The sequence below is a fragment of the Rheinheimera tangshanensis genome, assembly GCF_014645135.1.
GTDB lineage: Bacteria > Pseudomonadota > Gammaproteobacteria > Enterobacterales > Alteromonadaceae > Pararheinheimera > Pararheinheimera tangshanensis.
On record NZ_BMLH01000004.1, the window covers coordinates 57,672 to 173,014 of the forward strand.

The 115,343-nt window shown below is 47.1% G+C and carries 96 protein-coding genes and 1 tRNA gene (2 of these 97 cut by a window edge); 62 read left to right on the plus strand and 35 right to left on the minus strand.

The window, feature by feature from the left end; translation table 11 throughout:
* Window positions 1–760 carry the 3' portion of an LPS export ABC transporter permease LptG gene (gene lptG, locus IEW88_RS09220; protein ID WP_147903961.1) on the plus strand. It extends 305 nt beyond the left edge of the window, so only the last 760 of its 1,065 coding nucleotides appear in the window; its start codon lies beyond the left edge, outside the window; its stop codon occupies window positions 758–760.
* Between the two features lie 183 nt (window positions 761–943).
* Here lptG and IEW88_RS09225 read toward each other — a convergent pair whose 3' ends face one another.
* Entirely contained in the window at window positions 944–1,441 is a 498-nt protein-coding gene (locus tag IEW88_RS09225) for an RDD family protein (protein ID WP_147903962.1), read from the minus strand.
* 173 nt (window positions 1,442–1,614) lie between these two features.
* On the opposite strand from IEW88_RS09225, the gene IEW88_RS09230 reads away from it, so the two are divergent.
* Together IEW88_RS09230 and IEW88_RS09235 are read left to right on the plus strand one after the other, a co-directional pair.
* A tRNA-Leu gene (locus IEW88_RS09230) sits at window positions 1,615–1,701 on the plus strand.
* Between the two features lie 306 nt (window positions 1,702–2,007).
* Entirely contained in the window at window positions 2,008–2,895 is an 888-nt protein-coding gene (locus IEW88_RS09235; protein ID WP_147903963.1) for a LysR family transcriptional regulator, read from the plus strand.
* A 6-nt stretch (window positions 2,896–2,901) separates the two neighbouring features.
* Here the strand turns inward: IEW88_RS09235 and IEW88_RS09240 are convergent, their stop codons facing one another.
* Window positions 2,902–3,675, minus strand: a complete 774-nt coding sequence (locus IEW88_RS09240) for a 2OG-Fe(II) oxygenase family protein (RefSeq protein WP_147903964.1) — start codon at window positions 3,673–3,675, stop codon at window positions 2,902–2,904.
* A gap of 6 nt (window positions 3,676–3,681) precedes the next feature.
* Window positions 3,682–5,019: an aldehyde dehydrogenase family protein gene (locus tag IEW88_RS09245; protein ID WP_147903965.1), complete on the minus strand. Its 1,338-nt coding sequence runs from the start codon at window positions 5,017–5,019 to the stop codon at window positions 3,682–3,684.
* Between the two features lie 398 nt (window positions 5,020–5,417).
* Here IEW88_RS09245 and IEW88_RS09250 point away from each other — a divergent pair, with 398 nt between their 5' ends.
* The 4 genes from IEW88_RS09250 to IEW88_RS09265 all read left to right on the plus strand — a co-directional run bounded on the left by IEW88_RS09250 (window position 5,418) and on the right by IEW88_RS09265 (window position 9,116).
* Window positions 5,418–6,311: an alpha/beta hydrolase gene (locus IEW88_RS09250; protein WP_221411400.1), complete on the plus strand. Its 894-nt coding sequence runs from the start codon at window positions 5,418–5,420 to the stop codon at window positions 6,309–6,311.
* Window positions 6,311–7,555 (plus strand): kynureninase, encoded by a 1,245-nt coding sequence (gene kynU / locus IEW88_RS09255; RefSeq protein WP_147903966.1) that lies wholly within the window; start codon window positions 6,311–6,313, stop codon window positions 7,553–7,555. The genes IEW88_RS09250 and kynU overlap by 1 nt, the downstream gene beginning before the upstream one ends.
* Window positions 7,556–7,764: 209 nt before the next feature.
* Entirely contained in the window at window positions 7,765–8,142 is a 378-nt protein-coding gene (locus tag IEW88_RS09260; protein WP_147903967.1) for a PA2779 family protein, read from the plus strand.
* A gap of 5 nt (window positions 8,143–8,147) precedes the next feature.
* Window positions 8,148–9,116 carry a PA2778 family cysteine peptidase gene (locus IEW88_RS09265; protein WP_147903968.1) on the plus strand — a complete coding sequence of 323 codons (969 nt, stop codon included), beginning with the start codon at window positions 8,148–8,150 and terminating at the stop codon, window positions 9,114–9,116.
* Here IEW88_RS09265 and IEW88_RS09270 read toward each other — a convergent pair.
* Window positions 9,093–9,782, minus strand: coding sequence for a class I SAM-dependent methyltransferase (locus IEW88_RS09270; RefSeq protein ID WP_147903969.1), 690 nt, complete (start codon window positions 9,780–9,782; stop codon window positions 9,093–9,095). The genes IEW88_RS09265 and IEW88_RS09270 overlap by 24 nt on opposite strands.
* A 150-nt stretch (window positions 9,783–9,932) precedes the next feature.
* Here IEW88_RS09270 and IEW88_RS09275 point away from each other — a divergent pair, with 150 nt between their 5' ends.
* A complete protein-coding gene (locus IEW88_RS09275) occupies window positions 9,933–10,346 on the plus strand; it encodes an Rrf2 family transcriptional regulator (protein ID WP_053424283.1) in 414 nt (137 codons plus the stop codon).
* Between the two features lie 4 nt (window positions 10,347–10,350).
* On the opposite strand, the gene IEW88_RS09280 is transcribed toward IEW88_RS09275, so the two are convergent.
* On the minus strand, window positions 10,351–10,743 hold the full coding sequence (locus IEW88_RS09280; RefSeq protein ID WP_147903970.1) for a RidA family protein: 393 nt from the start codon (window positions 10,741–10,743) through the stop codon (window positions 10,351–10,353).
* Window positions 10,744–10,877: 134 nt separating this feature from the next.
* Here IEW88_RS09280 and IEW88_RS09285 point away from each other — a divergent pair, with 134 nt between their 5' ends.
* Window positions 10,878–11,465 (plus strand): TetR/AcrR family transcriptional regulator, encoded by a 588-nt coding sequence (locus IEW88_RS09285; RefSeq protein ID WP_147903971.1) that lies wholly within the window; start codon window positions 10,878–10,880, stop codon window positions 11,463–11,465.
* A 43-nt stretch (window positions 11,466–11,508) separates the two neighbouring features.
* On the opposite strand, the gene IEW88_RS09290 is transcribed toward IEW88_RS09285, so the two are convergent.
* Window positions 11,509–12,180, minus strand: coding sequence for an RluA family pseudouridine synthase (locus IEW88_RS09290; RefSeq protein WP_147903972.1), 672 nt, complete (start codon window positions 12,178–12,180; stop codon window positions 11,509–11,511).
* 105 nt (window positions 12,181–12,285) lie between these two features.
* On the opposite strand from IEW88_RS09290, the gene IEW88_RS09295 reads away from it, so the two are divergent.
* Window positions 12,286–12,738, plus strand: a complete 453-nt coding sequence (locus tag IEW88_RS09295) for a DUF4826 family protein (protein ID WP_147903973.1) — start codon at window positions 12,286–12,288, stop codon at window positions 12,736–12,738.
* A gap of 42 nt (window positions 12,739–12,780) precedes the next feature.
* On the opposite strand, the gene IEW88_RS09300 is transcribed toward IEW88_RS09295, so the two are convergent.
* Window positions 12,781–13,758 (minus strand): GGDEF domain-containing protein, encoded by a 978-nt coding sequence (locus IEW88_RS09300; RefSeq protein WP_147903974.1) that lies wholly within the window; start codon window positions 13,756–13,758, stop codon window positions 12,781–12,783.
* Window positions 13,759–13,932: 174 nt separating this feature from the next.
* Between IEW88_RS09300 and IEW88_RS09305 the strand changes: the two genes are divergently transcribed.
* Complete coding sequence (locus tag IEW88_RS09305; RefSeq protein ID WP_147903975.1) at window positions 13,933–15,321, plus strand: ADP-ribosylglycohydrolase family protein; 1,389 nt, start codon at window positions 13,933–13,935, stop codon at window positions 15,319–15,321.
* Between the two features lie 54 nt (window positions 15,322–15,375).
* Here the strand turns inward: IEW88_RS09305 and IEW88_RS09310 are convergent, their stop codons facing one another.
* Window positions 15,376–16,230 carry an SDR family oxidoreductase gene (locus IEW88_RS09310; protein WP_147903976.1) on the minus strand — a complete coding sequence of 285 codons (855 nt, stop codon included), beginning with the start codon at window positions 16,228–16,230 and terminating at the stop codon, window positions 15,376–15,378.
* 86 nt (window positions 16,231–16,316) lie between these two features.
* On the opposite strand from IEW88_RS09310, the gene IEW88_RS09315 reads away from it, so the two are divergent.
* Entirely contained in the window at window positions 16,317–16,742 is a 426-nt protein-coding gene (locus IEW88_RS09315; protein WP_053424293.1) for a winged helix-turn-helix transcriptional regulator, read from the plus strand.
* 10 nt (window positions 16,743–16,752) lie between these two features.
* Here IEW88_RS09315 and IEW88_RS09320 read toward each other — a convergent pair whose 3' ends face one another.
* On the minus strand, window positions 16,753–17,268 hold the full coding sequence (locus tag IEW88_RS09320) for a DUF1569 domain-containing protein (protein WP_147903977.1): 516 nt from the start codon (window positions 17,266–17,268) through the stop codon (window positions 16,753–16,755).
* A gap of 90 nt (window positions 17,269–17,358) precedes the next feature.
* On the opposite strand from IEW88_RS09320, the gene IEW88_RS09325 reads away from it, so the two are divergent.
* The 4 genes from IEW88_RS09325 (at window position 17,359) to IEW88_RS09340 (ending at window position 21,260) form a co-directional block, all read left to right on the plus strand.
* Window positions 17,359–18,048: a Crp/Fnr family transcriptional regulator gene (locus IEW88_RS09325; protein WP_147903978.1), complete on the plus strand. Its 690-nt coding sequence runs from the start codon at window positions 17,359–17,361 to the stop codon at window positions 18,046–18,048.
* 79 nt (window positions 18,049–18,127) lie between these two features.
* Complete coding sequence (locus IEW88_RS09330; RefSeq protein ID WP_147903979.1) at window positions 18,128–18,619, plus strand: Mpo1 family 2-hydroxy fatty acid dioxygenase; 492 nt, start codon at window positions 18,128–18,130, stop codon at window positions 18,617–18,619.
* A 113-nt stretch (window positions 18,620–18,732) separates the two neighbouring features.
* Window positions 18,733–20,085: a ribonuclease J gene (locus IEW88_RS09335; RefSeq protein ID WP_185148579.1), complete on the plus strand. Its 1,353-nt coding sequence runs from the start codon at window positions 18,733–18,735 to the stop codon at window positions 20,083–20,085.
* Window positions 20,085–21,260: a GNAT family N-acetyltransferase gene (locus IEW88_RS09340; protein ID WP_229670423.1), complete on the plus strand. Its 1,176-nt coding sequence runs from the start codon at window positions 20,085–20,087 to the stop codon at window positions 21,258–21,260. The genes IEW88_RS09335 and IEW88_RS09340 overlap by 1 nt, the downstream gene beginning before the upstream one ends.
* A 5-nt stretch (window positions 21,261–21,265) precedes the next feature.
* Here IEW88_RS09340 and yghU read toward each other — a convergent pair whose 3' ends face one another.
* Window positions 21,266–22,111: a glutathione-dependent disulfide-bond oxidoreductase gene (yghU, locus tag IEW88_RS09345; protein WP_147903980.1), complete on the minus strand. Its 846-nt coding sequence runs from the start codon at window positions 22,109–22,111 to the stop codon at window positions 21,266–21,268.
* 141 nt (window positions 22,112–22,252) lie between these two features.
* On the opposite strand from yghU, the gene IEW88_RS09350 reads away from it, so the two are divergent.
* From IEW88_RS09350 to IEW88_RS09365, 4 genes are all read left to right on the plus strand, one after another.
* On the plus strand, window positions 22,253–23,536 hold the full coding sequence (locus tag IEW88_RS09350) for a protein kinase (RefSeq protein WP_147903981.1): 1,284 nt from the start codon (window positions 22,253–22,255) through the stop codon (window positions 23,534–23,536).
* 151 nt (window positions 23,537–23,687) lie between these two features.
* Complete coding sequence (locus tag IEW88_RS09355; RefSeq protein ID WP_229670425.1) at window positions 23,688–24,059, plus strand: response regulator; 372 nt, start codon at window positions 23,688–23,690, stop codon at window positions 24,057–24,059.
* A gap of 322 nt (window positions 24,060–24,381) precedes the next feature.
* Window positions 24,382–24,591: a cold-shock protein gene (locus IEW88_RS09360; protein ID WP_008897616.1), complete on the plus strand. Its 210-nt coding sequence runs from the start codon at window positions 24,382–24,384 to the stop codon at window positions 24,589–24,591.
* A gap of 204 nt (window positions 24,592–24,795) precedes the next feature.
* On the plus strand, window positions 24,796–26,106 hold the full coding sequence (locus IEW88_RS09365) for an ABC1 kinase family protein (RefSeq protein ID WP_147903983.1): 1,311 nt from the start codon (window positions 24,796–24,798) through the stop codon (window positions 26,104–26,106).
* Here IEW88_RS09365 and IEW88_RS09370 read toward each other — a convergent pair.
* Window positions 26,075–28,645, minus strand: coding sequence for an EAL domain-containing protein (locus IEW88_RS09370; protein WP_147903984.1), 2,571 nt, complete (start codon window positions 28,643–28,645; stop codon window positions 26,075–26,077). The two genes, IEW88_RS09365 and IEW88_RS09370, sit on opposite strands and share 32 nt — an antisense overlap.
* Window positions 28,646–28,970: 325 nt before the next feature.
* Here IEW88_RS09370 and IEW88_RS09375 point away from each other — a divergent pair, with 325 nt between their 5' ends.
* From IEW88_RS09375 to IEW88_RS09430, 12 genes are all read left to right on the plus strand, one after another.
* Window positions 28,971–31,619: a TonB-dependent receptor gene (locus IEW88_RS09375; RefSeq protein WP_147903985.1), complete on the plus strand. Its 2,649-nt coding sequence runs from the start codon at window positions 28,971–28,973 to the stop codon at window positions 31,617–31,619.
* Window positions 31,620–31,699: 80 nt separating this feature from the next.
* A complete protein-coding gene (locus IEW88_RS09380; RefSeq protein WP_147903986.1) occupies window positions 31,700–32,407 on the plus strand; it encodes an SDR family NAD(P)-dependent oxidoreductase in 708 nt (235 codons plus the stop codon).
* Between the two features lie 41 nt (window positions 32,408–32,448).
* Complete coding sequence (locus IEW88_RS09385) at window positions 32,449–34,815, plus strand: glycoside hydrolase family 2 protein (RefSeq protein ID WP_147903987.1); 2,367 nt, start codon at window positions 32,449–32,451, stop codon at window positions 34,813–34,815.
* Between the two features lie 4 nt (window positions 34,816–34,819).
* Window positions 34,820–35,839, plus strand: coding sequence for a UDP-glucose 4-epimerase GalE (galE, locus tag IEW88_RS09390; RefSeq protein ID WP_147903988.1), 1,020 nt, complete (start codon window positions 34,820–34,822; stop codon window positions 35,837–35,839).
* Window positions 35,840–35,985: 146 nt separating this feature from the next.
* The gene (locus tag IEW88_RS09395; protein WP_147903989.1) at window positions 35,986–37,056 is read left to right on the plus strand and encodes a UDP-glucose--hexose-1-phosphate uridylyltransferase; all 1,071 of its coding nucleotides are present in this window, start codon (window positions 35,986–35,988) and stop codon (window positions 37,054–37,056) included.
* A gap of 36 nt (window positions 37,057–37,092) precedes the next feature.
* Window positions 37,093–38,169, plus strand: coding sequence for a galactokinase (galK, locus tag IEW88_RS09400; RefSeq protein ID WP_188713506.1), 1,077 nt, complete (start codon window positions 37,093–37,095; stop codon window positions 38,167–38,169).
* Window positions 38,166–39,125, plus strand: coding sequence for an aldose epimerase family protein (locus IEW88_RS09405; protein WP_147903991.1), 960 nt, complete (start codon window positions 38,166–38,168; stop codon window positions 39,123–39,125). Before galK ends, IEW88_RS09405 begins: the two co-directional genes overlap by 4 nt.
* A gap of 97 nt (window positions 39,126–39,222) precedes the next feature.
* Window positions 39,223–40,785, plus strand: a complete 1,563-nt coding sequence (locus IEW88_RS09410; protein WP_147903992.1) for a sodium/sugar symporter — start codon at window positions 39,223–39,225, stop codon at window positions 40,783–40,785.
* A gap of 17 nt (window positions 40,786–40,802) precedes the next feature.
* Entirely contained in the window at window positions 40,803–43,367 is a 2,565-nt protein-coding gene (locus tag IEW88_RS09415; RefSeq protein ID WP_185148580.1) for a cellulase family glycosylhydrolase, read from the plus strand.
* Window positions 43,368–43,444: 77 nt separating this feature from the next.
* A complete protein-coding gene (locus IEW88_RS09420; protein WP_147903994.1) occupies window positions 43,445–44,884 on the plus strand; it encodes an MFS transporter in 1,440 nt (479 codons plus the stop codon).
* Between the two features lie 35 nt (window positions 44,885–44,919).
* Window positions 44,920–45,930: a LacI family DNA-binding transcriptional regulator gene (locus IEW88_RS09425; RefSeq protein ID WP_147903995.1), complete on the plus strand. Its 1,011-nt coding sequence runs from the start codon at window positions 44,920–44,922 to the stop codon at window positions 45,928–45,930.
* A gap of 88 nt (window positions 45,931–46,018) precedes the next feature.
* Complete coding sequence (locus tag IEW88_RS09430) at window positions 46,019–46,456, plus strand: anti-virulence regulator CigR family protein (RefSeq protein WP_147903996.1); 438 nt, start codon at window positions 46,019–46,021, stop codon at window positions 46,454–46,456.
* Window positions 46,457–46,489: 33 nt separating this feature from the next.
* On the opposite strand, the gene IEW88_RS09435 is transcribed toward IEW88_RS09430, so the two are convergent.
* From IEW88_RS09435 to IEW88_RS09455, 5 genes are read right to left on the minus strand one after another with little or no spacing between them, the layout of a single operon-like run.
* Entirely contained in the window at window positions 46,490–47,974 is a 1,485-nt protein-coding gene (locus tag IEW88_RS09435) for an NAD-dependent succinate-semialdehyde dehydrogenase (RefSeq protein WP_147903997.1), read from the minus strand.
* A gap of 52 nt (window positions 47,975–48,026) precedes the next feature.
* The gene (locus tag IEW88_RS09440; protein WP_229670426.1) at window positions 48,027–49,277 is read right to left on the minus strand and encodes an RNA polymerase sigma factor; all 1,251 of its coding nucleotides are present in this window, start codon (window positions 49,275–49,277) and stop codon (window positions 48,027–48,029) included.
* A 1-nt stretch (window position 49,278) separates the two neighbouring features.
* Window positions 49,279–49,686, minus strand: a complete 408-nt coding sequence (locus tag IEW88_RS09445; RefSeq protein ID WP_147903998.1) for a YciI family protein — start codon at window positions 49,684–49,686, stop codon at window positions 49,279–49,281.
* A gap of 1 nt (window position 49,687) precedes the next feature.
* Window positions 49,688–50,032, minus strand: coding sequence for a YciI family protein (locus IEW88_RS09450; RefSeq protein WP_147903999.1), 345 nt, complete (start codon window positions 50,030–50,032; stop codon window positions 49,688–49,690).
* Window positions 50,033–50,041: 9 nt separating this feature from the next.
* A complete protein-coding gene (locus IEW88_RS09455; protein WP_147904000.1) occupies window positions 50,042–50,470 on the minus strand; it encodes a YybH family protein in 429 nt (142 codons plus the stop codon).
* 180 nt (window positions 50,471–50,650) lie between these two features.
* Between IEW88_RS09455 and IEW88_RS09460 the strand changes: the two genes are divergently transcribed.
* Window positions 50,651–51,661 (plus strand): GGDEF domain-containing protein, encoded by a 1,011-nt coding sequence (locus IEW88_RS09460; protein ID WP_147904001.1) that lies wholly within the window; start codon window positions 50,651–50,653, stop codon window positions 51,659–51,661.
* Here the strand turns inward: IEW88_RS09460 and IEW88_RS09465 are convergent.
* The 6 genes from IEW88_RS09465 to IEW88_RS09490 all read right to left on the minus strand — a co-directional run bounded on the left by IEW88_RS09465 (window position 51,658) and on the right by IEW88_RS09490 (window position 60,478).
* On the minus strand, window positions 51,658–52,671 hold the full coding sequence (locus IEW88_RS09465; protein WP_185148581.1) for an alpha/beta hydrolase family protein: 1,014 nt from the start codon (window positions 52,669–52,671) through the stop codon (window positions 51,658–51,660). The two genes, IEW88_RS09460 and IEW88_RS09465, sit on opposite strands and share 4 nt — an antisense overlap.
* 135 nt (window positions 52,672–52,806) lie before the next feature.
* Entirely contained in the window at window positions 52,807–53,265 is a 459-nt protein-coding gene (locus IEW88_RS09470) for a PA2404 family protein (protein ID WP_147904003.1), read from the minus strand.
* Window positions 53,265–54,416, minus strand: coding sequence for a PepSY-associated TM helix domain-containing protein (locus tag IEW88_RS09475; protein ID WP_147904004.1), 1,152 nt, complete (start codon window positions 54,414–54,416; stop codon window positions 53,265–53,267). The genes IEW88_RS09470 and IEW88_RS09475 overlap by 1 nt, the downstream gene beginning before the upstream one ends.
* Before the next feature lie 196 nt (window positions 54,417–54,612).
* The gene (locus tag IEW88_RS09480) at window positions 54,613–56,052 is read right to left on the minus strand and encodes an efflux transporter outer membrane subunit (RefSeq protein ID WP_147904005.1); all 1,440 of its coding nucleotides are present in this window, start codon (window positions 56,050–56,052) and stop codon (window positions 54,613–54,615) included.
* Window positions 56,045–59,224, minus strand: coding sequence for an efflux RND transporter permease subunit (locus tag IEW88_RS09485; protein ID WP_147904006.1), 3,180 nt, complete (start codon window positions 59,222–59,224; stop codon window positions 56,045–56,047). The genes IEW88_RS09480 and IEW88_RS09485 overlap by 8 nt, the downstream gene beginning before the upstream one ends.
* Window positions 59,225–59,233: 9 nt before the next feature.
* On the minus strand, window positions 59,234–60,478 hold the full coding sequence (locus IEW88_RS09490; protein WP_147904007.1) for an efflux RND transporter periplasmic adaptor subunit: 1,245 nt from the start codon (window positions 60,476–60,478) through the stop codon (window positions 59,234–59,236).
* A 466-nt stretch (window positions 60,479–60,944) separates the two neighbouring features.
* Here IEW88_RS09490 and IEW88_RS09495 point away from each other — a divergent pair, with 466 nt between their 5' ends.
* Together IEW88_RS09495 and IEW88_RS09500 are read left to right on the plus strand one after the other, a co-directional pair.
* Window positions 60,945–61,568, plus strand: coding sequence for a TetR/AcrR family transcriptional regulator (locus IEW88_RS09495; RefSeq protein ID WP_147904008.1), 624 nt, complete (start codon window positions 60,945–60,947; stop codon window positions 61,566–61,568).
* A gap of 136 nt (window positions 61,569–61,704) precedes the next feature.
* Entirely contained in the window at window positions 61,705–62,637 is a 933-nt protein-coding gene (locus IEW88_RS09500; RefSeq protein ID WP_147904009.1) for a GGDEF domain-containing protein, read from the plus strand.
* Between the two features lie 34 nt (window positions 62,638–62,671).
* On the opposite strand, the gene IEW88_RS09505 is transcribed toward IEW88_RS09500, so the two are convergent.
* The gene (locus IEW88_RS09505; RefSeq protein ID WP_053424326.1) at window positions 62,672–65,269 is read right to left on the minus strand and encodes a TonB-dependent receptor; all 2,598 of its coding nucleotides are present in this window, start codon (window positions 65,267–65,269) and stop codon (window positions 62,672–62,674) included.
* A 335-nt stretch (window positions 65,270–65,604) separates the two neighbouring features.
* On the opposite strand from IEW88_RS09505, the gene IEW88_RS09510 reads away from it, so the two are divergent.
* The 3 genes from IEW88_RS09510 to IEW88_RS09520 all read left to right on the plus strand — a co-directional run bounded on the left by IEW88_RS09510 (window position 65,605) and on the right by IEW88_RS09520 (window position 69,362).
* Window positions 65,605–67,335, plus strand: a complete 1,731-nt coding sequence (locus IEW88_RS09510) for a phosphoethanolamine transferase family protein (RefSeq protein ID WP_147904010.1) — start codon at window positions 65,605–65,607, stop codon at window positions 67,333–67,335.
* Window positions 67,336–67,550: 215 nt separating this feature from the next.
* A complete protein-coding gene (locus IEW88_RS09515) occupies window positions 67,551–68,456 on the plus strand; it encodes a porin (RefSeq protein ID WP_082335731.1) in 906 nt (301 codons plus the stop codon).
* A 168-nt stretch (window positions 68,457–68,624) separates the two neighbouring features.
* The gene (locus IEW88_RS09520) at window positions 68,625–69,362 is read left to right on the plus strand and encodes a substrate-binding periplasmic protein (protein ID WP_053424329.1); all 738 of its coding nucleotides are present in this window, start codon (window positions 68,625–68,627) and stop codon (window positions 69,360–69,362) included.
* On the opposite strand, the gene IEW88_RS09525 is transcribed toward IEW88_RS09520, so the two are convergent.
* Window positions 69,359–69,769 carry a DUF4440 domain-containing protein gene (locus IEW88_RS09525; protein ID WP_147904011.1) on the minus strand — a complete coding sequence of 137 codons (411 nt, stop codon included), beginning with the start codon at window positions 69,767–69,769 and terminating at the stop codon, window positions 69,359–69,361. The genes IEW88_RS09520 and IEW88_RS09525 overlap by 4 nt on opposite strands.
* Window positions 69,770–69,839: 70 nt before the next feature.
* On the opposite strand from IEW88_RS09525, the gene soxR reads away from it, so the two are divergent.
* Entirely contained in the window at window positions 69,840–70,322 is a 483-nt protein-coding gene (gene soxR / locus IEW88_RS09530; RefSeq protein ID WP_147904012.1) for a redox-sensitive transcriptional activator SoxR, read from the plus strand.
* Here the strand turns inward: soxR and IEW88_RS09535 are convergent.
* A complete protein-coding gene (locus tag IEW88_RS09535; protein ID WP_147904013.1) occupies window positions 70,283–70,990 on the minus strand; it encodes a glutathione S-transferase family protein in 708 nt (235 codons plus the stop codon). The two genes, soxR and IEW88_RS09535, sit on opposite strands and share 40 nt — an antisense overlap.
* A gap of 277 nt (window positions 70,991–71,267) precedes the next feature.
* On the opposite strand from IEW88_RS09535, the gene IEW88_RS09540 reads away from it, so the two are divergent.
* Window positions 71,268–72,743, plus strand: coding sequence for a SulP family inorganic anion transporter (locus IEW88_RS09540; protein ID WP_147904014.1), 1,476 nt, complete (start codon window positions 71,268–71,270; stop codon window positions 72,741–72,743).
* Window positions 72,744–72,796: 53 nt separating this feature from the next.
* On the opposite strand, the gene IEW88_RS09545 is transcribed toward IEW88_RS09540, so the two are convergent.
* Window positions 72,797–75,448 (minus strand): TonB-dependent receptor domain-containing protein, encoded by a 2,652-nt coding sequence (locus IEW88_RS09545; RefSeq protein ID WP_147904015.1) that lies wholly within the window; start codon window positions 75,446–75,448, stop codon window positions 72,797–72,799.
* Window positions 75,449–75,559: 111 nt separating this feature from the next.
* Window positions 75,560–78,241, minus strand: a complete 2,682-nt coding sequence (locus tag IEW88_RS09550) for a beta-helix domain-containing protein (protein ID WP_147904016.1) — start codon at window positions 78,239–78,241, stop codon at window positions 75,560–75,562.
* Between the two features lie 390 nt (window positions 78,242–78,631).
* Here IEW88_RS09550 and phoB point away from each other — a divergent pair, with 390 nt between their 5' ends.
* Both phoB and phoR read left to right on the plus strand, forming a co-directional pair.
* Window positions 78,632–79,318: a phosphate regulon transcriptional regulator PhoB gene (gene phoB, locus IEW88_RS09555; protein ID WP_046518572.1), complete on the plus strand. Its 687-nt coding sequence runs from the start codon at window positions 78,632–78,634 to the stop codon at window positions 79,316–79,318.
* Window positions 79,319–79,336: 18 nt separating this feature from the next.
* Window positions 79,337–80,656, plus strand: a complete 1,320-nt coding sequence (phoR, locus tag IEW88_RS09560) for a phosphate regulon sensor histidine kinase PhoR (protein ID WP_147904017.1) — start codon at window positions 79,337–79,339, stop codon at window positions 80,654–80,656.
* Between the two features lie 4 nt (window positions 80,657–80,660).
* Here the strand turns inward: phoR and IEW88_RS09565 are convergent, their stop codons facing one another.
* Window positions 80,661–81,515 (minus strand): LysR family transcriptional regulator, encoded by an 855-nt coding sequence (locus IEW88_RS09565; RefSeq protein ID WP_185148582.1) that lies wholly within the window; start codon window positions 81,513–81,515, stop codon window positions 80,661–80,663.
* Window positions 81,516–81,610: 95 nt separating this feature from the next.
* Here IEW88_RS09565 and IEW88_RS09570 point away from each other — a divergent pair, with 95 nt between their 5' ends.
* Window positions 81,611–82,570 (plus strand): YeiH family protein, encoded by a 960-nt coding sequence (locus IEW88_RS09570; RefSeq protein WP_147904019.1) that lies wholly within the window; start codon window positions 81,611–81,613, stop codon window positions 82,568–82,570.
* Here the strand turns inward: IEW88_RS09570 and IEW88_RS09575 are convergent.
* The 5 genes from IEW88_RS09575 to IEW88_RS09595 form a co-directional block, all read right to left on the minus strand.
* Complete coding sequence (locus tag IEW88_RS09575; RefSeq protein WP_147904020.1) at window positions 82,539–83,849, minus strand: amidohydrolase; 1,311 nt, start codon at window positions 83,847–83,849, stop codon at window positions 82,539–82,541. The two genes, IEW88_RS09570 and IEW88_RS09575, sit on opposite strands and share 32 nt — an antisense overlap.
* A gap of 116 nt (window positions 83,850–83,965) precedes the next feature.
* Window positions 83,966–85,036 (minus strand): AI-2E family transporter, encoded by a 1,071-nt coding sequence (locus IEW88_RS09580; protein ID WP_147904021.1) that lies wholly within the window; start codon window positions 85,034–85,036, stop codon window positions 83,966–83,968.
* 35 nt (window positions 85,037–85,071) lie between these two features.
* Window positions 85,072–86,655, minus strand: coding sequence for a Ppx/GppA phosphatase family protein (locus IEW88_RS09585; RefSeq protein ID WP_147904022.1), 1,584 nt, complete (start codon window positions 86,653–86,655; stop codon window positions 85,072–85,074).
* An 8-nt stretch (window positions 86,656–86,663) separates the two neighbouring features.
* The gene (gene ppk1, locus IEW88_RS09590; protein WP_147904023.1) at window positions 86,664–88,772 is read right to left on the minus strand and encodes a polyphosphate kinase 1; all 2,109 of its coding nucleotides are present in this window, start codon (window positions 88,770–88,772) and stop codon (window positions 86,664–86,666) included.
* Window positions 88,773–88,882: 110 nt separating this feature from the next.
* Window positions 88,883–89,383, minus strand: a complete 501-nt coding sequence (locus IEW88_RS09595; RefSeq protein ID WP_053424339.1) for a glycine cleavage system transcriptional repressor — start codon at window positions 89,381–89,383, stop codon at window positions 88,883–88,885.
* Window positions 89,384–89,662: 279 nt separating this feature from the next.
* On the opposite strand from IEW88_RS09595, the gene IEW88_RS09600 reads away from it, so the two are divergent.
* The 8 genes from IEW88_RS09600 to IEW88_RS09635 all read left to right on the plus strand — a co-directional run bounded on the left by IEW88_RS09600 (window position 89,663) and on the right by IEW88_RS09635 (window position 99,719).
* Window positions 89,663–90,643 carry a PstS family phosphate ABC transporter substrate-binding protein gene (locus tag IEW88_RS09600; protein ID WP_053424340.1) on the plus strand — a complete coding sequence of 327 codons (981 nt, stop codon included), beginning with the start codon at window positions 89,663–89,665 and terminating at the stop codon, window positions 90,641–90,643.
* A gap of 186 nt (window positions 90,644–90,829) precedes the next feature.
* Window positions 90,830–93,118 carry an ABC transporter permease subunit gene (locus IEW88_RS09605; RefSeq protein ID WP_229670428.1) on the plus strand — a complete coding sequence of 763 codons (2,289 nt, stop codon included), beginning with the start codon at window positions 90,830–90,832 and terminating at the stop codon, window positions 93,116–93,118.
* 15 nt (window positions 93,119–93,133) lie between these two features.
* A complete protein-coding gene (gene pstA, locus IEW88_RS09610) occupies window positions 93,134–94,813 on the plus strand; it encodes a phosphate ABC transporter permease PstA (RefSeq protein WP_053424341.1) in 1,680 nt (559 codons plus the stop codon).
* 76 nt (window positions 94,814–94,889) lie between these two features.
* Entirely contained in the window at window positions 94,890–95,702 is an 813-nt protein-coding gene (gene pstB, locus IEW88_RS09615; protein ID WP_221411401.1) for a phosphate ABC transporter ATP-binding protein PstB, read from the plus strand.
* Window positions 95,703–95,792: 90 nt separating this feature from the next.
* A complete protein-coding gene (gene phoU, locus IEW88_RS09620) occupies window positions 95,793–96,503 on the plus strand; it encodes a phosphate signaling complex protein PhoU (protein ID WP_053424343.1) in 711 nt (236 codons plus the stop codon).
* A 151-nt stretch (window positions 96,504–96,654) separates the two neighbouring features.
* A complete protein-coding gene (locus IEW88_RS09625; protein WP_147904024.1) occupies window positions 96,655–97,329 on the plus strand; it encodes a TIGR00153 family protein in 675 nt (224 codons plus the stop codon).
* Between the two features lie 19 nt (window positions 97,330–97,348).
* Complete coding sequence (locus IEW88_RS09630) at window positions 97,349–98,617, plus strand: inorganic phosphate transporter (protein WP_147904025.1); 1,269 nt, start codon at window positions 97,349–97,351, stop codon at window positions 98,615–98,617.
* A 190-nt stretch (window positions 98,618–98,807) separates the two neighbouring features.
* Entirely contained in the window at window positions 98,808–99,719 is a 912-nt protein-coding gene (locus IEW88_RS09635; RefSeq protein WP_147904026.1) for a hydrogen peroxide-inducible genes activator, read from the plus strand.
* A 3-nt stretch (window positions 99,720–99,722) separates the two neighbouring features.
* On the opposite strand, the gene IEW88_RS09640 is transcribed toward IEW88_RS09635, so the two are convergent.
* Window positions 99,723–100,475 (minus strand): substrate-binding periplasmic protein, encoded by a 753-nt coding sequence (locus IEW88_RS09640; protein WP_147904027.1) that lies wholly within the window; start codon window positions 100,473–100,475, stop codon window positions 99,723–99,725.
* Window positions 100,476–100,657: 182 nt separating this feature from the next.
* On the opposite strand from IEW88_RS09640, the gene queA reads away from it, so the two are divergent.
* From queA to IEW88_RS09670, 6 genes are all read left to right on the plus strand, one after another.
* Entirely contained in the window at window positions 100,658–101,692 is a 1,035-nt protein-coding gene (queA, locus tag IEW88_RS09645; protein ID WP_053424347.1) for a tRNA preQ1(34) S-adenosylmethionine ribosyltransferase-isomerase QueA, read from the plus strand.
* A 110-nt stretch (window positions 101,693–101,802) separates the two neighbouring features.
* Window positions 101,803–102,936 (plus strand): tRNA guanosine(34) transglycosylase Tgt, encoded by a 1,134-nt coding sequence (tgt, locus tag IEW88_RS09650; protein ID WP_053424348.1) that lies wholly within the window; start codon window positions 101,803–101,805, stop codon window positions 102,934–102,936.
* A gap of 45 nt (window positions 102,937–102,981) precedes the next feature.
* The gene (yajC, locus tag IEW88_RS09655) at window positions 102,982–103,320 is read left to right on the plus strand and encodes a preprotein translocase subunit YajC (protein WP_053424349.1); all 339 of its coding nucleotides are present in this window, start codon (window positions 102,982–102,984) and stop codon (window positions 103,318–103,320) included.
* A gap of 12 nt (window positions 103,321–103,332) precedes the next feature.
* Window positions 103,333–105,183 (plus strand): protein translocase subunit SecD, encoded by a 1,851-nt coding sequence (secD, locus tag IEW88_RS09660; RefSeq protein WP_147904028.1) that lies wholly within the window; start codon window positions 103,333–103,335, stop codon window positions 105,181–105,183.
* 9 nt (window positions 105,184–105,192) lie between these two features.
* A complete protein-coding gene (secF, locus tag IEW88_RS09665) occupies window positions 105,193–106,134 on the plus strand; it encodes a protein translocase subunit SecF (RefSeq protein WP_053424351.1) in 942 nt (313 codons plus the stop codon).
* 681 nt (window positions 106,135–106,815) lie between these two features.
* A complete protein-coding gene (locus tag IEW88_RS09670) occupies window positions 106,816–108,066 on the plus strand; it encodes a malic enzyme-like NAD(P)-binding protein (protein WP_147904029.1) in 1,251 nt (416 codons plus the stop codon).
* Window positions 108,067–108,162: 96 nt separating this feature from the next.
* Here IEW88_RS09670 and metJ read toward each other — a convergent pair whose 3' ends face one another.
* Window positions 108,163–108,498 carry a met regulon transcriptional regulator MetJ gene (gene metJ / locus IEW88_RS09675; RefSeq protein ID WP_008900448.1) on the minus strand — a complete coding sequence of 112 codons (336 nt, stop codon included), beginning with the start codon at window positions 108,496–108,498 and terminating at the stop codon, window positions 108,163–108,165.
* A gap of 211 nt (window positions 108,499–108,709) precedes the next feature.
* Here metJ and metB point away from each other — a divergent pair, with 211 nt between their 5' ends.
* From metB to dauA, 5 genes are all read left to right on the plus strand, one after another.
* On the plus strand, window positions 108,710–109,984 hold the full coding sequence (gene metB / locus IEW88_RS09680) for a cystathionine gamma-synthase (RefSeq protein WP_147904030.1): 1,275 nt from the start codon (window positions 108,710–108,712) through the stop codon (window positions 109,982–109,984).
* A 10-nt stretch (window positions 109,985–109,994) separates the two neighbouring features.
* The gene (gene metL, locus IEW88_RS09685; protein WP_147904031.1) at window positions 109,995–112,382 is read left to right on the plus strand and encodes a bifunctional aspartate kinase/homoserine dehydrogenase II; all 2,388 of its coding nucleotides are present in this window, start codon (window positions 109,995–109,997) and stop codon (window positions 112,380–112,382) included.
* Window positions 112,383–112,390: 8 nt separating this feature from the next.
* Window positions 112,391–113,293, plus strand: a complete 903-nt coding sequence (metF, locus tag IEW88_RS09690) for a methylenetetrahydrofolate reductase (RefSeq protein WP_147904032.1) — start codon at window positions 112,391–112,393, stop codon at window positions 113,291–113,293.
* Window positions 113,294–113,306: 13 nt separating this feature from the next.
* On the plus strand, window positions 113,307–113,840 hold the full coding sequence (thpR, locus tag IEW88_RS09695; RefSeq protein ID WP_188713507.1) for an RNA 2',3'-cyclic phosphodiesterase: 534 nt from the start codon (window positions 113,307–113,309) through the stop codon (window positions 113,838–113,840).
* Between the two features lie 77 nt (window positions 113,841–113,917).
* Window positions 113,918–115,343: the 5' portion of a C4-dicarboxylic acid transporter DauA gene (gene dauA / locus IEW88_RS09700; RefSeq protein ID WP_147904034.1), read on the plus strand. The gene runs 329 nt beyond the window's last position; only the first 1,426 of its 1,755 coding nucleotides appear in the window; the start codon lies at window positions 113,918–113,920; its stop codon lies off the right edge, out of view.

Sequence of the window (115,343 nt, forward strand, 5' to 3'; positions counted from 1 at the left end):
CTCAGTAATGAAAACTTCGTTACTGATGATGCTGATTGTGATGTTGGTCGCCGAATTTGGCGCGCCAGTGGCCGAAAAAACTGCCCGAGAACTACGTACTAAAGCGATTTCCGGCGGTGATTTAATTTCAGCCAGACAAGGGGTGTGGGCCAAAGATGGTGATAACTTCATTAACATCAAGCAAGTGGACGATTTTGGCAATTTAACCGATTTAACCATTTACGAGTTTGATACCGACTTAAAGCTGCAGGCCATAGTCAGCGCTAAAACCGCTGTCTTTGTCAGCAATTCATGGCGCTTAAGCGATGTCAGCCGTTTGCATTTCCGCGATGACAGAGTTGAGAAACACCAGTGGCAGGAACAGCGCTGGCGCTCTACCTTAACGCCGGACAAATTGGGTGTGGTGTCTATTAAACCTGAGCTGTTATCGCTCAAAGGCTTAACCGACTATATCGATTACCTGGAAAGTAACCAGCAGGACAGCAGCAAATTTGAACTGGCGTTCTGGCGTAAGGCTACTCAGCCTCTGACTATTATTGCTATGTTGCTGGTGGCTTTGTCTTTTATCTTCGGACCACTGCGCAGCGTCACTATGGCTGCCCGTATTCTGATGGGTATTCTGACAGGTTTCGCCTTTTACATGAGTGATCAGGTGTTTGGCCCTGTGGCTTTGGTTTACCAGCTACCGCCAATCTTTGGTGCAGTGTTACCTTCGGTCTTGTTTATTGGCTTGGCGATGTATTTATTGCAGAAGAAATAGAATTGGGGTCAGATCACATTTGCCGTTAACAATGTGCTCTGACCCGATTTTTATGCCACTAACCTGTTAGCTTAGTGTACATACTTCACAGTTATTAAGGCCTGTAGCCAAATTTAACTGTTACCCAAGTTGACGATATGCAGTGTAACTTTGGTTGACGACAAGCAAAACCAAAACCCCGAATTAACCCGCCTTACGATGTAAATTCAGCTCTTTGCTTTCATCTTTGGTCAGTTTCACCACTATGGTATCTGTGACTTGGTCCTGCAGGGCTAACCCTTTACCCCAGCGGATCCACAGCCAGAAGTTGCCAAGGCCTAACAAAGACACCACCAAACGCAGCAGCGCTTGTTTTAATGTCACTGGCGAGCCATCTGGCTGGATCAACAAAATACGCCAGGCACGCATGCCCAGGGTTTGCCCTGCTTTGACCCAGAAGTACAGGTAAAACCATAAAAAAACCAGCAGTGAATACAGCTGAAACCAAATCGAATGCTTTTGAATAAAATCAGCCTGATCCTGATAAGCGGCCAGTGAAACCAAACCCAGCTTATCCAAAATAGTCACCAGCAACAGTGCCAAACCCATAGCCAGCATCCAGAGCGCAGCTAAAATCAACACGTCATAAACAATGGCCGCTAAACGGCGGAACAAACCCGCTTTTGGAGATCCGTGATACATCAGTGTGTCCTGACTTTTATTGATTATGTAATTGGCGCTAAGTGTATCACGCAGCTTTGTTTTTTCGAAACTGCTGCAAAAATGCGCAACCACACAAGCAACTGAAACTTTTGCTTGCGCCGCGCCATTCGCTTTGTATAATGCAAGCGTTTACTTCTATACGACCCCTCAATGCCTGGGTGGCGAAATCGGTAGACGCAGCGGATTCAAAATCCGCCGGGGGAAACTCCGTGTCGGTTCGAGTCCGACCCCAGGCACCAAAATATCTTCATAAAATTCAAATACTTGCTTAATCACTAACATTTAGCATCATTTGCACTCTAATTTTTACAGTTTGTTGTCCCTAAAAGCTTCTATAAGCTTGGTTGTGCTATCACTAACGCTTTAGTGGCCATTGAAAACTCTCTTAGCTAAACCAAATCGAAAATTAAAGTGCATGAATAGCCAGCGGATTCAGCGTTCACCTGCGGTGATAGAGCCAACTGGCGGGCCTGGTCGCGCCAGCCTTGTGCTGAGTGGAGTGTATGGCTACTATACCTCTCTTTTAAGGCGGGGTATTAGGGCAAGTGACGGCGCTGAATCGTTTGGACATCAAGCAACTCATTACGCTCAAGGCGCTTTTACGTGAAAAGAACCTGTCAAAGGTGGCTGCTCAACTGGGCCTGACGCAACAGGCTGTGAGTGACCAACTGCGCAAACTGCGCAGCACCTTTAATGACCGGCTGTTTATCCGACATGGCAATGGCGTGCAATCAACCCCTTTTGCTGAGCAGCTGGCTGGAAAATTAGATCTGGCGATTCATGCGCTTGAGCAACTGCTTGCTCCTGTCGTGTTTGATCCGGCAACAACAGCAGCCACTTTTACCATCAGCTGTACTGATTTTGAACAGCTGTCTATTATTCCTCAATTCCTGCAACGAGTTCGACAGCAAGCTCCTTTGCTTAGAATATCAATCCGCAATTTGGTGCCCGATACACTGCATCAGGATTTACTGTCTGGCAGCATTGATTTAGCCATGACCACTCCTAGTCTGGCGCCAACAACACTGCCCTCTCAGGTGTTGTATACAGAAACTTATCAGTGCGTTGCCTCTAAACATAATAGAGCTATCAAGCCGCAGATGCGGGTTGCCGAGATAGCCAAGATACCACAAGTCGTGGTATCGCCAGCGCGCGGCGATTTCACCGGCGCGATAAACGCTTGGTTTGAGGATCAAGGTCATCGACGCTCGGTGATTTACTCCTTTCCCACTTTTTCCGCTGCCTTGGCAGCCCTTTCGACCAACGATACCTGCGGCTTTATTCCGTCACGATTGTTACCGGATCAACGTTTGCAATCGATCGAATTAGAAGCCGCAGCGCCGCAGTTTGATGTGATTGCGGTATGGCATTCACGATCGTCACAAGATCCTTTGCATCAATGGATACGTCAGCAGCTATCCGCTGTTATTTAGCCCCTGTTACAGTTCAAATAACAGATCGGTGCGGATGATGTATTTTACTCCTTGGGTGATCGGCACAGAGGCGTGAACACAATGCAGTGGGTGAGGGCCATGAGGGAAGAGCAGCACACCACCTATGGGCGTTCTTATATCCACGTCTAACGCGGGTTCGCCTCGCCTGGCTGGTGAGTGTGGATTATTGGCATTCACCCGAAAACGGGTTGCTCCGCCTGTAAAGTCATCATTCAATAAGATAAGAAAGGTCATCTTGCTGTAACGATCATCATAGGCATTGGTGATTAATGTCTCGCCATCCACCCGCGAGCCTGGCCAGTCGCCATCAATATGGAAATGGAAATAGTCACCGACATTGTAGCGATAAAATCTAAACCTGGTATTTAAGCCCAGTGGCTTTTTATGGTCGAATATCTCGAGATGCTGATTCACCAGATGCTCAACCCGCTGCCACAATAAGCGCTCAGTGGCGTCATCCACGACCACAGTGATGTTATCGTTGTGTCGGATCTCTCTGGGTAACGAGACGGCTGCATCTTTCAGGTAACCCAGCGACTCCGTCAGACGAATCATCTGCTCACACTCGCTCTGAGACAGTACATTCAATAATTGATAGGCACCGGGCACTTCTTGGATATCAAGACGTTGTACCTGTTCAGGTCCGATAGCCCTGTCCAGATGAAAAGCATTATCGGTTTTACCCGCCCAGGTAGGGATAGCGGGGTTTTGCGCGCCCGGCTCGCGGGCGATAATAAAGAAATTGTCTGTACCCATCATCTTCTGTTACCTGCTCATTACTCTAATTTGGGTAAATTGACGGTGCCCCTCAAGCCCACCGTGATAGCCTAGCCCACTTTGTTTAGCGCCGACCCAAGGTGCATTGCCACTGCCTACACTGCCATTGATTGAGACCATCCCAGCTTCCATCGCATCAGCGACTTGCCGCGCTCCATGCTGGCCAAATACGACTGCGCCTAAGCCATAGATTGATTGATTAGCACGACGTATTGCTTCGTCTACCGAATCTACTTTGGCAATGGCGACGACAGGTCCGAAAGTTTCCTCGCGTTCAAGCAGCATATCCTCGGTCAGTCCCGTCACCACTGTAGGCTGGATATAGGGACGCGGATATTCTGGCTGACCGAGAACAAAACGTGCACCTTTCCCCGCTGCATCGGCGAGGTGTTTCACTACATGTTGATGTTGTTCTGCACTTGCCATTGGCCCGATATGGATACCGGCTTGATTCCATGCACCGGGTCGATACGCCGCTGCAATCTCGACGACTTTCGCGACAAATTGGTCATAGATGGAGGCGTCTACGTAAATTCGCTCGGTTGATGTGCACATTTGACCGGTATTCTCAAGACTGCTGGCGACCGCAAAGCGGGCTGCGGTGTTTATATCCGCATCCGGCAAAACAATCATAGGATCGTTGCCGCCAAGCTCCATCACCAGTCGATGCAACCGAGATGACGCATTACGCATAATATTTTTGCCTGCCTGAACTGAGCCGGTAAAGGCCACCATGTTAATATCGCTTGATACCAAGGCTTTACCAGCCTCTTCATTGCCGTGGACTATGTTGATGACATCTGCAGGCAAAAACTCAGCTAAGAGTTTCACAAAGGTATCGGCAACTAAGGGTGTCAGTTCCGACGGCTTTAATACCACTGTATTGCCAGCGACCAGCGCCGGTATGATCAAGTTATTGGCCATGGCCAATGGATAATTCCACGGAGAAATCACTCCAACGACACCCAGCGGACGATATTGAAGTTCAACGCCATGTCCTTTCGATACAGGCGCGACTGCCTGTGCGACTTCCTCTGCCAGGTAGGGCGCGCTTTGGATAACGCCTGACACCTCATAACTGGCACGTCTAAAATCTTTGCCCATTTCAAGGCAAATAAGTCTGACCAAGTCATCGTGCACAGTGTCCAGTTGGGTGTAGGCTCGCTCCACCAGATTTTTACGTTCAGCGACACTCAATGCCGCCCAGGCAGGCTGTGCTTGTCGTGCATTCGCAACAACTCTGGCAATCTCATCAGCAGAAGCAATAGTGACGCGTCCCACTTCTTCTTGATTAAGCGGGTTAGTGGAAATTAAAACAGGCTCCATAACAACTCCGTTACAACACTGCAGTGACACATTAAGCTGACTATGCCCTGAGCAGGGCAGCTGTTACCTGTTCAGCTTACTCTTTGCCGCGCAGAGTAGTCATAGACACGTTGGTCGGGAAACAAGTTATGCCTGTAAGAGATACAAATCTTAACGTCAGGGCCAGCATGGCATGACGGAGTCGCCTGACAAATAATTTGTTTTCCCCTGATCCAAGAGGCTGGATCTGTGTATTTATCGCAAGAAAATTGTTTTTGCCGCTTAAATACCAGCACAGAGCATAAAGCGGTTTCAAATTGTTAATCCTTTGATATTCTTAGGTCTTTAATCAAGAGCATCGCACCCTTATGTCAGCTGAGTTTTCTTCAGTTCCCAAGAGTTTTTCAAAGAGAAATACTGTGTTGTGGTTATTACGTACTGTCGGTTTTGGGTTACTGAGTGCATGTAGCGCTTTGCCAACTGCAGAGCTGGCGACTAATACCAAGCCTTCAGCCGTACTGACTGCTGCGCCGCTTTACAATGTGAGTTTTAACAGCGTGTTGGCGCTGCCGGTAAAAAACCAGGACATGAAATTAGCCTATGGCAAAGCGGCTTTGCAGTTTGGTTTGTTGTCGTTACCTGTAACTAAGGTAAGCACCAAACCGCCTTTGGTTATTTTTGTGCATGGAGGCTGCTGGTTAAATGCCTATGATATAGGTCACAGCAAGGCGTTAAGTCAGGCGCTGACTGAGGCAGGTTATGCGGTATGGTCGCTGGAGTACCGCAGGGTCGGCGACGAGGGGGGTGGCTGGCCTGGTAGTTTTGACGATATAGTGCAAGGCGTCCACTATGCTCAGGCGCAGTTTGAACAGTACGGCGTGGATGTGAACCGTATCGCCTTAATGGGGCATTCTGCGGGTGGCCAGTTGGCGCTTTTAGCAGGTGAAAAGCTAGCAGGCGACAAAAAAGCTGCACAGATACAAGCTGTGATTGGTTTAGCCGCTATTACCGATATGGCCAGTTATGCCAAAGGCAGCAATAGTTGCCAAAGTGCCACAGCTCAGTTTATCGGCGCATCGCCAGAGAAGGCACCGGAGTTATACCAGCAAGCCAGTCCGAGTCCAGACAAAATCCACCCCAAAACCCTATTATTGCAGGGCAGTGCCGATCAAATTGTACCGACAACTCAGGCGACTGACAGTGGCATGCCGTATCGTATGGTGGAAAAGGCTGGGCATTTTGACTGGATCCATCCACAAAGCGCTGCATATTCGCAGTTAATTCTCACCCTACAGGAGTTCGTCCCACTGTGATGACACCTTTAACCCTCGAACAGTTACAGCAGTATGATCAGCAGGATCTATTGGCTCACAAAAGAGCAGAATTTACCTTGCCAGAGCAGAGTATTTATTTTGACGGCAATTCGTTAGGCGCTATGCCGAGCTGCGCATTGCAGCGCGCCAAGGATGTGCTGGAGCGGCAGTGGAGTCAGGATTTAATTCAAAGCTGGAACAGCAATCAGTGGATTGATTTACCCTTCAAAGTGGGCGAGCAGATTGGCCGTTTGATTGGTGCTGGTAGTGGTCAGGTGATTTGCTGTGATTCGACCTCAGTGAATTTATTTAAGGTGCTAAGTTGTGCTCTGCTGATGCAGCCAAAGCGCACTGTGGTGCTCACGCAGCAGGGCAATTTCCCAACCGATTTATATATGGTGCAGGGGCTGACTCGACTGTTAGGCGAAAGCCGTTGTCAGTTAGTGGAGGTGCCAGAGCAAGGACTGGAACAGGCGCTGACCAGTGATGTGGCTGTGTTAATGCTGACTCAGGTTGATTTTCGCAGCGGCCGCTTATTGGATATACAGCGTTTAACCCAAATAGCGCACGAGCAAGGTGTATTAGTGATTGTAGATCTGGCCCATAGTGCCGGAGCCTTACCTGTAGAGCTGGATACCTGGCAGGTCGATTTTGCCGTAGGTTGTGGTTATAAATACTTAAATGGTGGCCCCGGTGCTCCGGCTTTTTTATATGCGGCTAAACGGCATCATGCGCAAATTCATCAGCCACTGAGCGGCTGGATGGGGCATAAAGCGCCCTTTAGTTTTAGCCCTCAGTACGTTAAATCTGACGGCATAGAACAGTTTTTGACCGGCACCCCTGCTGTAATTTCGATGAGTGTGCTGGACGCTGCCTTGCAGGTGTTTAGTGATGTCAGTATGCAACAGATTCGCGAAAAATCCCTGGGTTTAACCCGCTGTTTTCATCAGTTGGTGCAGCAACAAGCGGCGTTAGCCGAATTAAGCTTAATTACGCCATTAAAACCGGAAGAGCGCGGCAGCCAGTTGGCTTATCAGCACCCTGCGGCCTATGCCTTATGTCAGGCTCTGATTAAACGCGGTGTGATTGCTGATTTCAGGGCCCCTGATATTTTGCGGCTCGGATTTACTCCATTGTATTTACGTTATGTCGATTTGTGGCAAGCGGTTGAAATACTGAGCGACATTGTTGTGAGCAAAGAGTATTTAAAACCTGAGTATGCTATCCGGCAAAAAGTAACCTGAAGGACTAAACCGCGTTCTTAAAGTGCAAGCTCTCTGCTGTTGCTCTCTCTATCCTCTCCAACCAGACGAGATACTTCAGCGTACTTTATTGCGGATGTCCCACAGATGCTTTACTCTTCCAGTCAAATGAAGGTTCGCCAGCCAGTGTTTTTAATTTTATCTAAAAACAGTTTTTGCCAGAAAAACAACAAACTTAAGGATAAATAAAAATGAATAAATTTTTAAAAGCCAGCATCCTCTGCCCAGTGTTAGTGTTTGGAATGAGCCAGGCCAATGCTGCAGTATTTAGTTCAGAGCAGGTGATGGCTAAGCAGCAGTTTAACTTCAACAAACAGCAAGTCCTGTCTTTTGTCGACAGTGCAGAAGTGCAGAATAAACTGATTGAGCTGGGTGTCAGCCCTGCCGATGCCAAACAACGTATCGCCAATATGACGGCCGAAGAGCTGAACGCGCTGAATACGCAGATGAACGACATGCCTGCAGGTGGTGTGGTAGGAGCTATCGTTACTGTATTAGCCATTATTGCGTTGCTGGATTTATTAGGCGTTACAGACGTTTACCCTTTTATTAATCCAATTAGCCGTTGAGTTTAATGGGGTTACTACGACAAGCCTGCTTTTTGGCGGGCTTGTTGATTGTACTGACAGGCTGCCAAACGCCGCCACAAACTAAGCTGCTGTTGGCAGAACCTCCTGCTATAGCACCTCAGCATCTGATCCCGCAGGTGCCATTTTATCCGCAGCAAGAGTATTTTTGCGGCCCAACGACCTTGTCTGAAGTGGCTGGCTTTTATGGCCTGAAAAAAGACCCTGCTACCATAGCGCCCGCTACTTTTATTCCGGGTTTACAGGGGACTTTGCAAATTGAAATGGCGTCAGCAACACGACAATTGGGTTTAGTCGCTTATGAGCAGCGTGGCAGTATGAGCCAGTTGTTAAGTCTGGTGGCTGAGAATATTCCCATCATAGTGCTGCAAAATAACGCATTGGCCTGGTTGCCGCAGTGGCATTATGCCGTAGTGATTGGTTACGATTTGCACAGCAGTGAAGTGATTTTGCATACCGGGGTAACTGAAGCCTATCGCTTAAACTTTGCCACTTTTGAACGCACCTGGGCGCGGGGGAATTACTGGCTGTTCGCCATGTTACCGCCTGAGAAAAGCAGTGTGCAGTTGGATCCTTTTATTTACACCAAAGCCAGTCAGGATTTACTTCAGACTCAACAGGTTGATAGTGGTATCGCTGCACTTAAAACTGCGACTGGCCAATGGCCTGATTATTGGTTGCCTTACTTTTTGCTGGGTAATTTTTATTTCCAAAGCCAGCCTGTGGTGGCTGCAGAGTGGTTTGAAAAAGGTCTGCCTTATGCCCGGCAGGAAATAGCTTATCTGAACAATTATGCGGTGCTGCTGAGTGAGCAAGGCTGTCAGGCTCAAGCCACAACACTGATTGAAGCGGCATTGAAGATTGCTCCAAATGACAGCAATCTGCTGGATAGTCAAAAACAAATCCGCGCCGGTGCTGCGACGAATTCTCCGTTATGTGTTGCAGCTGGCGACTGATCCGTCTGCATAGGCAACCCAGCCTTTAAAACTAAATGCTGCATAAAACAGACTGATCTGACAAAAGCCAGCTTGTTTTAACAAGACTTCCTCCTCTTCTGGCGCCAAAATACTGAGTTTGGTTTTCATCGCTGCTTGTGCTGCTTCGGCCTGCGCAGGTGGCGAATGACTAAATGCTAGATGCCTCGAGATCCAAAGGGTCCGCTCAGGTTCTGTTTGAGGAAAACTATGATGGGCAATAATCAAAGGTGCTTTGGGCTTTAGCCGCCGCTGGATCTGTTGCAGTGTTTCAAGTCGCATTTCACGTGGAATAAAGTGGAAGGTCAGCAAACAGATAGCGCCGTCAAAAGGGCCTTGTGGTGCGTCTTCTATATAACCCTGATGAAGGCGGACACGGTCTTGATAATTGGCCACTGTATCAGCTGCGAGCTCTAACATTCCGGCAGAAGGGTCAATACCAATAAAGCTCCAGCCTGATTGTGCTTGAGCCAGAGCTTTGATTTCAAGTCCTCCTCCAGCACCCAATACCAACAAAGAACCTTCGGCAGGTAGGTGTTCTGCCAGCAGTATGGCGGTCATTCGATGTAAACTATGGTAACCAGGAACTTGCCGTGGTGGGCCTTCGAGGTAGGAGTTTTCAGGAGGTTGCACAAAGTGGTTGTTCATAGCTTTTTCCAGAATTTAAGGTAATGAAACTAAATAGTCCGGCAGACTTTAGTTTATTACTTATGATGAATTTCAAGTATCATCAAATGATACGTAAGTTGTGGTTTTTGTCAAACATGCTGATAGATGACGGAATGAAGGACCTAAATAATGAATAAAGACACACGTTTGTCTGACGTGCTGCATGTTTTATTGCATCTTGAGCATGCAACAGAGCCTGTAACTTCAGAGGTGTTAGCGCAGAACATGGGGACTAATCCAGCCGTGTTTCGTCGCACTATGGCAGGCTTGAGAGAGGCAGGTTATGTGATGTCTGGTAAAGGTCACGGCGGAGGCTGGAGCTTAGCCCGCCCTCTGGAACAGATCAGTCTTGCTGATATCTACAATGCACTGGGTCGGCCAGGCTTATTTGCTATCGGCAGCCGATCTCAGCATCCGGACTGTAAAATTGAGCAGAAAGTGAATAAGGCGCTGGCCGATAGCATGCAGCAGGCTGAAGCTTTATTGATCCAGCGTTTTGGCGAGGTGACACTGGATCAGTTGCGGCCAGAACAAAGCCCTTAGGCCTTTACTCAGGAATACGGGCTATCACTTTAATCTCAAAATCAAAGCCAGCCAACCAGTTCACTCCGACAGCAGTCCAGTTTGGATAAGGTGGAGTCCCAAAGATCTGTTGTTTCACTTTCATAATGGTGCCGAATTGCTGTTCTGGATCGGTATGAAAAGTCGTAACGTCGACTATATTGTCAAAGTCACAACCAGCAGCTGCGAGAGTGGCTTTAAGATTGTCAAAGGCTAACTCTACCTGACGTTCAAAATCTGCTTCCGGGCTGCCGTCTTCGCGACTTCCGACCTGACCAGATACAAACAACAAATCGCCTGAGCGGATAGCTGCTGAATAACCATGCTCTTCGTAAAGTGTATGTCTGTTGGCTGGAAAAATAGCTTCTCTTTTGGTCATGGTAGTGCTCTCTTGTCAAAGGTTTGAATGGTCCCGTATGTTGAATTGGTTTAACATACGAGGCGTATGTAGAATATCTCGCATACGCTTCGTATGTCAAGTGGCATACATGGCGTATGTGAAAGGAGTATCGAATGAGTATCCGATTAACAAAAATGGCTGAAAACCGGGAGAAGCTGATCGCCGCGGCCCGCAAGGCATTTGCGCAGCAAGGTTATGCCGCCGCTTCTATGGATAACTTAACAGCGGAAGCAGGTTTAACCCGGGGCGCGCTGTACCATAATTTTGGCGACAAAAGAGGGTTGCTTGCGGCTGTTGTCGATCAGATTGATTCTGAAATGGCGGACTATGCCAAGTCTGTTGGCGCTAAAGCTGGGAATGCATGGCAAGCCCTGTTGGCTGAGGGGGCTGCTTATATTGAAAAGGCGCTGGACCCTGAAGTGCAGCGAATTGTGTTACTGGACGGCCCTGCTGTGCTTGGCGATCCATCTCAATGGCCGAGTCAGAATCGCTGCCTGCAGTCGACCAAAGCGACTTTGGAGCAGCTTATGGCAAATGGCATAGTAAAAGCTGTGGATCCAGAGGCTGCCGCTATGTTGCTAAACGGCGCCGCTTTAAACGCTGCGCTTTGGCTGGCGTCCAGCGCTAATCCCCAGGCAATGCTGCCAAAAACACTGGAGGCATTTAATTTGCTCGCTTCGGGGTTTTTGGTGAAAGGCTGACGAAGTAAGGTCGCTTGCTGTAGCTCGGGCAGTCTGAATGGAATTAAAAGGGGCAAGGGCAGCTGATCGTCATACGCTGCCCTGTTATCGGATGAGCAAACTCCAGTTCTGACGCATGCAACAACAGTCGTGGCGCCATAGCCTGTGTATCAAGGCTGCCATATAAATCACAGCCCAGTATAGGGTGTCCGAGGTATTGACAGTGGATCCGTAGCTGATGAGTGCGGCCCGTTTCTGGCGTCAATAACAGCCGGGTTCGCTCTGGATTGCTGAGGCGTTCCAGCACCTGAAAATGGCTGCTTGCTTTTTGCCCTTGTGTAAAACAGACTTTTAAGCGCGGAAACAAGGCTTTGTCTTTGCTGATAGGCGCTTCGATGATGCCGCTATCTTGTTCTACATGACCTGCCACTATGCTTTGGTAGCGTTTAATCACAGTACGGGCTTGAAACTGCTTAGTTAACAAAGCATTAGTAGCTTTATCCAAAGCCAGTAGCATAATGCCTGAAGTCCCCAGATCGAGTCGGTGTATTAAGGTAATTTGTGGATACATCTGAGCTAACCGATAGTGCACAGAATCCAGATTCAGCGGGTTTTTGCCGGACAAACTTAATAAACCACTAGGTTTATTAATCAGCAAAAGATGGTCGTCCTGATACAGCGTTTCAATCGACTGATGACAGGCAGGGGCAACAAAGGTATCTATCACTGTCATCATGGCTATCCCAGCTAAATCTGGCGCAGAGTGTACTTGAAATCAAAGCTTGCTGCCTTGCTTTAACTTGGCGAAAATAGCATTTTTTTAGCCAGCAAGGGCTGTTATATGGATTTGGATGAAGCAGAAGACTGGGCCTGGTGTGATGCACAGTTTGCCGCTATTGAAGCTTATGTAAAAACACAAAATATTCCGCATGGTGTGATTTGTGATTGGCCTGAATGGTATGCCGCACCTTATGTAGGTTTGTGGGCAGTAGAAGATCCGACTGATCCGGGTTTTGTCGGGCATTGGGTGTTGGCTGGTGATACCACAGGAGTGCAGCCGCAGCCTGTAGCTTTTGATTTTTTAAGCGCCGAAGATTGTGCTGAACCCCGTGAAGCTTTAGCTGCTTTTGCTAAAAAATGGGCTGCCTTGGCGGCAGCTGCAGCGAAAGGCACAGCCTGGACTGGCAGCCCGCTAGTCAGTGGGGATTTGGCCCAGAAAGCTGCACAGTTAGTGCGGCAGGCAGAGTTACTAAAACTTTGGGCCGGTGATGATGAGATGTGGGAGCAGGACTAACAAAGCCGCTTCCTGTCTTGCCTTGCTTCGGGGCTTAGTTATTCAGATGGTGGACAAAATACAACATCTGTTTCGCCCCAAAGCTTTGGCTTGGTATAACATCTTGTCTGCTGCTTCGAGTAGTTTGTGTTTGTCGTTAAACAAGTCTGCGCTGGCTACACCTATGCTGACTGTTAACTGACGTAATGACCAGTGATGATTGGCCACTATCAGCCTGAGCTTTTCCAGTGTTTTGTAAGCCGACGCACTGTCAGTACCTGGCAGGATTAGCACAAATTCTTCACCACCATAACGGGCGAAAAAGTCATAGTTCCTGCAATGCTGCTGAAATAAACGGGCTACCTGGCTCAGTGCCTGATCCCCTTCGGCATGACCAAAACTGTCGTTAAAACTTTTAAAGTGATCAATGTCAATCAAGGCCAGCACAAAGCACTGGCCCGTTCTTTGCCAACGGGCAAATTCAGCTTCAAACTTCTGGTCAAAAGCCCTTCTGTTGTTTATGCCCGTCAGCGCATCCGTCATACTGATGGTGTGCAGTTGCTCGCTCATCTGTTTCAGCTCGAGCATAGCTATGACTTGTCTGGATAAGGCCTGTAAAGAACTTATTTGCTTTTGGTTCAGTTGTTTAGGTACATAATCAAAAACACAAATAGTGCCTATCACTTCGCCTGTAAGACTGATCAGAGGGGAACCGGCATAAAATCTATAGCCAGATTCGGCGAGTACCATCGGATTGGCGCTAAATCTATGATCCAATCTTGCGTCTGGCACCACCATCACCGTAGCCGGGTCTTCCATGGCATACACACAAAACGAGTCTTTACGGGCAACAGAGGAGGCCGAAACACCTACTTTGGCAATAAAGTTTAATTCGGTGTCATCTACTCTGGTCACCATAGCCACGGGAGAATCACAGATATAGCAGGCCAGTTGGATGATGTCCTGCAGGTTCTGATCTCCCTGCGCAGCCATCACCAGACTGGACTTGTTCTCTTGGTTGCTCTGTGTTGCTTTGGGCATCGGACGCACGACCTGTCTGACAAAATAAAATAAGCTATTGATTTAACTATAGAGCCTGTTGAGATTTCGGGATGAAATTTTGTTCGCTCCACTCCCTCAGCACTGCTTAGACTTGACATCGGGGAACAGGCATCGGATAACTGTGCTTTGTAAGTGCTTTCATTAGGGGGAAGAATGAGTGCAAAGGGTTTTGTGGTTGGCCTGTTGTTTGCTGCTGTTGGCATAGTATCCACCGCAGTTGCACAGCAACAATCCGCCTCATCTTGTCAGGTAGCAGCTGCAGGAACGCATCGACTGGATAAAAAACTCTATGCCAACAAAGTACAGGGGTTTTGGCTTGGTCTGAGCATCGCCAACTGGACAGGGCTGGTGACTGAGATGGACAAAATTGGCGGCGATGGGCCTGCAGGGCAGTTTTATACCCGCAAAGACTGGCAAACAAAAGATCAGCCCAGTATCTGGGGCCAGGGTATTCCAAGTAATTTATCAGCCACTATCGATTGGGTGCTGGCGGATAAAGATGAAGTCTGGGGCTCGGATGATGACAGCGATATTGAATATATCTATCTGCAGCTGATGCATGACAGCAAAAAGCCACTGCTAAGCGCAGAACAAATCCGCGATGGCTGGCTGGCGCATATTTATAAAGATTCAGAAACGCCCTTTAAAACGGCTGAAGGCAAACCAGAAAACTTTTTGTGGGTATCGAATCAGCAAGCGTTTGATTTAATGCAGCAAGATATTTTGCCGCCTTTTACCGGTATGCCAGCTTATAACCCGCATTACGATATGATTGATGCCCAGCTGACCACTGAGCTCTTTGGTATTCTGGCGCCATTCCGGGCTGATATAGCTTCCAAACTGGCCTATTTACCTATCCGCACTACTGCTTATGGCGAAGCGGCCGATATCGCCAATTTTTACGTGGTGATGCATGCGCTGGCCGCTGGCGTGGACCCAGCCAAAGCTATACAGCCGCAGTTGCTGCTGATCGCAAAGCAAGCTCGCGCTGAACTGCCATCCAATCAATATCCGGCCAAGATGTTCGATTATGTCTGGTCTTTGTATCAGTCCGGCATTCCTTGGGAAGAGGCGAGGGATAAGCTGTATCAGCGCTATCAGGTAGAGCAGAAAGACGGTTATGAAATCACCGGCAAAAAGTTGTATTGCAATGGCTGTTTTGCCGCTGGTATAAACTTTGCCGCCAGTTTGGTCAGCTTATTTTATGGTGAAGGCGATATGCAGGAGACGATAAAAATAGCTGTGTTGGCCGGTTGGGATTCGGATAACCCGGCGGCTACCTGGGGTGGTCTCTATGGTTTTGTTTTGGGTAAAACTGGCGTGGAACAAGCCTTTGGCCGCAGCTTCTCCGATACATTTAATATTCATCGCACCCGCAAAGGTTTTACCAATAAGGGCATAGATAGCTTCGGGAATATGGCCATGAAGGCAACAGCCATAGTGGATCAGGTGGTGCAGCAGCAAATGGCTGTAAAAGCTCCGTTTACGGCAGAGTGTTGGCATATTCCGGCTTTTGTTGCGCCAACTGTCAGTCCTTTGTAACGGCAATAAAACAGACAGTCTGAGCGACAGACTGTCTTTTTAGAGAGAGTCGTTTCAGCTTTTTAGCGCTTGTGCTACTGCTGCTTTTAACGAAAGGGTCGCTTTGCCTGTCAGTTGGCTTAATTGACGGCTTTGATCAAACAAATCGCCTTTTGACGCCGCTGTATCTGAGTCTGCCAGAATATGGGCCAAACCATCAGGCAAACCAGCCTGTTGTAACATGGTGTAATAGTCAGCTTCTGCCATATCCTGATAGACCACTGTTGTTCCGGATTGCAGACTAATTTCGGCTGCCAGCTCAGTCAGACTATAAGCTTCGTCGCCTGCCAGTTCATACACTAACCCGGCCTGATCTTCTTTGGTTAACACTGCGGCAGCTGCAGCTGCATAGTCAGCTCTGCTTGCTGAGGCAATACGACCTTCTTTCGCGCAACCTGCTAATGCGCCATATTTTAGCGCGGTCGGAATGGAAGCCAGGTAGTTTTCGGTATACCAACCGTTACGTAGCAGAGTGTAAGGCAAGCCGGAATCCGCCAATAACTGTTCAGTCGCCAGATGTTCACCAGCCAAAGCCAGAGTCGAGCGGTCGGCATGCAACAGGCTGGTGTAGGCCAGTAGTTTTACACCTGCTTGTTTGGCTGCTTCTATGACGGCTTTATGTTGAGGTACACGCCAGCCGACTTCGCTGGATGAGATCAGCAACACTTTCTCAACGCCCTGAAAAGCGCTCAACAGACTACTGGGTTGGTCATAGTCAGCCTGGCGTAGCTTTACACCTAAAGTAGCTAAATCCTGTGCATTTTCTGGGTGACGCACTGCTGCAATGATTTGAGAGGCGGGCACTGTGTTCAGCAGTTGCTGAATCACAAGACGACCAAGTTGACCATTCGCTCCTGTAATTGCAATCATGATATTTACCTTGTGAGTTAAGTTCGTTGCGCATACTATCAACCATAATTTCTTTTAGTAAGTACGCACAAAAAGGTAAGTGTCAGATGTCCGCAATAGAAAATGAGCAAGCTCTCTCAGCGCCAGGGCTGGCGTCTTTATTAGAACGGCCTGGCATGGTGTTTTCACCAGATTGTCCTTCCCGTCAGGTGTTGCAAACAGTGACCAGTCGCTGGGCTGTACTGGTGCTGGTTGCTTTGCTGGCCGGGACGCACAGATTCAGTGAACTGAGACGAAAAATAGGAGGCGTGAGTGAAAAAATGCTGGCGCAGACGCTGCAAGCTCTTGAGCAAGATGGTTTTGTAGCCCGAAAATCATTTCCTGTGGTTCCCCCTCATGTGGAATACAGTCTGACACCAATGGGCAACGAAATAGCGAAACAGGTCGAGGCAATGACGGATTGGATCAACCAGAATTTGTATCGCATCATGCAGCACAAAAGGGCGCTACAGGATAAAGCGCCGCAGCTCTGAATTTTTTTCGTTAAGCGGATTGAATTTGCTGCAAATGCTGACGAATATGCATCACATGAGCGGCCTGATAATCCTGATGATCAAGCACTCCGTAGGCAAAATGTGGCCTGAGGTTGCTGCTCTGGCTAAATTGTTCTAAGGCCTGTAACAGGTGTTGCAATGCCTGCTGTGCTGGCAGGGTTGCATCCAGCTGCGGCATACCTGGAATGACTTCATCCAGCGGATGATGCATAGCGCCTGCTGCTTTAAAAGCTTTTAAGGCAACAGGTCCCACACTGTGGGTAAACCAGGCCGCTTTGTGTTCAGGATAGCCGACAAAAGAGCCCTGAACACTTTGCGTCAAATGTTGAAAAATCTGGCTTGGGTTCCAGTTGCCACTGCTGGTCAGTTCCTGATGCTGCAGTGATTTGAGTTGCGCTATCAAGCTATCCCAGTGGGCTGCAAAACCTCTGCTACCAAGCTCCAGTCCAGCCGCTGCAGCTAAAGTAATACCTGCACCTGCTATGAAAAATTGTCTTCTGTTCATCTGTGTTCCTGTTCAGGCCTGCATGCTGCACTTGCTGATTTTATCCGGATCTCCTAACTTGTGCACAGTTTGATTGACTCAGGTTTATCTATGTCCGACTCTTTTGCTCTGCTGCTGCGACAACAAAGTCTTTGGTTTGCAGCGCTGCCAGAATCTCTGCAGCTGCAACTTTTAGCTCAGGCTAAAACAATACAACTGGATACGGGGCAACGTTTATTCAGCCGCGGTGATGAGTTTGATGGCATCTATGTACTGTTATCCGGCGCTTTGCTGATTGCAGGTGTGCATAGTTCAGGCCGCGAGGCTTTGCTGACTATAGTGGAGGCGGGGGACTGGATAGGTGAAATTGCCTTGTTTGACCGCAAAGCCCGTACTCATGACGCTACCGCCAGCGTAGCTTGTCGGTTGCTGCATTTGAATAATTCAGCTTTGCAGCAATTAGTACAACAAGACCCGCTGTGGTGGCAACGCTTTGGCCAGTTACTGACAGAAAAAATGCGTTTAGTATTCCAGGCGCTGGAAGATATGAGTTTATTGCCCGTTTCAGTGCGTTTGGCCCGGCGTTTACTGATGTTATGCCGTTTGCATCAGCAAGATGAACGTTATCTGATCCCGGTGCAGCAGGAACAGCTGGGTCAGTTACTGTCGCTATCACGCCAGACTATTAACCAGTTGCTGCAGCAGCTGGCCGCAAGCGGGGTGATCCGCACCAGTTATGCTCAAATTGAGGTGCTGGATTTGAACTTGTTAAAACAAGCAGCCGAAATAGCTTTAAATTAAAGCGGGCTGATTGTCAGTTAGCCGACAGAGCTGCTATAGAGTTCTCCTTTAAAGTGGTTTTTTCAATCAGGAGAACCCTATGAAAACCTTAGCAGAACATTTAATTCAGTACGCCCATTACCACAGGGACCAGCGCAATATTTACACCCACTTTGCCGGTATTCCACTGATTGTGATTGCGTTATTTAGCTTATTGTCCTTTGAAATCACCGCTGGAATCACAGCCACTCATCTGCTGCTGGCGGGCTCTTTGCTATTTTATTTTCGTCTAAGTTTGAGTATGGGTCTGGTGATGCTGGTGTTTAGCGTAAGTTGTTATGCACTGGCGCTGCAATTGGTGGGGTTGGAAAGTAGCTCTGCCTGGTTAGGTTCCTCAATTGCAGTTTTTGTGTTCGGTTGGGTGCTGCAATTTATCGGGCATTATTTTGAAGGCAAAAAACCAGCTTTTGTTGACGATCTGGTGGGCTTGTTGATAGGGCCTTTGTTTGTGATGGCCGAAGTGCTGTTTTTGCTGGGTTTTGCTAAATCACTGCAACAGCAAATTGATCAAAGCGCCGGACCTGTGCATTAAGTTTCTAAGCTAGCTTTATTGCTAGGCTGCTTTATTACTAGGCTGGCTGGGCCAATCGGCTTACACTAGCCGTATTGTGAACAGTGGTTTGAAAAGCACAGGAAGTTGTGATTGTGGATTTAATACCGGGCCGCGCTGATTTGTGGTTTTTACCTTTGGGTGGCACAGGCGAAATTGGCATGAATCTGAATTTATATGGTCATGCAGGTCGGTGGTTAATGGTGGATTGTGGTGTGACTTTTAATAGTCCACTGCAGCCTGACAGCTTGCAAAAAGCCGATGTAGTGGCTGCCGATCCGGCTTTTATTGCCCGCCAGCCAGAGAATCTCTCTGGCATTGTCATCACCCATGCCCATGAAGATCATGTAGGTGCTCTGCCTGCGCTTTGGCCTCGTTTTAAATGCCCTGTTTATGCCACTGCTTTTACGGCTGAAATTCTGCGCCGTAAGCTCGCTGAAGTCGGACTTTTAGATAAAGTTCCTATCATTGAAGTGAAAACCGGCGACACCAAACATATTGGCCCTTTTGCAGTACAGTTTCTCGCTATTACCCACTCTATTCCAGAGCCGCATTGCCTGATGATTCGCACTGACGCAGGTTCGGTGTTTCACACCGCCGACTGGAAAATAGATGCAACACCTATGACAGGCAAGGCTTTTAAACCCCGGGTGTTTCAGCGTTTGGCACTGGAAAATGTCACAGCCATGGTCTGTGACTCGACCAATGCACTGCGTGAAGGCTTTTCTGTGTCGGAAAACGACTGTTATCAGGCCTTATTGCAGGTGATCGCAGAGGCGCAGGGCAGGGTGGTGGTGACTGGTTTTAGTAGCAACGTCGGGCGTTTAATTGCACTTGGCCGGGTGGCAAATAAAACCGGCCGTTATATGGCGTTGCTTGGCCGCTCTTTACAAAATATGGTCGGCGCTGCCCGTGCAACAGGGCACTGGCCAGAGGATATTCATCTGATCGACGCCAATGATTTAGGTTATTTACCCAAAGCTGAAGTGTTAGTGGTCGCGACCGGCAGTCAGGGCGAGCCTAAAGCCACGTTGAGCCGCTTAGCCGCTGATATGCAGCGTGAGCTGTCATTAGACAGCGGCGATTTAGTCATCTTCAGCTCCATTATCATTCCGGGCAATGAAGCTTTTATCGAAAAGCTGGTGCAGCAATTTCAGCAACGTGACATTCAAACCTTACAAAGCCACAACACAGAATTACCCATTCACGTGTCAGGGCATCCCTGTCGCGGCGAGCTGGAATTATTGTACAGTTGGGTCAAACCTCAGATTGCGGTGCCTGTGCATGGCGAAGCTGCGCATATAGCGGCTAACGCCGATGTGGCACGACAAAGCCAGGTGCCTGTTCAACTGACTGGCTTAAATGGTGATTTGTACGTGCTGTCGCCACAGCCTCGGATCTACAAACAAGTGGTCAACACTGGCCGTATTGCGCTGGTCAGGTCCTGATGATGCAGCTGCAGTGGCTTGATTCTATTAGTAAAGTCAAAGCAGCGGACTGGAATGCCTTATTCCCTGCTGACTACCCTTTTACCCGTCATGAGTTTTTACAGGCGCTCGAGTCAGGCGGTAGTGTAGGCAGCAGTTCTGGCCGGCAAACCGGCTGGCTGGTGCGGCATTTTGTCCTCTGGCAAGAGGATCAACTGATTGCCGCTGTGCCTGCTTATCTCAAATTGCATTCTTATGGCGAATACCTGTTTGACTGGTCTTTTGCCGAAGCTTATCAAAACTATGGTTTGGAGTATTACCCCAAGTTATTGCTGGCCATCCCTTTTACGCCCGCTGAAGGACCACGTCTGGGGTTGGCCGCAGGTATGGATAAAGCGCAATTGCTACAGTGGCTACAGCAAGGTGTCGGCCAGCTCAATCAGCTGTTGCCTTTGAGCCATCTGCAGTGCCTCTATGCTGAACCTGATGATCAGCAGGCGTTTCGTGACGCTGGTTTTGTTGAACGTTTTGATGTGCAGTTTTTATGGTCCAATCAGGGCTTCCAGAGTTTTAATGACTTTCTTGCGGTACTGACTGCACGTAAACGTAAACAAATCCGCAAGGAAAGGGCGACGGTTGCAGAGCAGGGCGTTGTGCTTAAAACTTTAAGTGGTGCTGATTTGGATTTCGCCTTCTGGCAGCAGTTTTACGGATTTTATTGTGATACCTATCAAAAACGTTCCCGTCATAATGGTTATTTAACAGCTGAAACTTTCAGGCTGTGGGGCCAGACTATGGCAAAGCGAATAGTCGTTTTTGCCGCTTTTGCCGATGAAAAAATGCTGGCGGCTTCTTTGTGTTTCCAGTCAGAAACTAGCTTGTATGGTCGTTATTGGGGTTGTGCTGAAGACTTTAACTTTCTGCATTTTGAATGTTGTTATTACAGTGGTATAGAGTATTGCATCAAACAGGGACTGCAGTTTTTTGATGCTGGTGCTCAGGGCGAGCATAAGTTACAACGCGGTTTTGCGCCTGTGCTAAGGCACGGTTTTTATCAGTTTACTGAAAAAGCACAGCATAAAGCCTTGAATGAAGCGATAGCCCGTTATTGCCTGCAAGAGCAAAAGGCGCTGGAGCAGTATCGGCAAGAGGCAGAACTCAGTCTGCCTTTTGCCAACCGGGTTGATGAACGCTGAGGCTGCTAAGCCTTAGGGATTTTGTCAAAATCTGCAGCGCTATGGCGTTCCGGTAGCTGCTCATGCGCTTCACCCCAGTTGCGGTTCACCTTCACTGCGCGTTGTGCCGCGGGGCGGGCATCAATTTGTTTCGCCCAGCGCTGCAGGTGTGTATAACTTTGCACATCCAGAAACTCAGCGGCATTGTATAAACGGCCTAAAACTAAAGCGCCATACCAGGGCCAAATCGCCATATCGGCAATACTGTAGTCATCGCCAGCAATAAAGCTATGCTGAGCCAGTTGCTTGTCCAGCACGTCTAACTGACGTTTGGTCTCCATTGCATAACGGTTAATAGGGTATTCGTACTTTTCCGGTGCATAGGCATAAAAGTGACCAAAACCGCCACCGACAAAAGGTGCGCTGCCCATTTGCCAGAATAACCAGTTCAGCACTTCAGTGCGTTTCGCCAGCTCTTTTGGCAGGAAGTCACCAAACTTTTCAGCCAGATACAATAAAATAGAACCTGACTCAAATAACCGGATACCTGTGCTGCGATCAAACAAAGCCGGAATTTTACTGTTCGGGTTGACTCCGACAAAACCACTGCCAAATTGATCGCCATCACGAATGCTGATTAACCAGGCATCGTAATCTGCCTTTTTATGTCCGGCTTGCAGCAGCTCTTCCAGCAGCAACGTGACTTTGACTCCGTTTGGTGTCGCCATCGAATACAGCTGCAAATCATGTTGGCCTACTGGCAAATCTTTATCCTGGGTGGCGCCTGAGATGGGTCTGTTGATACTGGAAAATGCGCCGCCGTTTTGGCTGTCCCAGCTCCAGACTTTAGGCGGGGTATAGGTAGTGCTCATAGCTTCTCCGGTTGTGTTGGATGCATAAAGGCTTTGATTGATATTGGTTTTGTATGGGCAGATCTCAAGGTGTAGCCAGAGCCTTTTGCCGAATTGCATTCAGCACTGTACAATCCGGCTTTTTCAGCAGACAGGGATCTTATGTTCAGCCTCGCAACTTTAGCGCAACACACAGCACCACTGAGTCGTATAAATCTCTCTGATGGCCTGACTGAATTCCCTGCTGAGCTATATAGGTTTACCGATAGTCTGGAAATTCTGGACCTGTCCGGCAATCAGTTGTCGGATTTACCCGCAGATTTACACCGCTTTAAAAAACTAAAACGGCTTTTTTTAACCTCAAATAACTTCCGCCATATCCCCGCGGTATTAAGCCATTGCCCGGCTTTGGTTATGGTAAGTTTTAAAGGCAATCAGCTCAGTCAGTTTGCTGAAGCTTCTTTGCCGCAGCAGCTGGAGTGGCTGATATTAACCGACAATCAGCTGACTGAATTACCAAAAGATTTTGGCCGTTACACCAAACTGCGTAAAGTGGCGCTGGCGGGTAATCGGCTGTCAGCGTTACCTGATTCGATGCAGCAATGCCGTGATTTGGGCTTATTGCGCTTATCGTTGAATAGCTTTGAATCTTTCCCGGATTGGTTATTTGCATTGCCCAAATTAGCCTGGCTGGCGTTGGGTGCTAATCCCGCTTGTCCTGTGCCAGAAGCTCAAGCTATTACCGCTCATCGCTTGTCGGATTATCAGTTGTTGCAAAAACTTGGCGAGGGCGCATCCGGTGTGATTTATCAGGCGCGTTTTGAGCAGGATGCAGAACCGGTGGCGTTAAAACAATTTAAAGGCTGGGTCACCAGTGATGGTTGCCCACAAGATGAGATGAATAACTACCTTAATGCGGGTGAACATCCAAATCTGATCGCCGTCAAAGCCAGGTTAAAAGACTGCGATTTGCCCGGTTTAGTGATGGAGTTGGTGCCAGCGTCTTTTTCCGTACTTGGCCAACCTCCTTCGTTTGATACTTGTACCCGCGATACCTTTACGCAAGGCCAGAGCTTAACTTTGGTGCAGCTCAAACAGCTGGCGGAACAGGTTGTCCGGGTCATGGCCCATTTGCATCAAAAGCGGATCTGCCATGGCGACTTGTATGCCCACAATATGCTGGTCAATGCCGGGCAGCAACTGTATCTGGGCGACTTTGGAGCAGCTACAGCGTTAAACGATTTACCACAGCAACAACAGCAGTTGTTTTGTAAGCTTGAAGTCAGAGCTTTTGCTTATTGGCTGCTGGACATGCAGAGTTTGTTATCGGCCCATGAAGCTGCAGTCTTTGAAAAACACTATGCAGCCATACTGCAGTGTTGTATGCAGTCAGAGCCAGGTAACAGACCGGATTTTGACGAGTTACAATCCTTGATGAGCCTCTGATCTGATAGGAAAGATTGATACGTAGAGGGCACTGGTAAGATAAATCTTACAGCCGCAGCGCTGGAGTTTTAGAGCAGTTATTACTACAGTAAAAGGCAGTAGGTTTTTTCTGTTTTCGTCACAAGGAAGAGGTTGAGACAGGCTTATGTCTTTGAAGTTATTGATAGTAGACGACAGTCAGGTGTGTTTGGTATTAACCAGAGGTTATGTTCAGACGTTCAGAGCTGATTGGGTTTGTACCCTTGCAGAAAGTGCTGAACAGGCCATGGCGTTGATTGAAAAGCAAGCTTTTGATGTTTATGCGCTGGATTATAATTTGCCTGGCCGCAATGGTCTGGAGCTGGCTCGTTGGATCCGAGAGCGGGATCAGCAATGTTTTATTGGCTTGTTAACCTCTAACATTATGAATTATGTCGAAGACCAGGCGATTAGTGACAATATTCATTATTACCGAAAACCTGCAAAACCTGATGTGATACAACAATTTGTCAGCGATATTGAAGGTTCGTCCCTCTGTATTTGAGGCTCTGCTTTGTTGACAGCGCTGCTCGCTCAGTCACGTGGGGTTACTATGTCGCAGGGGTTTTGCTCGCTTGTCGTCCTGCTGTAATTCCAATTACTTGGATATATAAAAGAGCTTATTTTAATAACTTAGTGAAATAAGCTTTGACACTGCTCTGAAAACCTATACACTGGCCTTGCTTTGTTAGTCTGTTCATTATTTATGCACCACAATGATTGTTACTGTTGTTTTAGTACGTCCTGTATTCATAAGTTAAAACTCTCTTTCAGCACCACCGCCTGATACCAGGCAAATTAAAATTTATTAAATACAGGTACATACCATGTCTAATACAACTACCGGCACAGTAAAATGGTTCAACGAGACTAAAGGTTTCGGTTTCATCGAACAGGCTTCAGGTCCAGACGTTTTCGCTCACTTCAGCGAAATTTCAAGCACGGGTTTCAAAACTCTGCAAGAAGGCCAACGTGTACAGTTCACTGTAACACAAGGTCAAAAAGGCCCACAGGCTGAGAAAATCGTTGTTCTGTAATTTTTAATTACAGTCACCTGGGTTAGCAGATTTAATCTGATTTCACGGGTCACAACAGAAAAAAGGCAACTGCATCGCAGCTGCCTTTTTTTATGGCCGTGATTCGGCGGCAGGGCGACAAAGAGTTCGGGGCGCTCAGCACAGCTGGGCCAATTCCAGTCTGACTACGTATAGCAACTACATTGCCTGTTCTGTCGGATTTTTATGAACAACAAATCTACTAAATTACCCCGCCAGCCTTTGGCTCGTTTAGGCGGATTGGCCTCTTTGGCTGGTCGTATCGCCGGTTCTGTGCTGGTCAATGGTGCGAAACAGCTAGCGCAGGGACAAAGTCCAAAAGCCAAAGACTTGCTATTAACACCAGCTAATTTGCTGCGGGTGAGTGACAAGCTGGCACAGCTGCGTGGAGCTGCGATGAAAGTGGGGCAGTTACTGTCGATGGATGCCGGAGATCTGCTCCCTGCAGAACTGGCTGAGATACTGGCAAGGCTGCGCTCGAACGCCAATCCTATGTTACCGAAAGAACTCGCGCTGGTGCTGCGTACCGAACTGGGTGAGCAGTGGCAACAACATTTTTCGCAATTTACTTTTTCTCCTATGGCGGCGGCTTCTATTGGCCAGGTGCATCTGGCACACCACGACAACAGTCAGAAGCTGGCAGTCAAAGTGCAGTATCCCGGCGTTCGACAGAGTATCGACAGCGATGTGGAGAATGTAGCTCTGCTGCTGAAAATCAGTGGTCTGGTGCCTGATGGTGTTGATTATCGCTCTTTGCTTGAGGAAGCCAAGCTGCAGTTGCATCAGGAAGCCGATTATGTGCAAGAGGCCGCCTATTTGCAGCGTTACCGTGCTCTGCTTGCCGGTGATGACCAATTCGTTTTGCCTGTGCTTTACCCTGAACTTTGTACCTCACAATTGATGACCATGAGTTTTGTTGATGCTGTACCTATAGAATCACTGGAGAAGTATCCACAAGCAGTGCGTGATCAGGCGATGACACAGCTTTTTGCTTTGTTATTCAGAGAGATTTTTGAATTTAAGCTGGTACAAACTGATCCTAACTTTGCCAACTACCTGTATCAGCCCGAATCTGCCAAACTGGTGCTGCTGGATTTTGGTGCTTGTCGTGATTATCCGGAGCAGATCAGCCAGGGCTATCGTTTGTTACTTAGTGCTGCAGTGCAGAATGATCGGGTGGGGATGGAACTGGCGATGCGGCAGATTGGTTTTTTTAGTCAGGATATATTGCCCGGACAAAAACAAGCCATTCTGGCCTTGGTGCAGCTGATTTCCGAGCCTGTGCAGCAGAACAGGGCTTATGCCTTTGGTCAGACGGATCTGGCACAGCGTGTGCGTAAGGCTGGTACCGCTTTGAGTATACAGCAGAATTACTGGCATACACCACCGGTAGCCGCCATATTTTTACATCGGAAGATGGCGGGTTTCTATTTACTGGCTGCCCGGCTGAATGCCAGAGTGAATGTCAGGCAGTTATTAGAACCTTACCTTGCCTGATAGGATATTGTTTGGCTTGGCGCAGCAAGTGCAGGATGTTGCTCTGATCCACGGCTTTACCGAACCAATACCCCTGGCCAAACTGGCAACCGGCAGAGAGTAAAAACTCCTGCTGGGCCTGACTTTCCACACCTTCGGCAATCACGTCCAGACCCATGGCATTGGCCATAGCAATAATGGCGCTGGTGATCTGACGATCATTGGTGTTGTCAGGTAAGGTTTTGATAAAACTACGATCTATTTTCAGGCAGTTGATGGGTAAATGCCGTAAATAAGACAAGGAAGAGTAACCTGTGCCGAAATCGTCAATCGCCAGACGAATACCAAGTTGACGTAGTTTTTGCAGCACACGCTGAGTTTCAGCTGCCCGCTCAGGCAGCAGGCAACTTTCCGTAATTTCCAGCTCCAGCAGTTGAGGGTCCACTTCAGACTCAGCGAGGATTTGTTTAAGTTGCGACAGAAACTGCGGGTCCGCCAGTTCTTTGGCTGAGATATTTACTGCCACAGGCACTGCAAGCGGTCCCCACTGTTGTAACTGATGGCAGACCTGCCTTAGCACCTGCTGTCCTAACTGATGGATCAGGCCTAAGGTTTCAGCGATGGGAATAAAATCTGCGGGAGCGACCTGGCCTAATTCCTGATCCTTCCAGCGCACCAGAGCCTCCAGACTATGTAATTGTCCTGTTTTCAGCTCAACTTTGGGTTGGTAATGCACTTGCAACTGCTGTTGCGATAAGGCTTTACGCAGCGCTTGCTCCAGTTGCAAGGCCTGATCATGGCGCTGCCCAAGGCTGGAGTTATAAATGCTGTAATTGTTACGCCCCGACTCTTTTGCCTGATACATCGCAGCGTCAGCACACTTCAGCAGTTCGCTGGCGGTATGGCCATGCTGCGGATAAATACTGATACCAACACTAGTGGTTAATGCCAGTTCGTTCTGCTGGATTTGAAAAGGCAGTTCAAACTGCGCCACTATGCGCTGTGCCAGTTTCACGATTTCCTCTTTAGCCTCACATTCAGGCACCAGCATAGTAAACTCATCGCCGCCGAGGCGTGCAACAGATTCGCCTGCTCTGCTGGCTTTTTGCAATCGTTTTGCCACCTGGCGCAGTGCCTCATCGCCCGCCTGATGACCCAGGGTATCGTTGATCCGCTTAAATAAGTCTAAGTCGAGAAACAGCACTGCTAATTGGTGATGGTGACGTTTAGCGTTCGCCAGCGCCTGCTCCAGTCGGTCCTGAAATAAACGTCTGTTGGCAAGGCCGGTTAGTTCGTCAAAATAGGCCAGTTCGTGGATTTTCTGCTCGCGTTTTTTACGCTCTGTGATGTCGGAGAAAATGGCGGCGTACTGATTAATTGCACCTTGATCATTACGCACCGCGCTGATAGACAGCCACTCGGGGTAGATTTCACCATTTTTACGTTTATTCCAAATTTCGCCTTGCCAATAGCCCTGCTGCTGCAGTCCTTGCCACATCTGCTGGTAAAAGAGTTGATCGTGTTGACCTGAACTCAACAGGCTGGGGGTTTGACCTAAAGCTTCGTCAGCGCTGTAGCCAGTGAGTTTACAAAAGCTGGGATTGACCGACTGGATGATCCCTCTGGCGTCGGTGATCATCACCGCATCATGGGAGGCTTCTATCACTTTGTAAGCTAAACGCAGGCTACTTTCAGAGGTACGTAACGCCTTGTCTCTGGCCTGCAACGCAGCCTTTAACTCACTGATATACAAATGTTCCATATTCAGCAGTATATGGTTGTGGGATAACAAACCTACAGGTTGACCATAGCTATCAGTCACACCTAAATGGCGAAACCCTTGTTCGCGCAGCAGCCGTACCGCTTGTAACAAACTACTGCGCAATGGCAGTGTCAGTAAGGGCCGGGTTGCTACTTCAGCTAAAGTACAAAGGGTACGCTCTGTGGCGACAAAATGCACCAGATCACGTTCTGTCACTATGCCATATTCCGCATCAGCGCCAGAGTGTTCAAACCGGACTATGGCTGCGTCTCGCTGAGTTTGCTGCATCAAAATGGCGGCTTGTGCCACAGTCAGCTCTGACTGCAGTGATAACGGCAACTCCACCAGAATAGAGCTGATATCACGCAGCATTAAATAATGCTCCAGCGGTTGCTGATGGATCAGATCGGTTTGTGTGACTATGCCAATAGCCTGATGCATTGTGTCTGTAACCAGTAAGCGTCTGATATTTTTTTGTTTCATTAACGCGGCAGCTTCACTGATACTGCAGCGATCCGGTACCGAAAGTACGGGACAGCTCATCACCTGTGACACCGGCTGATGTAATACTGAGGGAGCAGAAAGATCCAGTTTTTTACAGTCTGACTCGGTCCAGATCCCCAGAATGAGTTCATTTTTTTTCACCAAAATACAACTGATATTGTGCTGTCGCATCAAGCTTGCCGCCTGTTGCACTGAAGTCTGTGGTTCGCAGCAGATCAGGTTTTTTTGCAGCACGTGCGCCACAGTCTGGCCAGAAGACAAAGAGGGTAAGCTGATGCTCGATGGCGGATTCATGGCAAGAACAGTTCCTGTGTCTGAAAATATACCGACATGCTAAAGCCTTGGATGAGGTTGCCTCTTGATCTGAAACAACAGTGATGAATTTAAGCCAGTCGTTGTGCTCTTTTTAGGGAGTCAGGTTGCGCTAGATAGAGAAATCGATTACCTGAATATATTTATATTAAATTCAATGGTTTAATTATTTTTATTCTATTGCTTTAGAAAAAGTTTTGGTAAACGTTTACCTTGGGTGTTATAAAGACGCTGTGCACTGCTGATCCCGTACAAAAATCAGCCCAGCGCATACAAAAATAACAATTGATACCGACAGGGGTAGGAAATGACAGGCAAATTCAAATTGACCGTTGTAGCTTTAGCTATGACGCAAATTTTTGCTATGCAGCATGCACAAGCGCAAAGCGAAGAAAATAGCACTCAACAAAACGCTGAAAAAGCACAGCAGCAAATTGAAACCATAGAAGTTAAAGGTTTTGGTGCCACGCTGAGCAAGTCGTTAATGCAGAAAAAGTTTTCAGAATCAACGGTAGAAATTATCTCTACCGATGATTTAGGTCAGTTACCTGACGTGACTATCGCTGACTCTCTGGGCCGTTTGCCTGGTGTAGCGGCAGAGCGTGACCGTGGTAATGCCAGTAGTATTTCTATCCGTGGTTTAGGTGCACGTTTAAACGCTGCCACCATGAATGGCCGTGAAATTGTCAGTGCTGAGCCTAGCCGTGACGTACGTTACGAGCAATTCCCTGCCGAACTGATTAACTCAGTGGAAGTATATAAAAGCCCGATGGCGAATAACCTCGAGGGGGGGATCGCCGGTCTGGTTAATATGAATTTTGTCAGTCCTTTGGCAAAAGATAAACGCATGATCAATATCAGCGGTCATCTGATGGATTACCAGATGGGAGATGATTTACCTGGTGCGGACAGTTCAGGTGAAAAAGCCAGTTTCTCTTATGTGGATCAATGGGCTGATAATTTTGGTGTGGTTTTTGGTATAACTTATCAGGATCAACCCTCAGTACAACGTGAAACCGCCTCGTACTCCTACAATAAAGTTGAAGCCGATCAAGGTGATGTAAACGGCGACGGTATTAAAGAAGCTGCGCCATGGGGCGGTAAAGCCGGTACTAAAGTCGGCAACACCGAACGCGTTGGTAGTCTGATGATCCTCGAGTGGGAGCCTGCAGAGACAGTGAACCTGAAATACGATCTGTTTTATTCCAAATTTGATATTGAAGAGCGTGAAGATCAGTTCTGGTTTGATGGCTGGGGCAACTGGCAAGACAGCAATAACTGGGGTTACAACAATTCAGCCACGACTCCGACTATTGTGACCCGTCCTGATGGCTCACAACAACTGACTGGTGGCGGTATTTTATGGGGCGCGCATTCAGCCAATAACGCCACCTGGTTTCAGGAAAACCACCTGTTAAGTACGGGTTTAAAAACCACTGTAACCGGTGATGTCTGGACTTCAACTTATGATGTTGGCTATTCAGAAGCGGGTATCGAGTCGCGTTGGGTCAATATTACTTCGGCTTATAATGGCCCAACTCCGCTGGATATCAGCTGGAGCAATGCCGGTGGTCGTTTAGCTATTCAAACTAATGAAGACATTGGTAACCCTGATTATTACAGCATCACAGGGATGAATGTTGATACAGATCGCGATTTAACCGACGAAATGGTCAGTGTCAGAGCTGATTTTGAACGTAACATCGAATGGGGTGTGTTCGAAACACTGGTGATAGGTGGCCGTTACAGCGACCGCGATAAAGATAACGATGTGCAAAGCTGGTGGCAGGCTCCTGTCAATACTGGCCTGACTGATTATGGTTACAGCTATCAGTTGGGTGGCGATTTTGTCTCGCCAAATCTGTATGGCTTTAAAGACTGGAATTCGACTATGACTCAGGCCTTCGGTGGCATAGATGATCGTAGCCAGCATGCCAAAACGGATCAGGACAGAGTCAATAGCTGGTATGTAGGTGAAACCAACACTGCCGCTTATTTTATGTTGAAGATGGCTGGCGAATTAGGTGACTTACCCTACACAGGTAACTTTGGTGTGCGTTATGTCAGAACAGATTCAACGTCCTCAGGTTATCAGTTTAAAGACGGTACTTATTCGCCTATTTCTGTTGATCACGACTACGACGAAATTTTACCTGCCCTGAATATGGTTTTCTCTGTCAGCGAAGAAGCTCAGGTGCGTTTTGGAATGTCGCGTGCGCTGTCACGTCCGCCTTTGGTAGAGATGCGTACAGGCTTCCAACTGGACTCACAAAGCCCGGTTAAAACCGGTTCAGGTGGCAATCCAACCCTGGATCCATTTGTCGCGGATCAAATTGACTTAGGCTACGAGTATTACTGGTCCAGCGACCAGGCTATGACAGTGTCTACTTTCTTTAAAGACTTAAAAACTCATGTCGGTAGTTCGACCGATGTAATGATAGTAGACGGTGTTGCCTATGACTTTACCGGTCCTATTAACGGTGACGGTGGTCAAATCAAAGGCTTGGAGCTGATGTATCAGCAGGCTCTGACTATGTTACCTGCGCCATTTGATGGTTTAGGTTTCTACGCCAACTACTCACTGACTGACAGTAATGTGACCGAATTTGTGCCGGAAGATAATCCATTGCCTTTAGGTGGCTTATCCCGCCATGTGGGTAACCTGACCTTGTGGTATTACAAAGCAGGTTTTGATGCCAAGGTCTCTTACAACTACCGTAGTGCCAACACCCGTGTTGGTAGCTGGACGCCAACGGAAATCACCAGAGCTAAAGCAGAACGTACTGTAGATGCCAGCTTGTCATACGAAGTGACAGAAGCCTTTAAGGTGATGTTGCAGGCACAAAACCTGACGAATGAAGAAGCTGTCACCTATTTTGATAACGATCCAAGCCGTCCGGCCAGTTATCAGGAATGGGGCCGTCGTTTCCTGTTAGGTTTCTCTTACTCCATGTAAGTAGCCTGTTATTCAGCAGATAAAACCCGGCCTTAGGGCCGGGTTTTCTGAAGAAAATCATTTTCACGGAAGCCAGACTGATGTCCTTATCTCCCTCTCATATTCTGCTGACTGGTGCCTCATCGGGCATAGGCCGTGCTTTGGCTGTGGCTTTAGCGGCGCAAGGCCATAGCTTAAGTTTATGTGGGCGTGATCCTGTCAAGTTAGCTCAGACCCTCGCTTTGCTGCCAAACGATTCTCCAGTGTTCAGCCAGTGTTTTTCGGTGACAGAACCAGCCGCTATCCAACAGTTTTGCCAACAGGCCACACAGCAGTTTGGTCAGGTCGATGTGCTGATTAATTGTGCTGGCGGTAATAGCAGTCGAAAAGCTGCCATAGATCCGGATTGGTTAGCTCTGCAGCAGATGATGCAGCTGAACTTTTATGCGCCGCTGCATTTTATCCAGCAGTTGGTGCCGGGGATGCAGCAGCAAGGAAAAGGCATAGTGCTGAATGTGCTATCCACTGTATGTTTATTTTCTAACCCCGGTATTTCCGCTTATAGCGCCAGCAAGGCAGCGCTTGATAGCTACAGCAAAGTGCTGCGTAAAGAGCTAAACGGCACAGGAGTAAAGGTGTTGTCTCTTTATCCTGGCGGGGTAGATACCGAATTTCGTGTTGCCAGCAGACCTGATTATTTGTCTGCTGAAGAGGTAGCTGACGCCATTCTGCTGATGCTGGCAAGCTCAGCCAAAGCTCATATCCACGAGCTGGTGGTCAGGCCTTCGATTGAAACTAATTTTTGCTAAGTCCTGTGCAGTAAAGCAGGCGTATTAAAAGGAATTCTCCAGTGTTGAAGTACTTCATACAATCTTTGGCTGTGTTGGCCTTATTGCTGCAGTATGCATGCAGCCCGGTTGCCGAATCTTCTAAGGGCGAGCAGTCACCGAAAGTTGCAGTAGCCACAGAGCAGAATTTAAATGCGGACTGGCAGTTTTATAAAAGTCAGTCTGCTGATTTAACGGCAAAACCAGAAGACTGGCAGCAGGTCAACTTACCTCATACGCCACAGATTGAGCCTTTGCTGGTGAATAACCAATGGCAGGGTTTTGCCTGGTACCAAAAGTCTCTTACCATAGCGCCAGAGTGGCAAGGTAAGCAGCTACTGATCCGTTTTGAAGCGGCGATGAATCATGCTCAGGTCTGGTTAGGCGATAAACTGATAGGCGAGCATTTGGGCGGCTATTTGCCTTTTACTCTTGATTTAACGCCTTATGTCGCCGCAGGGCAGACTTATCAACTGACCGTCAAACTGGATAACAGAGACAACGAAGTGACAGGGCCGAAACCTTTGGCTCAACTGGATTTTAATACCTACGGTGGTTTATATCGCGACGTACGTTTACTGATTAAAAACCCTGTGCATATCACAGATGAAATGCTGGCCAATGAAGTGGCTGGGGGCGGTATTTTTGTTACTTATCCAAAAGTGGATAAAACAGAATCCGTTGTTGCGGTAAAAACCCAGTTAGTGAATAAATCTACTGCAGGCGCAGAACTGGAATTAGTGCAGCAGTTGTTTGCCGGTGAGCAGTTAGTGACAGAAGTCAGCTCAGGTCCCATTCAACTGGCGGCCGGGGCTAAGGTAGATCAGCAGCAACAGCTGAGGGTGAAAAATCCGAGCCTGTGGAGCCCGGCTAGTCCGTTTTTATACAGCCTGAACACAGTACTGAAACAAAATGGCGATGTGATTGAGCGTCAGCAGCAACAGATAGGTATCCGCAGTTTTGCCTTTAACGATAAACACCAGCTGCTGATTAACGGCGAGCTTACTTTTTTACGCGGCGTAAACCGCCATCAGGAATACCCTCATGTCGGTTATGCCACTTCGCCTCAGGCCGACTACCGAGACGCGGTGAAAATTAAATCTGCTGGTTTTGATTATGTACGTTTATCGCATTACCCACATTCCAAAGCTTTTATGCAGGCAGCAGATGAACTGGGTTTAGTGCTGATGAATGCGATTTTAGGCTGGCAGTATTATCAGCCAACCGAAGCTTTCCGTGCTCAGACGATACAGAGTTGCCGCGATTTAATCCGCCGTGATCGTAACCACGCCAGCGTCTTGGCCTGGGAATGTTCACTGAATGAATCTGCTATGCCGGATGAATTTGTTGCAACCTTACACAACACAGTCAAACAAGAGTTTCCTGGTGCTTATTCTGCCGGCTGGCAGCATGGCTACGATATGTACCTGCAAGCGCGTCAGCACCGTCAGATGCATTATGAAACACCCACAGTGCCTTACAATGTGTCTGAGTACGGCGACTGGGAATATTATGCGCAAAATGCTGGTTTTAATCAGGACAGCTGGGGGGATTTGAAAGAAGAAGCCCGTACCAGCCGTCAGTTATTAAGCCATGGTGAAGCCCGTTTATTACAGCAAGCCCGTAATGTACAGGAAGCTCATAACGACAACCTGACGACACCTGCTTATGCCGATGGTTATTGGGTAATGTTCGATTACAACAGGGGTTATGCCCAGGATCTGGAAGCATCCGGTATTATGAGCATTTACCGTTTGCCTAAATACAGCTACTACTTTTACCAAAGCCAGCGCCCGGCGTCGGAACAATCCGATAAGTATCAGTCTGGTCCCATGGTCTTTATCGCCAGTGAATGGCAACAAGGTTCCAGTGCACAAGTGCGCGTTTTCAGTAATGCTGAAGAGGTTGAGCTGTTTTTAAATGGCGTGCTGGTTAGCCGTAATGAGCCATCGACAGATAAATTTTCGACCCATTTGCCACATCCGCCTTTTGAGTTTGATGTAAAAGAGTTCAAGGCAGGGCAGCTAGTGGCCAAAGCTTATATCGCAGGCAAAGAGGTGGCGACTCATCAGGTGACGACTCCTGATCGTGCTGCCAGCTTAAAGCTGACCGTCGACACCAGTGGTGTAGCGCCTGTGGCTGGTGATTTAGTCTTTGTGTATGCACAAGTGCTGGACAAAAACGGCCAGTTGGTACCTTTAAATAACCAAATTATTGAATTTAAAGCCAGTGGTGATATTGAAGTGATCAACCCTGAACCTGCTTTTACTGAACAAGGCAAAGCCGCTGTGTTAGTGAAACTAGGTGCTGAATTTAGCCAGGCTAAGCTTGAAGCCAACTCCAAAGTATTGGCGATCAAAAGCGAAGCTATCTCTATAACAAAGGAATAACAGTATGCGTATTTTAGTCACGGGTGGCGCTGGTTATATAGGCTCTCATACTTGTCTGGAGTTACTCAATTCTGGCCATCAGGTCGTGGTAGTCGACAACCTGAGTAACAGTAGTGTTGAGGCGTTAAAACGGGTCGAGCAACTGACAGGCCAGAGCATTAAGTTTTATCAGGCCGATATTCGTGATGAAAAAGCGCTTTCTGCTATCTTTGCTGCGGAAAAAGTGGATGCAGTTATTCACTTTGCCGGTTCTAAAGCTGTTGGTGAATCTGTTGCTAAACCTTTGTTTTATTATGAAAACAATGTCAGCGCTTCAGGCTTACTGATGCAGGTGATGTTGCAGCATCAGGTCAAAACACTGGTATTTAGCTCCTCAGCTACTGTCTACGGCGAGCCGGTATCGTCGCCAATACGGGAAGATTTTGCCGTCCACCCTGAAAGTCCTTATGGTCGTTCCAAGCTGATGGTGGAGCAGATCATGTCTGATCTGGTGGTGGCTCAACCAGATTTCAGCGCCATAAGTCTGCGTTACTTTAACCCTGTAGGTGCACATGAGTCAGGCTTGATTGGTGAGGACCCAAATGGTATTCCAAATAACCTGATGCCTTTTATTAATCAGGTGGCTATAGGCCGCAGGCCCTATTTATCTGTGTTTGGTGATGATTACGACACGCCGGATGGGACTGGCGTGCGGGATTATATCCATGTCTGTGATTTAGCCTCAGGCCATGTCAAAGCTTTAGAAACTCTGCATCAGAATGCCGGTTTTCATGTGTTTAACTTAGGCACTGGCCAGGGCGTTTCTGTGCTGGAAATGGTCGATGCTTACCGTCGTATTTCAGGCCAGCTGATCGCCTATCAGGTGGCGCCACGTCGTCCCGGTGATATCGCTTGTTATTACGGTGACCCTTCTTTAGCGGCGGAAAAACTCGGCTGGAAAGCAGAGCGGGGTTTGGATCAGATGGTAGCGGATAGTTGGAAGTGGCAGAAATTAAACCCCCACGGTTATACCCGTCGTTCTTGACGCTGCAGCTTTGTTGACTGCGTATTCAAGCCCCAGTCACATAGGTAACTATGCTCCTGGGGTCTTGAACACTTGTCGCCTCGCTGCAACGGCAATTACTTAGGGTATGTAAAACGTAGGAATTAAGTGAAAGGTTGGAGTTATAAATGTCTGAATTTAATGCAAAAGATCATCCGCACCGCAGATACAACCCTTTGACCGGGGATTGGGTGCTGGTATCGCCACACAGAGCGAAAAGACCATGGCAGGGGCAGATTGAAACTGCAGCTACCGAGCAGAATCCTTCTTATGACCATAGCTGTTTTTTATGTCCAACCAACACTCGTATTTCAGGTGACGTAAATCCTGACTATAAAAAGCCTTATGTCTTTACCAATGACTTTGCTGCTTTAACCGCAGATACACCTTTTTATCAGCGCTCAGACGATGATTTATTTGTATTAAAAGCAGAGCGTGGCACCAGCAGGGTAATTTGTTATTCACCGGATCACAGCCTGACGATGCCTGAGCTGAGTGTGGCTGATATTCAGAACATAGTGGAAGAATGGATCCGCCAGTACAAAGACTTATCCAAAACCTACAACTGGGTGCAGGTGTTTGAAAACAAAGGCGCTATTAACGGCTGCTCTAATCCGCATCCTCATGGTCAGATTTGGGCCAACAGCACTGTGCCTACTTTGCCTGCCAAAGCCGATCAAGCGCAGCGTGAATATTTAGCTAAACACGGCAAAAACCTGTTACTCAATTATGCTGCTTTGGAGCAACAAAGTGGCGAACGTACTGTAGTGGAAAACGAGCATTGGCTGGTCGTAGTACCATTCTGGGCCAGCTGGCCTTTTGAAACTCTGGTATTGCCAAAAGCTCATGTACGCCGGATGGAAGAATTAACTTCAGAGCAGCAGGCGGCGCTGGCGGACATTCTGCAGCAAATTACTATTCGCTACGATAACCTATTCCAGTGCTCTTTCCCTTATTCGATGGGCTGGCATAGTGCGCCTTATCAGAATGATGCTGGCGCTGAGACGTCAGAAAGCATCGATCACTGGCAGCTGCATGGCCATTTTTACCCGCCGTTATTGCGTTCTGCCACCATTAAAAAGTTTATGGTGGGCTACGAAATGCTGGCTGAAACCCAACGTGATATGACTCCTGAACAGGCTGCTGAACGCTTAAAACAGCAAAGTCCTGTGCATTACAAACAGCAGAGCAAGGTTTAATACAGATGCAATTACTAAAGCAAGTACAGCAGGCATTTGCCGAACATTATCAGCAGCAGGGCGAATTTGCCTTCAGAGCACCGTGTCTTACCATGCGCTATTAACTACGACACTGTGGTGGTTGCTACACCTCGCAATGACAAAAAGGTGCGGGTGCTGGCGCTGGATTATCAGCAGCAAGTGGATGAGTTTGAACTGACGTTTCCGCTGGATAAACATCCGAAGTACCAATGGGCCAACTATGTCCGTGGTGTGGCCAACAGCCTGATGCAAAAAGGTTTTAACCTGGTAGGTTGTGACTTAGCTATCAGCGGCAATGTGCCACAAGGGGTAGGTTTAAGCTCTTCAGCGTCCTTAGAAGTCGCTTTGGGCCTGACCTACAGCACTTTGGCGGGCGTTGAACTCTCCAGCCGTGACAATGCGCTCAATGGTCAGCATGCAGAAAACCACTTTGTTGGCTGCAACTGCGGCATTATGGATCAGCTGATTTCTGCGCAGGGCAAAGCCGCTCATGCGTTATTGATTGATTGTCGCAGCCTCGACAGCACAGCAGTTTCAGTGCCCACAGATATGGCTGTGATGATTATCAACTCCAATGTAAAACGTGGCCTAGTGGATAGCGAATACAACACCCGCCGTCGTCAGTGTGAAGAAGCTGCCGCTATTTTTGGTGTCAAAGCCTTACGGGATGTCAGCTGGACTACTTTTGCTGCGAAGCAAGGTGAACTGGATCCAGTAGTGGCCAAACGTGCCCGCCATGTGATTACTGAAAACGATCGCACTGAATTAGCCGCTAAAGCTTTAGCTGAGCACGATATTAAGCTTTTGAGCCGCTTAATGGCTGAATCTCACTTGTCGATGAAAAACGACTTTGAAATCACTGTGCCAGCTATCGATGCGCTGGTGGAGATGATTGGCAACACTTTAGGTGATACAGGCGGTGTGCGGATGACAGGCGGTGGTTTTGGTGGTTGTGTGGTGGCTTTAGTGCCACAGGGCCGTGTAGATGATATTCGTGCTTTGGTGGAACGTGAGTACCCGGCACAAACCGGTTTAACAGCCGGTATTTTTGTCTGCACCGCCAGTCAGGGCGCAGAGCAGATTCTGGCATGAACCAGAGCCCAATAGCCTTAGATAAAGGCACAGGTTTAGAAGTAGAGTTGTTGCCTTTTGGCGCAACAATCCGCTCTATCCGCCTGTTTGGTCAGGAGCTGACGCTGAATTATCCGCAAGTGGCAGATTATCAAACAGATGAGTTTTATCTGGGCGCTACTGCAGGTCGGGTTGCTAATCGTATTGCCAATGGCCGTTTTGAACTTAATGGCACAAGCTATCAGCTTGATTGTAATAATGGCCCCAATCACTTACATGGTGGTGTGACTGGTTTTAACCGCCGTCAGTGGCAAGTGCTGAAGCAGCAAGCTGACTCGGTGCAATTGTATTTACGCTCTGCCGATGGTGACCAGGGCTATCCGGGCGCAGTGCAGGTCTGGCAGCAGTTCCGTATTGTTGATCAGCAGTTGGAGTTGTCCTTTTTAGCCATGTCCAACAAAGATACTGTACTGAATTTAACCAATCATTGTTATTTCAATCTGAATAACGACGGTACTTCTATTGAAAACCATCAGTTACAGATCACAGCACCCCATTATTTGCCAACAGATGAAAGTGCCATCCCAACCTCAGAGCGCCGTGCAGTAGCAGGCACAGCTTTTGACTTTAGCCAGGCTAAATTAGTCGGATCTGCACTTTTGCAGCAGGACCCGCAGCTGGCCTTGGCCAATGGTTTTGACCACTGTTTTATCTGGCAAGGTGCTGATGCTGCAGAGTTAAAACGGATGGCGGTATTAAGCTCAGCTCAAAGTGGCCGTCAGCTTGAAGTATTCAGCACTCAGCCTGGTTTACAGCTTTATACAGGGAATTTTCTGGCTGTACCTTTTACACCACGACAGGGGCTTTGTCTGGAAGCCCAGGGCTGGCCTGATGCGATTAATCAACTTGGCTTTCCCAGCACTCTGCTCAAAGCAGGTGAGTTGTATCAGCAACTAATAGTGTATAAATTCAGTTAGCTAAAAAACTGGTAACCATAACAACAAGACATACCCGGCTGTTCTGATGTTGCAGCGCAGCAACATCAGCGACGGGTAAAACAGGGTAAGGATAAAGATGACTTTAAGTAATTTAGATTTGGCGATCCTCGCCATATACGTGCTTGGCCTGGTCGGGCTGGCTTATTATATTTCCCGGGAAGAAAAGGGACATAACAAAGACACCAATGACTATTTTCTGGCCGGCAATACCTTACCCTGGTGGGCTATTGGTGCGTCCTTGATCGCCGCTAATATTTCGGCTGAACAAATTATTGGTATGTCGGGTTCTGGTTATGCCATAGGTATGGCGATAGCAGCTTACGAATGGATGGCAGCTATCACCTTGTTGCTGGTCGGTAAATTCTGTTTACCGATTTTCCTGAAACGTAAAATTTATACTATGCCGCAATTCCTGCAGCAGCGGTTTGACAACAGAGTGCGCACCACCATGGCGCTGTTCTGGATGGCTGTGTATGTGTTTGTGAACTTAACTGCAGTGTTGTGGTTAGGCGCTTTGGCTATTAATACAGTGACTGGTGTCGACATGACCACCAGCATGTTTATTTTGGCAACTTTGTCTGTGGCTTATTCCTTGTACGGTGGCTTAAAAGCTGTGGCTTACACCGACATTATTCAGGTGGTGTTGTTGGTCGGCGGTGGTTTATTCCTGTCCTTTATGTCGCTGGATATGTTGGGCGCTGGCAATGGCTTATGGGCTGGTTTTGACCGCTTACTGACTGAAGTGCCGGAAAAATTCGATATGATTTTAACGCCGGACAGCCCACATTATGTCAGCTTACCAGGCTTGTCTGTGCTGTTAGGTGGTATGTGGATTATGAACCTGAGTTACTGGGGTTTTAACCAATATATTATCCAGCGCACTTTAGCGGCAAAAGACTTAGCTGAAGCACAAAAAGGTATTGTGTTTGCCGCCTTCCTGAAAGTGTTAATGCCGGTGATAGTGGTGCTGCCAGGTATAGCAGCAGTGTTGTTGTTGCCAGATTTAAGCAAGCCGGATCAGGCTTATCCGCAACTGCTGAGCATGATGCCGTCCGGTATTAAAGGCTTAATTTTTGCTGCTTTAGTGGCTGCTATTTTGTCGAGCCTTGCTTCGATGACCAACAGCGTCGCGACCATTTTTACTATGGATATTTACTCGCAGTTTAACAAAGACCAGAGCCAGCAGCATTACGTCAAAGTAGGTCGTATAGTCAGCCTGGTGGCTTTGGTGATTGCAGTCTTTACTGCTAAGCCATTGCTGGGCGAATTCGATCAGGCCTTCCAGTATATTCAGGAATTTACCGGCTTCTTTACACCAGGCATAGTGGTGCTGTTTTTATTAGGTATGTTCTGGTCTCGTACTACAGCAACTGCCGCTTTAGTGGCTGCTATCAGCTCAGCTGTGCTGAGCTGGATTTTCAAAGTGGCTTTGCCAGAAATGCCATTTATGGACCGCGTAGGTTTAGTGTTCCTAAGCTGTTTAGCTTTAGCTATAGTGGTCACTTTATTCCAGCGTCAGGGCAAACATCCTCATGCGGTGGAACTGAGCGACATCAGTTTTGAAACCCGTCCAAGCTTTAATTTGTATGCCGTATTGATCACTCTGATTGTGGCAGCCTTTTATATCGCCTGGTGGTAACAATGCAGCAGAGATTTATGTCTACAGCCTTTCTTTGCACAACAGCAGCAGCGCTTTTTAGCGCCTCTGCTGCGGCTAATCCGGTTTCTGTAAAAGACGGTGTATTGCAGTGGCAGAATGGTTCTGAAGTGGCACTGTTTGGTGTCAATTACAGTGCGCCTTTTGCTTACGGTTATCGCTCTATTGAACGTGTTGGCGTGGATCATCGTGCTGCCATTGATATGGATGTGGACCATATTGCCCGTTTAGGGCTGGACGCTTACCGCGTGCATTTATGGGACAGATTACTGGCCGATAAAGAGGGTAACCTGCAGGACAATATTCACCTGCAACTCTTTGATTACCTGTTGCTGCGCTTAAAAGAAAAAGGCATCAAAGTGATTATTACCCCCATTGGCTGGTGGGGCAGTGGTTATCCTGAGCCGGATCCGGTGGAATATGGTTTTTCAACTTTTTACAGCAAAAGCCAGATGAATCAGTCGGCAGATGCTATCAAAGCGCAGAAAAATTATCTGACCCAGCTGTTTAAACACGTCAACCCGCTGACTGGCAAAAGCTATCAGCAAGACGATAACATTATTGCTTTTGAGATCTTTAACGAACCTAAACATGAGATCAAACCACAACAAAGCGCGGCTTATATTGAGGACTTAATCAGTACCATTCGGGCAGCTGGCGTGACTAAACCTTTGTTTTACAACACCAGCGAGCAGGGGGATGATCAGCCTTTTGCTAAAGCGTTATGCAATACCAGCATAGATGGCGTGTCTTATCAGTGGTATCCAACGGGTTTGGTCAAAGGCAGTGTGATCAATGGCAATATGCTACCTGCGGTCGCGCACTACACCAATCCTTTTGCTGGCATCAGCGAATGTGCGACTAAAGCCAAAATGGTGTACGAGTTTGATGCGGCCGATGTGGCAAGCTCAGTGATGTATCCGGCTATGGCACGTAGTTTCCGTGAAGCAGGTTTTCAGTGGGCCACTCAGTTTGCGTATGACGCTGCGGCTGTGGCTCATACTAACTCTGAATACAACACCCATCATCTGAACCTGCTGTATACCCCGTCTAAAGCCATCAGCTTAAAAATTGCCGCTGAAGTGTTCCGCAGTCAAAAGCGTGCTGAAAAAGTAGCGGATTATCCGGCCAGCAACAGCTTTGGCGCTGTGACTCTGGATTATCAGCAGAATTTATCTGTGCTCAATACCCCAACGCAGTTCTTCTACAGCAACAGCACCCAAACAGAGCCAAAAGCTGTAGCTAAGCTAACGAGCATTGCAGGTGTTGGCTCGTCTGCTGTGGCGAAATACAGCGGCTCAGGTGCTTATTTTCTGGATAAAGTAGCTGATGGCGTCTGGCGCTTAGAAGTCTATCCAGACGTGTTGACGCTGCAGGACCCGTATCAAAACTCCAGTTTAAGTCGTGAAGCAGGGCGTTTGTACCCTGCTGCTCAGCAGTTGAAACTGACGCTTACAGACTTGGGCAAGAACTATCAACTGAAAGGCTTAAATACGGGCAATACAGCCACTGCATCTGCCGCTGATGGCGAAGTAGCAGTGCGCCCCGGTGTGTACTTACTGACCGCCAAAGCAGCATTGGCACAACAGTATGCCAATAAAGTCGAGACAGATTTTTATCTGCCAAAACCTCAATCAACAGAACTGGCTTTAGTGCATCAGAATCAGCGTCAAATCCAGTTGGGCGACCCCTTTAGCTTTGAAGTGGATATTGGTGCTCTGAACAAGCCTGAAAAAGTGCAGCTGATGCTGCGATATTTAGGGGATAACAAGTTTACAGCCTTTGAGATGCAAGCAAAGCCTGAGGTCAGTGGTCGTTATCAACTGGCCATGCCAAAAGACTGGACTCAGACCGGCCTGCTGGAATATGCCTTTGTGGTTACAGCGGATGGCAAAAACCTGACCTTTCCCGGTGCAGCAACAGGTTCTCCACAGGACTGGGATTTTGTCAGCAAAGCACCGTACTGGACAGTGGCTTTGAAACCACAAGGTCAGCCTGTGGCGTTATTCGACGCAACACTGGACAGACAAAACAGCCTGTATCCAAAAGATGCGACTGTGACGCAACGTTTTGTTGCTGATAGTTCAGGCGCTGGTTTAGCGATGCAATTGGGTGTGGATTCGTTAGAAAATCCTAAAGCCGCAGCTATCCTGAAAACCACTTTGTCTGCCGACAACAGCCTGCTACAACGTAATTTGAAAGGTTATGACACAGTGGCGCTGAAAATCCGTGCGGTGAAACAACCGGAGCAGCTGAAGTTTGCTGTGCTGGATAAAGACGGCATCGCCTATGGCACAGAGCTGAAAGTAGGCACTGACTGGCAGTATCTGTTAGTGCCGCTGAATAAACTCAAGCGCACCGATACGCTGATGACTCAGGCCTACCCTATGTTTATGCCGCTCTTTGCGCCCAAAGTGGAGCAGGGCTCAGAGTTGGATCTGAATGAACTGCAGCAGTTACAAGGCATACAGCTGATGTTTAATCAGAGCGCTTACAGTCCGGCAGCAGCGAAAGGCTGGCATGGAGTGGAACTGGCGGAAGTGAGTTTGATCCAAAAGCCATAGTTTAAAAGGCCTGTGTTGCGTCAGTTTTCTGCACAGGCCTATAATCGGCTTTGTTTTTAGTACAAAACAGGAGTGCTATGGCAAAGCCACTGCACCAAAACATAACTGTATCCACATCGACTTCAGAGTTGATACGGGTTTCTGGCACTCAAAAGCTGGCGCTTGGCGCTGGCTTTTTTGCGATGTTTTTTGCCCAGCAAAGTGTCAGCGTACTGGCTATTCCGTTTTACCAGATGACCTTAGGGGTAGACCCATTTTTACTGGGGCTGGCTCTTACTTTACCTTTGTTACTCGGTACTTTATTAGGCCCCTGGGTTGGGCATTTATCTGATCATCATCACAGCCGTTTTGGCCGCAGACGGCCTTTTATTCTAATCGCCAGTTGGGCTTGTTGTTTGTTTTTTGGCTTGATTTGGATGGTGCCGACAGGTTGGAGTGAACTGGCCCACCTGCTGTACTTTGTCGTTTTCTCGCTACTGTTTTATATCGCCGCCACTTTTATGTCTGTGCCTATGACCTGTTTATCCTATGAAATGAGCCCGGATTATCATCAGCGCACTGAAATTATGGGCTTTACCACTTATTTTTTGAAACTGGGTTCTTTGTTGTATCAGTGGCTATTTCCGCTGGCACAACTGGCCATTTTCAGTTCGGTTTTTGTCGGTATTCGTTATGTCGGCTGGGGCGTGGCTTTGTTTATTTTTGGCCTGCTGGGTACTTTAGCGGCTTGTTACAGCAAAGAAGTGGTGCACCGCTCTGCTGTTACTTTTCCGCCTGTCACTTTAAGACAAAGTTTGAAAACCTTAAAAACAAACAAAGGCTTACGTGTATTATTGCTGCTGACTGTGTTGCAGATGGCCGGAGGCGCTTTTACCGCCAGTATGGATTATTACCTCTTGGTGTATTTTATTGCACAAGGGGATATAGCTCAGGGCGCCATTTTTAAAGGCTGGTTGTCGATGGCTTATGCTGCTTTTGGTTTTCTGACCGTGCCATTGATCGCAGCTTTATCGTCCCGTGTTGGAAAAATCAAAGCGTTGCAGCTGATTTATATCCTGACCTTGTTTGGTGGTGCCTGTAAGTGGTTTATTTTTACGCCACAAGGCTACGGCTGGATTTGGCTGGATGCTTTATTCTGCACCGCAGCCTGGACTGCTATGACCATGTTAATTCCCTCTATGATGGCGGATTTATGTGATGAAGACGAATTAAAACATGGTCAGCGCCGCGAAGGTGTTTTTGTGGCTATTCATAGCTGGGTCACCAGTTTAAGTGCAGCCCTGGCCTTATTGCTGGCCGGTTTATCGCTGAATTTGATTGGTTTTAATGCACAGCTTTCTGCAGCGCAAAACCCGGACAGTATTCTGGCGATGCGGGTTATTTTAGCACTGGGCACTATGGTCTTTGCCTTCTGTTCCTTGCTGCTGGTAAGAAGGTATCATCTGGATGCCCAAGCCAGTCAACAAATCAGTTTGGCCTTAGCTAAAACAAAAAATCAGGGTTCAGAAGCGATTTAGTTCGCTGTAGATAATCAATAAAAAAAGAAAAAATTATGGTCACAATTAAAGATGTCGCAAAAGTAGCTGGTGTATCGATAGCTACAGTGTCCCGGGTGATCCACGACGGTCATCAGGTGGGGGAAGCCTGCCGTGCCCGGGTAAAAAAGGTGATAGCCGAATTAGGTTATAGACCCAACAGCAATGCCCGTGCTCTGGTCAGCAAAACCACCAATACGCTGGGGGTAGTGACCCCTAAACTGTCGATGCCATTTTTTGGCAGCCTCGCCAGTGGTGTTGAAAAAGGTGCGCGCGAAAACAACTACAAACTGCTGATGAGTAACTCGTTATACGAGACCAAGTCGGAGCAGGAAGCTATTGATTCTTTGCGGGATCACAACTGTCAGGCTATTATTCTGCACAGCGAATATTCAGATGAAAAAACCTTATTGAAACTAGCGAAAGAAATCCCTGGGCTAGTGCTGATTAACAGGTATATGCCCGCTATCGCCAACCGCTGTGTCTGGCTGGATAACGTCGCAGGTGCACGCACAGCGACGGATTATTTAATCAATAGGGGCCATAAAAACTTTGCGGTGATCACCAGTATTTATCAAAACGGCGACCCGGGTTTTCGACTGCAAGGTATTCGCGAATCGCTCAAACTGGCGGGTTTGCAGCTCTCTGAGGCAGCTATTGAAGAATCCACCGCTAATATGGAAGGGGGCGAGCAAGCGGTTCAGGCCTTACTGAATAAAGGCATTCAATTCACCGCGCTCTTGGCTTACAACGATTTAATGGCGATAGGTGCTATTCACGCCTTATTTGCCGCTGGCCTGCGGGTACCGGAAGATGTCTCTGTGATAGGGTTTGACGATTTAATAGTCAGCCGAGCTTGCCGCCCACGTTTAACCACTATGCATTATCCGGTCGAAGAAATGGCCAGCTACGCCACTAAGCTGGCGATACAACTCAGTGATACCAGCATAGAGCCTGAAAGCAGAACGCACTTGTTTATACCGCAGTTAGTAGAGCGGGATTCGGTGGCGGATGCGCCTCGCAGTTAAATACAAAATACACTTTCAATGTCATTCAGCCGGGATCCAGTTTTGTTGACTATGCTAAAGAACAACTAAAACAACGAGGCTGAATACCATGAATGCACGAACTACCTTGTGGGTCGCGTTAATCGCGCCTTTATTAACACAACAAGTGAATGCCGCCGATGCGGACAAAGATCATCAGCACAAAGCCAAAGCGGCGGAAAAGCAGCTGAAACAACAGAGCAAACAAAAAATAGTTGAACTGAAGCCTGTGACTGTCAGCGCGGGCATCAGCCTGACGGATGCCCGCTCTGTGGCAGAGCGTTATCAAATGACGGGGCAGACAGCTTTGCCCTCAGGGATCCGCAAGAACTTAGCCAAAGGTAAGCCTCTGCCTCCTGGTATTGCGAAAAAATCCGCCCCGGCAGCTATGCTTGCGGAGCTGCCGCAACATCAGGGCTATGAATGGCAAGTGGTGGGCACGGATTTAATTTTGGTATCAATAGCGACAGCTGTAATAGCAGATGTGCTGGTAGATGTGTTGCACTGATGGTGAGCTGTTGGTCAGTGAAGGGCTGGAGCCTCAGCTCAATCCACCTAAACACAGATACTTCAATTCAGTAAAGTCATCCAGGCCATAGCTGGAGCCTTCGCGGCCTAAACCTGACTCTTTCACACCGCCAAAAGGCGCTGCTGCATTGGAAATTAAACCTTCATTGATGCCTATCATGCCGTATTCCAGCGCTTTGGCGACACGGAAAATACGGCCTATATCTCGGCTGTAAAAATAGCTGGCAAGGCCTGTTGGGGTATTGTTAGAGAGTTCTATCGCCTCTTGCTCTGTATCAAATACGCTGATGCAAAGCACAGGGCCAAAAATTTCAGTCTGACTGATTTGCATATCAGCCGTGACGTCTGTGACTATAGTGGGCTGGAAAAACAACGGCCCTAAGTCAGCATCAATAGCGCCACCAAGCAAGAGTTCGGCACCTTGATCCAGCGCCTGATCTAACAAACGGGAGATCTTATCCACCGCAGCCTGGTTAATTAGTGGGCCTATCTGGCAACCTGCTTCTAAACCAGAGGCCAGTTTGAGTGGCGCTGTGGCTTTAATTAACAAGGCTAAAAAAGCATCGTACACAGGACGTTGCACAAAAATACGATTGACACAAACACAGGTTTGACCGGCATTACGGAATTTCGCCGCCAGTAAACCCTGCACCGCAGATGGCAAATCGGCATCATCAAAGACAATAAAAGGCGCGTTGCCCCCCAGTTCCATCGAAACTTTTTTTACGGTAGAAGCGCACTGCGCCAGCAAAGTTTTGCCAACTGGGGTGGAACCGGTAAAACTAAATTTTGCCACACGGCTGTCTTTGGTCAGCACCTGACCTATAGCTTTGGCATCTGTCCCTGTGACTACATTAAACACACCTGCCGGAATACCGGCACGGGTCGCGAGTTCAGCCAAGGCTAAAGCCGATAAAGGCGTCAACTCTGAAGGTTTGACGATAAAAGTACAACCTGCAGCCAAAGCTGCGGCGGCTTTACGTAAAATCATTGCATTGGGGAAATTCCACGGCGTAATAGCGGCCACTACACCTATGGCTTGTTTCAGTACCAGAATTTGCTGGTTAGTTTTAGGCGCCGGAATAATATCGCCATTCATACGCTTGGCTTCTTCAGCAAACCAACTGACAAAAGAGGCGCCATAGCTGATTTCACCTGCAGCTTCGTCTAAGGGTTTGCCTTGCTCCAAAGTTAAAATGCGGGCTAAGTCCTGCTGATGCTGCAGCATTAATTGATACCAGCGCATAAGCACAGCACAACGTTCAGCTGCAGTACGGCCAGACCAGGCAGGAAAAGCCGCAGCTGCTGCTGTGACCGCTTGTTCTGCTTCTGTGGCTCCTGCTTCTGCCACTAAGGCCAGCAAACTGCCATCAGCAGGGTTATGCACCGCAAAATGACCACTGCGGCTACTTTGAAATTGTCCGGCTATATAACTGCTGTGATGCACCAAAGCGCTGTCGTTCAGTGATGTAAAAACGCTATTTGTTTGGTTTGTCATGGGCTTAGCTCCGGAGCTGATCTGGCTCTGCCAGTGTAGCCTGAAAAAGGAGTTAACCCAATGTCTGCAACTTCTTTTGCAAAAAGCGCTGTTCAGCCTGTTGGCTGGTTTTACTTAACGCGTTTTTATAATAAAACTTTGCCAGTCGGTTGTGGCCAAGTTTTTGGTGTATATCGGCTAAAGCGGCGTCAAGCAGGTGGTACTGCGCCAGTTCGCCATTTTGTTCCAGCGCCTGTAAGAGTGGTAATGCCGCAGCCGGGCCTTGCGCCATACTGATGGCTACGGCTCGGTTTAACAGCACCACAGGCGAGGCTTCAAATCGATACAGCACATCGTACAAAGCAACAATTTGTGGCCAGTCGGTACTTGCAGCATCCGGGCTTTGTGCATGCAGTGCAGCTATGGCGGCCTGCAAGCCATAAGGACCAACACGGCGGCCTGTTAAAGAGCGCTCAACCAGTTGAACCCCTTGTTGGATCAAGGCCTGATCCCATAAGCTTCTGTCCTGAGCAGCCAGTAATATCAGGTCACCCTGTGGATCAATACGGGCATGGCGCCGTGATTCCTGCAATAACAACAAAGCCAATAAGCCCATAGTTTCAGTGTCGGGTTGTAACTGCAGTAATAAAAAACCAAGTCGTATGGCCTGAGCTGACAGCTCTGCACACAGCAACTGGTCGCCCGAACTTTGGTTATAACCTTCATTGAACAGCAGATAAATCACTTTAAGCACAACATCCAGCCGCTCTGGCAATTGTTCTGCAGTGGGAATTTCATAAGGAATAGCAGCGTCACGTATTTTGTTTTTTGCCCTGACTATCCGCTGGGCTATGGTGACTGGGCTGGTTAAAAAAGCTTTGGCAATTTGCTCAGTCGTCAGGCCACAAATTTCGCGTAAGGTGAGCGCAATTTGGGCTTCGGTGGATAAAGCCGGATGACAGCAGGTGAAAATCAGTCGAAGCTCATCGTCCTGCCAGTTTTGAGCGCTGCTTTCATCGGGTTGGAAAGCTTCGATGTCTTCATCTTGTTCAAACAGCCATTGTTGTTGATATTTACGCTGGCTTTGCTGCTGGCGAATTTTATCTATGGCTTTAAAGCGTCCTGTGGAGACCAGCCAGGCTCTGGGCTCTGTGGGTAATCCCTCGACAGGCCATTGTTGTAAAGCACAGGCAAAGGCCTCCTGCAGAGCTTCTTCGGCCAGTTCAAAATCACCCAAAAGCCGGATCAGAGTGGCCAGCACCCTGCGACTTTCTTGTTGGTACAGTGCCGAAATAGTTTCGGCTGTGACCCGGCTATGCAACAACTTATGAACTTTGCATGTTGGCGAAGTCGGCGGCAATCTGCTGTATATCTTCAGGAAAATCGTCCATATCCTGAATTTGTCGCACTTCGATCACTTCGTTATCACCAGCCGGACATAAACTGGCCCAGTGAATAGCTTCGGCTTTGGAATTGACTTTTATCATCCAATAACCACCCAGCACTTCTTTGGTCTCAGTAAAAGGCCCGTCAGTAACCAGCGCCTTGCCTGCACTGAAGCTGACACGAGCGCCCATAGAAGGTGGATGTAAACCTTCACAGCTCATCAAAATACCGGCTTGCTGTAGTTTTCTGTTGTAGTCCATCATGGCTTCTACAGCCGAAGCTTCCGGCATAGCGCCTGGGGCTGCGCTTTCATAGCCTTTAGGGATCATCAGCAGCATAAAACGCATCTTATACCTCCAGTTGCCGAACAGGACGAACCTCAACAGAGCCCACACGAGCTGCCGGAATACCAGCAGCAAGCTGTATCGCTTCGTTTAAATCTTTGGCTTCGACCAGATAAAACCCAGCCAGTTGCTCTTTGGTTTCGGCAAAAGGCCCATCGGTTAACAAGGTTTTACCAGCGCGCACCCGCACTGTGGTGGCTGTATCTACAGGCTGCAGCGCTTCGGCGGCCAGCATACGACCACTGTTTTGCACTGATGTTGCGTATGCAAAACATTCCTCGTCTTTGGGGCTGTCGGGCAAGGAGTGCAGCAATTTCTCATCACTGTAGACCAAACATAAGTATTTCATCGCTGCTCCTCAGGCCTCTGGTGTTAGTTCAAATAATACCGCTCCAGATACCATATCAAAAGGCACGGAAAAATGGTCATGAAGAATACGCCATTGGCCTTGCTGCATTTGCCAGCCTTGGGTCAGGCGCATCCAGCAGCCCTGAGTTTCGCCTTTTTCATTGCTGCCTTCGCAGTAAACCAACGCATGGCTAAAGGCGATCTGATCATTTTGCTGAATAGTTAAATCACGTAGTTCAAACTTTGAATGGCCGCCAGCGCAGAACTCCATACAGCGTTGCCAGTGGGCTTTATAGGCAACTTTCCCCTTGAACTGTAGTTGAGCAACTGCGTCATAAGCAATGAGTTCATCAGCGTAAAATGCCATAACCTGGCTGATGTTCTGACTGAGCACTGCCTGCGCCCACTGAGCAGATAACTGTTGAATAGAATGAGTCATGTTGTGTCCTCTTTGGGTTGAATGACTCTGTAGTCGAAGCGGCCAGGCTGAATTCGACAGTTTGCACAAAATAATTTGAATTTATTTGCTCTTGCTGAGTAAAAGTGACGTATAAATTAAACAGTCAAAAGAAAGCAGTGCTAAAAAACATGTTAAGTCCAGCAACTGACCAGAGTATTTATGCCAGAACGTCAACGTTATAGTAGTCTGGCTCTTGAGCACGCTGCCCGGCCCTTACTGCTGTTGGTGCAGCATTTAACCGGGCTGGATACTACCTTTTTAACCCGTATCGACTGGAATGCACTGACTCAGCAAGTGATTTTAGTGGAAGGTCCTTTGCATCTGCCTATTGAGGAAGGTTCAGTTGTGAACTGGTCCGACTCGATGTGCCGCGTGCTATTTGATGCCAATCTCAGCTACTCAGATTCTGTTCCCTCCACATTTCCGGGGTCCGCAGGCGCAGCTTTAGGTATGCAAACTTTTTTTGCCATCCCTGTATTGTCGAAAGGACAAACCATAGGAACTTTGTGTGGCGCCAGTACTGAACCCATTCATATTCAACAGCATACCTTAACCAGCCTGAAACTGATTGCCGATGCAATGGCTTATCAACTGGCGCTGGACCAGCAGATGCAGTTGCAACAAAAACGGGTGAAGGTCGCTGAAAAAACTATAGATAAGCTGTACCGGCAAGCCCAGCAAATGGAAACTCTGGCTCATACCGATGTATTAACGGGCCTGGATAACCGTCGCGCTTTTCAGACAAAATTCGAACAGTATCTGCTTGATGCTGAGACTCATGGCACCGGGCTGGCGTTGATGATGATCGATATCGATGAGTTCAAGCAGTTAAACGATCAACATGGTCACGAAACCGGTGATCTGGCTTTGCAGCATTTAGCTCAGGTGCTGACTGCTGTCGCCAGGCAAAGTGATATCGCCTGTCGTTTAGGTGGCGATGAATTTGTACTAGCGGCGACTGATACCGATGCCGAAGGCTTGATGCATTTGGCGTTGAGGGTACAACAGGAGTTTAAACAGCGGATGTTGCAGTCTGGCTTAGCCAGTAGTTTAAGTATTGGTATTGCAAGCACCGCAGAAAGCGCTTTGGATCAACTGTTACAACGAGCTGATCAGGCCTTGTATAAAGCAAAAGCTTTGGGGCGGGACAGGGCGGAGCGAGCGGGTTAGGGCGCAGCCACTGGTTTTTGGCTACTGTGTTGATGTTGGCGAAACCAGTTCAGCATTTCCTGACGCTCCTGCTCTTTGTAATCAGTTAATAAATGGTCAGCCTCTTTAAATTCAATCAGCTTTACCGGTCGTTGTAGCTCTGTCAGTCTGGCAGCCAGACGTTTTGAATTATCCGGATGCACTCTTTTATCTTGTCCGCCATGCATCAGCAATACAGGCAAAGTGGCTGGTAATTCCTCCGCCCAGAACAGTACTGAACGTTGCCGTAGCTCTTGTTGTTTGTTCTGATCGTAGTTTGGGATCAGACTACGAAACACAAGCTCCATCTCTGGTAAACGTGATAGTTCAGTCACTAAATCTGTCGGGGCTCCAGTGACAGCGATAGCACGGATGTCATCACGCTGACGGGCGGTGAGATAACTCATGATCCCCCCTCTGCTGATGCCGTATAAAAAGATATTCTCTGCATCCGCACCCGGCAGCTTTTTCGCCAGCTCAATCAATTGATGGATATCCTGTACGTCAGCGCCACCAAACTGATCTTTGCCATAGATCTGTTGGTTTTGTGGTACTGAACCTCTGTATTGGCTGGCTAATACGATAAAACCTTGTTGGGCCAGAGGGCTCAGTTGGCGTAACACTGAAACAAAATCCAGCCGGCCTAAGGCCGAATTACCGCCTCTGTTGTAGATAATCACAGGCCATTTTTGTGGCGGTGTTGCTTTGGGTTGCAGACCCCAGGCTTGTACTAAAAACTGATCAGAGTGGTACTCCAACTGGGCGCAATCCAGCAGTTGTTGAGTGCGTTCAAATTGCTTTTCCGGTAATAACCAGGAGGCTAACCAATAATCCAGACTATACCAGGACGTCTGTTGCCGGGCCTGTTGTACCATTTGCTGATAATCAGGATAAAGCTCGAGGCAGGATTGTTGTGTGGCAAAGCCTGGCCAGCTCTGCGCCATGCTTTGGCTTTGATAAGAAAGCAGCAATGCGAACCAAAACAGTTTCATAACCAACCTCATAAAAGACGCCGTCTGAGTGTAACGCTTTGGCTGATTAATTTGTGCTTAGGATTGTAACAAAAGTTAATTCAGCTTAGAGTCAAATCAAGCCGTAGAGTTTAATCTGACTCCGAGCCGTTCATCCTAGGACTGTGGCCAGTCCCATGAACCTACATGTAGTTTACCCTGCCAGTCTTCAATCAATAACCAGACTTTATCGCCGTCTTTAGGTTGCGCTGTCGCTTTGGCATGCACATGCTGGGCAAAAGAGCTACCGTGCAGGATACTCAAGTCGGCTTCAGCAAAATCTTCTATCGCAGGTTGCTCTGCTGCTATCGCCATATAAGCCTGACGGATATTAGCGACACAACCTTCACAAAACTGCAGGCTGAAATCTTTCACCCAATCGCCGTGATGCTGGTAAGGTGCATCGTTGGTGAGTGGAGTGGGTGTTACTTCAAAAGTACCAATGGTCTGTGTCGGCCAGGACGCCGGAAACACAGGGTTCATCGCTTCGTACAAAAACCAGAAAGGTAGAATTAATACCAGACCATTGAGTTTAAATTTATTACGTTGCCACCAGTTGTCTGAACGTTGTGCCATCAGGAATTTACCTCTGAAGTTGTGTAACTGGTTACAGGTTCTTTACGAGCCGCTTTCATAGTGCGGCTGCCCCAAATCATAAAGCCTGTAATCGACATACCAGATAACAATAAACCAAACAGGAACCAGATAATTTTCGTCCAGATACCGCCTATGGTGCCGTAATGCAGCGGATCTGCTATGTGGCTAATGACTTCAAGACCGGACATTTGCGCTGGGGTGTGTACATCAGTGACTGCGCCTGTCCATGGATTCACTAATACGGTGTAAGAATACTGATCAAAGAAGACAGAATCACCAGAACCTGAAATACGATACAAATCTCTGTTATGCTCCGGCATCATGATGTAAGCCGGTTCCAGCTCTGGCAAAGTTTGTTTGGCAATCACCAGTGCATCTTCCAGTGAATAAGGTGCTGTATGTTTTTGTCCTGCAGCCGGTACTTCAGCTGCCGTCAGAATTTTCGGTTCATGGTAAAACTCAATATCGTTATGCCATAAAATTGCCTGCAACAGATACCACAAGCCGGTTAAGCTCATCACCACTAAAAACCAAATCGACCAGACCCCAGCCAGACGGTGTAAATCAGTTAATAGGGTTTTACGTCCTTGATTGAACCGTATTTTAGGTTGGGTGAAAGACTTCCAGAAGTTTTTATAAATCACTAAACCAGTGATTAACGACATCAGCATCAGGATAGCCATACCACTGACAAGGTAATAGCCAACACTGTAACTGCTCTGCCAGGGGAATAATAACCAACCGTGTAACGAACGCATAAAGCTAATAAAATTCAGGCCGTAGTTTAGCTCCTGTACTTTGCCTGTGTACTGGTTGACGTAAGCGATGCCAAAAGGTGCTTTTGCTGTGGAAAATATCACAGCGTTCACCAGATAAGGTTCCATCACCATCACACTGCCTACTTCAGCATCAGGTACTTCAGCTTTGACGGCGGCAATCAGTTCAGTAGCAGGTTTGACTGGCAGATTTTGTGGATTTTCTGCTCTGGAGTTGGGGTTGGTTAGCCAGGTCAGTTCATGACTAAACACCGCAATAGTGCCTGTTAAGCACACAGCACAAAAAATTAACCAGACAGGTAAACCTACCCAGCCATGTAATAAAAACCAGAAACGTTGTTTGAGCTTAAACACCGGAAAATCAGCCTTATTCAGCAAGGGATGAAAATGTTCTTAATAATAATGCGGATAAGAATGGTTATCAATAGCTGGGCGATGACTGGCGGTCATGCGAAGATAAAAAAGGGCGTCCGTTGGGAAATGGGACTAACCGGACGCCCAAAAGTTACTCGTTAATAAAAGCTGACGCGGCAGCCAGCTTGCAGGCTACTTATTCTTTCACTAAGGCTATTTGTGGTGTGTTTGGCTCCAGCTCTAAACCCCCTGCAAAAGCACGGTAGACAGAGACCAAACGCTGGAAGCTTTGCGCCGACAGCACCGCCTGTTGATCGCGGGCTGCTAACCACTCACGCTCGGCGTCCAGCAAGTCAAGAAACTCAGTAGTGCCGGCTTCGTATTGAGCCCGGGTCAGCTGCACTGCCTGTTCAGTGGCGGCTACTTGTTGCTGTGCGCTTAATTGCTGCTCACGGCTTGTTTTATAGCCGTGCAGTGAAGTCTGCATTTGCGCCAGCGCATCAAACACCGTCTGCTGGAATCGGGCAAAGGCCATTTGCTGTTCTGCTTCTGCACCGCGAATACGGGCCTGAATGGAACTTAGCTCTGTGGCTTGCCAGCGTAAGCTAGGCGCTATACTCCAGGCCTCGTTTTGCGAACCCAGACTCAGGCCTGGGCTTGAAATAAAACCTAAAAACCCGCTGACAGACACTTCCGGGTATAACTCGGCGGTGGCTACCCCTATATCTGCAGTACTGGCGGCCAGTTCCCGCTCGGCTACTGCCACGTCAGTTCTGAACTTTAAGTAGTTGTGCTGATTGGCAAAAGACAAAGGTTTATTCAGCTCAGGCAAAGCTTCGCTTCTGCTTTTCACTAAAGAGCCATCAACCACAAACTGCTCTGCAGGTTGGGCGACTAAAGCGGCCAGAGTGGCGTTAGCCTGAGCTTTGGCAAAAGCAAATTGCGGCATTGTACTTTGCAACTGATAAATCTGTGCGTCGATACGGCTGATTTCCAGATCCGAAGCTACACCTGCGTCACGGCGCGCCAGAATAATCTGTTTGGTACGACGTAAATTGCCCAGATTTTGTTCGGCCACACTCAGGCGCAGTTCAGCACCGCGATAGTCACCATAACTGGCGGCTACCTGAGCTAACAATTGCACTTTTGCTTCCTGCCATGCCAGTTCAGCCCCTTGGGCTCTGGCATCTGCGGCTTCAGCGGCACGGCGCAGCTTGCCAAACAAATCCAAATCCCAGCTTAAAGCACCGCCTAAATTGGCTTGGCGCTGAATTTGCCCGGCGTTTTGCGCCGCACTGTCCGGCACCTGATTGTTTTGCTGACTGGCGGTGATATCCATACGAGGCAGATGATCATTGTCACTGTCTTCAAAGACGGCATAAGCACGTTTTACGTTGGCTTCTGCCGCAGCTAAGGTCTGGTTATTCAGCAAAGCCTTTTCTATCAGTTGATTTAATACTGGATCATTAAATTGTTGCCACCAGTGTTGGGCTTTATCCGCTGCTCTGTATTCAGCGGGCAGTTGCACCTGATTGGCAGCTACAGGAGCTGCATAGCTTGGTCCTACCGATGCACAACCAAACAACAGTGATGCTAAAGCCATACTGATAGCGGTTAAACGAATGGTTTTACGCATGATGATGTTCCTCTGTAGCTGTTACTTCTGAACTGCCTGGGGCCAGTTGACGATCACGGCGTTTGGCCAGAGTGTAATAAAACAGTGGTGTTAAAATCAGACCGAAGATAGTGACGCCAATCATACCGGCGAATACAGCTACACCCATGGCCTGACGCATTTCTGCACCAGCACCTGTTGAAAACACCATAGGCACCACACCCATAATAAAGGCGATGGAGGTCATTAAAATGGGGCGCAAACGTAAGCGGGCAGCTTCGAGAATGGCGTCCATAGTTTTCATGCCATGGTCTTGCAACTCTTTGGCAAATTCGACTATTAAGATGGCGTTTTTGGTCGCAAGCCCCACCAGCACTATCAAGCCTATCTGAGTGAAGATGTTGTTATCACCACCGTAGATCCAGACACCTGTCATGGCCGATAACAAAGTCATAGGCACAATCAGGATAATAGCCAGTGGTAAAGTTAAGCTCTCGTACTGAGCTGCCAACACCATAAACACCAGCAGTATCACCAGCGGGAATATGAATAACTCCGCATTGCCGGCCAGGATTTGCTGATAAGTCAGTTCTGTCCATTCGTAGGTCATGCCTTGAGGTAAAGTTTCAGCCAGAATTTTCTCAATAGCAGCCTGAGCTTCACCTGTACTGTAACCAGGGGCAGGGCCACCGTTAATTTCTGCTGTGGTGTAACCGTTGTAGTGCATGACGCGGTCAGGACCAGCAGAGTGTTTCACGTTGATGAAGGAACCCAGTGGGATCATTTCACCTGCGTTGTTGCGCACTTTCAACTGACGGATTTGTTCAGGGTCCTGACGGAATTGTTCATCCGCCTGTACATTCACCTGATAAGTCCGGCCAAACTGGTTAAAGTCGTTGACATAAGCCGAGCCCATATAGACCTGCAGCGTCTGGAATATCTCATCCAGATTGACACCTTGTTGTTTGGCTTTGGTACGGTCTACGTCTAAATCCAGCTGCGGTACATTGACCTGATAACTGGAGAACACACCGGCCAGTTCAGGCGTAGCCCAGGCTTTTTGCATCACTTGCATGGTGACCGCAGCCAGTTCTTCATAACCTAAGTTGGCTCTGTCCTGAATCTGCAGACGGAAACCACCTATGGTGCCTAAACCTTGCACAGGTGGTGGCGGAAATATGGCGATAAAGGCGTCCTGAATACCAGCAAATTTCTGGTTTAAAGCGGCTGCAATAGCATTGCCTGATAACTCTGGTGAACCACGTTTGTCAAAGTCATCCAGACCGACAAAGACTATGCCTGCGCTTGGGCTATTGGTAAAACCGTTGATCGACAAGCCAGGGAAGGAGATAGAGTTCGCTACACCTGGATGTTCGGCCGCAATACGGGACATTTCTTTAATCACAGCTTCGGTGCGGTCTAAAGAAGAGGCGTCCGGTAACTGAGCAAAAGCCACTAAGTATTGTTTATCCTGACCAGGCACATAACCTGTAGGGGTTTGCTGGAACTGCACTGCAGTTAAGCCAACTAAGCCAATGTATAGAATACCGATAATGCCACCAAACCGAATCACTTTACGTACCATCAGGCCATAACCTTTGGACGCTCTGTTAAACAGGCGATTAAAGGGATCAAATAACCAGCTGCCAAAGGCTTTATTCAGTACACGGGTTAAGCCGTCTGGTTTAGCGCCATGAGGTTTCAACAGCAGTGCTGATAAAGCAGGGCTTAAGGTTAACGAGTTCAGCGCCGAGATAAAGGTAGAAATAGTGATAGTTAACGCGAACTGTTTATAAAACTGGCCTGTTAAACCGGACATGAAAGCAGTAGGAATAAACACAGCAGCCAGTACTAAGGTAGTTGCAACGATCGGGCCTGTTACTTCTTTCATGGCTTTTTGCGTGGCGGCCATAGGAGATAAGCCATCAGCGATATTCCGCTCGACGTTTTCGACCACTACTATGGCGTCATCAACCACTATACCTATGGCCAATACCAGACCAAATAAAGATAAAGCGTTTAATGAAAAGCCCAGCATATGCATAAAAGCAAAGGTACCAATCAGGGATACAGGCACAGCCACTAAAGGAATAATAGAAGCACGCCAGGTTTGCAGGAATAACACCACCACCAGCACCACCAGCAATATGGCTTCCAGCAAGGTTTTGATTACTGCTTCAATAGAGCCCCGTACGAATACCGTAGGGTCGTAGACGATGTCGTAAGTTAAACCTTCAGGGAAACCTTTTGACAGTTCTGCCATAGTGGCACGCACATCATCAGAAATCTGAATCGCATTAGAGCCCGAGGCCTGAAAAATCGGCATAGCGACAGCGTCTTTGTTATTCAGCAGTGAGCGTAGTGCATAAGATTGAGCGCCTAATTCCACCCGGCCAATATCACGGATACGAGTCACTTCGCCGTTTTCACCGACTTTAACGATAATGTCAGCAAATTCCTGCTCCGTGGTTAAACGGCCTTTGACGTTGATCAGAATTTGGAAATCACTGTCACCCGCAGGCTGAGCACCTAAAGAACCGGCTGCAGCCTGTTGGTTTTGTTCACGGATTGCAGCTAATACCTGAGCTGGTGATAAGCCCACAGCTGAAACTTTATTTGGATCCAGCCAGATACGTAAGCTGTATTCGCTGGCACCAAATAAACGCACCGCACCTACACCTTCAATTCGGGCTAATTCGTCTTTGACGTTCAGCGCCGCATAGTTTGACAAATACAACATATCGTATCTGTCATCCGGCGAGGTTAAATGCACCACCATAGTTAAATCCGGCGATGATTTCTCAGTCACTACCCCTAAACGTTGCACTTCCTGCGGCAAGCGTGGTCTGGCTCTGTCAACCCGGCTTTGAACCTGAGTTTGAGCACGGTCCACATCAGTCCCTATAGCGAAGGTGATAGTTAAGGTCATGCGGCCATCAGAAGTCGCCTGTGAAGACATATACAGCATGTTTTCCACGCCGTTAATTTCCTGCTCTAAAGGCGAAGCGACTGTATCCGCTATAATTTTAGGGTTAGCACCCGGATAGTTAGCTGTTACTACTACTGTAGGTGGCACGACTTCAGGGTATTCAGTGATAGGGAGTTGCCAGACGGCGATGGCGCCGCCGATAAAAATCAGCAGCGACAGCACGGCGGCAAAAATAGGTCTTTTGATAAAAAATTGCGATAACATATCCGTTCCTTAACCCTGGTTAGCCGTTGCTTGTTCTGCAGCAGCGGTAAGTTCTTGCTTGCTGTCTGTCTCTAACTGCTGTTGTTCAGCTTTTAAGCTGGTTAACTGTTGGGCTGTGGCCATTTCCACCAATTTAGGCTGGATCGTCATGGCTGGCCGCACACGTTGCAGACCATTCACCACAATCCGATCGGATGGATTCAAGCCTTTGCTGATAATGCGCAGGCCGTTGACCTTTTCACCTAAAGTGACAGGACGGTATTCCAGTTGATTTTCGTTATTCACCACTAATACAAACTTGTTGCTTAAGTCTGTGCCTATGGCTTTGTCATCGATCAAAATCCCCTGATACGCGTTACTGCCGACCAGCTTTAAGCGGGCGAATAAGCCAGGTATTAATTTGTTATCGACGTTTTCAAAGGTGGCCCGGGCACGGATAGTACCGGTCTGGGCATTGATGCTGTTATCGATAAAGTCGATGCTGCCGACATAACCAAATTCGCTGTCACCGGCCAGCGCCATATAGACCGTATTATGGGCTGTGCGCTGTTCAGCTCTATTGCCTGCTGTCGCCAGCTGCACATACTTCAGGTAAGTTTGCTCATCGGCATCAAAGTACGCATACATTTTACTGGTGCTGACTAAAGTAGTCAGTTGGCTGCTACCAGCCTGAACAAAGTTACCCGCTGTGATTTGCGCATAAGAAACACGGCCAGAAATAGGTGCTTTCACCTGAGTAAAAGACAGGTCCAGTTCAGCACGTTGCAAAGCAGCTTTAACAGATGCGACTGTCGCTGCTGATTGCAGCTTGCGGCTTAAACGCGTGTCCAATACTTCTTCAGAGATAGCCCGTTGTTTTTTTAAAGCGGCGGCGCGGCGATAATCGTTATCTGCCAGTTTTTGTGCGGTTTCAGCATTGGTCAACTCAGCTCTTAAGCGCGCAACTTCAGCTGCAAAAGGACGTGCATCAATCTGAAACAGCAAATCGCCTTGTTTCACTAAAGCGCCTTCAGTGAAAAATACCTGTTCGATATAACCTGATACCCGTGGCACCAAAGTGACTGTTTCCGGCGCTTGTAAGCGACCAGTAAATTCGTCCCACTCTGTGATTTTTTCCTGTACTACTGTCGCTACATTAATTTCAGGTGCTGCCATAGCGCCCGGTGCTGCGGCTTCAGGACTGCCACAAGCGGATAACACTAAGGCGGCGATGCTTCCCAAGACAAAGGTACGAATAGTGCTGTTGCTGCTCATGACATTTTCCTCGTTCAGTTCGATCAATAAAAAGATTTAGTTTCAACTTCTGTTGTACAAACTAGTTTCATCTGTTAGTTTTGTACTGGTCGGTAAATATATAGAAGTCCAATCCGTAGTCAATCATTATTTTGTACCGATTGGTAAATAAATGTAGAATCTTTAGAACTTAACAAAAAACTTTGGTTATAAGCCGAAGTTAATGGGTTAGCAGGGGCTACTGCTCGAAGGGCTGTTAACCTGAGGGCAGGATAAGTCGGGCCTTGTGTTTACTGAATATCTAAAAGCCGCTGAAGATTGCCTAAAACTATTTCTGGGTTACAGAGTCAAAAGCGCTGCAGGCAACTGGTCTGTCACGATAAGTTGCTAGCTTACACTATATTGTACCGATTGGTAAATATTCCTTGCTGGACATGTGTTGCCAAGCAGTTTATGCTAGGGTATCCTTTTTAATCCGGAGTTTGAAATGTCAGCATCAGCGGTTACACCAGCGCCAACAGTGGGACGCCCGCGCGCTTTTGACATGGAAAAGGCCTTACAAAAGGCGCTGGAAGTTTTCTGGCGTAAAGGTTACGAAGGCGCATCTTTACCTGATTTATGTGAAGCCATGGGCATCAACAAACCCAGTTTGTATGCTGCTTTTGGTAACAAAGAACAATTGTTTTTAAAAGCCATTGAGTTGTACGAAAACCGGCCTTGTGCATTTTTTTATCCGGCTCTGGAACATGCGACTTCTTATGAAGTCGTCAAACACATGCTTTGTGGTGCAGCCAGTGCTAATGCCGATCCAAATAACCCACCGGGTTGTGTCATAGTGCAGGGGGCTCTGGCTTGTAGCGAGTCAGCTGCTTTTGTTAAAGAGGCCTTGATTATTAAACGCAGAGCCGGCGAAGTGGCTCTGTGTGAACGCTTGCAAAAAGCCAAAGACGAAGGCGATTTACCCGCAGATTCTGATCCTGCTGCCTTAGCTCGCTACATAGGTGCAGTATTGCAGGGGATGGCCGTACAAGCGACCAGTGGCGCAAACTGCGCCGAGTTAAAGCAGGTGGCTGAAACTGTGCTGAGTGCATGGCCTGGTAAAAGAGCTTAATGACTCTGATGAAAGGGGCTACAGCAGGCCCCTTTGGTTATTTAATTTCCGCTTCAACTTAAGTTCTATTATCTCCTTTGTCACTCTTTACCCCCTCTGCTAGTGTTTAACCATACACCTTTCGTCTGAGGTTGGTATGTCACTTTCTCAGCACAAGTTTCAGCAAAAACTATTGGAATTTATAGAAGTTTGTAACGATGGTTATGCCATTTTAAGCGCCGATGACAAGATGCTTGGTTGTAATCAGGCTTTCGCTGGTATTTTTTATCAGGACCAACGCAAAATACAGGGGCTTTCTTTTGAGCAACTGATGCGTTTATCTTTTAGTGAAGGCAAGGGTATACGTTTTGAAATTGAAACCATTGATGAATGGTTGGCTCAGGTGCAGCAAAAAAGACGACAAAATCCGTTTCAGTTATTTGAAGTGAATTTAACGGATGACCGTTGGTTTTTAATGTCTGAACAGATTTTACCAACGGGCGAGATGTTGATCCAAGCCAAAGAAATCACTAAACAGAAAGTATTGGAGCATCAGCTCCATAGCAAAGTCTTGACTTTAAGCGAGTTGGCTTTGACAGATGAGCTGACTAAAGTGGCCAATCGTCGCTGCTTTGTCGATTCAGTCGAAGCCGAGTTAGCCCGTTGCCAGCGTGTAGATAAACCTGCCGCTTTACTGTTGTTGGACTTAGATTTTTTTAAATCAGTCAACGACAGCTATGGCCACCAGGCTGGGGATGAAGTGTTAAAAGCGACCGCGAACAGAATCAAAAAAGCGCTTCGTGAATACGATATTTTTGGCCGTATTGGTGGTGAAGAGTTTGCGGTATTTTTAACTGAAACTGATCTGGCGACAGCTTTACATGTTGCTGAGCGAATAAGAGGAATGCTGGCTGACTTTCCAGTCAAAGCAGGTCGTGTTGAGCTATGCGTAACCACGTCAATTGGTATAGCTTTGACCCAGGGGGAAAGTAATTTTGAGGAATTGTATCTGCAAGCCGATTCTGCGCTTTATATGGCCAAACGTAATGGTCGTAACAGAGCTGAGTTATTTAGGTTGCTCGATGAATAAAAAGGGCCCGAAGGCCCTTTACTGAAGCAGGTTGTTAGAACTTATAGTTCACTTTACCGTAAATGTACTGGCCACGAGGGTTGTACATACTGGTGACATAACCATACAAATCACCATCGCCGTCGCCTATAGCAAATGGCGGATCTTCATCAAACAGGTTATTGATACCAATAGTAATTTTGGTTTTCTCGTTCAGGTTGTAATAACCCTGAACATCAACAAGTACCTGAGCTTTCACTTTGCGAGATTCATTCTCTTCAAAGTCCAAGGCACCATCAAAATTGATATCTGGTGTATCTTCAAACTCACCTATATAACTCAGTACTGTAGCTGCGCCCCAGTCGTTTAAGGTCCAATCTGCAGTTCCAGTCCAGCGGTGTTGCGGGTAACGGTATTCACCTGTGTAATCCTGACCATCTTTTTCGAAGTTGCTCAGGTAAGTGTATTCCAGGTTAAATTTCAGTTTACCCATACCGTCTAAATCCATTTTATAGCGGCTGGATAAATCGATACCGTCTGCTTCCTGAGAACTGACGTTAAAGAAGGTGTTGTTGATCCTGTCCAGTTCACCTAAAGTCTGACCTGGTAACGGAGCCCGGCGTACACAGATAGTGCTATTTTGGTTACCGCATTCTGCCGCATAAACATCACCGAAAGGAACTTCATCGATTTTGTTGTCCTGAGTAATGCTCCAGACATCCAGGCTGAAATCTAAGTCTTCAGTGACCTGCCAGATTGCGCCGACGTTCCAGCTTTCTGATTCCTCAGCTTCTAAATTTGGGTTACCAGCAAACACTATGGTGTAGTCGGTAGAGGCGCAAGCCGGGTTGCTGGCGTCAGGTGTTGGACAGCGGAAAGTATCAACGAAGAATTGTGATTCCTGAGATGGACCTAAGCCAACTTGTGCCAGTGAAGGCGCTCGGAAGCCCTGACTCCATGAAGCACGAAGTGACCACTCATCGGTAGGGGTAAAGTGGAAGGCGACTTTAGGATTAGCTGTGCCACCAAAATCACTGTAGTGGTCATAACGCTCAGCTAATTGCATTTCCAGATTTTCCAGCAACGGCACTGAAATCTCAACATAAGCAGCTTTTTGCGAACGGCTGGCTGCAGCAGATACAGATTCAGTACCAAAAATCAAACCACGCTGGAACTGATCATCTGGCGTATCGGTTGCGTCTTCTTTACGGTATTCAACACCCGCAGCTAAAGACACTGCACCATGACTGACATCAAACAGCTCACCACTGATACGCGCATCCGCCGAGGTCATATGGGATTTACCGCGACGCACTAAACTAGTGGTAATAGCATCAATCACAGATTGTGGATTTTGCACACCGCCAAAAGGATTGTAACGGCCTGCATTAATTTCTTGCTGCAGGAAGTCGGTACGAACCCAACCTTGTGACTTATCACCGGTTTGAGAGGATGCGCTGCGGCCTTTTTGCACAGCAGTTTCCCAGTCCCAGTTATTGATATTGCCGCGTAACCCTGCCAGTACCCGCAAGGTATCTGAGGTAATATCCCAACGTCTGTTACCTGCATCTACAGTGCGGTAACGGCTGATTTCAACGTCCTGACCAAAAGGGTTATTTGGATGAGTGCCTGGCACTGTTAAACCAGCGCCTTCATCTAATGGCGTCGCAGCACCACCGGCGTTAGAGGTGTTGTGCTGAGCTGCAATTTCTGCAAAGAGCTCGACACTGTCATTGACATCCCTGTTCATGCTAAGAATAGCCCCCATACGTTCTGCTTCCGGAACTGCAATAGAGGACGGGCCGTAATCGTATAAACAGGTTGCACCAGCGCGCTGATCTGCTGGGCAACCTGGATCAATAGTTACTACACCATCCACGATAAAACGACCCGGATAGCCCCGTGAAGAGCGGGTATCCTGACCACCGAATGGTGCTTGGTTGGCGGTGCCAAAACGACCTAACTCATAGTTGTCGATTTGAGAGTTATTGAAGTAGTCCAGGATCAGAGTCGCATTGCTTTTATCATCTCCAGTGCCCCAGACCGTGGAGAAGGTTTTTTCGTCATAGTTCGGGCCTGTTGTGCCACCAAAACCTGCGGTAACATCCGTGCCAGTGAAATCTTTACGCAAGATAATATTCACTACACCTGCCACTGCATCAGAACCATAAATGGCAGAGGCTCCATCTTTTAAAATATCGATACGTTCAATCGCAGCCATAGGGATGCTGTTGATATCAACAAAGCTGTTGACTATGCCCTCAGCAAAAGGGCTGCTGGCCACTCGGCGACCATTGATTAACACCAGCGTTGCATCTGCACCAAAACCTCTTAAGCTGACTGCTGCTGCACCGTTGGCTGTCGAGTCCTGGCTGTTACCCCGGGTGGAGAATGTGCCTGAACCTGCTGCAGGTAAACGTTCCAGTAATTGTTGCAGGTTATCAAAACCTGATTTGTCGATATCGTCGCGGCTAATAATAGTGACAGGTGAAGGGCCTTCAAGATCGGTTCTTTTAATGTGAGAGCCCGTGACTGCGATGCGTTCAACATCTTGACCATCTTCAGCTTGTTGAGCAAAACTTTGCCCGCTCAACAGTACAGCTCCAACGGCTATAGCACAGCGGCTTAATCGTATTATTTTGTTATTATTCATATTTTATTGCTTCCTAGCTGGATTTTTGTAGTTGCATTCTTTATAAATATTAGTAGTACCCGTTAAAACAGGCGTTTTAGATATAGTACAAATACAGACCTTTTGTAAATGAGTTTTTAATGTAAAATTTGTATAAAACACATTGATTTGTAACAAAAATCTTTGAACGTGACGCCATCTCTGTTTTGGCTGTCGCGATAGGATTGGCTTCTCCATTATTTAGCTGAGTTCAGACTATTTCCTGCATCATCGTGCTGGTAAAAACCGCAAAATGCGCTCAGAATTCCAGTTTTTCAGATCCGCTATGTTTTGATATTGAGCCTGGAGGCTTTTGAGTGAACCAGTCGTTAGTGCATTCGTTGTTTCGTGCTGTTGGATTAGTCGTTTTTGGCTTGCTGTTGTTATCTCCGGTGCTGGTGCAATGGCCAGAGCAGGATCTGGTACCCTATTTGCAATGGAAACTAATAGCGGCAGTCTGGTTTTATATGTTGATACTGTCGTTATTCCGCTCTTTATGGCCAGGTTTGGTGTTGTTATTACCCGCTGCTTTGCTGGTGCCGCAAGAAGTGTTTTATCTCCTGACTTATCAGAAGAATACCGATGCTCATGCCATAGCTATAGTGGCGGAAACTGACCTGAATGAAGCCTTAGGTTATTTGACTGGTATAGGCGTGTTTTTAGCTTTGGCTGTAGTGGCTATTGTGTTGCTTTGGTGGTATCTGGTGCGCAGCGCCTGGCAGCGTCATTGGCAATGGCAAAGTGGACTTAGGCCTGTGATTTGGCTGATTTGTATCGGAGTGCTGGTTAGCCTGAGCTGGAACGAGTGGCAATATCAGCAAATTAACAAAGCAAAGCAGCGCAGCAACCCGGAAGAAAACGTTTTTGTGCAGCGTCCTTTGCCCTACAGCTATGAAAAGTTTCATGCCACTTATCCGTTAAATATGCTGATCGCTGTCAATGAATTTGTGAAACAAAAACAAGCCGTAGCTGATATTGCTGAATCTACAGCCTTGTTTAAATTTTCTGCCCGTCAGACCGATATTCCGGCTCAACGACAAATTTATGTGCTGGTGATAGGGGAAACTTTACGGCCTGACAGATTGCAGCTCAATGGCTACAACAGAGCCACAACTCCGCGGCTATCTGGCACTAAAAATGTGATTAGTTACACCAACATGGTCAGTCCATGGGCCTGGACCCGTATGTCTGTCCCTGTGATCCTGTCGCGTAAAAGCGCAACGGATCAGCGTTATTTTCCAACTGAAACATCTGTAGTTGCCGCTTTTAAAGAGGCGGGTTTTAGTACAGCCTGGTTGTCGACCCAAAGCCCATTAGGTGTGCACGACTCCTCTATTGCGTTGCATGCCAGTGAGGCTGATCAGGTGCAGTATCTAAACCCTGTGGGTTATAAAAAAGAAGGGTTTTACGACGATATCCTGTTACCTGCTTTTGACCGTGTGCTGCAACAAAACGAACAAAAACAACTGATCGTGTTGCACACACTGGGCAGTCACTTTAGTTATGCCGACCGATACCCACAAGCCTTTGACTTATTTACGCCATCAGGCAAAGGCCAGTCGATCAGTATGCATGATCAAAACTCCAAAGTTCTGCTGAACAATGCTTATGACAACAGTGTTGCATATACTGATTTTATTCTGTTTAACCTGATTAAGCAGCTTGAACAAAGCCAAAGTATCAGTGGTCTGTTTTATGTCTCTGACCATGGTGAAAATATTTTTGACGGTCAATGTAACAAAAGTGGTCACGGTCACAATACCGAGCGGGACTATAGAGTGGCCTCTATCCTCTGGACCTCTGAGCTATACAATTTGCAGTATCCACAGAAAAAATCCCTGGCAGAACAACGACGAGAACAACCTTTAGTAACCACTAACGTTTTCCATTCTTTCCTTGATTTGGCGGGTATTGAATACCCGGATCAAAAGCTGACTAAAAGTTGGCTCAGCCCGGATTGGCGACCCTCATCCCGGATCCTGCAGCAGGGGCTGGATTTTGATAAAGCTACTCGGGTAGGAGAGTGCCAGGAACTGAAGGCACCTTAATCATTACTTTTTCACTGTCATAATAGTGTCATTATTTAGTCATAAAATGGCCTCCGAAACGTCATGTTACGGAAGCTTTATTGTCATATTTCAATAACCCGGCAACAGAGCATTTCCTGATGGATGCCGGGTACTGAGTGTCCCGTATCTAATGAATGTTTATCAGCTAAACAGTATTTGGTAGCCCAAATCTCCTATTACGAAAGGAAAAAATCATGTTTGCAAAAACTTTCATAAGTATTGCATTGGCTTTAAGTTGTGTTGCAACGGCCCAGGCCAAAGACTGGGAAATCTATGGAAAAATTAACGTTTCAGCACAACAGTCTGATGAGGGCGAAGGATCGTTCGGCGAATTAAAAAGTAATGCCTCCCGTTTTGGCATTCAGGGCGATTATGCGCTTGAAGAAGGTTTGACACTGATTTACCAATTGGAATGGGAAGTGGACCCGTCTGACGAGGCAAACGAGAAAAATATCAAATCCCGTAACCAATTTATTGGTCTGCAAGGTGTGTTCGGTACTGTAACCGCTGGCCGTCACGATACAGCCTTAAAACTGTCGCAAGGTAAACTTGACCTGTTTAACGACTATGAAGCGGATCTGAAAAGTTTGTGGAAAGGTGAAAACCGTATGAGTGATTCAGTCGCTTACAGCTCCCCCTCTTTTCAAGGCTTTAAGTTGTTGCTGACTCATGTAATGGAAGATGAAGCAGACGCAAAAAGTGCTCAGTCTTATGCTGTTGTCTACGGCGACGAAAGTTTAAAAGACACGGCCTGGTATGCATCAATCGCTATGGACAGCGAGATGAATGGCTATGATGCCAGCCGTGCAACTGTGCAAGTTAAAGTCGCTGACTTTAAGTTAGGCGCTATGGTGCAGCAACAGGAAGAAGTGGAAACGGGCGAAAAGGCCGATGGTTATATGGCTAATATCGCTTATCCACTGAACAAGTGGGAGCTAAAAGCTCAATACCAGACTTTAGAGGATGACGATGGTATTTCTGCTGGTGCAGATTACAAATTGGGTAAAAATACCAAGTTGTTTGGCTGGTACAGTAGTTTTGACTTTGATACTAAAGTTGACAGCGATTATGTTGCGGTCGGCATAGAACATAAGTTCTGATGTCAATCCAGGCCAGAGATCAAAACAGGCAGCTCGATGGCTGCCTGTTTTGTTTTAGCGCAACGCGGTGAGATAAAAAACTGACTTTCATTGGTCACTTACTGTTTAAATTGTAAAGCCTTGGTTATGATGGATAGAAAGCCGAAGCAGACAATAGAGTAATCTCTGATGTGGAAGTGGTGGTCTTTGCTATTGATGGTGCCCAGTCTGCTTTTTGCAGCAGAGCCTTTACGTGCTGTAGTCAGTCAAACCAATACTGCACCTTATGCTATTTTTGATCCGCAGCAGCGCTTAGTCGACGGTATAGCGAAAGATTTACTGGATGCACTCGCCACCAGATTAAACAGACCAGTGCAGTATCTGGATTTACCCAGAGGTCGGGTGGTGGAGTGGCTGCTCACAGACAAAGCTGACATTGCTTGCTTCCTCAATCCTCAGTGGGTACCTGCCAGCTATAAACTGAGTTGGACTGGCGTATTGTTTCACACCCGGCAATATATAGTGCGTCGTCTCGAAGACAGTCCGGTGCGCTCAAATCAAGATTTATTTCACAAACGTATAGGCACCACCAGAGGATTTTCCTACCCTGAGCTCCAACCCTTGTTTGAAACCAATGCTGCAGTGCGGGATGATGCTGAGTCGTTGGAGAAAAATATCCAGCGTTTGGAGCAAGGCCGGGTCGATCTGGTGATGACGGTTGATTTAAGTTACGGCCATTACCAGCAACAGTTTGACAGTTCTAAGCTTGCTGCTGAGCCACTCTGGGCTCAACCCGCTGAAGTCTACTGTGCTTTAAATCCACATCACGCATTGCAGATTGAACAAATCCAACAGCTTTTTGTTTTGATGCGCCAGCAAGGTGTTGTGGATAAAGCCTTGAAACGCTGGGCTCACACTTCTCTCTAAAGCATATTGCCAGCGCAGATCTGCCATTGATTGCCTTGCCGTTTCACTACATAAAGCGGAGTACTGCACAAACCCACTTTGTGCTGTCCTTCTTTATGTTGCCACAGCTGTTGTGCGTTGATTAAAAAGGTATCGAAATCCAGTTGCTGCAAATGCAGCAGCTGATAGGCCCAGACTCTGTCCTGATGTAACTCCAGCAATTGTTGTAAATAAACTTTGAGTTCGGCCCGGCCTGACAGACGTTGACCTAATAAATTGACCAACAGTACATTCTCTGTAAAACACTCGCCAAATAAAGCCCAGTTGCGTTGGTTAATAGCGCACTGCAACCGGGTTAATAATTGCTGTGCACAGTCTTGTTCTGAACGGCACGCCGCACCTATCGCATATACCGCATGTTCCAGCATAAAAATTTCTCCGGTGATGAAATTAAGGTTATGCTAAAACCTCAAGTAAGGTTAAGGTCAAGTGTTTTTTATGTCTGCAAAATGCGATGCAAAAAAAGTGGTGCTGTCGGTGGGCGAGGTGGCAAAACGTAGTGGTGTTTCTGTGGCGACTTTACATTTTTATGAGCAAAAGGGCTTGATCCACAGCCAGCGCAATACAGGAAATCAACGTCGTTATTCGCGGGATGTATTAAGGCGGGTGGCCATTATTAAAGTAGCACAGCGTACCGGTATTCCGCTTGAGCAAATAGGCAAAGCCTTATCGGTATTGCCGCCAGGGCAAAATGCCGATCAGCAGCACTGGCAACAGATGTCGGAACAGTGGAAAACGGAGTTGGATGCGCGTATAGCTCAACTGACAGACTTGCGGGATCAATTGAGCATGTGCATAGGTTGTGGTTGTTTATCTATGGCGCACTGCCCCTTGCGCAACCCACAGGATAAGCTGGCGGCACAAGGTTCTGGTGCACATTTTTACCCCACGTCGGAGGAACTGGAAGAACCAGAACGGTGATCTGCAATCAGTTTGCCTGAGCCCAGAGCTGCGATTTCGTGTTCGTCATCCCAAAAGGGTTCTGAGAGCGCCTGTTGATACCAGAGTTGCATCGCAGGCAACTTCATCATCAGCCTGACGTAAGGTGAAACTGCAGTTGAGACAGGTAACTGGTAACTTTGGATGCGAAATAAGACTGGGGCATAAAATGCATCTACTGCTGTAAACTGCTTTCCAGCCAGATAAGGGCCGCCAAAACCTTGCAATCCTTCCTGCCACAGTTGTTCAATACGTTGTAAATCAGTTAAGACTGCATCGGGTAATGGTGTCTTATCAAAACGACCAGCCGCATGAAAAGGGCAATAGCTGCGAAGCGCTGTAAAACCTGAATGCATTTCAGCGGCAGCAGAACGTGCCCAGCTGCGTTCTTTGTCATCTGTTGGCCAGACTCCGTTATGACGCTCAGCTAAATACTCTACTATAGCCAGCGAATCCCAGACCACCCAGTTGTCATGATGCAGACATGGCACCTTGGCATTGGGCGCAAAAGCTTTAAATTGTGCGCTATTGTCATTGGACTGAAACTGCACCTGCTTTTCTTCAAAAGGTATAGCTAAAGCGTGCATGAGTACCCAGGGGCGCAACGACCAGGACGAGTAGTTTTTATTGGCAATATAAAGCTGGTACATCAAAGCCTCCGCTGCAGTGGGAATGAGTCATCTAAGTCCTAAATACTGTATCAGAGAAACCGAATAGGATGGCTGTGGTTTTTTCAGCCAGATTTTTGCGTTATACTGCGCCCCGTTTTTGTCTCAACTTCCTCCCATTGATGCAAGGAACTTTGTCGCCGATGTAGTGTTTAAACCGTTTTTTCCATTTATAAAAGTGAAAACGCGATTTGGGGCGTGACAACTTTTATGCCTGAAAAAATGCGTTTATAAATATTCGACTACAAAGGAATTCCTGATGTTTTTATCGATACGGCAGCAGTGGCTGTCCAATATTCGTGGCGATGTGTTATCCGCCATAGTGGTAGCTCTGGCGCTTATTCCAGAAGCCATCGCCTTTTCTATTATCGCTGGTGTTGACCCTAAAGTCGGTCTATATGCATCCTTTGCTATTGCTGTGATCACAGCTTTTGCAGGTGGACGCCCTGCGATGATTTCTGCTGCCACTGGTGCTATGGCGCTTTTGATGATCACCCTGGTGAAAGAACATGGTTTGCAGTATTTGTTGCTGGCTACTTTGCTTACAGGTGTGCTGCAAATTGTGTTTGGTTTATGCAAACTCGGTGAGCTGATGAGGTTTGTTTCCCGTTCCGTGGTGACGGGCTTTGTTAATGCGTTGGCTATTCTGATCTTTATGGCGCAGCTGCCTGAACTAACTAATGTCACCTGGCATGTCTATGCGATGACAGCTGCGGGTTTAGCTATTATTTATTTGTTTCCTTATGTCACCAAAACAGTGCCTTCGCCTCTGGTCTGTATTGTGGTGTTAACCTCCATAGCACTGTATTTCCAGATTGATGTGCGTACTGTGTCGGACATGGGCGAATTACCGGATAGCTTGCCAATCTTCTTATGGCCAGATGTGCCTCTTACCCTGAACACTCTGCAAATTATTTTCCCTTATGCGTTGGGCCTGGCCTTAGTAGGTATTTTGGAGTCGTTAATGACGGCCACTATTGTCGATGATATGACAGATACCAACAGCAACAAAAACCGTGAATGTATAGGGCAGGGCATCGCCAATATAGGTTCAGGTTTATTGGGCGGTATGGCCGGTTGTGCCATGATTGGTCAGTCGGTGATTAACGTCAAATCCGGTGGTCGTACGCGTTTATCTACCTTGCTGGCAGGTATTTTGCTGCTTATTTTTGCAGTATTTTTAGGTGAATGGGTCGGCATGATCCCTATGGCTGCTTTGGTTGCCGTGATGATTATGGTGTCCATTGGCACCTTTAACTGGCAGTCAGTACGGGATTTAACGACTCATCCTAAAAGCTCCAGCCTGGTGATGATTATTACTGTGTTGGTGGTAGTTTTTACTCACAATCTGGCCTACGGCGTCTTTGTGGGTGTACTGATGAGTGCGTTATTTTTTGCTAATAAAGTAGGTCAGTTACTGGCAATTCAATCTGAACTCTCTGCCGATGGCAGCAGTCGCCGTTATCTGGTGACAGGCCAAGTGTTTTTTACCTCTGCGGAACCTTTTGTCGCAGCTTTTGATTTTAAGGAACGACTGAGCACGGTGCAGATTGATTTAACTCATGCGCATTTCTGGGATATCACAGCCGTCAGCTCACTGGATAAAGTGATTTTGAAATTCCGAAAGGCTGGAGCGGAAGTTGAAGTGATAGGGCTGAATCAGGCCAGTGCCACTTTAGTCGACAAGTTTGCCATTCATAACAAGCCGGAAGCTATAGAACAGCTGATGCACTAGAAAATAAAAAAGGGTCAGAACCAAAGTTCTGACCCTTGTAGACAAATACTTACTTAGTATTTGTAGCTAAAGCTTACACCATAGCTTTGGCCTTCAACGCGGCGTTGTAATAACTCGCCTTGTTGCATAATTTCCACATCTTCATTCAGCAAGTTTTTCATCGACAGCTTGACTGATGTCGATTCAAAAGGCGTGTAGGAATAGACAAAGTCTAACGAGTTAAACGGTTGCTCGTAGGCATCGTCTTTGTCGTTTACACCAGCAAAGGCGATACGTTTACCGAACACGTTATACGTCAGAGTTGCATTGTGCTCGTCGTTATCTGAGTCGAAACCTAACTGGAAGTTTACGACATGTTTGGAGTGACCATTCAGTGGACGTGTTAAGTTAGTCAGGTTGGTGCCAGCAAATTGCTGGATGGTAATTTCTGACTCGCTGTAGGTGAAGTTACCTGCAACAAAGAAGTTATCCAACCAGTTGTAGCTTTGACCTTCAAACATATTCAGCTGTTGCAGGAATTCAGCCTCAACACCGTAGACTTCACCAGCGTCGGCGTTACGGAATGACATCAGCAAGTTGCCGTCTGAACCTTGCAGCTCAATGGATTCAATCGGGTTTTCTAAATCTTTGTAAAAGACACCGATACTGTAGTTACTTTCGTCGTAATACCACTCTAAACGGGCATCATAACTGGTGACATCAGTGCTTTTAAGGCCAGAAAAACCCGTGATTTTAAAGTCAGTCAGAGGGTCGATAAACAGAACTGGTGTTACTTCACGTAGGTCTGGGCGAACCACTGTGCTGCTGTAACCAAAACGAGCCTGTAGTTCTTCACTGACAAACCAGGTGAAGGATAAAGAAGGATAAAACCCATCTTCGAGTAAAGGGAATTCTTCGATATTACCGCTAATCTCTCCGTCAGCATTTAATGGTACAGAAATCTGACGGAAATCCTCGTAACGTACGCCAAAGTTTAAGCGATACAGATAGTCGTAGTTCATTTCCATACCGACGTAGGCTGCGTCAATTTGCTGCGCCGCTATGTAATCATCGGCCTGCGTCGTGACGTTAGAGATTTGGAAACCGTTGGCTGTGTTAAGAATACTTTCATCGGAGAATATATCTGAGAAACTTTGACTTAACTGCTCCAGGCTATAACCGACAGTGCTAAAGTTAAACAGGTTGGTTTCCGAGTCACGGGTACGCTCAAAATAAGAGTAACCACCGTTCAGTACCATTTCAGCTTTGCCTAAGGTAAAAGGTAGTTTGGCATTCCAGCTGCCGTTTTCGGTATTGTCTTCCATGTTACCGAAGCTGTAGTTCACCGCATTTTGGTTACGACGCAGGAAGGAGGTGAAAGAACCATCGGCCTGAAGCTCATTGACCTTGCGATATTCGATTTCGCCCGGAGCGTCACGTTCGGCTTTGGCGTCTGTGTATTGCCAATCCACACTGATATCATACAACCAGGGTAAATTATGACGTCCACGAATTTGATTGCTTAACATGGAACGTTCTTCATAACGAATAGAAGTATCGGTATTAAAACGGTCAGTTTCATTCACAGTGTCTATGCCGTCACCGTTTTTAACTTTGATTTCATCCTTGGTATCACGCAGATAAATAGAGGCGGTTTCGAATCTGTGGTTCTCATCCAGCTCTAAACCAAAGTTTAGCATGCCAGATAGCTTCACCTGATGTTCTGTACCTTTAATATCGTCATAAATATTCAAAGGTACTAAGCCGTCACCAGAGATAGAAAAGTAGCGTTCCTGCTCTTCAATATTCTGAGTCGATCTGTCGTAGCTAACACCTGCCATCACACCAAAGACTGTGGAACCAATATCAAATTTGTCACCAAAAGATACACTGCCATCAAAGTCGGGTTTTATATTTTCACGCTGTACATCAACATCACGATTAAAACTTAAACCTAATTCCCGCACTATAGTGGCAGCCTGAGCCAGATTACTCTGATTCACTCCTCCCAGAGCTTCTGCGATATTGATCTGGTTAATAGTGCCATATTGATCCAAAGCTGCACGTAATTCAGGCGACATAGTGCGAGTGCCATCGTCGCTGCCTTTCCAGTCATCACCACCACCGTTGTAGCTGTAGGCATCATCGCTGCTCAGACTGTTATAACCAGTACCTACAGACAGATTAAAACTGCGTTGTAATGGAATAGAGGAGGTACGGATATTGACGCTACCACCACCAAAAGCGGCTGGTAGTTCAGGTGAATAGGCTTTTTGTACCACTAAACTTTCGATAATGCCGGCAGGGAACATATCCAATGGGATCACGTTACGGGTAGGATCCGGGCTTGGTACCATAGCGCCGTTTAATAAGGTGCTGGAATAACGCTCCCCTAAACCACGCACATAAATAAACTTGTCTTTGACTAAAGTTAAACCTGTAACCCGGCGTAAAGCCGTTGCTGCATTGCTGTCGCCGGCTCTGGAGATTTGCTCCATGCCCAATAATTCTGCGACATAAGGTTGTTCACGACGTTCTGCGGCAGCTGAGGCGGCTGAACTCATCAGACGGCCAGAGACTTCAATTCGCTCTACTTCTTTGTTGTCTTCTGTCGTTTTGGCGAGAGTTTCCTGGGCTAATACAGGCATCATGCTGGCTGTTGCTGCTAAAGCCAGCAGCACGCTACGACCAACCTGACTAATTTTAAAACTTTGCTTGCTGCTCATTTGAACTTGGTCCTATCAGCTAATTCGTACATCAATGTGCCGGGCTTATCCTAAGGAGGCCCGGCACTAAGTGAATGCATAACTGCCAGCAAGCTGGCAGTTTATGGATGCTTAGTCGTTAAGGCCCACAGCCCAACCAGCAGTCCAGTTATTGCTTTCTGAAACAGCACCAACAAAGTTAGTGGCATCGAAGAAAGCATCCACAGTTTTCATGTCTTTTGCCGGAGTAGCGTCAATAGTGAAGATACCTTTTAAGACGTCTGCTTGAGTCGCAGCCAGCTTGTTGGCTGTTTGTCCTAGGAACCATGATTCAGTCGTTACACCAGTAGCGACATTGCCTTTGACAGCTTGAGTAGGGCAGGCAATCACAGAGTTGGTCATGGTTAAAGCGCCAGACGTAGCTAATGCCTGAGACGGAGCAGATTCAATCTCAAGGCACTCACCCATACCTGTAGGTCCTGCAATCACGAAGTTCGCCAGTTGAGCGTTCGTGCCTGCACGCAACAATACGCCTTCTGAATCAGCGTCAGCTGAAGTGAAGGTGTTACCTATGATGGTCATGTTGGCGATGGTTGGGTTAGATACAGGCGTTATTGTCAGATTGTCTGAATTGTTATCACCTTCAATACCACGGTTCGCTTTCGTGTTATCAGCAGCATGTTTCACCAATACAAACTGTAATTTACCGTTATAGCCATCAGTCCAGTCGACTGAGTCGTCACCGTTTGAGGTCAGGACCACGTTTTTACAGTTCACACTACCACCGAAAAACTCTATACCGTCATCCAGGTTCTGGTGGACCTGAATATTTGAACATTTAGTGCCTGAACCTACGCCAGCGAAGGTAATGCCATTTAATTCATTGCCTGGCAGAACTTCGTAACCAGCATGTTTTACGATGACATAGTTCAGAGAGCCACTGCTATCTGCTGCATCTGGACCACCGTATGGGCCTGCATCACCTTCAGATAAAGGTCCACAATTGTTCAGATCCGGACAAGCACTGGTAGGTGCTTTACCCAGCAGCACTAAACCACCCCATTGACCTTCGGCTGTTGGTGAACCAATCACGTCCTGTACAGAAGTCATAGTGATAGGGTTAGCTGCAGTACCTTCGGCAACAATTTTTGAACCACGGGTCACTACCAGGAAATCAGCACCTGATTTGCCGTAAATAGTTACACCCGGGGCTACAGTCAACGTAGCGCTGGTGGTGTTATCCACACCTACTCGAACGCGGCCACTTAACACATAGTCTGCACCTGCAGCTAAAGTCACGTTGGTTGTAATATCACCTGTTAACTGGCAGTTGAGCTTACCAGTTAAGCTGGCAACTTCAGTGGTGCCTGTTGGGCAAGATGCTAAGCCTGAGCCGGTTTCAGGATGCAGGCTTACGGTCCAGCCTTTAGTCCAGTCTGTCGTGCCATCAAAAGCACCAATATAGTTCACATCATCAAACCAACCGTCGATATTACCTACATCAAAACCATTTGCGATGGCAGGAGAGTTAGGTGCAGGGATATAACCACCCAATAAAGCATCGCCCACTAAGTTATTTGGCTGAGCCGTAAACCAGGCATTGGCATCAAAAGTAACATTACCATTGGCATCTTTAATGTTTGCAAAAGGTTCTGCGCAGTCGATGATGGAGTTACGGAATATTAAGTCACCACTATTGGCGAAGTTAGCCGTCTCAGTGGTATTGATTTCAAAGCACTCGCCCATTTTTTCTGGCCCGGTCACTATGACGTTGTACAGTTCAGCAGAAGTACCGGCACGTAATAAAATACCTTCTGAGTCCTCATCACCGTCAAAGTTATTACCAATAATGGTCAGGTTTGAAATACGAGGTTTACTGATAGGGGTTGCGCCTAAAATATCTGGATTGTTGTCCGCTTCTATGGCCCGGTTCGCCTTAGTATTATTGGGATTATGACGAATTAACACGTGCTGCATACGGCCAGTCCAGCCATCTGCCCAGTCTAACGAATCATCGCGGTTACCAGTTAACACCACGTGTTTTAAGTCAACAGTGCCACCAAAAAATTCGACACCGTCATCCACGTTATTGTGAACCTGAATGTAATCTACCGTAGTGCCACGGCCTACACCGGCAAAAGTAATACCGTTTAACTCGTTACCTGGCAGCACTTCAAAACCAGCGTAGCGTACTTGTACGTATTTTAAAGCGCCGCTGTTATCTTCCGGATCAGCACCACCGTAAGGACCTGCTTCCCCTTCTGCCTGAGGGGCGCAATTGGCTAAATTTGCCTGATCACACTTATTACTTGGAGCTTTTCCTAATAAGACTAAACCACCCCATTGGCCTGAGGACTCTTCGTCGGACAAGCCTAACATGTCATTGACTGAGGTCATGACGATAGGATTAGTTGCAGTACCCACCGCCTGAATTTTAGAACCACGGGCAATAACTAAATAGTCAGCGCCACTTTTACCGAAGACTTTAGTGCCAGGCTGAATAGTTATGGTTGCGCTATTGGCGTTATCATTGCCTACTGTCACTTTGCCTGATAAAGCCCATGCTCTGTCCGCAGTTAAAGTGACATCGCTGGTGATCACTCCTTTAATTTCACAGACCGGAGTAGTGACGCCTGCTAAAGCTGTTGCTTCAGTAGCAAAAGCCGGGCAAGAGCTGACAGGAGGGGTTACACCGCCATTACCGCCGTCGTTGCCGCCAGAGCCAGTGTCGATATTAATATCGCCACCGCCGCAACCAGCCAGAACTAAAGCTGAGGCAATTGCGCTCAATTTTAAAAAGTTACGTAAAGCCATCACTTAATCTCCAATAATCACATGAATGCTGTTGTTATAAAAAGCTGGGGCCAACCATACTCAGGCTTAATGACTGTTTTATTACAGTGAATGCGCATGTGACGGAACTTAAAGAGCAGACCGCGACTGACGTGGCATTGCAGAGAGCGTGTCAAAAAAAGTTCACTAAATTGTCATCTGAAAGACTTTTGTCTTTATTAAAAAAATGTAACTAAATTGCTGGCTGTTAGAGCGGTTGTGGTAGCAGATTTAGATTCAATTGTCGTTGTGTTGCTGAACCTGTCTGTGAGTCATTTAGGGGCAGATTGCTTGTTTTGCTTTCATAAAACTGTCATAAACTAGCGCCATACTGGTCACAATCAATAAATTAGCTTGAATTGGTAGAGGGTTATGTCTAGAAAAATCCTGGTCGTAGAAGACGAAGCACCGATCCGTGACATGTTATGTTTTGTGCTCGAACAAAATGGTTATCAAGCCAGCACGGCAGAAGATTTTGATTCTGCTGTAAACATGCTGGTCGAACCATATCCTGATTTAGTTTTATTGGACTGGATGCTGCCTGGCGGCAGCGGTATTCAGTTTGCCAAAAAAATGAAAGGGCATGAGCTAACCCGCAGCATCCCTATTATTATGATTACCGCTCGTGGCGAAGAAGAAGATAAAGTTCGTGGTTTGGAAGTAGGTGCGGATGACTACGTGACTAAACCTTTTTCACCCAAAGAGTTGATGGCGCGTATTAAAGCTGTGATCCGTCGTGTTGCCCCCACCAGTCTGGATGATGTGATTGAAGTGCAGGGCTTAAAACTTGACCCTGTGTCTCATCGCGTTACTGCGTCTGAGCAAGCCGTAGATATGGGACCTACAGAATTCCGTTTACTGCACTTTTTTATGACGCACCCGGAACGGGTCTATAGTCGTGAGCAATTGCTGGACCACGTCTGGGGCACTAATGTGTATGTGGAAGACAGAACAGTAGATGTGCATATCCGCCGGTTACGTAAAGCTATTTCACTGGCTGGACATGACCGTTTAGTGCAAACTGTACGGGGTTCAGGTTATCGTTTCTCAGCTAAATGACCGATAAAAGTGAGTACTATGCGTTTGTTATTATCGAAGAGGAAGATTTTTAGCAAAATCTTCCTCTTGTTTTTTGTCGTTGCATTGATGGGCTGGTTGCTTGACCTGCTGTTTCCTGCTTTGTTTGCCACCTCTTTACTTCTGCTGGGCTGGAACTACAGGCATATTTTTATCCTGGACAAGTGGCTTTGGCGCGATAAAAAGCTGACACCTCCGGCCGGCGATGGTAGCTGGCAGCAAGTGTTTGATGGTATTTACTATCGTCAGCGCAAAGCCCGAAAAAAAAATAAGGAATTACGTGGCCTGATCCGGCGTTTTCGTGACGGCGCTGAAGCCTTGCCTGACGCCATAGTGGTGTTGAATAACGACTGGACCATTATTTGGTGCAATAAACTGGCACAGCAACTGGTGGGACTGCGCTGGCCACAGGACGAACGTCAGCGCATTGATAACCTGATCCGTAACCCTGAATTTCAGACCTATATCCAGCAAAAACAATTTGACCAACCACTGGAGCTATCTTCTCCGGTTAATGAAGATCTAGTGCTGGAGTACCGTATGCTGCAGTACGGTGACGATCAGCATTTATTGATAGTGCGGGACATCACACAATTAAAACTACTGGAACAAGTGCGTAAAGACTTTGTCGCTAACGTCTCCCATGAACTGCGTACACCTTTGACTGTACTGCAAGGTTATCTGGAAGTGATGGATGCTGATAATTTGCCTAATGCCGGCATCTGGCAAAAAGCTCATACGGTGATGTTGGAGCAGACCAAACGTATGGATGCGCTGGTGCAACAGCTTTTAACTTTGTCCCGTATCGAAGCCGCAGCCAAAGTGCAGTTTGAAGAGCATATAGACGTGCCCGCTATGTTGGCTATGCTGGAGCAGGAGTCTCAGACACTGAATCGCGATAAACAGCATCAGATCAGTTTTTCAGTGGATCCTGATTTAGTGGTGTCCGGTATTCGTGAAGAGTTACGCAGTGCCTTCTCTAACCTGATCACCAATGCAATTAAATACACGCCGAATGGCGGTCAAATTCAGGTCAGTTGGTTAAGACAGCATCAAAAAGCTATATTTAGTGTCAGCGACAACGGTGAAGGTATAGCGCCACAGCATGTAAAACGGCTGACTGAACGTTTTTATCGTGTTGATCAAGCCAGAGCCCGCGCTACTGGTGGCACAGGCTTAGGTTTAGCTATAGTAAAACATGTACTGCAACGCCATAACAGCAAGCTGATGATTTTTAGTGAACCGAAAAAAGGCAGTAGTTTTTCTTTTAGTTTGCCTGCCGAATCTCAACCTAAGCGCAAAGCTATTCAAGCCCGTTAACTGGCTACTCTTGCTGCAGAAAGTGCAAAAACTTCTGCAGCACAGGTGGCTGATAATTTTTATGTTGTACCAGTCTGAAATGCCGCTGCAGTTGCAAAGGGCTTTGCAGCAGCACCAGCTGACCTGCGTTTATTTCATCCTGCACGGCCAGTAAAGGCAAACAGCCAATACCCAATCCTTGTTTAACGGCTTGTTTAATAGCTTCAGGCCGCTCCAGTTCCAGCAGATGTTGGGGAGTCCACTGTAAGCGTGCCAATTCATGTTCCAGCACTGCACGGGTGCCTGAGCCTGGTTCACGTACTATCCAGCGCTGGGTTAATAATTGCTCTGTTGATAAATGTTGATGCAGTTTGGGGTGACCAAATAGTACGGTCAGATCCTGGCGCCAATGCTGAATATGAAATTCCGCACTTAAAACCGGTCCTTCGACGAACCCAAGCTGAGCCTGCTGCTGGTGCATCAGTTGCAAGACTTCGCTGCTGTTGCAAAGCCGCAATTTAAAATCAATCTGTGGATACAGCCTGGTAAACTGTGCCAGTAAAGCCGGCAATAAATAACAACCTACAGTTTCACTGGCCACCAGCCGTAATTCACCTTTATCGGGCTCTGAACTCACCAGCTCTTGCTGTAAATCAAGAAACACCTGCAGTCTTGGTAACAGGTCCAATGTATGTTGAGTGGGGATCAGTTGCCGGCCTTGTCGTAAAAACAATGGCTGGCCTAAGCGTTGTTCCAGTTCTTTTAATGCCTGACTGGCTGCCGATTGACTTAACGCCAAAAGATCGGCGGCTTTGGTCAGGCTATGCTGACGGCAAATCGCATCTAATAACAACCAATGGCGTGGACTAGGATAATTCATTTGTTTATCTAATCTGAGAAATAAGATAAATCCATTATTCTTATTTTTGTTGGCCATTACAATAGCGCTGTTTCTACAACAAAGATGGCATCATTATGTTGGTATTACTTCTGCTTAGTTTGCTGTTACAACTCTGTTATCTGGCGGTGCCTGTGCTGCATCAATGGGTCAGTCCTGTGTTTGTAGCTTTGCTTTTAGGATTGTCAGCCGCTTTTGTATTGCCTTTATGTTCGGTTCAACCCCGTGAGTTGCTGGCTTCCCAACTGGATAAACTGGCGATGTTGCAGCAAAAAGCACTGCGTTTTGGCATCGTTTTATTTGCCTTTAGTGTTGATTCTGAACTGGTGCTGCAAACCAGCCTGCTGGCTTTATTGCAGCTGGCAGCTTTGGTGCTGCTGGTGCTGGCCGCTGCCTTATGGCTTGGGTTCAAAGTCTTTAAACTGCCGAAAGAACTGGTACTTTTAGTCAGCTGTGGTTTAAGCTTTTGCGGTACTTCCGCTATTTTTGCCACCTGGTCTGTGCGCAAAAGTGATGAAGCGACTTTAACGCAAAGCCTGGCTATGGTGTTGTTGATGGGCTTGCTGGCCTTACTGAGTTACTCCGTGTTGATACACGCTGGTGTTCTGCCTGAAGACCAACTGGCCTGGCTGATTGGCAGCACGGCACCTGAAGTCTCACAAGCCGTAGCTGCCGGCAGTCAATTGGGCGATGCCGCACCTCAAGCTGTCATTGCCAAATTATTCCGGGTTTGTTTATTAGTGCCTTTTTTACTTCTGCTGAGTTTTAACAACAAAAACAAAGAGGGCTTTGCATTTCCGTGGTTTGTGCTGGGGTTTATTGTGGTATTGGGGATCAATCTTGGTTTGACAGTACCTGTCTGGTTTAGTCAGGGCGCTTTAGTGCTCTCACAAAGCTGCCTGATTTTTGCGATGTTAGTGACTGGACTTTTAACCTGCTGGCAGGATTTAAAGCAGTGCAGCGGCAAAGTCTTTGGCTTTGCCGCTGTGGTGATGGTTTTACTCTTTAGCTTTTCTTATCTGTTTTTGCCGGGTTAGCTAAATAATCCAGTGCCAGACCAGTTAAAGCCCGGACTCCATTTTCCAATGCCTTTTCATTGACCTGAAAATAGGGGGAATGGTTAGGGGCGGTTTGGTCGACCGGGGTATTGTCCGGTGCTATACCCAAAAAGAAAAATACGCCTGGTACTTCTTGTTGGAAAAATGAAAAGTCTTCAGAGGCGGTAATGGGTTTGATTGGTGCGACCCCAGCCTTGCCGGCAGCCCATTGTAAAGTTGGCATTGCCCACTCTGTCAGTGTGGCGTCATTCCAGGTCACAGCCGCAAAACCATGATGATGAAACTGTGCCGTAGCGCCACTGGCGGCCGCTATATGTTCTGAGGTGTGCTGCATTTTTTGTAATAACTGCTCGCGCATTTGTGGGTCAAAAGTTCGGACTGTGCCTTCTAATTTCACTTCATCCGGAATAATGTTCCAGCGCACGCCACCATGCACCTGACCTACGGAGAGCACAGCCGGAGCTTGAGTTACATCCAACTGTCGGGCCGGTATCTGATGTAAGGCGGTAATAAGTTGGCCAGTGACTGCTATAGGGTCAACACCACGCCATGGGCTGGAGCCATGCACTTGTTTGCCTTTGACTGTGATGTTAAAACTGTCAGCGGCTGCCATAATTCCTTCGCTTTTCACCTGCAACTGTCCGGCAGGGCCTGGCCACACGTGCAGACCAAAAATAGCGTCCGGCTTGTATTGAGCAAACACACCTTCTTTGAGCATCAGCTTGGCCCCCCCTTCCTCACCTGCTGGTGGGCCTTCTTCAGCCGGCTGGAATACAAATAAAATAGTACCGGCAATTTGTGATTTGAGCTGAGTCAGCACAGAAGCTGTCGCCATCAACATGGCTGTGTGAGCGTCATGACCGCAGGCATGCATCACACCGACCTCCTGACCGTTAAAGGTACTGCGGACTTTAGAGGCAAAAGGTAAATCGACTTGCTCTGTGACGGGCAGGGCGTCCATATCTGCCCGCAGTGCGACCGTCGGACCTGGTTTAGCACCTTTTAATACGCCCAGTACACCATGATGGGCAATACCGCTTTGAACTTCCAAACCAAGCGACTTCAAATGTTCCGCCACTTTTTTCGCTGTGTTGACTTCCCGGTTCGACAGTTCAGGGTATTGATGAAAGTGGCGGCGCCATTGCAGCATTTGTGGCTGAATGGTTTTAATAGCAGGTTCGGTTTGAGGTTTTAAGTCTGTGGCTGCCTGAGCTGAAAACGCACTGGCAACCAGCAATGAAACTAAAGTTCTGAGCATGGTAAGGTCCTTAAGGTCTTTGAGCCTTACCATACTGTTTGTCGTTAAAAAAGCAAAGCGTCAGAAGCTCTGAGCTCGACAACTTCACTACTATTCGTGCTTAGCAGAAGTTGATGCTACTTGAGTGGGTCCGCTATGATTTTTGGTTCCCTGAGCCATTCGCGCCAAATCGCGACCAGCAACGCCATTAATACAGGGCCGACAAATAAACCCACCATACCCATAGTTTTCACTCCACCTATTAAACCAAAAAAAGTGGGTAAAAAGGGTAATTTGACTGGGCCACCCACTAGTGTAGGCCGAATGGTTTTGTCGACAATAAAAAGCTCAATACTGCCCCATAAAAACAAGCCAACGCCTGCGGTTAAATCGCCGGTGCCAATCAGATAAATCGAAATCAAGCTAAATGACAAGGGCGCACCGCCCGGAATAAGGGCCATAAAACCAGTTAACACGCCAAAAGCCACAGGGGAAGGGACGCCGGCAATCCAGTAGGCAACACCTAACACCACTCCTTCGCCTATAGCGATAATAGTCATACCTATAACAGTGGAGCTGACCGTCGCAGGCACAACGCGGGAAAAACGGTTCCAGCGGTCTGGTAATATACGTTCGCCGACAGTATCCAGCTGCCAGGCTAACCTTTCACCGTCTTTGTACAGAAAAAACAGCGTGATTAACATAAATAACAACGTTAGCATAAAGCCTGCTGTGGTCCAGCCGAAATTCAGCACCCATTTGGAAATGCCACCTATTTGTTCACCGCTGACCAGACTGACCACTTGTCCCAACTGGTGAGGCTCGCCTAAGTAGATTTGCCAATAGCCAGCTAAGGTGTCACCGATACCGGGCAAGGCTTTAAGCCATTCAGGTACTGCAGCGCCATGTTCATTGGCATATTTCAGCCATTCTATCCAGGCTTTGATCTCTTCCATCGCATAGCTGAATACCAGAGCCAGCGGGATCACCAGACCTAATACGATAGCAACAATAGCGACGCTAGCTGCTAAGGTGGAATTGTTGCGGCAATAGTTCAGTAAGTGGCGATACAAAGGCCAACTGGCAAAGCAGATAATCAGAGCCGCCAGCACAGGCACCAGAAAACCGATAAAAAAGAATACTCCTGCACCTAGTATTACCAGCAATAAGGCTCTGCTAATGGCGTCGTTACTAAAAATTTGTGGCATCTGTAACTTTTCCTTTCGCCTGTTACGGCTTTTTACTACGAGTCGTCTTCTGCGCTGGCTGGGTCGAACCCCGGGCTTTGCAAACTGCACTCTATTAAATAGGGGCAGTCGAGCACAAAGGCAATCTTTTTCAGATGCAATTGCTCCTGCTGGAGATCAGCGACTAATAATGGCTGTTGTTCCAGCCATGCTTTGGGTAGTTGCAGGCACAACTGTTGATTTTGGCCTTGAGCTTTGAGCTCGGGTAAAAAATCGTCACGGCGTTTTTGATTCAGTAAAACGGCCAGCCGCAGCAGCACCAGTAGGGACACGACTGTGCTTGTGTTGTACAAATAAAATTGCGACAAATCTTCGCTTTTAATTTTGCGGCGGTGAGAGCGGACTAAGGTCGCAAGCAACTGCTGCTGTTCCTGGTTAAAGCCGGGCAAATTGGCATTTTTTAAAATATAAGACGAGTGACGCTGCACGCTGGAGGAATTGATGTGTAAACCAATTTCATAAACAGTGGCAGCCCAACTGAGTAAATCGGCCATTTCATCTGTTAAGTTCCAGCTGGTGCGTAACTGAGCAAACAATTCCAGTGCGGTCCTGCGCACTCTGTCGGCCTGAGCTGTGTCTATGCTATATCTTTTGATGAGGCTTTGAATGGTATGCTCGCGAATATCGTGATGATGCAGACGATCGCTCATCTCATACAGCACACCTTCACGAAGTGCGGCATCGACATAATACATTTGCAAGATACCAAGCATATTAAAAGCCGCGATCAGAATAGCTAAGCCTGAGCAAATCAATAACTTACGATCGTCGGCTAAACCAGGTAAATCCAGCTGCAGACTATTTTCCTGAGCGACTAACAAGTCTTTTAATTGCAACAGCTGTTCAAGCTCAATACAGACCGGATGCCAGCCTAACCCCACAATAATATCGCGGATGGTTTTTATCGTGCCGGATGTACCGACGACTTGTTGCCAGCCGGTTTCACGGTAGGCCGAGACTATAGGCTCCAGTTCCTGCTCAGCTTGCAGAATAGCCCGTTCAAACTTCTTATTACTGATCCGGCCATTGGGGAAATGCAGTTGCGCATAGCTGACACAGCCCATATTGCGACTGGCCAGTTTCAATGGCTGAAAACCTTCGCCTATCGCAAACTCAGTGCTACCGCCGCCTATATCCATCACCAGACGCCTGCCCTGATAATGTTCAAAATGCGCCACACCCTGATAAATAAAACGTGCTTCTTCCTGACCTGAAATCACTTCAATAGGGAAGGGGAATATCGCCTGAGCCCGGCGTAAAAACATAGCGCTGTTTTTAGCCCGTCTTAAGGTGTAAGTGGCAATCACCCGCACTGATTCAGTGGGGACAGGCTTTAAAGTGTCGGCAAACTGAGTCAGCACAGCAAGACCACGTAACATGGCTTCTTCGGTCAGCAGTAAATCCTCTGTTAAACCCTCAGCCAGCTGCACTTTTTGTTTTTCGCGGTGTAGTAGTTGTAAAGCACCGTCGACAACACGGGCTATGACCATATGAAAACTGTTGGAACCTAAATCAACAGCTGCCATATAGTTGGCGTTTGAGGTATCTGCGCTGGAGTCCGCGCTAGTCCAATGGGTCATGTTCCGGCCTAAGTGGATTGCTGCAACACAGCAAAGTAGTCATAGATTTCCTGTTGGGAGCGAATGCTACGCTTATTGCCTCTTTTTACATAGTGGTTGCTTTGATCTTTATCAATAATCCGCGCCTTGACGTTGTCATGCCACTGGATATCCAGTGTGGTCAGAATTTGCTGCTTAATAGCTGCATCGTAAATAGGCACACCCACTTCGACCCTTTGATCCAGATTTCGTGTCATCCAGTCGGCGGAGGAGATATACAAGTCCGTTTCGCCGCCATTGTTAAATACATAAACCCGGGCATGCTCAAGGAATCTGTCCAGGACACTTGTGACATGAATATTGTCGCTCAAGCCTTTAATACCAGGGATCAGCGAACACATACCGCGCACCATAATACGGATCTTCACTCCTGCCATACTGGCTTTATAGAGTAAATCTATGATCTGGTTATCCACCAGGTTATTGATTTTCAGCGTAATTTCAGCTTTTCGACCAGAAGTAGCAAAACTGGTTTCACGTTCTATCAAGGCACTCAGTTTAGGCCGGCTCCAGGTTGGAGAGACAATCAAATGGTTAAATTGGAACGGCTTGTAGCTGTACTGAATAAACTCAAACACCTGATCCACTTCGTCACAAATTTCGCTATGGCAGGTGAACAAGCTCATATCTGTGTATATTCGGGCGGTTTTCTCGTTAAAGTTACCTGTGCCTACATGAGCAAACTTCTGAGTTTTGCCTTTTTCCTGCCGGGTGATTAAACAGAGTTTGGAGTGAATTTTTAAGGTCTGCAGACCAAAGATCACTTCAATACCTGCTTCTGTCATGCGTCGTGCCCAGTTGATGTTGTTTTCTTCATCAAAACGGGCTTTTAACTCGACGACCACTGTCACTTGTTTGCCATTACGCACCGCATCCAGCAAAGAGTGGATCACCCGGGAGTTTTTAGCGACTCGGTACATGGTCATTTTAATACTGGTGACTTTGGGGTCAAAAGAGGCCTGACGTACCCATTCCGTGAAATAACCAAAGCTGTGATAAGGGTAGTACAACAAGATATCTGAAGTACGGATCGCTTCAAAACTGGTGGTGTGGCGTTCAAATTCCGGGCTTTTTAATACCGGCATAGGTGGAAATTCTAAAGACGGATGGCCAATATTTGGAAAGCCGATAAAGTCTTTAAAGTTGCGGTATTTACCACCAGGAATTAAGGAATCGTAAGAGCTGTAGCCGAGCAGCTTTTTCAACATTTTCAGCATATGTTCTGGCATATGGCTGTCATACACCATACGAACAGGCTCAGACTTTAAGCGTTGTTTAATGCCTTTGGACATCTTGTCAATCAAAGACTGATCCAGTGTGTCACTGATATTGTATTCGGCGTCACGGGTCAGCTTCAGTGAGAAGGCCTGAATTTCACAGAAGTCAAAAAAGCCATTAAACAAATCTTTTAAGCAGTGCACTATGATGTCGTCGAGCAAAATAATCTGCCGGCGATAGCGGCCTTTCTTTTTGCTTTTGTTTAAATGCAGCGGCAGTTCAACAAAACGTGACATCGCATCGGTAGGCACCTGCACTATGGCGTATTCGGCTTTGTTGGCTCCCGTCATCTCGACCATCAGATAGGTGGCGTTATCTTCTAAATGCTTGGCGAGTTTGACTTCTTCCGCTGATAAAATAATGGGTGATAAATGCCTCTGTATTTCGCTGCGATAGAAACTTCTGGCCCACTGCGCCTGAGCATCGGTCAGTTTAAAGTTATCAATTAACTCAATATTGTGTTTACGCAGTTCCTGCTGTAAGTCGTCATAAATTTTGTTAAAGCGCTCACCCATATGCAGCACTATATGCTGAATATCGTGCAGTAACTGTTCAGCGTCTTCCTGCTCGTCAGCATGGTATTTTTTCAGCAGGATACGGCGTTTGACATCCGCGACCCGAACCCGGAAAAACTCATCCATGTTGTTGGAGTAAATACCTAAAAAGCGTAATCGCTCAATCAACGGGTTGCGCTCATCCGCAGCTTCTTGCAGCACTCGGCCATTAAAAGACAGCCAGCTTAATTCTCGGGGAAAATAATTCGTATCGCTCACAGTATGTATTAGCTCTGTAATGACCATAACGCGCTCCTGATCGGGTGTAGGAGCTACTCTATGGCAGTTTTATGACAGACTGATGAAAGGATCAATAGCCTTGATCCTTTATATACAGGAATATTTCTTACAGCCTGTTAATGCTCAACATCAACTACGACGTCAGAGGCTATCGCTTCCAGAGCTTTCACCACTTCATCTTTATTGAGTCCTGCAGGCAGTTGAACTGTAGCTATGGCGTGAAACAAAGGTACCCCCCAGTTTGGAGCACTTTGTTTGGAGCTTTCAAAATGAGTGATATTGGCGCCTTTGTGTTTGATCACGCTGGATAACTCGCGCACTATGCCCGGTCTGTCATTGCCAGTAATAACAAATTGCAGCTGTTTATCCGGATGTATTTCTGAATCCAGACCTTGCTGAATTTTAATATCCAGATCAGACATGCGTTCTAATTCTGTTGTTAACCCAAACAAATGTTCTTCAGGCACTTCAAGTTGCAATATACCAGCGAAATATCCACCCAAATGACTCAAGTTACTGGCCATCCAATTACCCTGATGGCTGGCAATCACAGTGGCGAGTTGTTCTACTAAACCTGCTTTATCTTGACCTATAACGGTTAAAATTAACTGCTTCATACAACCTTACTCCCGGAAACGGCGGAAAACTGATAAAAATGCAAAACATTTATGAAAAAACAGTGAGTTAGCCAGATTTGGCTTACCCCATTGTAGCCCTCTGGCTAGTTTTTGACAGTCAAGTCGTCGCAATTCTTCAGACAATTTCAAAAAAACTGATGCAGCTCAAAAGATGTTCTTTTGTTTCGTCATATTAGTGTCATATTTCTTTCTTATGATGAGTCTCAGAAAACAACCTGAACCACGAGCAGACATGTCGTCTGTTGTGAGGAGAGCAACGTGAAAGTAGCAAAGTTATTAACTTCATTAAGTTTGATCGCAGCCAGTTTAGGCCTGACCGCTCAGGCGGCCATTATCGAAGCCGATCCTAAATTACCTGCTTATGTGAAAGCCACAGGTGTTTCAGGCAATATTTCCAGCATAGGTTCTGATACGTTAAACAACCTGATGACTAAATGGGCTGAAGAATTCCGTAAACAATACCCGAACGTGAATATTCAAATCCAGGGCGCTGGTTCTTCCACTGCTCCTACCGCCTTAACTGAAGGCACGTCAAACTTTGGCCCTATGAGCCGTGCGATGAAGCCATCAGAAGTGCAGGATTTCGAAGCTAAGTACGGTTATAAGCCAATGGCTATTCCAGTCGCTATCGATTTGTTAGCTGTCTACGTTAACAAAGACAACCCGCTAAAAGGTCTGACTATTGCTCAGGTCGACGCTATTTTCTCTGCAACTCGTAAATGTGGTTACAAAGAAGATGTGACTCGTTGGGGTCAATTAGGTATGGAAGGCGCTTGGGCAAACCGTGATTTCACTATGTACAGTCGTAATGCAGTGTCTGGTACTTATGGTTACTTTAAAGATGTGGCGTTGTGTGGCGGCGACTTTAAATCCAGCATTAACGAACAGCCAGGTTCTGCTTCAGTAGTTCAGGGTATTAGTGAATCTATCAACGGTATCGGCTACTCAGGTATCGGCTATATCACATCAAGCGTGCGTGCTTTACCTTTAGCGAAAAAAGAAGGCGAGCCGTTTTATGCACCCAATGCAGACCACGCTTTAGATGGTAAATACCCGTTATCACGTTTCCTGTATGTTTATGTCAACAAGCATCCAAACAAAGAAATGCTGCCTTTAGAGCGTGAATTTGTTCGCTTCGTATTGTCGAAAAATGGTCAGGACGTAGTTGCGCACGACGGTTATGTGCCAGTACCGGCGACAGTGGCTGCGAAAGCTCTGGCTGATTTAGGCATTAAATAAGTTGTATTGATTACAACAAGGCACCTTCTGGGTGCCTTGTTTTTTCTATTAAAAACAATAGTTTGATTTATTTCTACCTGACTTGTTTTGTGTCATTTATATGACAAAAAACCACTCTGTAATATTTCCGTCATAAAACTCTACTATAGTTGCCAGCATCTTAAAGTAACTGGTGGTATCGCAACTATGCACTCAACCCATCCAAGTCAGCAGTCTGTCGGTGATTCTCCGCGTTCTTTGCTGCCAACTGGTGAACGTCGGGCCCGATTACGGCGCTGGCGTGCTATTAAAGATAAAATCTCCAAATATGGCATCAGCTTTGCCGGCATCAGTGTGGTGCTGGCTTTTGCCACTATATTTGTTTATCTGTTTTCTGAAGTAGGGCCTTTGTTTTCTTCCGCTTCAGTAGAACAGAAAACCAGCTATCAAAGCCCTGCTGCACAACCGCTGCATAGCAGTATTGAGCGCTACGGTGAGGTGGGATTAACAGTCAGCTCAGATGCGAAGTTGCAGTTTTTTAACGCTGAAACGGGTGAAATAAAGCAACAAGTTCAACTGGCTTTACCCGCTGGCGCCACAGTGACTGCCTTTGGTAAAGCAGACCCACGTACTGGCACTATTATTTTAGGTTTATCCAATGGCCAGGCATTAATTGCTAAGCACGAGTATCTGCTGAGTTATCCTAATGACAAACGGCAGGTGAATCCAAAGGTCAGTTATCCATTAGGCGAAGCGCCGCTGCAGGTCGATGCGCAAGGCCAGGCTCTGGTGGCTGTTGCTATACAGGAAAAAGATGAAAACCGGATGTTGAGTGCGTATACGGCTGATGGTCGTTTAGTCTTGTCGAATATGGTGGCAGAAACTGTATTCCTGACCGGCGAAACGACCGTAGTGCGCACGGATTATACGTTGCCAGACCCGCCGAAATCTGCCAGTAAAATTCTGATCGATAATACCTTTCAGAATTTGTTTGTTGCTGATAGCCAAGGTCAAATCCATTATTACGCTATTAACAACCCACAAGAAGCGCGTTTAGTCCAAAGTGTGAATGCAGTGCCTTCAGGTGCACAAATCACCGCTATGGAGTTTCTGGTCGGTACTGTGTCCTTGGTGGTGGGCTCCTCTACAGGTGAATTAAGCCAGTGGTTTTTAGTGCGGGATCAGCACAACAACTTTGACTTAAAACAAATCCGCGATTTTGAGAAGCACCCCGGTGCCATCACTCAAATTGATTCTGAGTACTCCCGTAAAGGTTTTATGGCCATAGATGATAAAGGTCATTTAGGTATTCATTACGGCACTTCAGCCCGCACTTTGTTTTTAGAAAGCTTTGATGATGGCTTGGTGGCAAAACAAATTGCTATATCGCCTATCAATACTAATTTCCTGATGCTGGACGACAAAGGTCAGATGCACAAGTTTGAGCTGGAAAATGCTCATCCGGATGTATCCTATACTGCGCTATGGAATGAAGTTTGGTACGAAGGCCGTGATGAAGGCAAATATATTTGGCAGGCCTCTGCGGGTTCTGATGAATTTGAAGCCAAAATGAGCATGGTGCCGCTAGCGATAGGTACGCTAAAAGCTGCCTTTTTTGCCATGTTATTTGCGACACCACTTGCCATCATGAGCGCGATTTATGTCGCCTACTTTATGACGCCAGTGCTACGCGGTAAGGTCAAACCAACCATCGAAATTATGGCTGCTTTACCCACCGTCATTCTGGGATTCCTGGCTGGTTTATGGCTGGCGCCCTTTATTGAAGAGTATCTAAGTGCTGTATTTGCCATTCTGCTGCTGATGCCATTTATGATGCTGGCAGCCGCGTACTTATGGCGTTATATGCCGGAATCTGTCCGTAACCGTTTCGGTTTAGGCTGGGAAGCAGCCTTTTTAGTGCCGGTCATTATTTTGTTTGGTTATCTGGCGATTAGCGCCAGCCCAATGATTGATAACACTTTCTTTGATGGCAGCTTACGTCAGTGGTTTACCGACAACGGCATTAATTATGACCAGCGTAATGCGCTGATTGTAGGGATTGCCATGGGTTTTGCGGTAATTCCAAATATCTTCTCCATTGCCGAAGATGCGATTTTTAACGTACCTCGCCATTTAACTCAGGGCTCATTGGCTTTAGGCGCAACGCCATGGCAAACCATGGTCGGTGTTGTGTTACCTACAGCAAGCCCTGGTGTATTTGCTGCTGTGATGGTGGGCTTTGGCCGCGCCGTGGGTGAAACTATGATCGTATTAATGGCCACAGGCAACAGCCCGGTGGTGAACTTCAATATCTTTGAAGGTATGCGTACGTTATCCGCCAATATTGCGGTTGAACTGCCTGAAACCGCAGTAGGCAGCACGCACTTCCGGGTATTGTTCCTGGCAGCATTGGTGCTTTTCGTCTTTACCTTTGTCTTTAATACCCTCGCCGAAGTGATACGGCAGCGTTTACGTCAACGCTTCAGCAATCTGTAATTAAGGGGCACTTTGATGAAATCTTTATTTGGCGTAACAGCCTGGTTCAGATCAGGGACTCCCTGGATTTGGTTAAACGCCGGTGCCATCGCCCTGTGTCTGGTGATGGTGGTGGGTGTGTTAGGTTTGATTGTAGTGCGTGGTGGCAGTCATTTCTGGCCTGCAGATTTGCAGCAAACGGAATGGGCACCAGAATCAGGCCAGAAAAAAACCATTATGGGTGAGTTGGTGCGTGCTGAGACAGTGTCCGCTGTGATGCTGCGTGAATCGGGCGCGACAGTGCCGGCAGAACTGGAGTCTGTCACCCGTTATCTGGTGAAAGTAGGTAACCGTGATGTCTACGGCCGCGACTTTTCCTGGTATATGGATTATGAGATCAGTGGTTGGACCGTGCCAGAAGGTGCTATTGCACTGGAGCGCCGTGAACGCGGTAACTTTTATGGTTTTCCGTTAAAGCTGACCGAAGGGGATAAGCTGATTGCAGAAGGTGTGGCTATGTGGCCGGAGCTGATGCAACGGGTTGAGCGTGCGAACGCTATCTTTCAACAAATGAAAGATATCGAAAAAAATGACATCAGCCGTATCAACAATCAGATTGAGAAGTTGCGTTTAACCGAGCGTCGTCTGGTGTTGGAGCAAGTCTCAGAAGCTGAACTGGCTGAGTTTAAAGCTCAGGCTGCTGCTGAAAACAAAGTATTGAGCGATGAATACGAAGTGATCCAGCAAAAACTGGATCAACTACGCGCAGAGTCCAACCGTGACACCTTGATAGCGCGCACAGCTGAAGGGCGTGAAGTGACTATTTCGCTGGCAAATATTGTGAACGCCTATGCACCTAACGATATGTCGGTCTGGCAAAAAACCAGACATTATTTCAGTGGTATAGCAGGTTTTCTGACAGAAGAGCCGCGTGAAGCTAATACTGAAGGTGGTATTTTCCCGGCCATTTTTGGTACTGTCACCATGGTGATTTTAATGGCTATTATCGTTACGCCTTTTGGTGTACTGGCCGCTATTTACCTTCGCGAATATGCCAAACAAGGGCCACTTCTGAAGATCATCCGGATTTCGGTCTATAACCTGGCTGGTGTACCTTCTATTGTTTATGGTGTCTTTGGTTTAGGTTTCTTTGTTTACATCATGGGCGGCAGCATAGACCAGCTGTTTTACCCTGAAGCTTTGCCAAGCCCGACTTTTGGTACTCCGGGTTTATTCTGGGCTTCATTAACGCTGGCCTTGTTAACTCTGCCCGTAGTGATTGTCTCCACCGAAGAAGGCTTGTCCCGTATTCCAAGTACTATTCGTATGGGTAGTCTGGCGCTGGGCGCGACTAAATCTGAAACTTTATGGAAAGTGGTAGTGCCGCTGGCGACTCCGGCTATGATGACAGGTTTAATCTTAGCTGTGGCCCGTGCTGCAGGTGAGGTAGCGCCGTTGATGCTGGTTGGGGTAGTGAAGTTAGCTCCGACTTTACCTATAGATGGCAACTTTCCGTTTATTCATTTAGACCAAAAGATCATGCACTTAGGTTTCCATGTGTTTGATGTGGGTTTCCAGAGTCCAAACGTCGAAGCCTCGCGCCCTTTGCTCTATGCCACTGCGCTGGTCCTGGTGTTATTGATTGTGGTGCTGAATATGGCGGCTATTTATATGCGTAACAGATTACGTGAAAAATACCGCAGCGATACAGATTAGAACGCGACGGGCCTGGATGGCAGGCCTTGTATGCTAAGCCAATTTCACAGACCAAATTCATAGAATGGTAACGAAGATGAATCAAGATAAATTAACAGCTCCACCGGTAGAAACCGAATTGAAATTATCGGATGAAAAAATCAAACTTCAGGTTAATGATCTGAAACTGTATTACGGTGATGCACTGGCGTTAAAAAGCGTCAATATGACAATACCGGAGAAGCGTGTCACAGCTTTTATCGGTCCTTCAGGCTGCGGTAAGTCGACTTTATTACGTTGTTTTAACCGGATGAATGACTTAGTGGATATTTGTCGTATTGAAGGTGAGATTTTAATGGATAGCCAGAATATCTACGACCCGAAAGTGGACGTAGCTGAGCTGCGCCGTCAGGTTGGTATGGTGTTCCAGAAGCCGAATCCTTTTCCAAAAAGTATTTATGAGAACGTAGCCTATGGCCTGCGTCTGCAAGGCGTCAAAGACAAACGTATTCTGGATGAAGTGGTAGAAACTTCACTCAAAGGGGCCGCCTTGTGGAATGAAGTGAAAGATCGTCTGCATGACAACGCTTTTGGTCTGTCCGGTGGTCAGCAGCAACGTCTGGTGATCGCCCGCGCTATTGCGATTGAACCAGAAGTCTTGTTGCTGGATGAACCCGCTTCAGCTTTGGACCCTATTTCTACACTGAAAATTGAAGAGCTGATTTATGAGCTGAAAGATAAATACACTATTGTGATTGTTACCCACAATATGCAACAGGCTGCCCGGGTATCCGACTATACTGCCTTTATGTATATGGGTGATTTAATTGAGTTTGATGCCACCAATAAGATGTTTACCAATCCATCGCAGCAACAAACTGAAGATTACATCACAGGTCGTTTTGGTTAATTAATTAAAGTCATATCCAAAGTAATTGCAGTAGCCGCAAGGTTAAACTGAACGAGAAATGCAAGAGCTTGGGTATTGGAGGGGAAAGCGATGGATAAAATGAATTTAACGAAGCACATTTCCAGCCAGTTCAACGAAGAAATTGAGCAGGTTCGTAACCATGTGATGGCAATGGGCGGTTTAATTGAGCAGCAACTGGCTGACGCTTTAAATGCAATTGCCAGTAGTGATGCTGAATTAGCCCGTCAGGTGATTGCCAATGATTTAAAGGTCAACGACTGGGAAATTAAAATTGACCACGAGTGCACCCGAATTATTGCCAAGCGCCAACCAGCGGCCAGTGATTTGCGTCTGATTATGGCGATCGTCAAAACTATTTCTGATTTAGAACGTATCGGCGACGAAGCTGAGCGTATTGCTAAAGTGGCGTTGGAGTCCTTTAACAGCGCTCAGCAAGACTTATTGGTCAATTTGGACAATATGGGCCGCCATGTCGCCCAAATGTTGCATGATGTGTTGGATGCTTTTGCGCGTATGGACGTAGAAGCAGCTTTAGCTGTGCACCGTGAAGATAAAAAAGTGGACCGCGAATACGAAGCCATCACCCGTCAGCTGATGACTTATATGATGGAGGATCCACGTTCTATCCCTAAGATCATGAATGTATTGTGGTCTGCCCGCTCGATGGAGCGTATTGGCGATCGCTGTAAGAACGTTGCGGAATACATTGTCTTTTTGGTCAAAGGCAAAGACGTGCGTCATGCTGATGATGAAAGACTAGAGCAAGACGCCCGTAGTTAAAAATTTCCCCATAAATCTGTCATAAAAGCCTGATAAAAACTATGTTTTATCAGGCTTTTCTTATTACTGCTGTTTAAGACGTTTTTATTACATCTTGATTGCAGTACAATGCGCGCCGGTTTTCATTAACTCAACAGCAAGAGGCACACTTATGCCAAATCATTTTTTGGCGGTTTTTGCGAAATCACCAATCAAGCCTTTAGAAGAACACATCAAAAAGGTATTTGATGCCAGCCTGTTATTACTACCATTTTTCGATGCAGTATTTTTAAGAGACTGGGAAAAAGCGGCTGAAGTTCGCAAAGCACTTGTAGCGTTAGAAAAGGATGCTGACAAATTAAAACGTGATATCCGTGTGCATTTGCCACGTGGATTATTTTTACCTGTCGACAGAACGGATCTGCTGGAACTGGTATCGCAACAAGATAAAATTGCGAACAAAGCCAAAGATATTACTGGTCGTGTTTTAGGTCGCGAATTAGAAATTCCTATGCCTATTCAGGTGGAGTTTAAAGCCTATTTACAGCGTTGCATCGACGCCGTTGAATTAGCCTGTGAAGCCATTAACGAACTGGACGAACTGCTGGAAACGGGTTTCCGTGGCCGTGAAGTAGAGTTGGTGATCAAAATGGTTGAACGTATTGACGAAATTGAACATGACACCGATCAGTTGCAAATCAGTCTGCGCAAATTTGTCCGTAAAGCAGAAGCCGAAATGAATCCGGTTGATGTGATGTTTCTGTACCGTACTTTGGAGTGGGTTGGCGACTTAGCTGATTCAGCCTTAAAAGTAGGTTCACGACTCGAAATCATGTTAGCCCGTTAATTCTTAAGGTAATTCAACGATGGAAATTATTTCTCAATACGGCTTATTGCTGATTATTATTGCCGCTGTATTTGGCTTTTTTATGGCCTATGGTGTCGGGGCGAATGACGTTGCCAACGCTATGGGAACCTCAGTAGGCTCTAAAGCTTTGACTCTGAAACAGGCTCTGATTGTTGCTGCAATTTTTGAAGCGGCCGGTGCCTGGTTAGCAGGTGGTGAAGTGACATCCACTATCCGCAGCGGCATAGTCGATGCGGAAGCTTTTAAAGCTGTGCCAGAACTTTTAGTGTATGGCATGATTGCTTCTTTATTGGCGGCTGGTACCTGGTTATTGGTCGCTACTCATTTTGGCTGGCCTGTGTCTACGACACATTCTATTGTTGGCGCTATCATCGGCTTTGCCTCTGTTGGCGTAGGCATGGAATACGTGCACTGGGATGAGGTGACAAGCATAGTTGGTAGTTGGGTCGTGACACCTGTACTTTCTGGTATTCTGGCTTATCTGATTTTTATGAGTGCTCAGCGCTTGATTTTTGATACAGATAAACCTTTGGAAGCGGCAAAAAAGTACGTACCTTTTTATATGTTTTTCGCCGCTTTTATCATGGCTTTTGTCACCGTCAGTAAAGGTTTAAAACACGTAGGTTTGAACCTGTCTACTTCTGAAGGTTTGCTGGTTTGTTTTGGTATTGCCTTGTCCGTAGCGTTGATTGGTAAATTTGCGATCAGCCGTCTGAAAATCGATCCTGAAGCTGATAAGGAAATGCATTTTAATAACGTAGAGCGTATCTTCGGTATTCTGATGATTTTCACTGCCTGTTGTATGGCTTTCGCTCATGGTTCAAACGATGTTGCTAATGCAATAGGACCTTTGGCTGCCGTAGTAGGTATTATCCAGTCCGGCGGTCAGATCCTGGATAAAGTAGCATTAGACTGGTGGATCCTTCCTTTAGGTGCTGTAGGTATCGTAATAGGTCTGGCAACTTTGGGTGCTAAAGTGATCCGCACTATAGGCGAAAACATCACCCACCTGACGCCAAGCCGTGGTTTTGCTGCTGAAATTGCAGCGGCCAGTACAGTAGTCATTGCCTCAGGTATAGGTTTGCCTATCTCTACCACTCAAACTCTGGTGGGTGCTGTATTAGGTGTAGGTATGGCTCGCGGTATAGCAGCGCTGAATTTGGGCGTGATCCGTAACATCTTTGTATCTTGGGTTGTTACTTTGCCTGTAGGCGCGGGTTTAGCTATCGTATTTTTCTACATCATCAAGGCGATATTTGGCGCTTAATGCCATTGTTTGCCTTTCTGAGGATCCCGGCTTATCGCCGGGATTTTTTTATCTCCATAGAGGGGCATAATGCCGCAACTGTTGGCAATGCTTTGTCTGGCTTCGTCGCATAGCTCAGAGCTGTGGCTTTGCTTTTTCGGTATTATTCGATTAAATTGGTTTTAACTAAGCTTAATCATCGGAATAAAAGATGAAACGTGTTCCCAGTATCAAACAACTGCAGTACCTTTTGGCATTGCATGAGCATCAGCATTTCGGCCGAGCTGCTGAAGCTTGTTATATAGGCCAGTCCACTTTAAGTGCCGCTATTGCTAACCTGGAAGAGACAATGAATGCGCAACTGCTGGAGCGTGATCATAAGACTTTTATTTTTACCCCTTTGGGGGAAGATGTCGTACGCCAGGCTCGTTATATAGTGGAACAATGCGAGGAGCTGACTGAGTTTGCCAAATGTCAGGGCAAGCCAATGGCAGGACCTTTGCGTTTAGGTTGTATTCCAACTATTGCTCCCTTTGTACTGAGTGAAGTGATGGCTTTAGCGCGTGAGCGTTTTCCTGAACTGCAATTATTACTGCGCGAAGACACGACCGAGAACTCATTACAGTCCTTAATTGAAGGCCGGTTGGATCTCGTGCTGTTAGCTTTGCCCTATGACACTGGCACTTTACACACCGAAGTGCTGGCACAAGATCCTTTTAAACTTGTACTGCACAAAGACTGGCTGGAGCGTGGTTTTCAGCAGGACATCAGCCAGTGGCCGGATGAAAGTATTTTCCTGCTGGAGCGGGAGCACTGCATGACAGGTCATGCAGTGAAGGCTTGTGAGCTGGATGATAACCGTAAAGTAAATCCGTTTTTCGCTACCAGTCTGCATACCTTAAGTCAGATGGTAAACAACAAGCTGGGTGTGACTTTTATGCCACAGATGGCAATTAACAGCGGTTTACTGCGAGGCACTGAGTTGGTGGCGCAGAAGCCAGGTTCAGGTCAGGCGTATAGGGATATTGGCGTGGCCTGGCGTCCAACCTCCAGTAAGCTACGCAGTTATCGTCAGATGGCGCAGTTAATTACTGAAGTACTGCAACAAAAATGCAGTGACTAAGGCTTAATCTGGTCTAGGTAAGGTCAGTTGGGGATAGCGGCGATAAAAAGTTTTCAACTGACCTGTTTTATATAACTCATTAAAACGTTGATCCCAGATAGTTTTAAACGCCAGACCGGCTTCATTATCGGCAAAAGCCAGATAAATAGGGTCTCGTAGTAACTCCTTGTATAGAAGAGGCTGCAGTTTGATTGGTGTTTCACCTTGCAGGTATTGCAACAGCTCACTTTTTTCCGCCAGATAGATATCTACCCGCCGATTTTTTACCAGCTCCAGTCCTTGTTTAATATCCGACACCTCATAACCTTTTTCCGTTAACCCCAGCACTAAATGTAAATCGTAGGCCAGATCCCAAGCCAGTTTATAATGCTGCAGTTTGGTCAGTTCTGGCGCGGTTGTATGAGATGGGTTGTAAATGGCTACTATTAAATCAGTGTCAAAAGGCTGTTCTGACAGCACTAATGCATTGTGCTGCCGGGGAGATTTATACGCTGACAGTCCCGGCACCATATGATATTTGCCTTGTTGCACCAGTGCTATGGCGCGGCTGTAATTACTGAAATGCCAGACCAGCTGAGTCTGTTCTTTTTGGTAAATAAAACGGAACAAATCAGCGTAAGCACCACTGCTGTCGGCATTGGTAAAGCCTGGCCAGACAGGCGTACTGATATGAAGTTCAGCCGGTGCCTTTGGCTCGGCAAAAACAGTGTGTGAGACTAAAAAACTAAACAGCAGCAAGTGCAGGTAATTATTCATACGAAGGAGTCTCTGGTTTTTCCAAAGCTTAGCTGAAAATTTCGTGCTCAGTGTCAGCTGGGAAAAACAGCTTGTGTTGAAAAAAACATCTTTGTAGACTGCACGCCGCGCTGTAAAAGCGCTTTGGATGTCGGCATCAAAGCCGATGGAATAAAGTTTGTCGGTAAAGCGGACTAGATAACATGCAAGTAAAAGATTTTTCCTTTGAGCTGCCAGAGCAGCTGATCGCTCGTTTTCCTAAGGCTGAACGTTCCAGCAGTCGTTTATTAAAAATGCAGCGCCAGACAGGTGAGTTATCCCATCTGGTGTTCACTGATTTGGTAGCACAACTCAACAGCGGTGATTTATTGGTATTTAACAATACCCGAGTCATACCAGCCCGTTTATTTGGTCAAAAAGAATCAGGCGGTAAAGTTGAAATTCTGCTTGAGCGTGTACTGGATAGTCAGCGCTTTTTAGCTCATGTGCGCGCCAGTAAAGCACCAAAGCCAGATACTATTATTCTGGTTGATGACAACACAAAGCTAAAAATGCTGCAGCGCCATGACACCTTATTTGAGCTGGAGTTGTTGGGTGATGAACCTTTGCTTGGGATGCTGGACAGATTGGGGCATATGCCACTGCCACCTTACATAGACCGACCTGACAGCGACGAAGATAAACAGCGGTATCAGACTGTCTATAATCAGAAGCCCGGTGCTGTCGCGGCGCCCACTGCTGGTTTGCATTTTGATGAGCCATTATTAGCTGCTTTAAAAGCTAAAGGTGTAGAGTTTGCTTATGTCACTTTGCATGTCGGGGCTGGTACTTTTCAGCCGGTACGGGTGGATAATGTACTGGATCATCAGATGCACGCGGAGTACATCGAAGTGGATCAGGCAGTGGTGGACGCCATTCACGCCTGTAAAGCCCGCGGTAACCGAGTAGTAGCTGTAGGCACTACTTCGGTGCGCTCGCTTGAATCTGCCGCTCAAATTGCATTACAGCAAGGCAAGGCATTACAGCCTTACAGCGGCGATACTAAAATTTTTATTTACCCTGGTTATCAGTTTCAGGTCATTGATGGTTTGATCACCAACTTCCATCTGCCGGAGTCCACTCTGATTATGCTGGTCAGTGCTTTTAGTCAAAAAGACTATGTGATGCGGGCCTATCAAACCGCCATAGAGCAAGAATATCGTTTTTATTCTTACGGCGATGCGATGCTTATTCTCTAAATTCGTCACAAGCCAGATCCCGCTTTAAGGGTGGGGTTTGGCCTTTTGTTCTGCTACAATCGTGCGCGAAAAAAGCCGGACTGTTTTTCTGGCAGAGACTGAGGTAGCACGTGAAATTTGAATTGTTAAAAACCGACGGCAAGGCCCGTCGTGGTCGTCTCGTATTCGAGCGCGGCATTGTTGAAACTCCTGCATTTATGCCTGTGGGCACTTATGGCACAGTCAAAGGTATGACGCCTGAAGAGCTGGAAGCGACGGGTGCACAAATCTGTTTAGGTAATACTTTCCACTTAATGCTGCGCCCAGGCACAGAAATCATCAAAAAACACGGTGATTTGCATGATTTTATGCACTGGCACAAACCTATTCTGACGGATTCTGGTGGTTTCCAGGTATTCAGCTTGGGTGAACTGCGTAAAATCAAAGAAGAAGGTGTGACTTTCCGTTCACCACTCAATGGCGAAAAAATTATGTTAACACCTGAGCGCTCCATGCAGGTGCAACGTGATTTAGGCTCAGACATCGTGATGATTTTTGATGAATGTACGCCATACCCGGCGACAGAGCAGCAAGCCAAAAAATCAATGGAAATGTCATTGCGCTGGGCTAAGCGCAGTAAAGATGAACATGGCGATAATCCGGCAGCGCTCTTTGGTATTATTCAGGGCGGTATGTATCCGAATTTGCGGGATATCTCGTTACAAGGTTTGGAAGAAATTGGCTTTGATGGTTATGCCATAGGCGGTTTATCCGTAGGTGAGCCGAAAGAGGATATGATTAACATCCTTAATCACACTACTGGCCAGATGCCACAGCACAAGCCACGTTACTTAATGGGTGTGGGTAAACCTGAAGATATAGTGGAAGCGGTACGCCGCGGTATTGATATGTTCGATTGTGTGATGCCAACCCGCAATGCCCGTAATGGTCATTTGTTTGTCAGCACTGGTGTGATTAAGATCCGTAACGCTAAACACAAAGACGACACCTCAACTTTAGATGCAGAATGTGATTGCTACACTTGTAAAAATTATTCTCGGTCATATCTACACCATCTGGACAGATGCAATGAGATTTTGGGCGCTCGCTTGAATACCATCCATAACTTGCATCATTATCAGAAGTTAATGCAAGGCTTACGTGCAGCTATAGCTGAACAAAAGCTGGAAGATTTTGTGGCTGAGTTTTACCAGAAACGGGGTATGGATATACCGCCGCTGGAAGATAGCCTGACAGAACAATAAGAGTTCATTTTTAATTTTTTCATTTAAAACTTTAGGGGACATGTAATGAGTTTATTTATTTCCAATGCGTATGCTAATACTCCCGCTGCTGCACCTGCTGGTGGTGGTTGGGATTTACTGATTATGCTGGTGGCTTTTGGTCTGATCTTCTACTTCCTGATTTACCGTCCACAAGCTAAACGTGTCAAAGAGCATAAAAATCTGATGGCTGCTTTAGGTAAAGGTGATGAAGTCTTAACACAAGGTGGCTTAGTGGGTCGGATCGCTAAAATCGCAGAAGATAAAGATTTTGTTGCTATCGCATTAAACGACAGCACTGAAGTCACAGTGCAGAAGTCTGCTATCGCTGCCGTACTGCCGAAAGGCACCATGAAATCACTGTAAAAGGATTTTAATGTGTTAAACCAGAATTCTATCTGGCGGTACTTATTGGTGATCATCGTTCTGGGCGTCAGCATGCTGTACGCCCTGCCGAATCTCTATCCCAATGACCCGTCCTTACAAATCAATGCAACCCGTGGTGCTGATGTTACTCAGCAAACTGTGGAACAGCTGCAAAAAGCTTTTACACAACAAGGTTTAACACCGAAGTCAGCTGTATTGGAAAAAGGCCAGGTGCTGGTTCGTTTTTTAAATACAGAAGATCAGTTAAAAGCCCGTGAAGTAGCTAATGACATCTTGGGCGACAACTTCGTTACGGCGTTAAATCTGGCTCCGGCTACACCGGCCTGGCTGGATGCTATAGGTGCAGCCCCAATGAAATTGGGTCTGGATTTACGTGGTGGTGTGCATTTCCTGATGGAAGTGGACATGAAAACTGCGATGGAAAAAAACGTTAACGATTTAGTGCTGCTCTACCGCACAGATTTACGTGAAGCCAAAGTGCGTTACCGTGCAGTGACTGCCGACGTGCCTAATTTAAAGGTCAACCTGAGTTTCCGTAGTGCTGAAGATTTAGCTGCCGCTAAAACCTTGTTAAGCGGTAAAGACCGCGATATGACTTTTACCGAAGCTGATGATCTGACCTTGGTGGCAGCTTTTAGTGAAATCAAAATCAAAGCATTACGTGAAGATGCAGTGGCACAAAACATCACCATCATCCGCAACCGCGTCAATGCCATTGGTGTGGCAGAACCTTTAGTGCAGCGCCAGGGCGCTGAGCGTATCGTGGTCCAATTGCCCGGTGTGCAGGATACAGCTCGCGCCAAAGAAATTTTAGGTGCAACGGCCACTCTTGAATTTCGTATGGTAGATGAAGCTGGTGATTTACAAAGTGCGATAGACGGTCGGGTGCCGCCTAATGCACAGTTGTATAACGATCGTCAGGGTCGTCCAGTATTGCTGCAAAAACGAGTGATGCTGACAGGTAACCACATTATTGGTGCCAATAGTAGCTTCGACGAGTATAGCCGTCCTCAGGTGAATATCGATTTAGATGCCAAAGGGGGGAATACCTTCTCGCAAGCCACTAAAGAAGCTATTGGTAAGCAAATGGCCACTGTATTCATTGAATACAAGCCTACGGACAAAAAAGACGCCCAAGGCCGCACTATTCTTGAGAAAAAAGAAGAAGTAATTAACGTCGCTACTATTCAGGCGCGTTTAGGTCGCAGTTTCCGTATCACAGGGGTAGACAGTCCGGCTGAAGCGCAAAATTTGGCACTGTTATTACGTGCCGGTGCTTTGATTGCTCCCATTCAAATTGTAGAAGAACGTACTATAGGCCCAAGTCTGGGTCAGGAGAACATTGAGCTGGGTACTAACGCTATTATGGTGGGCATGCTGCTGACTGTGATTTTTATGGCGGTGTACTACAAAGGCGTAGGTATGGTGGCCAACGTCGCGCTTGCCAGTAACGTGGTACTACTGATTGGTGTGTTATCTATGGTACCTGGCGCCACTCTGACTTTACCTGGTATGGCGGGTATCCTGCTGACCATAGGTATGGCGATTGATGCCAACGTCTTGATTAACGAGCGTATTCGGGAAGAACTTGCGAATGGACGTTCTGTGCAGCAAGCTATTCATGAAGGTTATAACAGAGCTTTTGCTACTATTACCGATTCCAACATTACTACTTTCTTAGTGGCGATTATCCTGTTTGGTTTAGGTTCTGGCCCGGTGAAAGGTTTTGCTGTGACTTTAGCCTTGGGTATTATCACCTCTATCTTTACCGCTGTGACCGTGTCCAGATTGTTTGTTAATCTGATCTGGGGTGGCCGTAAAGTTGAAAAGTTACCTATATAAGGAATTATGATGAAGTTTCTTGATTTTAAAGAACCGCTCAATTTTATGCGTTTCAAATCGCCGGCCATCATACTTTCTTTGTTGTTGGTACTGGGGTCCTTGTTCAGTATCTTTACTAAAGGTATTAACTTTGGTCTGGATTTTACCGGCGGTATAGTGGTAGAGGCAGGGTTTGAGCAACAAGCAGATTTGCCAAAAATCCGTACTGCTTTAGCGGCCGACGGTTTTCCTGATGCCATAGTGCAATATTTTGGTACATCAACTGAAGTGATGATCCGTATTGCACCAAGGGCTGATGTTGATCAGGCAGTTGTAGGCGAACAGATCATTAAGTCTATTCAAAAAGTGGAAAAAGGCGAAGTCACCAAGCGTCGCGTTGAACAGGTGAGTGCTTCAGTCGGTGACGAGCTGAAAGATGACGGTATGTTGGCTTTGTTGGCCTCTTTTATCGGCATTATGATGTATGTCGCCTTCCGCTTTGAATGGCGTTATTCAGTAGGTGCTGTGCTTGCGTTAATTCACGATGTGATAGTGACTATGGGGATGTTCTCAATTACCGGAATGGAGTTTGATCTCACCGTGCTGGCAGCTTTGTTAGCCTTGGTCGGTTATTCCATCAACGATACTATAGTGGTATTCGACCGTATCCGTGAGATGTTCCGTAAGTTGCGTGAAGCCACAGTCGAAGAGACAGTGAACGATGCTATTACCTCTACACTGAGCCGTACTACTATTACCTCAGGCACTACCGCTTTGTCACTGGTGGCGCTGTTTTATTTAGGCGGCCCATTGTTGCATGGTTTCGCTGCCGCTTTATTGTTTGGTATTGCCATTGGTACTTATTCTTCAATTTACGTAGCAAGTTCTATTGCTGTGTTACTAGGTGCAAGCCGCGAAGATTTGTTACCTGAAGTGATTGAAAAAGAAGGCGAGAATACGCCCTCGCTTTAACTGTTTAAGACCAATCTGATAAAGGCCGGTTTCCGGCCTTTATTTTTTGTAGCAGAAAAAATATTTCGCCCTGCATAAGTTGTCTGCTTATTATGTGTACATTTATTTTCTATCTTTTTGATTTTATTTGGTTTATTTAATTCTCGTTCTTCTCCTTTGCATAGTTACGCAGTTTTTAGTCAAAAGTATCTGATTAAAGATGAAGGAAAACTGCATGCTTTATCATTTTGCCTTTCTCTGGTCTGACTAGCCTGGTTTTAGCCCTTGGCGCTCTAAGTAAAACTTGTTATAACAGACGTATAGAGCTTTGTTGTTGAAGTTTTCAGCAGTCTGCTTCGGACAGGTTTACCCTACAAAAGCACCTGACGGAACAACGAAAACATCAGTGTGAGTTCTGCTAAACAGTGACTATACCCAAAGTAATTGGAGTTGCAGGGAGGCGACAAGTGCGCGAGACCCCAGGAGCATAGTCGTCCTATGTGACTGGGGCGAGAGCGCGCAGGCAACAAAGCTGCAGCTTCAAGTACGAAGGGTATACACTGGTACGATCTGAAAATTAGTAGTTCTAAAGGGCTGGCTTGCTCTTTAGAATGAGCCACCTTTTGGGTTGCACCACAACTCATAACAAATAGAAAAACATAGCCCACAGGGCATACTTACCTACTCATGGAACCTCTACCTATGTCAGATTTTCGAGAACAGGCGCTGAAGTATCACGCCGAGCCTAAACCGGGAAAAATCAGTATTGAAATCAGTAAAGCTGCTGAAACAGTCAAAGATCTCGCGCTGGCGTACAGCCCAGGTGTGGCTGAACCTGTGCGTGAAATTGCCAATAATATAGACGATGTTTATAAATACACCGGCAAAGGTAATTTGGTGGCTGTCATTAGTAATGGCACCGCTATTTTAGGTTTAGGTAACTTAGGCCCTATGGCATCCAAACCTGTAATGGAAGGCAAAGCCTTATTATTCAAGCGTTTTGCTGGCCTTGATTCTATAGATATAGAAGTCACGCATCGTACTACGGAAGAGTTTATTAACACAGTGGCCAATATCGCCGACACTTTCGGTGGTATTAATCTGGAAGATATTAAGTCGCCTGAGTGTTTTGAGATTGAAAAAGAGCTAATAAAACGCTGCAATATTCCGGTTTTTCATGATGATCAGCACGGCACAGCTATTGTGACAGCTGCAGGTTTATTGAATGCGCTGGAAATTCAGGGCAAAGACATCAGTAAAGTGGTTATTGTTTGTTTAGGCGCAGGTGCAGCGGCTATTGCCTGTATGGAGCTGCTGATAAAATGTGGTGCGAAACGCGAACATATTTATATGCTCGACACTAAGGGCGTGATCCATACCCGTCGTAACGATTTGAATCAATACAAAGAGCTGTTTGCCAATAACACCGACAAACGCACATTGGAAGAGGCAATGGATGGCGCTGATGTATTTGTTGGTGTGTCTGGACCTGATGCTCTGCCTGCTGAAACCTTAAAATTGATGGCCGATAAACCGGTGATTTTCGCCTGTTCGAATCCGGATCCAGAAATTAAACCTGAACTGGCGCATGCCCAGCGTAGCGATTTAATTATGGCAACGGGTCGTTCGGATTACCCGAACCAGGTTAATAACGTCTTGTGTTTCCCCTTTATCTTCCGTGGTGCTTTGGACGTGCGTGCCAAAGTGATTAATGATGAGATGAAACTGGCAGCAGTGCAGGCGATTCGTGCTATTGCCAAAGAACCAGTATCTCAGGCTGTGCTAACAGCTGCCCAAGTAGATAAACTGGAGTTTGGTGCTCAGTATATTATTCCAAAGCCCATGGACCCACGTTTATTATCCCGCGTCGCCCGTGCAGTGGCTGAAGCCGCTGTGGCATCAGGAGTGGCGCGTTTGCCAATGCCTGAAAATTATATGGGGTCAGAACTTTAGTTCTGACCCCAATGTACGGTATTCGCTCCGGATTGAACAATCTGGTTTGAATTGACAAGCTGATCTGTGGGTCAGAGCCAAGGCTCTGATCCGGTATTACTCTTCGTCTGAATCCGCTTCCTGGATCACAGGAATTGGCTTACCCATACTGGTTAAAATGTTACGCACTTCCACTGGGATCTGATGTGGGTTGTCTTTGCGTAAGTCTTCATCTGCCGGCAAAGGCTGGCCAGTGAAGGCATGCAAAAACGCTTCACATAATAATTCGCTGTTGGTGGCATGACGCAGGTTATTCACCTGGCGGCGGGTTCTTTCATCTGTTAACACTTTCAAAACGTTCAACGGGATTGAGACTGTAATCTTTTTCACCTGTTCGGACTTCTTTCCGTGTTCCGCATAAGGGTGAACATACTCACCATTCCACTTTGCCATAGGGATACCTTGATTGAATTTAGTTATGTGGTCTGCTGACCTTTTCTACGTTGTCGCGCACGTAAACGTAATTGGGCGAAATTTTACTTCTTTATACCCCCGAGTACAAACTCTGCGCAAGATTTAATAGTACAGACGTCTAAATGTTTTGACTTCTTATTTTTGCTGAGTATACTTTTAGACGTCTAAACATCTAAATTTGAGGTTTTTTATGAGCAAACCACATTCAGCCACAGTAGCTGCCCGCGCCGGAATAGCGCAGGACTCTGCTTATGGTGCTGTGACGCCGCCTTTGTATTTAACCTCAACTTATGAACTCAAAGCTTTTAAGCAGCCGGGCAAATACGATTATTCGCGTTCTAATAACCCAACACGAGATTTATTAGGCGACGCATTAGCAGAGCTGGAAGGTGGGGCTAAGGGGTTAATTACCGGCACTGGTATGTCGGCCTGCTTGTTGGCGCTGCAATTGATTGGCCCGGAAGATACCTTAGTCATTCCGCATGATTGTTACGGCGGCAGCTATCGTTTATTCCTGAATTTAGCCACTCGTAAAAAAGCCTTTCAACTGGTGGTCGTCAATTTCCAGCAAACCGACTGGGCAGAACAAGTAAGAGCAGCACAGCCGAAAATGATTTGGGTGGAAACGCCAAGTAATCCATTGCTACAAATTACGGATGTCAAAGCCGCTGCTGAGCTGGCAAAAACACTAAACGCTATTCTGGTGGTAGACAATACCTTTTTATCACCGGCTCTGCAAAATCCTATCGCGCTGGGTGCTGACATAGTGGTGCATTCCACTACGAAGTTTATTAATGGCCACAGCGATATAGTTGGTGGTGCTTTAATTACCAAAGACGCCGCAGTGGGTGATGAGCTGAAATGGTGGGCTAACTGTTTAGGTGTCACTGGTGGTGCTTTTGATGCCTATCAAACCTTACGTGGCCTGCGCACTTTGCTGCCGCGAATTAAACAACATCAGCACAATGCCGAGCTGGTGGTGGATTTCCTGCAAAAACAGCCGTTGGTGGGGCGGGTTTATTACCCAGGCTTAAAAGACCATCCGGGTCATGCCATTGCCAAAGCACAACAGCACGGTTTTGGTTCGATGCTGAGTTTTGATTTAGCCGCCGATGAAGCCTATCTACCAGTGTTTTTTGCAGCCCTGCAGTGTTTCACTTTGGCTCAGTCTTTAGGTGGTATTGAAAGCTTAATCTGCCACCCAGGTTCTATGACTCATGCCTCTTTAGATGCAGCTACACAAAAAGCTGCAGGTATAGGCCCGACTTTAATTCGTTTATCTGTAGGTATTGAAGAGGCTCAGGATTTAATAGCCGATCTGGCACAGGCTTTTGCTGCTGTAGATGCGGCTGTCAAACAAAACACTAAAACACAACAGGTTCAGTCAGAGCCCGCAGTTGCAGATCCTGTAAAAAACGAACAACAGCAATTCAGATTAAACCCGGCACTTAGTGTGTTGTGGTAGGTGGCGAGTGATGAGTAGTACCTTAAATCATAAAAATACAGTGCATAAATTCGGTGGCAGCAGCTTAGCCAGTGCTGAGCGTTTTTCTGCAGTCGCAGCTATTGTGGCAAAAGAGCCACAAGCCTGGGTGGTGGTATCAGCCCCTGGCGACACTACGGATGAATTACTGGCGCTCATCGACAGCCGTGAACAACCAGAGCTGTTTGCTGCGCTGTTACAGCAACTGACTGAAAAGTTGAGCTTACTTATTCAGCGCACTTTAAATGAACAAAACGCGGCTGTGCTTATCCGCAAAGTACAGAGCTGGTTGGCTGAAGTGCCGGGCCATTTGGCGACTAACCAATTTAACGATGTATTGGCCACAGGTGAGCGTTTATCCAGCCAATTATTGGCGGCTTTACTGAATCAACAAGGCTTAGCGGCTACAGCTATCGATGCCCGTGACTTTTTACGTTTGGACGGCAATGAAGTGCAATACGAGGTGTCCTCTTCATGGCTGGCCCCTTTTGAAACCAATGGTATTAAAGTAGTAACAGGCTATATAGCCCGCGATTTACAAGGCAACAGCATTACTTTGGGCCGCAATGGCAGTGACTATTCTGCCACTATAGTAGGCCGTCTGGTTAAAGCTCAGGCTATTCATATCTGGACTGATGTCGATGCCATTTATAGCGCCGACCCACGTAAAGTTCCTTCAGCCCGAGCTTATCGTCAGGTGCCATGGCAACAGGCTTTAACTTTGGCTCAGCTGGGAAATCCGGTGTTGCATGCCAAAACCTTAAGTCCTTTATTGGATGCACCGGCGGAATTGATAGTGCGCAGCAGTTTTGAGCCGAATCACCCTGGCTGCAAAGTCAGCCAACAAGCCGCTATTGAAGTGCAGTTTTTAACTGACTTAACACAGGCGGCCTTAGTGACAGTGCCGGATAACTGCAAATTAACTGCTGCAGCTGTGGCTTCCGTCTTACAAATTACAGTCTTCGCCGCACCTAAGGCGTTAAATCAATGGATAGTCGCCAGCCATCAGGTGGATACTTTGTTAAGTTATCTGGCGGGACAACAAGTTTTTGCCCGGGTGAATCCTCAGACTTTTCATGCAGTGGCCTGGGTCAAGCCAGCAGCTCGCCAGCAGAAACAAGTCAATGCTGTAGCAGGGCGTTGGTTAGACCGTCAGCAAGCTGCTTTTCATTTTGAAGATGAGCAACTGGCATTATGGTTATTTCAGCCTGCCTTAACTTCGTTAGAGCTAACAGAGCTACATCAATTATTACTGCCAACTCAGGTCCAATTGAATGTGGTGGTGGCTGGTACTGGTAACGTGGGGGCAGAATTTCTAGCTTTGTTAGCGAAACAGCAACAAGCCTTTACGGGGCAAATTGAGTTAAAACTGGCAGGGGTATTGAATTCCCGTCAGGCACTTTTTGCCGAAAAAATTGATATTCACAATTGGCAACAGGCGCTGGCTCTGGCTCCTGCTTATACAGAAGCTCAGTTGGAGCTGGCACTGCAGCAGTTACCTGAACCTAAAGTGTTGGTGGATTTAACCCCAAGCCGTGCTTTTGCTGAGCGTTATCCGCAGTTTATCAACGCAGGTTTAGACCTCATCAGCGCCAATAAACAAGGTGTGACTTTGCCACTGGCGCAGTATCAACAGATTAAACTAGCGGCTGAACAGCAGCAGGTGCAGTGGCTGAGTAATACCACTGTAGGTGCAGGTTTGCCAGTACAACGTTTATTGCAGGAATTAAAAAGCAGCGGCGATACAGTACATCGCATCAGTGGTATTTTCTCCGGTACTTTGTCCTGGTTGCTGGCAAAATTTGATGGTAGCAAAGCTTTTTCGGATTTTGTCTCAGAAGCGCAGCAATTGGGCCTGACTGAACCCGATCCACGCGATGATTTATCAGGTAAAGATGTGCAACGTAAATTGCTGGTGCTGGCCCGTGAGCTAGATTTAGCTTTGGATATAGACCAGATTGAATTACAACCTTTATTACCCGCTTCGTTAAGTGCTGGCAGCATGGATGACTTTTGGGCGGGGCGTGAAGTGCTGGATCAGGAACTGGCAGCACTGCAACAACAAGCAGCTGCAGCGGGTAAAGTCTTACGTTATGTCGCCGATTTAAAGATAGCAGCAGGCAAAGCCAAGGCGCAGGTGTCCTTGGTGGCGGTAGAACAGACAGATCCGCTGGCAGCCATTTTGCCTTGTGACAATATTTTTGTCATTGAGTCCGACTGGTATCAACAGAATCCGTTGGTGTTAAAAGGCCCAGGCGCAGGTCGTCAGGTGACGGCTGGTGGTGTGCATGCCGACTTAGCCATTTTAGCCAAACAAAAAATTGCCGCTGCCAAAGCAGCTAAACATAGTCAGGCTCAGGCCGCAGCCTGGGTGAAGTGAGAAATAATATGTCTTTTGTCAGCGCACAGTATTTAGAATCCATGAACCGCAACCTGCAGGATGTGGCAGGCAAGGTCAACGTTAGCTTTGAGTTTTTTCCGCCTAAAACAGAACAGATGGAAAACACTTTATGGCAATCGATTGAACGTTTAGCGCCTTTGGCACCTTCTTTTGTTTCTGTGACTTATGGTGCCAACTCAGGCGAACGTGACCGTACCCACGACATTATTAAATCGATTAAACAACGTACCGGCTTAATAGCTGCACCGCATTTAACTTGTGTGGATGCCAGCCGTGCTGAACTTGAGCGTATTGCTAAAGACTATTGGGACAATGGCATTCGGCATATTGTTGCTTTGCGTGGCGATTTACCGCCAGGCAATAAAGAAAAACCAGCTTTGTATGCCGCGGATTTAGTTGAAATTTTACGTTCAGTGGCTGACTTTGATATTTCAGTGGCGGCTTACCCTGAAGTTCACCCTGAGTCACCCAATGCGCAGTTTGATTTACTGAACTTAAAACGCAAAGTCGATGCTGGCGCGTCCCGTGCTATTACCCAGTTCTTTTTTGACCCTGAAAAATACTTACGTTACCGCGACCGCTGTGCTGCTATTGGTATAGATGTAGAAATAGTACCGGGCATTTTGCCTGTGACCAACTTCCAGCAGCTGCAAAAATTCGCCACTATGACCAATGTGGCTATACCAAGCTGGATGAATAAGGCCTACGAAGGACTGGAGCAGGATGCCACTACCCGTAACCTTGTGGCCGCCAACATCGCCATGGAGATGGTCAAAGTATTAAGCCGTGAAGGCGTGAATCACTTCCACTTCTACACTTTGAACCGCAGTGAACTGACTTACGCTATTTGCCATTTATTGGGTGTACGGCCGCAGAGTGCCATTGCCTGAGATTATTCATAAGATGAACGACAGATGCTTTCTCAGTCTGAAGTTCAGCACTGAACAACAACGGCTGCTGCATGCTTATCAGCAGCCTGCACTGTGTCAGAATGCCAAGTGGCATTCAGTCAACAACCTGCATCTGACCTTGGTATTTTTAGGTCAGCAAGCTTTCACTGTGCAACAGCAGTTATGGTCACAAAGCCTTGAACTGCTAAGTCAACTACCACCTTTTGAACTTTGTTTTGACCAGTTGAATCAGTTCAGCCGTGCCCAAGTGCTGTATCTGGGCCTGTCTGAACCACCCGAAGCTATGATGGCACTACAGCAAAAACTGCAACAGCTGGCTTTGCCTTTTCTGAATGCGCCTGTACCGGAAATTTTCGTACCTCATGTTACCCTGGCGCGTAAGTTTCAGTCTGTAGATGCTTTTCCTTTAACTGTTGAGCCATTACGCCTGTTTTGCACAGAAGTGGCCTTGTATCACTCCATCAGTACAGAGCAGGGCGTAAGCTATCAGAGTGTCGAAACTTATACTTTAGTCCCAAAGAGCTAAATCGTTATGCTAGATCAACACCTTAGCAGCTAGACTTAGTTACACTCAGCTTGTGTTTTGCCACTGGACGGATTCAGATGTCGCACCGCTCTTATTTGTTTTCTTTACGTATCGGTCATGCGCTACGGGAATCTCTGGCTGAAGGCTATAGCTTTGGCGCTTTTAAGCTGGATCTAATGGCTGGTATCACTGTTGGTATTATCGCCATCCCACTGGCGATGGCGCTAGCGATTGCCAGTGGTGTACCGCCGCAATACGGTTTGTATACAGCCGTTATCGCCGGTTTTTTAATTGCGCTGACCGGTGGCTCAAGGTACAGCATTAGCGGGCCTACCGCTGCTTTTGTAGTGATATTGTATCCTGTAGCCCAAAGTTATGGCCTTGCTGGGTTACTGCTTGCCACCATTTTGTCTGGGGTGATGCTGATCATCATGGCCGCTATGCGTTTCGGTCGTTTTATCGAATATATTCCCGAAGCTGTGACCTTAGGTTTTACCAGCGGTATTGCTGTGGTGATTGCCACTTTGCAAATCAAAGATGTGTTTGGTTTACCAATCGACAAGCTGTCTGAACATTATCTGGAAAAACTACAGCAACTGTCTTTCGCTTTACCCGATCTGCATTGGCCATCCTTGCTGGTCGCTGTAGTCACTTTAACTGTGATGTGGCTCTGGCCAAAACTCAAACTGCCTTTACCACCCCATTTACCTGCCATAGTGGTTGCAACTTGCTTGGCCCTGGCGCTTGCTCACTATGGGCTGGAGCTAGATACCATAGGCAGTCGTTTTAGCTATTTATTGCCTGATGGCTCGCAAGGGCAGGGCATACCTGCCGTATTACCCGAATTCAACTGGCCCTGGCTACAGGCCGGCCCGGACGGCCAAGAGTTGCAGTTCAGCACTCAAATGGTAAAAGACTTATTGGCAGCAGCTTTTGCGATGGCGATGTTAGGCGCTATTGAGTCTTTGCTTTGCGCCGTAGTCTTGGATGGTATGACAGGACGCAGACACAGCGCCAACAGCGAATTATTAGGCCAGGGCATTGGCAATATAGTAGCGCCATTTTTAGGCGGCTTTACTGCAACAGCTGCTTTAGCCCGCTCTGCTGCTAACGTGCGTGCTGGTGCTCAATCGCCTATAGCTGCTATGGTCCATGCCTTGGTGGTGTTATTGGCTTTGCTGGTGCTGGCACCTGTATTGGCCTATCTACCTATGGCGGCTATGGCCGCTTTGTTGTTGGTGGTGGCCTGGAATATGAGTGAAGCGCCTAAAGCTGTACATCTGCTAAAAACAGCGCCCCGTAACGACATTATTATTTTCCTGATTTGTTTTGGCTGTACTGTGCTGTTTGATATGGTCATTGCTATCAGCTGTGGCATGGTGATAGCGGCCTTCTTCTTTGTGAAGCAAGTGGCCGATATGACTCGTGTTGCGGATATCAGTCATAACAGAAAATACCTGCTGGCGCCTTTGCCTGCAGGCTGGAAAGCATTTCGCATCAGCG

What these genes read in the sequence shown, in the direction of transcription:
- IEW88_RS09225 (WP_147903962.1), bottom strand. Translation starts at nt 1,441, where the DNA reads ATGTATCACGGATCTCCAAAAGCGGGTTTGTTCCGCCGTTTAGCGGCC.
- IEW88_RS09240 (WP_147903964.1), bottom strand. Translation starts at nt 3,675, where the DNA reads ATGATGGGTACAGACAATTTCTTTATTATCGCCCGCGAGCCGGGCGCG.
- IEW88_RS09245 (WP_147903965.1), bottom strand. Translation starts at nt 5,019, where the DNA reads ATGGAGCCTGTTTTAATTTCCACTAACCCGCTTAATCAAGAAGAAGTG.
- kynU (WP_147903966.1), top strand. Translation starts at nt 6,311, where the DNA reads ATGACACCTTTAACCCTCGAACAGTTACAGCAGTATGATCAGCAGGAT.
- IEW88_RS09260 (WP_147903967.1), top strand. Translation starts at nt 7,765, where the DNA reads ATGAATAAATTTTTAAAAGCCAGCATCCTCTGCCCAGTGTTAGTGTTT.
- IEW88_RS09265 (WP_147903968.1), top strand. Translation starts at nt 8,148, where the DNA reads ATGGGGTTACTACGACAAGCCTGCTTTTTGGCGGGCTTGTTGATTGTA.
- IEW88_RS09270 (WP_147903969.1), bottom strand. Translation starts at nt 9,782, where the DNA reads ATGAACAACCACTTTGTGCAACCTCCTGAAAACTCCTACCTCGAAGGC.
- IEW88_RS09275 (WP_053424283.1), top strand. Translation starts at nt 9,933, where the DNA reads ATGAATAAAGACACACGTTTGTCTGACGTGCTGCATGTTTTATTGCAT.
- IEW88_RS09280 (WP_147903970.1), bottom strand. Translation starts at nt 10,743, where the DNA reads ATGACCAAAAGAGAAGCTATTTTTCCAGCCAACAGACATACACTTTAC.
- IEW88_RS09285 (WP_147903971.1), top strand. Translation starts at nt 10,878, where the DNA reads ATGAGTATCCGATTAACAAAAATGGCTGAAAACCGGGAGAAGCTGATC.
- IEW88_RS09290 (WP_147903972.1), bottom strand. Translation starts at nt 12,180, where the DNA reads ATGATGACAGTGATAGATACCTTTGTTGCCCCTGCCTGTCATCAGTCG.
- IEW88_RS09295 (WP_147903973.1), top strand. Translation starts at nt 12,286, where the DNA reads ATGGATTTGGATGAAGCAGAAGACTGGGCCTGGTGTGATGCACAGTTT.
- IEW88_RS09300 (WP_147903974.1), bottom strand. Translation starts at nt 13,758, where the DNA reads ATGCCCAAAGCAACACAGAGCAACCAAGAGAACAAGTCCAGTCTGGTG.
- IEW88_RS09305 (WP_147903975.1), top strand. Translation starts at nt 13,933, where the DNA reads ATGAGTGCAAAGGGTTTTGTGGTTGGCCTGTTGTTTGCTGCTGTTGGC.
- IEW88_RS09310 (WP_147903976.1), bottom strand. Translation starts at nt 16,230, where the DNA reads ATGATTGCAATTACAGGAGCGAATGGTCAACTTGGTCGTCTTGTGATT.
- IEW88_RS09315 (WP_053424293.1), top strand. Translation starts at nt 16,317, where the DNA reads ATGTCCGCAATAGAAAATGAGCAAGCTCTCTCAGCGCCAGGGCTGGCG.
- IEW88_RS09320 (WP_147903977.1), bottom strand. Translation starts at nt 17,268, where the DNA reads ATGAACAGAAGACAATTTTTCATAGCAGGTGCAGGTATTACTTTAGCT.
- IEW88_RS09325 (WP_147903978.1), top strand. Translation starts at nt 17,359, where the DNA reads ATGTCCGACTCTTTTGCTCTGCTGCTGCGACAACAAAGTCTTTGGTTT.
- IEW88_RS09330 (WP_147903979.1), top strand. Translation starts at nt 18,128, where the DNA reads ATGAAAACCTTAGCAGAACATTTAATTCAGTACGCCCATTACCACAGG.
- IEW88_RS09340 (WP_229670423.1), top strand. Translation starts at nt 20,085, where the DNA reads ATGATGCAGCTGCAGTGGCTTGATTCTATTAGTAAAGTCAAAGCAGCG.
- yghU (WP_147903980.1), bottom strand. Translation starts at nt 22,111, where the DNA reads ATGAGCACTACCTATACCCCGCCTAAAGTCTGGAGCTGGGACAGCCAA.
- IEW88_RS09350 (WP_147903981.1), top strand. Translation starts at nt 22,253, where the DNA reads ATGTTCAGCCTCGCAACTTTAGCGCAACACACAGCACCACTGAGTCGT.
- IEW88_RS09360 (WP_008897616.1), top strand. Translation starts at nt 24,382, where the DNA reads ATGTCTAATACAACTACCGGCACAGTAAAATGGTTCAACGAGACTAAA.
- IEW88_RS09365 (WP_147903983.1), top strand. Translation starts at nt 24,796, where the DNA reads ATGAACAACAAATCTACTAAATTACCCCGCCAGCCTTTGGCTCGTTTA.
- IEW88_RS09370 (WP_147903984.1), bottom strand. Translation starts at nt 28,645, where the DNA reads ATGAATCCGCCATCGAGCATCAGCTTACCCTCTTTGTCTTCTGGCCAG.
- IEW88_RS09375 (WP_147903985.1), top strand. Translation starts at nt 28,971, where the DNA reads ATGACAGGCAAATTCAAATTGACCGTTGTAGCTTTAGCTATGACGCAA.
- IEW88_RS09380 (WP_147903986.1), top strand. Translation starts at nt 31,700, where the DNA reads ATGTCCTTATCTCCCTCTCATATTCTGCTGACTGGTGCCTCATCGGGC.
- galE (WP_147903988.1), top strand. Translation starts at nt 34,820, where the DNA reads ATGCGTATTTTAGTCACGGGTGGCGCTGGTTATATAGGCTCTCATACT.
- IEW88_RS09395 (WP_147903989.1), top strand. Translation starts at nt 35,986, where the DNA reads ATGTCTGAATTTAATGCAAAAGATCATCCGCACCGCAGATACAACCCT.
- IEW88_RS09405 (WP_147903991.1), top strand. Translation starts at nt 38,166, where the DNA reads ATGAACCAGAGCCCAATAGCCTTAGATAAAGGCACAGGTTTAGAAGTA.
- IEW88_RS09410 (WP_147903992.1), top strand. Translation starts at nt 39,223, where the DNA reads ATGACTTTAAGTAATTTAGATTTGGCGATCCTCGCCATATACGTGCTT.
- IEW88_RS09415 (WP_185148580.1), top strand. Translation starts at nt 40,803, where the DNA reads ATGTCTACAGCCTTTCTTTGCACAACAGCAGCAGCGCTTTTTAGCGCC.
- IEW88_RS09420 (WP_147903994.1), top strand. Translation starts at nt 43,445, where the DNA reads ATGGCAAAGCCACTGCACCAAAACATAACTGTATCCACATCGACTTCA.
- IEW88_RS09425 (WP_147903995.1), top strand. Translation starts at nt 44,920, where the DNA reads ATGGTCACAATTAAAGATGTCGCAAAAGTAGCTGGTGTATCGATAGCT.
- IEW88_RS09430 (WP_147903996.1), top strand. Translation starts at nt 46,019, where the DNA reads ATGAATGCACGAACTACCTTGTGGGTCGCGTTAATCGCGCCTTTATTA.
- IEW88_RS09435 (WP_147903997.1), bottom strand. Translation starts at nt 47,974, where the DNA reads ATGACAAACCAAACAAATAGCGTTTTTACATCACTGAACGACAGCGCT.
- IEW88_RS09445 (WP_147903998.1), bottom strand. Translation starts at nt 49,686, where the DNA reads ATGCGTTTTATGCTGCTGATGATCCCTAAAGGCTATGAAAGCGCAGCC.
- IEW88_RS09450 (WP_147903999.1), bottom strand. Translation starts at nt 50,032, where the DNA reads ATGAAATACTTATGTTTGGTCTACAGTGATGAGAAATTGCTGCACTCC.
- IEW88_RS09455 (WP_147904000.1), bottom strand. Translation starts at nt 50,470, where the DNA reads ATGACTCATTCTATTCAACAGTTATCTGCTCAGTGGGCGCAGGCAGTG.
- IEW88_RS09460 (WP_147904001.1), top strand. Translation starts at nt 50,651, where the DNA reads ATGCCAGAACGTCAACGTTATAGTAGTCTGGCTCTTGAGCACGCTGCC.
- IEW88_RS09465 (WP_185148581.1), bottom strand. Translation starts at nt 52,671, where the DNA reads ATGAAACTGTTTTGGTTCGCATTGCTGCTTTCTTATCAAAGCCAAAGC.
- IEW88_RS09470 (WP_147904003.1), bottom strand. Translation starts at nt 53,265, where the DNA reads ATGGCACAACGTTCAGACAACTGGTGGCAACGTAATAAATTTAAACTC.
- IEW88_RS09480 (WP_147904005.1), bottom strand. Translation starts at nt 56,052, where the DNA reads ATGCGTAAAACCATTCGTTTAACCGCTATCAGTATGGCTTTAGCATCA.
- IEW88_RS09485 (WP_147904006.1), bottom strand. Translation starts at nt 59,224, where the DNA reads ATGTTATCGCAATTTTTTATCAAAAGACCTATTTTTGCCGCCGTGCTG.
- IEW88_RS09490 (WP_147904007.1), bottom strand. Translation starts at nt 60,478, where the DNA reads ATGAGCAGCAACAGCACTATTCGTACCTTTGTCTTGGGAAGCATCGCC.
- IEW88_RS09495 (WP_147904008.1), top strand. Translation starts at nt 60,945, where the DNA reads ATGTCAGCATCAGCGGTTACACCAGCGCCAACAGTGGGACGCCCGCGC.
- IEW88_RS09500 (WP_147904009.1), top strand. Translation starts at nt 61,705, where the DNA reads ATGTCACTTTCTCAGCACAAGTTTCAGCAAAAACTATTGGAATTTATA.
- IEW88_RS09505 (WP_053424326.1), bottom strand. Translation starts at nt 65,269, where the DNA reads ATGAATAATAACAAAATAATACGATTAAGCCGCTGTGCTATAGCCGTT.
- IEW88_RS09515 (WP_082335731.1), top strand. Translation starts at nt 67,551, where the DNA reads ATGTTTGCAAAAACTTTCATAAGTATTGCATTGGCTTTAAGTTGTGTT.
- IEW88_RS09520 (WP_053424329.1), top strand. Translation starts at nt 68,625, where the DNA reads ATGTGGAAGTGGTGGTCTTTGCTATTGATGGTGCCCAGTCTGCTTTTT.
- IEW88_RS09525 (WP_147904011.1), bottom strand. Translation starts at nt 69,769, where the DNA reads ATGCTGGAACATGCGGTATATGCGATAGGTGCGGCGTGCCGTTCAGAA.
- soxR (WP_147904012.1), top strand. Translation starts at nt 69,840, where the DNA reads ATGTCTGCAAAATGCGATGCAAAAAAAGTGGTGCTGTCGGTGGGCGAG.
- IEW88_RS09535 (WP_147904013.1), bottom strand. Translation starts at nt 70,990, where the DNA reads ATGTACCAGCTTTATATTGCCAATAAAAACTACTCGTCCTGGTCGTTG.
- IEW88_RS09540 (WP_147904014.1), top strand. Translation starts at nt 71,268, where the DNA reads ATGTTTTTATCGATACGGCAGCAGTGGCTGTCCAATATTCGTGGCGAT.
- IEW88_RS09545 (WP_147904015.1), bottom strand. Translation starts at nt 75,448, where the DNA reads ATGAGCAGCAAGCAAAGTTTTAAAATTAGTCAGGTTGGTCGTAGCGTG.
- IEW88_RS09550 (WP_147904016.1), bottom strand. Translation starts at nt 78,241, where the DNA reads ATGGCTTTACGTAACTTTTTAAAATTGAGCGCAATTGCCTCAGCTTTA.
- phoB (WP_046518572.1), top strand. Translation starts at nt 78,632, where the DNA reads ATGTCTAGAAAAATCCTGGTCGTAGAAGACGAAGCACCGATCCGTGAC.
- phoR (WP_147904017.1), top strand. Translation starts at nt 79,337, where the DNA reads ATGCGTTTGTTATTATCGAAGAGGAAGATTTTTAGCAAAATCTTCCTC.
- IEW88_RS09565 (WP_185148582.1), bottom strand. Translation starts at nt 81,515, where the DNA reads ATGAATTATCCTAGTCCACGCCATTGGTTGTTATTAGATGCGATTTGC.
- IEW88_RS09570 (WP_147904019.1), top strand. Translation starts at nt 81,611, where the DNA reads ATGTTGGTATTACTTCTGCTTAGTTTGCTGTTACAACTCTGTTATCTG.
- IEW88_RS09575 (WP_147904020.1), bottom strand. Translation starts at nt 83,849, where the DNA reads ATGCTCAGAACTTTAGTTTCATTGCTGGTTGCCAGTGCGTTTTCAGCT.
- IEW88_RS09580 (WP_147904021.1), bottom strand. Translation starts at nt 85,036, where the DNA reads ATGCCACAAATTTTTAGTAACGACGCCATTAGCAGAGCCTTATTGCTG.
- IEW88_RS09585 (WP_147904022.1), bottom strand. Translation starts at nt 86,655, where the DNA reads ATGACCCATTGGACTAGCGCGGACTCCAGCGCAGATACCTCAAACGCC.
- ppk1 (WP_147904023.1), bottom strand. Translation starts at nt 88,772, where the DNA reads ATGGTCATTACAGAGCTAATACATACTGTGAGCGATACGAATTATTTT.
- IEW88_RS09595 (WP_053424339.1), bottom strand. Translation starts at nt 89,383, where the DNA reads ATGAAGCAGTTAATTTTAACCGTTATAGGTCAAGATAAAGCAGGTTTA.
- IEW88_RS09605 (WP_229670428.1), top strand. Translation starts at nt 90,830, where the DNA reads ATGCACTCAACCCATCCAAGTCAGCAGTCTGTCGGTGATTCTCCGCGT.
- pstA (WP_053424341.1), top strand. Translation starts at nt 93,134, where the DNA reads ATGAAATCTTTATTTGGCGTAACAGCCTGGTTCAGATCAGGGACTCCC.
- pstB (WP_221411401.1), top strand. Translation starts at nt 94,890, where the DNA reads ATGAATCAAGATAAATTAACAGCTCCACCGGTAGAAACCGAATTGAAA.
- phoU (WP_053424343.1), top strand. Translation starts at nt 95,793, where the DNA reads ATGGATAAAATGAATTTAACGAAGCACATTTCCAGCCAGTTCAACGAA.
- IEW88_RS09625 (WP_147904024.1), top strand. Translation starts at nt 96,655, where the DNA reads ATGCCAAATCATTTTTTGGCGGTTTTTGCGAAATCACCAATCAAGCCT.
- IEW88_RS09630 (WP_147904025.1), top strand. Translation starts at nt 97,349, where the DNA reads ATGGAAATTATTTCTCAATACGGCTTATTGCTGATTATTATTGCCGCT.
- IEW88_RS09635 (WP_147904026.1), top strand. Translation starts at nt 98,808, where the DNA reads ATGAAACGTGTTCCCAGTATCAAACAACTGCAGTACCTTTTGGCATTG.
- IEW88_RS09640 (WP_147904027.1), bottom strand. Translation starts at nt 100,475, where the DNA reads ATGAATAATTACCTGCACTTGCTGCTGTTTAGTTTTTTAGTCTCACAC.
- queA (WP_053424347.1), top strand. Translation starts at nt 100,658, where the DNA reads ATGCAAGTAAAAGATTTTTCCTTTGAGCTGCCAGAGCAGCTGATCGCT.
- yajC (WP_053424349.1), top strand. Translation starts at nt 102,982, where the DNA reads ATGAGTTTATTTATTTCCAATGCGTATGCTAATACTCCCGCTGCTGCA.
- secF (WP_053424351.1), top strand. Translation starts at nt 105,193, where the DNA reads ATGAAGTTTCTTGATTTTAAAGAACCGCTCAATTTTATGCGTTTCAAA.
- IEW88_RS09670 (WP_147904029.1), top strand. Translation starts at nt 106,816, where the DNA reads ATGTCAGATTTTCGAGAACAGGCGCTGAAGTATCACGCCGAGCCTAAA.
- metJ (WP_008900448.1), bottom strand. Translation starts at nt 108,498, where the DNA reads ATGGCAAAGTGGAATGGTGAGTATGTTCACCCTTATGCGGAACACGGA.
- metB (WP_147904030.1), top strand. Translation starts at nt 108,710, where the DNA reads ATGAGCAAACCACATTCAGCCACAGTAGCTGCCCGCGCCGGAATAGCG.
- metL (WP_147904031.1), top strand. Translation starts at nt 109,995, where the DNA reads ATGAGTAGTACCTTAAATCATAAAAATACAGTGCATAAATTCGGTGGC.
- metF (WP_147904032.1), top strand. Translation starts at nt 112,391, where the DNA reads ATGTCTTTTGTCAGCGCACAGTATTTAGAATCCATGAACCGCAACCTG.
- thpR (WP_188713507.1), top strand. Translation starts at nt 113,307, where the DNA reads ATGAACGACAGATGCTTTCTCAGTCTGAAGTTCAGCACTGAACAACAA.